The organism is Parahaliea mediterranea, from assembly GCF_017255185.1.
Classification (GTDB): Bacteria; Pseudomonadota; Gammaproteobacteria; order Pseudomonadales; family Halieaceae; genus JAFKCZ01.
The window spans coordinates 171903-287245 of sequence record NZ_JAFKCZ010000008.1 but is presented as its reverse complement, the minus strand read 5'-3'; the positions used below and the strand labels follow the sequence as shown (position 1 = coordinate 287245).

Genomic DNA, 115343 nt, shown 5'->3' with positions numbered 1-115343 from the left:
GTTCGTCGAGTCAGACACCTCCTGGAGCTACGAAGCCGGCGCCAAGGGCTGGGCCCTGGACGGCCTGATTTCCTACGACCTGGCCCTGTGGTACGCCACCTACGACAATTTCCAGGCGCCGCTTCTGGTCAACGGCCTCAACACCATCACCAACGCCGACAGCGGTCTCTCCGCCTACGGTTTTGAGAGCGTGACCGCACTGAACCTGACCGACGATTTCGAGATTACCCTGAACATGGGCTATACCCACAGTACCCTCGACGACGATGAGCCGGGTTTCGGCGGCGAGAAAGACCAGGATATTCCGGGCGTGCCGAGCTGGAAAGCCTCACTGCAGTGGTCCTATGCCTTCGAGCTCGCGGCCGGTTGGAATGCCAGCTTCGGCGGCGGCGTGCGCTACATCGACGACTTCGTCACCAACTTCCCCCTGGCCGGAGCCCTGGCGGGCGAGGTGGACAGCCGGGTGATAACCGACGTTAACCTGGGCGTGGAGCGGGGGCCCTACCGCCTGTCGCTCTACGCGACGAACCTGTTCGACGAGCGGGATCTCACCGCCCGCACCGACACCGAGGTCGCCCCGGGGTTTGTTAATTCCGCCGGTATTTTCGAGCGTCCGCGCACCCTCGGCGTCAATCTCCGCTACGATTTCTAGCGGTCGGCGGCTTCCCGTCCCGGTTGTAATGTGACGGGAAGCCTGTATGAAATGGCATGCCTGGACCGCCCTGGAGTTACCGATGATTGCAAGTGATGTACTGATCCTGCTGGCGCTGGCGGTTTTCCTGCTGGCCTGGTGGGCGAGGGGGCTGCGCTGGCGCACGGCCCTGTTGTTCGCCAGCCTGCTGGTGGTGTTCGCGGCCGGCATCTGGGGCCTGGCGAACTACCGCTGGCAGGGTGGGGCGGGCGCCTTGGTGGCCCTGCTGCTGTTGCCCCTGGCTCTGTTCGCGCGCGGGGGCGGGGCGCGCAAGGGGGGTGGCGTGCCCTGGAAGTCCGGTATCGCGGTCGCCCTGCTGGCGGGCGTGGCGGCGGCGCCCCTGTACCTGTTCCCGGTCCGCGACCTGCCGCCGCCCGGCGGTCCCCACGCGGTGGGCACGCGGGCTTTCGAACTGGTGGATATCAGCCGCCGTGGCGTTTTCGCGGCGGGTGCCGCCGAGCCGCGCCGCCTGCTGGTGCGCGCCTGGTACCCGGCGGGGGACGTGACGGGCCTGCCGCGGCGCCCCTACCTGAGCGAGGCGGAGACGAAGTACACCATTACCGGTATCGGCGAGCTGTTCGGCCTGCCTTTTTTCGCCCAGTATTTCAGTCACGGCCGCAGCAACGCCTACGAGGCGGCGCCCCTGTTGGCGGGGGCGGCACAGTTACCGGTCGTGGTTTTCAGTCACGGTTACCACGCCTTTGCCGGCCAGAGCAGTGCTTTGATGGAGGCCCTGGCCAGCCGTGGCTACGCGGTCTACTCCCTGCAGCACACCCACGACTCGGCGGGCACGGTGTTTCCCGACGGCGGCGTGGTCGCGGCCGATCCCGCCGCCGCCGCGCGCAGCGCCAGCACCCTGGAGCCGAGCGCGGCCGACAGGGCGGTGTTGGCCGGCGCCACGCCGGCCGAGCGCCACGCGGGTATCGAGGCTTTTGCCCGGGAGGCCCGCGCGCAGGGGCACGCCCTGGTCACGCAAAGTGCCGAGGTGTGGCTACAGGACCGGATTTTCCTGCTGGACAGCCTGGAGCGCGGGGCGGTGCCCGGGGCCGTCGCCGAATTGGTGGCCGCCAGTGACTTTCGCCGGACCGGGCAGATGGGTATGTCCTACGGTGGTTCCACTACCGGCGCCTTTTGCCGGGTGGATGCGCGCTGCGCCGCCGGCGTCAACCTGGATGGGCGGGATTTCCATCTGCAGGGTTTGAAGCGTTCAGTGCCGGCGCCCTTTATGATGCTCTACTCCGATTTTGGCATCCTGGCCAACATGGTGGGCGAGGATGTCGGCGAGCCGAGCATGGGCTACAACGACTTTTCCTACGAGCGCCCCGAACTGGCGGGCCTGCGCGAGGACGTCTATCGCCTGATGGTGCGCGGTGCGACCCATGCGGCCTACACCGATATCCCCCTGTTCCTGCGCGGCTGGCTGCGCGACCTGGTGACCGGCCCTATTGACGGCGCGACGATGATCGCCCTGCAAAACGACCTGGTGAGCGGTTTTTTCGACACCCACCTGCGTGGCGCGGATGTCGGTTTTCCCGCGGCGCAGTTGCGCGCCTACCGGGAGCACCTGCGGGTTATCGATTCGGCGGCGCTTCGCGGCTGGTGGCTGGATACCCACCCGCGGGACGCGACCCGGCAGGTGACGCTGCAAACCGCGGGCGGCGATGTGACCCTGGCGCTCTATCCCCGGCGCTCACCGGAGGCGGTGGCGCGCTTGCTGTCGCAGGTGGCGGCCGGTGACCTGGATGGTCGCTTCCTGTCCCGGGTCGCGGTCGGCGAGGGTGTCCAGCTGGCCCTGGAAGGGGGCGCGGACGCGGTGCTCGACGCCGGGGAGTCCCGGGACCCGGAGTTTGAGAATGGCTGGGGTGTGGTCTTCTTGCTGCCGCCGACGGTGGAAGGCGGGCCGGCGCGCCTGTTTATCAACCTGGCCCGTGAGGACGGGGCGTCGCCGCCGGCGCGGGGTATCCCCCTTGGCCGCATCCTGGGCGGGGGCGTGGCGCTCGAGGCCCTGGCCCGGGAGGGGCGGCCGCTTCGGGTTCGGCGCGCGGTCCCGGCCGCCTAGGCTGTTTTTCTAGACCCTCAGGTCCTGGGTGTAGAACTGCTTGCTGGAAAAGATCGTGTTCAACACCCGGTCCTCGATCTGGGTGAGGGTGTCGTGCACCGCCATGCGGATGCGGGCCGGCTCGTAGCCGCGCAGCGTTTCCAGCACCATGCCCTGCTGTTCGCTGGTGTAGGGGGAGCGTTTGTTGGCCTTGATGTAGAGCCAGTAGATGCGCATCGCCGTATCCTCCAGCTGGCGCGCCCAGTCGAGCACCAGGGGATAGCCGGTTTTTTCGTAGACCAGCAGGTTCAGCTCCTTGTTCTTCTTCAGCACCTGCAGGGCGATGTCCTCGTCCTCGATCGGTTGCAGCTGCTTGATCTCCTCGTTGACCGCCTGGAGTTCGTCGTAATCCACGTAGGAGGCCGCCTGGGTCCAGACCGGCGGCATCAGAATCTTGCGCAGGGTGAAGTTCTGGCGGATCTCCAGGGCGGTCAGGGGGGCGACCAGGGTCACCCGGGGCGAAACCGACACCAGGAACTGCTTGGCGATCAGGCGCTCGATCAGGTTGCGCGAGGCGGTGCGGCGGATGCCGAACATGTCGCTCAGGATGTTCTCCGATACCTTTTGGCTGGGCGCGAGCCGCTGCGTGACAATCGCGTCCATGACCGCCTCGTAGGCGCTGTCCGTTTCGCCGTGCTTGATATCCTGTTTCGACATGTCGCTCCCTGGGTCGGAGGGTGAATGGCTCAGGGGCGATTGTACACTGTGGGGGCCGCGGCGTGAGGCGGACCTGGCGTGGCGCCTGGCCGTATAATTTAGAACAGCTAAAAATAATATATTAAATAAATATAACTGCCTAAAAATATTGCATTATCAAATACAGCTGCTTAGTCTTGGCGTTTGCTGAGGTTTTGCCGCCGTGTGGTGGCCGGCTGGGCCGTCGCCCATGGCCGGTTGCGCAAAGGGCATAGCGGCGCACGCCCGAAAGTAACGGGACGCCATGGAGGAGACTGGCTGTGACTGACAAATCACTGGACAAACCGGGCCGGCGACGCCTGCTGTCGGCGGCGGGCGGCGCGCTATTGGCCGCGCCCATGCTCAACTTCGGCGCCTTCCGGGTGTTCGCCGCCAGCGACATCCGCTACAGCCGGCGCGCGGTGGACCTGGTGGCCTCCACCCAGGTGATCGACATGCTGTCGGCGCCGTTTCCCTTCGGGCCCATGATCCTGTCCGCCATGGCGGACGAGCCCAAGCGCATGGACGGTTACGCGGTGAGCGCGGAGCAGTTGCAGGTGCTGCTGTCCTCGGGGATCGATGTGTTTCACACCGCGGTCGGGCTCGGCGCCGAGGACGCCCCCTATTTCGTCGGGCGCCTGAACGCCCTGGTGGCGGAGCACCCCGAGCACCTGCGCCGGATCGACTCGGTGGCCGACTTCGACGACCTCGTCAAGGGCGAGCGCCTGGGCATCATCATCGGTATCCAGAACGCCGATCACTTCCGCGAGCCGGCCGATGTCGATCGCTACTACCACCTGGGGCAGCGGATCAGCCAGCTCACCTACAACAGCCGCAACCTGATCGGCACCGGCGCCACCGACCGCAGCGATGGCGGGCTCAGTGACTTCGGGGTCGGCATCGTCGAACGCATGAATGCCGTCGGCATGGCGGTGGACGTTTCCCACTGCGGGGATCGCACCACCCTCGACGCCTTCGCCGTATCGAAGCGGCCGGTGCTGATCACCCACTCCAACGCCCGCGCCCTGGTGGACGGTCACGTGCGCTGCAAGTCCGACGAGGCGATCCGCGCGGTGGGGCGCGCCGGCAGCGTGATGGGCATCACCGGCGTGCGCAATTTCGTGCGCGCCCAGGAGCCGACCACCGTGGAACACGTGGTGGACCACATCGACTACGTGGCGCGGATGATCGGCATCGAGCACGTGGGCATCGGCTCCGATCTCGACATGGACGGTTACGACGACCTGCCCAAACCCGCCTACGACCAGCTCAAATCCGGCTACTCCGGCCGCTATGCCTTCCGCGACAAAATCGACGTGGACGGCTTCGACCACCCCAAGCGCACCTACGACCTGGTGGAGGCCATGATCCGCCGCGGCTACAGCGACAGCGATATCCGCCGCGTATTGAGCGACAACTTCCGCCGGGTGCTGGGGGAAGTCTGGCAACCGGCCTGAGCCGGTAAGCGGCGACAATAGACAACAGGAGACAACAATAATGGTAGCGAAACTGAACAGGGGATGGTGCCGGCGCATGGCAAGCGCCCTGGTCCTGCTGCTGGGAGCCGGGGCTGGGGTTGTTGGCGCCGCCCCTGGCGTCCCCGATGTCAGTGACGGCGCGGTGGTGGAAGCCTTCGTCGACGGCGCGGTCAAGGCCCAGATGCGGGCTCACCACAGCCCCTCGGGCGTGGTGGCGGTGATGAAGGATGGCGAACTGGTGTTCGCCAAGGGCTACGGCTACATCGACGTCGAGCGACGCATTTCGGTGGACCCGGCGACCAGCCTGTTCCGCCCCGGCTCCATTTCCAAGCTCTTTACCTGGGTTTCCGTCATGCAGCTGGTCGAGCAGGGCCGGCTGGACCTGGACGTCGATGTCAACCGGTACCTCGAGACCTTTCAGGTGGCCGATACCTGGCCCGGCCAGCCGGTTACCCTGCGGCATATCCTGACCCACACCGCGGGCTTCGAGGACGGCGCGCTGGGCTTCCTCATCGTCCACGACCAGGCGCGCATCTTGCCCCTGAACGAGTCCCTGGCCAAGTACCAGCCCGAGCGGGTCTACGCGCCGGGGGAACAGGTCGCCTATTCCAACTGGGCCACGGCCCTGGCCGGTTTAATCGTCGCCAACGTCTCCGGCGAGAACTTCAACGACTATGTACAGCGGCACATCTTCGATGTCCTGGGCATGACTCACTCGTCCTTTGTCGAGCCCCTGCCGCCGGCCCTGGACGCGCACATGGCCAAGTCCTACACCCACCGCCAGGGCCGCTATGAGGAACTGCCCTACGAACTGGTGTCCAACGTGGGGCCCGCCGGCGCCGCCGCGGTGAGCGCCGGGGACATGTCGCTGTTCGCCCGTGCCTTGCTGAACGGTGGCGCCTATCGGGGACAGCGTATCCTGGCACCCGAAACCCTGCGCCAGATGCTCGATGAGGGCTTCAGCCACGACCCGCGGGTGAGAGGTGTGGGACTGGGCTTCATCAAATACGCCTACGGCCCGGATGGCCTCGATGTCTTCGGCCACGGCGGCGCCACCGGGGTCTTCAAATCCCACTTTGGCCTGTCCCGGGCAGAGAACTTCATGCTGTTTCTCTCCTTTAGCGGACCCGGTGCCGGCGCCGTCCGCGACAACCTGCTGAAGGCTTTCTACGACGAGTTTTTCCCGCGTCCGTCACCGGCCATCGAACCCCCCGCCGACTTTGCCGAACGCTCGGGGCAGTATGTCGGGAACTATGTCACCAGCCGCAGCGCCCACAGCACCTTCGAGGCGCTGCTGCGGCTCGTCAGTGGCACCAGCGTCGAGGCGCTGCCGGGCAATACCCTGATGATCGCCGGCACGCCCTACGTGGAGGTCGGGGACAAACTGTTCCGCGAGGTCGACGGCGTCGAGCGGGTCGCCTTCCAGGCCGGTGAAGACGGAGACATCAGCGGCTATGTGCTCGACGGCACCCAAGTGATGCGCTTCTACCGCGCCCCATTCTGGGAAACCCGCGGCTTCACCACCGGCCTGCTGGCCGCGGCGGGCCTCGCCGCCGCGCTGGTGCTGCTGCGCCTGGCCTACCAGTGGCGACGCTACCGGACCCTGCCGGCACCGGCGCGACGGGCGGAGACCGCCTCCATCGCGCTGGCCGTGCCGACCTTGCTGTTCCTGGTATTCAGCGCCCTGGGCCTGTCGGCCGAGCTGCACGAGCTGCTCAACGCCATTCCCCTGACGCTGAAACTGGCCATGGTCTGCGCCATCCTCGCCGGCTTGGCGGCGCTCTACCACGCCTGGCAGAGCCTGGCGGTGTGGCGCGACGGGCTGTTCGAGGGCACCTGGCCCCGGCTGCGGCACAGCCTGCTATCGGTGGTCGGTTTGGCGATGCTGTGGTTCTACAGTTATTGGAATCTGTTGGGTTTTTACTACTACGACTAGAATGGGGGTGGCCCGGCAGGTCCGCTGGCTGGGTCAATTCAAAGAGGGCCAGCTGTGCCCTGACCATTGTTGGAAAGTGAAACTCGCACCAACGGTGTACTTACAGATGGTGAGCCAGGCCTTTCTCGCCTTTTTGTAGAACCCTCATTGCGTGTCGGCAAAGGAATGAGTCGCCGGGGCCGGGGGTGACCCCAGGGGGACGTGAGAGGCATGGATGCCGGGGGCGGCCTTCCGCAACACGAGCGTACATGGATGTATTCAGAGCCTGCCCCGCTTTATCGGGTACAGCGTGTCCCGGCGGGGTCACCCCCGGTTCCGGCGACGGTGCCTATCGAATCTACCCATCCATGATTGGAACAAAACAGTCAAAACGTAGATAGGGCAGCCAAATTTGGTGCCGCCGCTAGTCTAGCCAATACCCTGGCGGTAAACTTCCCCCCATGACTGAATTCGTACACCTCCGCGTCCACACCGAATACTCCCTCGTCGACGGCATCGTCCGCGTCAAGCCACTGATCAAGCGCAGCGCCGAGCTCGGCATGCCCGCCGTGGCGGTCACCGACGTGGCCAATTTCTATGCGCTTGTAAAGGTTTACAAGGCCGCCTTCGGCGCCGGCGTCAAACCCATCTTCGGCGCCGACCTGCACATCCGCGACGGCGAAGAGGGCGAGCGCAGCTTCGCCATCTGCCTGCTGGCCATGAACGACCAGGGTTACCGCAACCTCACCGAGCTCATCTCCCGCGCCTACCTCGACGGCCAGTACCTCGGGCAGCCCTACGTCAAGCGCGAATGGCTCGCCGAACAGTCCGACGGGCTCATCGCCCTGTCCTGCGGCGCCGCTGGCGACGTCGGCCAGGCCATCCTCGGCGGCAAACCCCAGCTCGCCGAAGAGCGCGCACGATTCTGGCTCGAAACCTACCCCGGGCGCTTCTACTTCGAATTGCACCGCACCGGCCGCGAGGGCGACGAAACCGCCCTGCACGGCGCCGTCGCCCTCGCCGAACAGCTGCAATGCCCCGTCGTGGCCACCAACGACGTGCGCTTCCTCGACAGCGACGAGTTCGAGGCCCACGAGGCGCGGGTCTGCATTCGCGAAAGCCGCACCCTCGACGATCCCCGGCGACCGCGCAACTACACCGAACAGCAGTACCTGCGCACGCCCGCGGAGATGGCCGAGCTGTTCGCCGACATCCCCGAGGCCCTGGCCAACTCCGTCGCCATCGCCCGGCGCTGCAACGTCACCCTCGAGCTGGGCAAGCCCTACCTGCCGGACTACCCCATTCCGGAAGGGCTGACCATGGACGAGTACTTCCGCCAGCTCTCCCACGAGGGCCTGGACGCGCGGCTGAAAGTCCTCTTCGACACCGCGGCGGAAGACTTTCCCGCCACCCGGGACCGCTACCGCCAGCGCCTGGACTTCGAACTCGACACCATCGTCCAGATGGGTTTCCCCGGCTACTTCCTCATCGTGATGGACTTCATCCGCTGGGCCAAGCAGCACGACATACCCGTCGGCCCCGGGCGGGGCTCCGGCGCCGGTTCGCTGGTGGCCTACGCGCTGGAGATCACCGACCTCGACCCCCTGCAGTATGATTTGCTGTTCGAGCGCTTCCTCAACCCCGAGCGGGTATCCATGCCCGACTTCGACGTCGACTTCTGCATGGAGAAGCGCGACCGGGTGATCGAGTACGTGGCCGACGCCTACGGCCGCGACGCCGTGTCCCAGATCATCACCTTCGGCACCATGGCCGCCAAGGCGGTGGTGCGCGACGTGGCGCGGGTGCAGGGCAAGTCCTACGGCCTCGCCGACAAACTGTCGAAAATGATCCCCTTCGAAGTGGGCATGACGCTGTCCAAGGCCATTGAACAGGAGGAGGTGCTGCGCGACTTCCTGCGCGACGACGGCCAGGCCCAGGAGATCTGGGACATGGCGGTCCAGCTGGAAGGCATTACCCGTAACGTCGGCAAGCACGCCGGGGGCGTGGTGATCGCGCCCTCCAAGCTGACCGACTTCTCGCCCCTGTACTGCGACGAAACCGGCGGCGGCCTGGTGACCCAGTACGACAAGGGCGACGTGGAGGACGCCGGCCTGGTGAAGTTCGACTTCCTCGGCCTGCGCACCCTGACCATCATTCACTGGGCGGTGAAGATGATCGACGAGCTGCGCGCCACCGCCGGCGAGGCGCCGCTCGACATCATGCAGATTCCCCTGGACGACGCGCCGAGCTTCGATCTGCTCAAGTCGGCGGAAACCACCGCGGTGTTCCAGCTCGAATCCCGGGGCATGAAGGAGCTGATCAGCAAGCTCAGGCCCGACTGTTTCGAGGACATCATCGCCCTGGTGGCCCTGTTCCGCCCGGGCCCGCTGCAGTCGGGCATGGTGGACAACTTCATCAACCGCAAGCACGGCCGCGAGGCCATCTCCTACCCCGACCCGCAGTACCAGCACGAGTGGCTGCAGCCCATCCTCGAGCCCACCTACGGCATCATCCTCTACCAGGAGCAGGTGATGCAGATCGCCCAGGAACTGGCGGGCTACACCCTGGGCGGCGCCGACCTGCTGCGCCGCGCCATGGGCAAGAAAAAGCCCGAGGAGATGGCCAAGCAGCGCGAGATTTTCGCCGAGGGGGCCGCCGGCAAAGGCGTCGACTCCGACCTGGCGATGAAGATCTTCGACCTGGTGGAGAAGTTCGCCGGTTACGGCTTCAACAAGTCGCACTCCGCGGCCTACGCCCTGGTCTCCTACCAGACCGCCTGGCTCAAGGCCCATTACCCGGCGCCCTTCATGGCGGCGGTGATGAGCTCGGAACTCGACAACACCGACAAGATCGTGGTGTTCGTCGAGGAGTGCCGGCGCATGAAACTGTCGCTGAAATTGCCGGACGTGAACGAAGGGCAGTACATGTTCACGGTCAATCCGGCGCAGGACATCATCTACGGCCTGGGCGCGATCAAGGGACTCGGGGAGGGGCCCATCGAGAACATCCTGCGGGCGCGCGAGGAGGGCGGTCCCTTCACCGACCTGTTCGACCTCTGCGCCCGCACCGATCCGCGCAAGGTCAATCGCCGCGCCATCGAGGCCCTGGTCCGCGCCGGTGCCCTCGACTCCATGGGCGTGGAGCGCTGGGTGGTGATGGCCAGTATCGAGGACGCGATGAAAGCCGCCGAGCAGAGCGCCAGCAACCGCGACAGCGGCATCGAGGATCTGTTCGGGGAAGTAGTGGCCGGCCCGCTGGATAACGCCGGCGATGTCTACGCCGCATTCCGCGGGGCGCGGCCCTGGACCGGCAAGGAGCGCCTCGGGGGCGAGAAGGAAACCCTGGGGCTCTACGTTACCGGCCACCCCATCGACGACTACGAGGCCGAGGTGCGCAAATTTGCCCCCACGCGCATTGTCGACCTGCGCGCCGACAAGCAGGGCAACCAGGTGCTGGCGGGACTGATCGTGGCCACCCGGGTGATGAAAACCAAGCGCGGCGACACCATGGCCGTGCTGCAGCTGGACGACCGCTCGGCGCGCATCGAGGTAACGGTCTACGCCGATACCTTCAGTGAACACCGGGACCTGCTGGTCAAGGACAATATTGTAATCGTCGAGGGCTCGGTCGCCCACGATGATTACTCCGGTGGCCTGGCCATGCGCGTCCGTTCGGTGCGCAGCCTGTTGCAGGCCCGGGAGAATTACGCCTCGGAACTCACCATCGAGGTCAACCGGGACATGGTGGACGAGCGCCTTACCGACTGGCTGGCGCAGACCCTGGCCGGCGCCGTGGGCGGTGCCTGCCCGGTGGCGCTGTTGTACCGTCAGAGCCACAACCGGGCGCGGGTGCGCCTGGGGGCGCGCTGGCAGGTGACCCCATCGGACGAGTTGATCCAGGAGCTGAGGGATCGCATGGGCAACGATCAAGTGTCGCTACAGTATGGCTAGGCCGGCCCCGGCACTGCCCGTGGGAGCGAGCCAATGAGGCCGGGTGGCCTGACGGCCTGTGCGCTGTTACTGCTGCTGGCGGGTTGCGTCGCCGAGCCGCCCCCGTGTACCTACACCGGTAAACCGGACCGCGCCCCCAGCGCGGGCTGCCTCACGGTGGTTCATGGCCAGATGCTGGTGATCGAGGGCTGGAACGGGCGGGTCAGCCCGCCGGGCGGTCACACCGAGCCGGGCGAGTCCGCCCAGTGCGCCGCCCAGCGGGAGGCCTGGGAGGAGGCCGGCCTGGACCTGCGTGTCGGCCGCCTGGTGCATACCTTTGATACCGGCTTCAATCTCTACGAGTGCGCCATTCACCCCGACACGGGGACCATCGACCCACACGCCATTACCGAAGTCCGCCGCGCCTACTGGCTGCCGCTGGCGGACTTCGGCCGCGTGCGCTGGCGCTTCCCCGAGCAGGGGCGGGAATTGATGGATATCATCAGCCAGCAAAGCAGTAAAGACTAGTCGATTCGGTTTCTGGATCAGAAAGAAAATTCCAGCGGCGGTGTCGGGTCTTTCCGGCGGAGTCTGCTCGTTCAGGTGTGCCAGGGGCAGAAGAATATCCGGAATCGGGGTTTCCACGGGCCTGCTTCCCCGGTGGAGCGAAACGGATTGCGGGGAATGCGAGCCGCGACAATGGAGAAAACGATTGCATCGCAATGGTACATAATTGTATCGTGTGGTTCGGTGTGTGCCGTTTTTATGGCGGTTCCGCCCGGCAACCCGCGCGTATAACAAGGAGTGGACCAGGTAATGAAGCGAGTGCGGTCGGCATTGATGTCCGAGGTATGGATCGAAGGTTATTCTTTTCCGGAGTCCCCGCGCTGGTATCGCGGGGAATTCTGGTTTGTCGATATGTACCTCGGCGATATCTGGAAAGTGGATTCCGGGGGTCACGCGAGTTGCGTGATCAGTTGGAGCAGCGCGGTCGGCGGACTTGGGTGGTTGCCCGACGGCGATCTGCTCTTTGTCGACAAGTATCGGCGAGCAGTAATGCGTTGTAGTCATACTAGCGGTGAAACCTCGATACACGCCGATCTCTCTCCCCTTGCGGCCAGTCACCTGAACGACATGCTCACATTGCCCGACGGCCGGTCCTACATTGGCGAATACGGTTTTGATATTGCCGCCGGCGAGAATTTTGCAAAAGGAAGCGTGTTCCTGGTGGAGCCGGATGGTGGGGTGTCGGTGGCTACAAGTGGCCTGGCTTTCCCGAATGGGATTGCTATCACCGGTGATGGGGAGCGCGCCGTGGTGGCGGAGTCCGCGGCGGGCCGCCTGGTCCAGTTTCGGGTGGACGCGGCTGCGGGAGCGCTGGTAGATCGATCGGTGTTGATGCGTCTGGACAAGGGGGCCCCGGACGGGATATGCATGGATGCCGAAGGCGCGGTCTGGGTGGCGGCATTGGGTGACGGCGGATTGCTGAGAATTGGTTCGGACGGCCAGGTTCTGGCCAGCGCCGAAACCAGGGGCGTGCCTATTGCCTGCGCCCTTGGCGGAGAGGACGGCCGCAGTCTGTATGTGACAACGGCCGAAATGTCGCCCGACAGGCACAGGCCGGGAGATTACGCGGGAACCCGTACCGGAGCCATTGAAGTCGTCGAGGTTGCGGTACCCGCCGCCTTGCTTGCCAGGCATGCCGGATCAATGCCCGGGGGCAGGGGGGCGTGAACCGCTATGAGCACCTGTCCAGAGCCCATTCGGCGAAGCTGGATTTGTTCCGCGCCAGGCGTTGCAGCAATGGCGCGGGTTGCCAGTTCGCCGGATCGAGGGTTTGCCGGAACTCGCAAATTCTGGCGTAGACTTTGTCGAGACCGATTTGATCGGCGTAGTACATGGGCCCGCCCTGGTGAACAGGAAAACCATAGCCCGTGCTATAAACAATATCGATGTCGCCGGGCCTCTGCGCCATTCCCTCGTCCAGAATCCGAGCCCCCTCGTTGATGAGCGCGTACATCATACGATCGAATATCTCGTTATCGCCCAGCTCCCTGCGTGGAATCCCGAGTCGTTTCGATTCCGCTATGACTATCTGCATGACCTCCGGATCAGCGTGCCGCTTGCCGGAGTCGTCGTAGCGGTAATAGCCCTTGCCCGATTTCTGGCCGAGTCTGCCGCTGTGGTACATCGCGTCGGCAATGGCGTAGGTCGGGTCGGGAGATTCCCCGGCTTCCAGGCGACCTTGCCGTGCCAGGTAACCGATATCGATTCCCGCCAGGTCGTTCATTGACAGGGGCCCCATGTTGGCGCCCCAGGCGAGCATAACGGAATCCACCTGTTCCGGGCTGGCGCCCTCTTGCAAGCATAGCTGGCTCTCCCTGAGGTAGGGGGTGAGCATGCGGTTGCCAATGAAACCCTCGCAGGCCCCGGCCAGCACGGGAAGCTTTGCAATCCTTTTGGCCAATGACATGCAGGTCAGTACGATGTCGTCGGCGGTCTTGTCCGTGCGAACAACTTCGAGCAGCTTCATGACGTTGGCGGGGCTGAAGAAGTGTAGGCCGATGACTGACTGCGGTCTTGAAGTGGCGTCGGCGATGGCGTGTATATCCTGATAGGATGTGTTGGTCGCCAGGATCGCGGTTTCTTTGCAATGCGTGTCGAGTTTGCGGAAGATCTCCCGCTTGAGTTCGAGGTTTTCAAATACCGCCTCGATGACAAGATCGACATCGGCGATTTTCTCGAATCCGGTCGTCGGGTGAATATGACTCATGCACCGGTCCATCTCGTCCTGAGACAGTCTGCCACTGCGAACACTGCGAGAATAGTTGTGGCGAATCCTGTCCAGGCCGTTTTTAAGCGCCGCTTCGGAAACGTCCACAATCGTGACGGGGATGCCGCTGGAGGCGAAGTTCATCGCTATGCCTCCCCCCATTGTTCCCGCGCCTATGACGGCGGCGGTGTTGACGGCGCGAGTTGGTGTCTGGTCCGGGATGCCGGTGAGTTTGGAAGCCTTTCTTTCGGCAAAAAACAGATGGCGCATGGCTCCCGACTGTGGCGAAGCCATGCATTCCTCGAAGCGGGACCGTTCAAAGTCGAGGCCGTCTTCGAAGGAGTTGTCCATTGCCGCTTCCACGCAGTCGACAATTTTCCGGGGGGCAATCTGGCCGCGACGCTTCTTGGCGACCAGCTTTCTATGGAAGTCAAGAGCTTCAACCGCGGCGTCGGTACGCGGCACCTGGATCGAGCTGTTCCTCGGCGGGGTGTCCTGGCTTCGCGCGACGGTCCTGGCAAAGAGCAGGGCTTGTTCTTCGAGATTATCCGTGGCTATCTCGTCGATAAGATGCAGCTTTAGCGCTTGGGGCGCCGCTATGGTGTTGCCCGTCGTTATCAGCTGTAGGGCGGCTTCCACCCCGGCCAGTCGCGTTACACGCTGAGTGCCGCCCGCTCCGGGCAGAAGCCCCAGTTTGACCTCGGGTAAACCCAGCTTGGTGTTGATTTCCGCGATGCGGTAGTGGCATGCCAGCGCGAGTTCCAGTCCCCCGCCAAGGGCCGTGCCGTGGATGGCCGCGATAACCGGCTTTTCCGATTGTTCAATAAACATCTGCAGGGCGCTGAGTGAAGGATTCAGCGGCACCTTGCCGAATTCGTTTATGTCGGCGCCTGCACAAAAAGTTTTTCCGTCGCAGAGTATCAGGATGGCTTGTGACTCGTCCCCCTGAGCTGCCTCCACGGCGTTGTGGAGACCCGATCTCAGATCGTGTGACAAGGCGTTGACGGGTGGATTGTTCAGGGTGATAACACCAATATTATCCACTAACTTATAACTGACTACGGACATGTGGCCTCACTGATTCACTGGCTTTAGGTTGGAAGGAACGAATGAACCATGCGCGAAGTTCGGTTACCGAACTTCGCGCATGGCTCACTAGACTCGTTCGATGATTAGGGCAATGCCCTGGCCAATACCGATGCACATGCTTGCCAGTGCGTAGCGGCCACCGGTGCGTTCGAGCTGGCGTAGGGCCGTTAGGGCTATGCGTGCGCCGCTCGCTCCAAGTGGGTGGCCGACGGCGATAGCGCCCCCATTGGGGTTGACACGATGATCGGCGGGATCGATTTCGAGCTTTTTCATACAGCCCAGTGCCTGGGCGGCAAACGCTTCGTTGATCTCAATGACGTCCATGTCGTCAAGCGTCAAGCCCGCGCGCTTCAGGGCTTTCTCCGCTGCCGGGACTGGCCCCAGTCCCATCAGGCGTGGTTCGACACCGGCGACAGCGCTGGCGAGAATTCGCCCCCTGGCTGTCAGCGAGTACTGCCGGAGCGCGTCGCCCGAACACAGCAGCAGCGCCGCCGCGCCATCGTTGATTCCCGAGGCGTTCGCGGCGGTCACCACGCCACCCTCATTCAGGGCGCCCATCTGGGCGATGCGCTCGAAATCGGTTGCGGGGCGGGGGTGCTCGTCTTCCACCACCTGTGCAGCAGGCTTGCGGCCACCAGCGGGTAGCTCTACCGGAACGATTTCGTCCGTGAAAAAGCCGGAAGACCTGGCGGTCTCATACTTGTGCTGTGACGCTACCGCGAACCTGTCGCATTCGGCGCGAGAAATACGCAGGCTGGCCGCGACGTTGTCGGCTGTCTGGGGCATGCTGTCGTCGCCGAATTGAGCCAGGAATGCCGGATTGCTGAAGCGCGCTCCCATCGTCGAGTCGGCAATTGTCTGTAATCTTGAAAAGGCTTTGTCGGCCTTGGACAGCACCAGGGGCGCCCGGCTCATCACTTCAACGCCGCCAGCCAGGTAAAGCTGGCCGTCTCCAACCTGTATGCAGCGCGCGGCGTCCGCGATAGCGGAAAGGCCCGAGCCGCATAGTCGATTGAGTGTGATGCCGGCGGTACTGATGGGGAGGTCGGCGAGTAGCGCCGCGAAGCGGGCCACGTTTCGACAGTCTTCGCCAGCCTGGTTGGTGCATCCTATGACGACATCCTCGATTGTCGCCGGATCCACGTTGTTCCTGTTGACCAGTGATCGTATCACCGATGCCAGGAGGTCGTCCGGTCTAACTCCGGACAGCGCGCCACCGTGGCGTCCAAACGCGGATCTTGCGCCGTCGATAATGAATGCCTGCTCTAGTTCAATTGTCATTTGAGATGTGCTGATAGTGAGATAAACTTAGTTTAATATAGTACATATAAGTACTATATGAATCTATATAGGCTCGCCGCGGGATGGCGTGAAGAAATTGATCAAGAGGGAGTTTGCATGACTCAAGACAGCGGGCGTCGCTACCGCGACGTGATGGGAAACTTTTGCTCGGGCGTTGTGGTGGTCACGGCCCTAAAGGACAACAACCCCATCGGTCTGACGGCGCAGTCATTTGTCGCGCTATCGATTGACCCGGAATTGATAGCGCTCTGTCCGGCCATGTCCTCCAATACGTGGCCGGGAATACGGAAGGCCGGACGCTTCTGTATCAACGTGCTTGCCGAAGATCAGCAGCATGTTTCCAGTGCTTTCGCCAGGTCGGGCACGGATAAGTTTGCCGATGTACAGTGGAGCGCGGGGAGTGGTGGCTCGCCCGTGATACAGGGGAGTATCTGCCATATCGATTGCGAACTGGAGCGGGAAGTTGAGGCCGGTGATCACCTGGTCGCCATCGGCAAGGTTGTGGATATGCAGCTGCACCGCGCGAACGTTGGCCCCCTGCTATTCTTCAGGGGCCAGTACGGTTCCCTGGCTTGATGGCACTGACGGTGCCCCTGCGCGCTGCATGGAGCCCGCCGGATTTACCCAGGCTCCCGCCCCGCGTCTTTACGCTGGGCGAGTGCTGTCGGCAGGGGGCGCGCGATCTGCCCCTGGCGGTGATGATGGGTAGATTGGGTATTTTTCCCGCTTTATCTACCCGGCCGGATTCTATATGCCGCGTGCGGTCATTCCGCCGTCCACCGGGATGACCGCGCCGGTGATATAGCTGGATTCCTCGACACTAAGAAACGTCACCAGATTCGCGACCTCCTCTGGCTCCCCGCCCCGTAGCAAAGCGGTAGCCCGTTCCACGTATTCGCGCGCGCTTTCCTCGGGAACAGCCGCCGTCATGCCCGTATGGATTGGGCCGGGGCAGACCGCGTTTACGGTGATGTTCTCGGGTCCGAGTTCAACGGCAAGTGCGCGGGTAAAGCCGATTACGCCTGATTTCGCCGCGGCGTAGGCGCTTGCACCGGCGGTTCCGACCAGGCCTTCGATGGAGGCGATATTAATCACCCTGGCGGCGCTGGATTGGCGGAGGTGGGGGAGTGCCGCGGCAACGATATTGCGCGGCGCGGTGAGCATCACATCGAGCGAGCGAGCCCATTTACCGGGTGCCTTTTCGTCATCGAAGGCTGATTTTGGGTTGATGCCCGCGTTATTGACGATGATATCCAGGCTTCCGAATTCCCGGGCACCTCGATCCACGGCTTCTTGCACGGCGGCGGTGTCGACCACGTCCAGCTGTAGAGAAATCCCGCGACCGCCCGCTGCCACGATGTCCTCGGCTACTTTCCGGGAGTGTTCATCGCTGATATCGGTGACAATTACGCTGCACCCGGAACGGGCGAGGGCGTGTGCGACAGCGCGGCCAATACCGCTGCCCGCGCCGGTGACCAGTGCGGATTTTCCAGATAGCGCCTCTTGCGTAAAACATGTCATCAGTTGTTTCTCCCGATCGTGTAAGGCGTTATCGCCATAAAAATCCTGAAGTCGGCAGGCCCGGGCAAACGATGCCGGTGGTCGAGTAGGCTGCTTCGGGCACTGCTTGCCGGGCGGCGTTGCTAGCCAATGGATCGATCCATGCTATTCCAGAATGGAGCTCGCAGTTCTTTTTTCAGAACTTTGCCCGTTGGGCTTCTGGGCAGTTCGCTGTAGAGCTTCAGTTGCCGCGGAATTTTGTAGCCCGCGATTTTTCCCCTGCAATGGCCTATCATGGCCTCGACGTCCAGATCGCATTGTTGCTGTGTAACGATACAGGCCAGGAGCGCCTCGCCGAACTTGTCATCAGGTACGCCGATAACCGCGACGTCCTTGACGGCGGGGTGTAGCGACAGCACATTCTCCACCTCGATGGGGTAGATGTTTTCCGCCCCGCTAACCACCATGTCCTTGATTCTGTCCTTGAGATAGACATATCCCTGGGCATCCATGCAGCCCGAGTCGCCTGTTTTCAGCCAGCCATTTACGAGCGTCGCCTTGGTTTCCTCCGGCAAATTATGGTAGCCGATCATGATGGTGTCGGATTTGAGATAAACCTCGCCAATTTCCCCGGTAGGCACTTCATTGCCATCGCTGTCGGCGATCATTACCTCGACGCCGACATTGGGACGGCCGCAGGATCCGAGTAAGCCGGGGTTGCCTTTAAGTGCGCGCAGGTGGTCCGAGGGGCCGAGGTTTAGCCCCGCGCCTGATGACTCGGTCATGCCGTACATTTGCGTGAAATCTGTTTGAAATACTTCGATAGCGCGTCGTAGAACCTGTTCGGTAATGGGGGATGCGCCGTAGAAAATATGATTGAGCTTGCTGAAATCCCTGGACTCGATGTCCGGCAGTGAAAGGATGGCCATGATCATAGCCGGGACCAGGAAAATACTGGAGATGGGATAGCTCTCTATATCGTTCACGACCGCTTCGGGATCAAACGTCTTGTGGAGTATCACGTGTGCGCCGGTATAAAGCGCTACAAGAGCGGCACCCGCGCCGCCGATGTGGAAGAAGGGGGCGCAAATCAGATCCGCGGATCCGGGCCCGGCCTTGACCGCTTTTGCGACCAAGTTCTGCAGCCCGCCGGCCACCATATTGCCGTGCGACATGACAACCCCCTTGGGGTTGCCGGTTGTGCCACTGGTGTACATTTGCAGCACGCCGTCGCACGCATCCACCTCGATGCCGGGGGAGGTGGAAGGCAAGGCGTTCAGCCAATCAAGCCAGTCATCGCGATTGGGGACTTCACTGAACAGTTGAACAATGTCTGCTGGGAGAAGATCTTGCAACTCCTGGCAGAGTTGAGACATGTCGCCGCCGATAAACAGCAGTATCCTGGGTGCCGAATCCTTGATGATGTAGGCAATCTCTGGTGTCGCAAGTCGATAGTTGAGTTCAACCGTAATGGCGCCGATTTTTGCGCAAGCGAGGATCATGGCGAGGTGCTGCTCGCCGTTTTCGCCAACCACCGCGACCCTGTCACCCTTCTCAACCCCTTTTTCCAGTAGCCCGTTCGCGAGCCTGTTCGCCATCGCGTCCAGCTGGGAGTAGTTGAGGGTTCTGGTGCCTCGCGTGATTGCGGGGCTGTCCGGATAGTTTCTCGCGTAGTACTCAACAAAATTGTGAATCCGCATAAGTTATCAACCATTAAATATATGCTGAAAGTTTTGTGGGCTGGCCGATCATTGCCGAAGGTTGCTCCGGGGTAGTACCAGGATAGCCATGCAGGCACGGCGAGGGAGCGGTCGGCGCCGCTATTCACCTTAGATGCATGCTCCGGTCTTGACAAGATCAGAACATACCATATAGTACTTGAGTGTACTATATAAATAAAAAATGATCGATTTTTGTTTGGGCTCCAGGCCGCGTGCCGCTAGCGGGATCGCAATTCGGCAGGTCAGCGCGGCTTGGTGCGGAAAATGTTTTCCATAGTGCAAAACCGTTGTCCCCGTTCAATCAATAACAATCGGAGTCAGACATGAATAAAACCAACCCTCCCTGTCACCGGAAGAAGCTGAATACAGTGATCGGCCTGCTTCTAGGTGGTTCATCGCTGGTCGCTCAAGCGGCCTGGTCGGCTGCGATCGAGGAAGTCGTGGTTACCGCGCAAAAGAGGGCACAGAGTTCACGGGACGTAGGCATTGCCATGACCGCGTTTCAAGGCGACAGTCTGCGTGAATCCCTGATTTTCTCAAGCACGGATATCGCCAGCCAAACCCCGGGCCTTGATATCGTGGGTGTCGAGGGAACGAATGTCCCAACCTTCACAATGCGTGGCGTGGGACTTAATGAACCCAATGTAAACGCCTCAAGCAGTGTCGCGATTTACATGGATGAGGTTTATCTGAGTTCACCGGCGCTAGCCAACTTCGCGCTATATGATCTCGAACGGGTGGAAGTGCTCAAGGGGCCGCAGGGAACGTTATATGGAAGAAATACCACGGGTGGCGCGGTTAAATTTGTCACAAGAAAACCCACAGAGGAATTCGAGTCTTATCTTACGGTAACGGGTGGCAGGTGGTCGCAGCTTGACATAGAGGGGTCGATAAGTGGGCCGTTATCGGAATCGACTCAGGGTCGCTTGACCTTCCTGAGGAAATCGCGTGATGGCTATGTCGACAATACGAACCCGGGCTACCGGGACCAGGGTGAAATTGATTTGTGGTCGCTGCGGGGGCAGCTGCAGTTTCAGCCGGCCGAAGGCTGGGATATTAACCTGCTCGTTCATTCCAGCAAAGACAAGAGCGACCCCTCTCTCTCGCAGGCTATGACAGTGGGAACCTTTGATCCCAATCCGGTGGGGCAGATTGATATTGGCTTTGGGCCGCAGAATGTATATACGACCTGTGTACCCAACGGCGACTCGAGGGCGTGGCAGGAAGGCGGGGCATACGATGGTTGCCAGATGTCGCAAAACCTGGTGCCGCTCAATCAACAGCAAGCCCAAGACGCCGGCACCGCGGTCGGCGAGATGTACACGGGCGTCTATGGAAAGCCCTTCCAGAGAGGGGACACAATCAGGCCCAGGCGAGACAATGAATTCCTTGGCTTGGCGCTGACCGCAAGCTGGGACATGGAATTTGCCACGTTCAGTTCAATAACGGCCTACAACGCACTCGATTTGAATACGCCCCAGCAAGATCTCGACGGCGGGCCACTAGAGGCCTGGACGTCCGAGGAGCGGCATGATCTCAGTAGCTTCTCCCAGGAGTTTCGCCTGGTGTCGGAGCCGGGGCAACTGGTGGATTGGGTCGCTGGCATCACCTACAGCGACGATAGGATCGAGGGCAACCCCTGGCGTGTTTTCAATGCGCGTGACCTGCAATTCCAGGTGGGATTGGGGCCGGAGCAATTTACCTTTCTGCCGTTCAATACCGTAACGTGGGTTGCCTGGGAAGAGAATATTGCCGCGGCGGCGGCATATGGCCATACGGCGTGGCACTTGACCGATAAGCTTGATCTTCAAATCGGTGTTCGCTACACGCACGAGGAACGTGATTTCGAAAAGACCGTATTCGATGAAAACCCCAATGGCGGCTCGTTGCTGGGTGGCGGCTATCTTCTGGCCGGTGTGGACGGTTCTGTTCCTTTCGCTGACGAGGATACATGGAACGACATATCGGGAAAGGTGGGCCTGGATTATCGATTGAACGATGACTGGCTGCTCTATGTCGCGTATTCCAAGGGGTTTAAAAGCGGCGGGTTCTCGGGCGGTTTCCAGACGAGGCCGGAAGAAGCCGCGGGTTTCGACGAGGAAGAGGTGTACTCGGCGGAACTGGGCTTCAAGGCCAGCCTGCTGGAATCCAGCCTTATCCTGGAGGCCGCGGTTTTCGATTACGATTACCGGGATATCCAGCTGTTTACCATTGATGTTGTCGACGGTGTCTCGGTATCGAGATTGGATAACGCAGGCGATGCTGAAGTCACGGGCCTGGAGTTTCAGGCCCACTGGCGGCCTGCGTCGGGCCTGGATGTCAAGGCGGGCGGAGCCTGGCTGGACACCACAATCCCCGAATATCGGTCAGGGCAGCCGATTTACGGTGATCAGCTCCCCAACTCGCCCGAGTACACGTTCAACCTGCAAACACGCTACGAATGGAATATGACCGGTGGAGTCATAGCCAATGTCAACGTTTTGGGTAACTGGCGGGATGATACCTACCTTTCAGGTCGTAACGAGCCGCTTTCGCTGTCGAAAAGTTACTGGCTGTGGAACGCCTCAACCGGGGTTTCCTGGGGAGAGAGGCAGCAAAATGACCTGACGGTATGGGTGCGGAATCTGGAGGACGAGCAGTACATCGTCTCCTATCTTGATCTCAATATATACGGATTGACCTCGCTGAATTTCGGTACCCCGAGAACGTTCGGCGTATCCTATACCTATCGATGGGATTAATGGGGTAGTTGGCGCAATCAATGCCTGCTGCCACGTCGATGGACGTTGGCAGCAGGTGCGCCTTTTAAGGCTTACTTTACGTCGAGAGAGGGGTTGATCAGGTACTTGGCGCCCGTCCCCGCCTTGCTGTATTCGATAATATTTTCTTGTTGCAGCGCTTGCGCAAGAGAAATCTCCTTCGCAAACCGTGAACGAAAAGTCGTTTTTACTTCGCTTACCGCGCGACGCCGGAGCTGTGCGACTCTCTCGGGCTTCAGCTCGGCGAGCAGGGCGGGAAGCAGAAAGCCCTCAACGCTCCAGCTAAAACCAACGCCAAGATCAACCATGAACGGCTGTGTGTCCAGTCTGCCGTACACATACACTTGTTTATGAACATTGGTGCCGTAGGGTCCATTGGGTGTGTGCGTGCGACGCGCGGCGGCCTCCATGCAGCCCAGTATGTCGTTGATGTAGCTCCCGCCACCTACGGCGTCAAAAGCCATATAGGCATTTGTTTGAGTGATCGCTTCGACCAGATCTTCTTTAAAAGTATCCGAGCTGGAGTCTACCACGTACCTGGCGCCCTCCGATCGCAGCTGCTCGGCTTGTGAAGGTCGCCGGACGATATTGACGAGGTCGATATTTTCAACGAGGCAGAGTCGATTCAGCATTAATCCGAGTGATGAGGCCGCGGCGGTATGTACTATTGCCGTGCAGTTCTTGCGTCTTGCCTGCTCCACCATTCCGAGGGCGGTCATCGGATTGACAAAGCAAGCGGCCGCTTGTTGCGGCGTGGTGCTGTCCTCGAGGGGAACGCACTGGCTTGCCTGTAACTTTCGGTACTGGCAATAGAGCGCGCCGTCCATAACGGCGACTTTTTTTCCAAGTAAAGCCTGGGCGGCTTGACCGGATCCGGCGCTGATCACCGTGCCCGCTCCTTCGTTCCCGCAACGCTGGGGCACCCCCAGGCGATTCGCGATTGCTGAGTCGCTCTCGGCTGTCAGGGGAGCGGAGAACCTAGTTGCCGCGCCGCTGCCCGACGTGATGCCCTGGGATACATCCGCGAACGCGAGCAAGAGCGCAAGATCAGACGGGTTGATTGGCGTGGCTTCAACACGAACTACCACTTCGTCATCCTTGGGGACAGGTATCGGCGCGCTGTCCAGTGTGAGCTCGATCGTGTGTTCACTGGTGGCTGTCGAGTTCAGTACCAGCCCATTTTTAGAACTATTCATAATGTAAGTACCCTGGCTAATAGTGTGATTGTGTGTTTCTGGCTACGAGGCGCCGGAAGAGAAAGCACGTACAGCGTCGGTCAAGGCTTGCATCGCGGACCTCGAGGTTCTCTCGGTTGCCGCGCTCGATTCATCCTTTCCCTGGTCCTGGTAAAGCGCAGCCTTAATGGCATCCGTACATTTGTCTATTGAAGCGCGTGGTTCGGAAAGAATGCTTATTCCGTACTTCCCTCCGGAGCGTGTAATAGCCCACTTGTTTTGCGTCCGGGCGTCAAAAAGGTCGGCAAGATAATCGGTGCTCGTGTCTACCTGGGTAAATACCATGGTTACCTCGTGTTTTGCGGCGCCCGGTGACTAGAATCCAGTCATTGTCGTTCATATAAAGCCTATACGATACATATATGTATTGTTCTGTCCATTAAAACCAACCACCGCTTGCGCGCCTCTTTGTGAGCGGGTCGATGAGGGGATGCCTGCTAGGAAAGGCTTATAGCGTATGATATAGTACTTTAATGTATCGTTTAAGTCGTAGCGATCCCGTGCTCGGGACGTCGTTTTTACGCGGGTTGAAATAATGAGAAATAGCGTAGATAAGACTAGCCAAAACATGATCATCGCACTGGCCACGGTGGCCGTGGTGATATGCTATATCGACCGAGTGAACATGTCGGTCGCTGTTATCCCAATGGCTGCGGAATTCGGTTGGGATGCCCGGACACAGGGGATGGTGCTGTCGTCGTTCTTCTTCGGATACATGCTGACGCAGGTGGCTGGCGGTTGGCTGGCCGACCGCTATGGCGGCGCGTTGGTACTGGGGGTTGGAGTTGTTTTTTGGTCGATCTGCACAATTGTCGCGCCGGCCGCCGCGAATTTCAGTCTCTTTGCGTTAATCGCTTCGAGGGTTCTCATGGGATTGGGAGAAGCGGTAACGTTTCCCTCGATATACAGTCTTTTCGCGCGCATTGTGCCTGCAGGCCAGGTTTCGGGAGCGCTTGCGACGAGTACCAGTGGTATACCCCTGGGGACGGTCGTCGCGCTGCTGCTAACCCCTTTGATCATAATTCATCTGGGGTGGGAGTGGTCCTTTTACCTTTACGGCGCGATGGGCATTGTCTGGTGTCTCGCGTGGAAGAAGGTGGTTAAAGCCGCTGATTCCATTGACGTGAATGTGAATGAAGAGGTCGGCACGTGTGGCGAGGAGCCCGCGCAGCAGTCAGTCAAGATGAGCACCAAGGCCATGCTTTCCCGTGCCTCCGTATGGGCCATCATCATGGCGACCTTTTCCAATAACTGGACGCTCTATGTATTACTTGCCTGGTTGCCTACCTTCGTCACATCGGGACTGGGGGTTGAGTTTTCTTCCGTCGGCATTTTTAGCGTAGCGCCATATATTGTCTCGTTCATTTTCCTGAATGTGGCCGGCAAGCTCGCGGATCACTGCGTTCAAAGGGGGATTCCGGTTCGACGCGTTAGAGTGGCGATGCAGGTCGTTTCTGGTTTGGGTTACACGATTACGCTGCTGGTTGTTGGTCATGCCGGTAGTGCCGTCGAGGCAATTGCCATCATCTCCATTGGGTGCGCGTTCGGCGCGTGCTCCGCTGGCGGGTTTGGCGCCAATCACATCGACATTGCGCCCAGACAGGCAGGTACCTTGCTTGGTATAGCCAATACTTTTGGAACTTTACCCGGCATCGTAGGCGTTTATGTCAGCGGTGCGATTTTACAGGCAACCAATTCCTGGACCATGGTTTTTACGACAGCCGCGGTAATTATGGTTGTCGGAACGGTGTTCTATTGTTGCCTGGCCAGTTGTGACGAGCTCGCTGGATCCGGCCGCGCCTAGCAATGACTGGCGCAAACGGCATGCTGGCGTCCATCAAGGAGACTCGGCGGCAATGGCCTTGCCCAGCGGAGAGCGCATTATGAACTTTTGCTCTAACTGCGGTAGCGCGTTGGAAAGCTTCGTGCCCGACGGCGACAACGTTCTCAGGAAAGGTTGCCTCTCGTGTGGATTCATCCACTACATCAATCCAACCATTCTTGTGGCATGCGTTGTGCACGCCGATGATCGCGTGATGTGGATAAAGCGGCGGACCGAGCCTCGTATCAACACCTGGAGCTTGCCCTCGGGATTCATGGAATTGGGTGAAACACTGCAAGAAGGCGCGTTGAGAGAGCTGTACGAAGAAACCGGATTGAAGGCTTCGCCCAGGGAGCTTCGACTCTACAGTGTCGGCACCATAGAAGCGATTAATCAGGTTCACGTGCATTTTCGGCTGCCGTATAAGGGGCAGGATTTCCTGAGGGAAACAGCTGAGGCGTCGGAAGTCAGGTTTTTGAAATATGAGGAATTGCATGGCCGGGAACTGGCTTATCCGGTTCTAAACCTGTCATCACAGACGTTTTACCAGGAGATGAAAGCAAGTAAATACGGGGTGCATATTGGACGCATCAAGTCCAGCGGCGATATCGAGGTGAGTCAGGCTGGATTGTCGATCGATGCTCCCATGAAGGTTTTTAGTTCCAATCGATTGCATGAATTTCGATAGCCATCGTATCGAGCGATACCAAGGAGAATGAGATGAGTGAAGAAAACAAAGAAAGCAACCAGGGCCAGATAACGGATGAGGATATCTCGCTGCAGCGAGAGCTTATAGGTGTCGATATTGCCAACCGTGGTCATGAGTATCACTCCCAGCTTTCGACCGACGCGATTCGCAATTTTGCGCTAAGTATCGGTGACGACAACCCGCTGTATTCCGATAGCGCATACGCGCGAAAGACGCGCTGGGGAAGTGTGATAGCGCCGTCAATCATGACCGCGGTGGTGAATAAGCCGCTGCTTGGGGAAGGGTTCCCCAAAGAACTGAAAAAACGCACCCGGGGTCTGTTCAAGGGCTGTCAGATTTTCATGTCGGGTGGAACCTGGACCTGGTACCGGCCGATGTATCCCGGCGATACAATATATAGCTTCGAGGGGGAAGAAAGCGTCGAGGTAAAATCGTCGGAATTCGGCGGACGCACCGTGCATATTGTTCGGCGTTATGTGAAGTTCAATCAGCGTGGCGATATCGTAGGTATCTATCGCGCCCTGCGAATCATGGCGAACCGAAAAGCGGCCAGGGAGAAGGGGAAATACAAGGATATCCAGTCCGCAAGTTATGCCGAGGACGACATTGCCCGGATTGATGCAAAGTACATGGCCGAGAAACCCCGCGGATCCGAGTCCAGATACTGGGAGGATGTCGGTGTCGGCGATACGATTGAGCCGATACAAAAAGGCCCCCTGACTATTACCGATGTCATCCTTGCGCATAATGCAGGCTATGGCCTCGCCCCCTATCGCATGCTTGCGAGCGGAAGGGTCGCTGCCAAGGACAGGGCGATTATGCCGACTATGTATTCGCCTAACGCGCAGGGATTTCCCGACACTAACGCAAGGGTGCATTGGGATCCCGTCGCGGCGACGGCGGTTGGCAATCCCGATGCCTATGACTGGGGTCTCCAGCGTGAGTTCTGGTTGCATCACCTCCTGACCGACTGGGCTGGTGATGACGGTTTCGTCCTCAGCCAGAAGGATCAGATAAGGAAGTTCAATTACATGGGCGATCTTCAGATTCTCACGGGCAAGGTCGTTAGGAAATACGAAGAGGACAGCCAGTATTTGGTTGATGTGTCGATTTCCGCCACCAATCAACGTGGCGAGGAAACTGCGCTGGCCGATGCAACGATTTCCCTGCCTACAAAGGAGGGCGGTCCGGTGGTCCTTCCTGAGCCTCCACGAGAGTTGAAAAGCAAGGCCATTGCGTTTCTTGCCGAGCACAACCGCAGGGTCGCTAGCAGCTAGTTGTAGCTGGTGGGTATCCTGGCCACGATCCGCGAGCATGTGAAGCCGCCTTGTCCCTAGCCCTTCGACAACAGGGCCATTCCTTGGAATGGCCCTGTTGTCGCTATTGTCGCGCGACAAGAATGACTATAAAAATCGTGATATTTCGCAACGGATGCTTTATCGGGGGGATGTGAAAGTTTAGCGCGTGAGTAACGTTTTCTGCACGTCTTCTTGCATGCAAGAGACAGTGGCACTAGCCAGGCATGACCCGATGGCAAGGCCGCCCCCTCGCCTTGCTTGGCTGGAGGGGGCTTGGTGCTTTCTGTTGCGTCTACTGATTTACCAGGTACGCAGTTCCGGCATAACCTTTTCCGCGAACAATTTCATACTGGCTTTCGCATCGTCGAACTCAAGGCCGCCAAAACGGAATGATGTCGAAAGATCAAAATCGCCAATAATATCGCGACGTTCCCGCAGCGTATTGATGATTTGCTCGGGCGTGCCGTAGGAGACGCTCTTCAGGTAGCCCTCCACATACTTGCTCAGGCCCTCGTCGGTTCGCAAGATCTCGGCCGCTTTGGCATAGGCGGAATAGCCCGCGGCATCGGCCAGGTGCGTGCCCGCCAGCTCATAGTGGTGAAGTATGCACGAAAGATATGTCGTTAACGCCTTTTCCGCGACTTCTTTTGCGCAGTCGGCGTCTTCGTGACAGAAAGTAAAATCTCCAACAACAATGGGGCGGGGCGTCGACCCGTAGAGCTCCTGATAGAGCTCGCGGTGATACTCGATTGTCGGAAGTCGCTTTTCCCAGGCTTTTTCCGCAAACATGATCATGGCCGCGCCAGCCGCCGCCGCAGCCTTTACCGAATCTTCGGAGTTGGCTACTGCATATGTGCGGTCCTTGAACGATGTCCGCGGACGCGGACGAATTTCGACGCGTTTTTGTGGATAGAAAGGACCCTCACCCTCGATAAAGCCGCATTCAAGTGCCTTGATGATCATTTGCGAAGCCTCGTCGAAGCGCTCGCGGCTCTCGCCCAGTTCAATACCGGTAAAGTGATCGAACTCCCGTCTCGAGAGGCCCCTCCCCATGCCGAATTTCAGGCGGCCACCAGAAAGCTCATCAAGCATGCATGCTTTTTCTGTAACCCTCAGGGGGTCGTTCCACGGCAGAATTACCGCCCCGGTGCCCAGCTTGATTCGTTCTGTCCTGGCAGCAGCCCAGCACAGGAATGCCAGGTTGTCCGGGCAGAAGGAGTAATTCGTAAAGTGGTGCTCCAGCGCCCAGGTGGTGTCGTATCCAAGCTCTTCGGCGAGGACCGTCATTTCCATTTCCTGGGCATAGACTTCACTGTCGGATATGTCTTGCCAACCAAATGATGAAAACTGCTGCTGAATGCCAATATCCATTAGTGCAACTCCTTTATTTCGTGGATCTGTTTCTGCAAACGACGGGCGAGTGCAATTCACTTTAACTTGACGATACAGAGATGTATTATATAAGTCAAATGAGGTTTGTTTGATGCCGCCGGGTCCGGCGCTGGTCAGCGGAACTCGCGGAGCGGGCTGTACCGTGGATTCGCCGGTAACGTCTGTTTGGGTTCACCGAGCTGGTCTGATAAAACACTATGCAGGTGGCAGAATGTCTGCCTGTGGGAATGGAGGATGGTTGATATGAACGCCGAGCTGTCAAGCGATGACTTGGATTTTCAGGATGAGGTTAGGCGGTTCCTCGGCAGTGAGTTGCCGGATGACATACGGGGGCGTGTGGAGTCTGGCGGCCGCTTATCGAAGGAACAACATGTGCGGTGGCAGAAAGTCGTGTATGAGCGAGGCTGGGCGGGTGTCAACTGGCCGCGACAGTATGGTGGTACCGGCTGGACTCCGGTACAGAAGCATATCTTTGAAAAAGAATGCGCCAGGGCCTACGCGCCGGAATTTATATCCTTCGGCTTGAAGATGGTTGGCCCGGTGATCTACACCTTTGGCACGGACGAGCAAAAGCAGCGTTTCCTGCCGTCGATTCTCAGTAGCGATACTTGGTGGTGCCAGGGCTATTCAGAGCCTAATGCCGGTTCCGATCTCGTGGCGTTGACGACGACAGCGGTGAGGCGCGGTGATCATTACGTGGTTAATGGCGCGAAAACCTGGACGACGTACGCGCATCGCGCGGATTGGATGTTCTGCCTGGTTCGCACAGGCGCTGCCGATGTGAAGAGCCAGGAAGCCATTACCTTTCTCTTGATTGATATGACATCTCCGGGTATCACGGTTTCGCCGATCATTACGCTCGACGGTGCGCACGAAGTCAACGAAGTATTCCTGAATGATGTCAAGGTTCCTGTCGATAATCGAATAGGCGAGGAAAACAAGGGCTGGAGCTATGCAAAATTTCTTTTGAACCATGAGCGCACGAATATCGCCAAAGTTGCCATTTCGAGGCAGCGCTTGTCACAACTGAAATCACTGCTTTTGGTGACGCCCGATGGCCTGGGTGGTTTTTTGAGTGATGACCCGGCTTTTTCGCGAAAGCTTGCCGAACTCGAGATTGAGCTGAAGGCGCTGGAGTTTACTGAGTTACGCACGCTGTCTGCTCTTAGTACCGGTGAGTCGCCGGGGCCTCAATCCTCGATACTCAAAGTTTGTGGTACTGAAGTTGCCCAGCGAATCGATGAGCTGTTTGTCGAGGCAGCCGGCATGGCGGGCCTGCCGTACCGGCCCGATCACTACCTTGGAAATGCGGAAGTCGATCAGGCTGGTTGCGTGGAGAGCTATGTGAACAGGACGCCGTGGTACTTCAACAACAGAAAGGCGTCTATCTATGGCGGGAGCAATGAAATCCAGAAAAACATCATTGCCAAAACCGTTCTGGGTATATAGGGAGAACGTTAGTGGATCTTTCGTATAGTGAAGAGCAGCTACTGCTTAAAGACAGTGTTTCACGTTTTGTCGCCAGAAGCTACGAATTCAATAGGCGGCGGGATAACCTGCATTCATCACTCGGTTACTCGGCGGAAAACTGGGCGCTGTTCGCTGAGCTGGGTTGGTTGATGATTCCCTTTGACGAGGAAGACGGCGGGCTGGGCGGCTCCGCCGTTGACCTGATGATTCTCATGGAGGAGTTTGGAAAAGGGCTGGTTGTCGAGCCGTTTCTGGCAACCACGGTTTTGGCCGGCGGTTTGGTCGCGGCTTTGGGTAGTGATCGGCAAAAGGGTGATTATCTGTCTCCGGTGATCGATGGCGCGATGCAGCTGGCCGCGTGCTATATCGAACCGGATAGTCGCTACTGTTTGTCAAGGGTGACCACCAAGGCAGTCAGAGATGGCGGCGGCTATGTCATCAGCGGGAAAAAATGCGTTGTTCTGAATGGTGGTCACGCAGAAAACTACCTTGTTGTGGCTCGTACCAGCGGCGATAGTAACGACCAGTCTGGCATAAGCTGTTTTATTGTCCCAAATGGTGTCTCCGGGCTTTCGGTGGACAACTATCGCATGAACGATGGAGTGCCCGCGGCCGATCTCGTGTTCACCGATGTCAGGGTGCCGGAAAGTAGTGTTCTGGGGGCGATAGGCGACGGGTTCAAAGCCCTGGAATCCGTCGTTGCGCGTGCGACATTTGCCGCGTGCGCGGAATCTGTTGGAATTATGGATGAGCTGCTGAACAAAACAGTGGAGTACACGAAAACGCGCAAGCAGTTCGGTGTGCCAATCTCATCGTTTCAAGCGCTCCAGCATCGCATGGTCGACATGTTTATTGCCTGCGAGCAGTCGAGATCGATGCTCCTTATGGCGGCCTGCGAGTTGGACCAAGGCAGCGAGTCTAGCTTGAAGGCCGTATCGGCGACGAAGGCGCGTGTTGGACAGGCGGCAAGGCTGGTGGGGCAGGAGGCCGTGCAGATCCACGGGGGAATCGGTATTACCGACGAGCTGGATATCAGCCATTATTTCAAGCGCCTAACCAGTATCGAAAATCTTTTCGGAAGTGTTGATTATCATGTGGGCCGCTACATGAGTGCGTGACAACCACCTGCCGCCTATTGACGCTAAGGGCGGCGGAACAGTGATGTCGACAGCTCGGTGATTTGGAAGGGAGTTGCGCTGGTCCCGGGGAATTGGTGCTTGCTCCCTTGCATCGCGTTCGATCGAATTTTCTCCGTTGAATCTAACGCCGATTCGTTGAGAGAAGTTCGTCCTTGCGCATGTCCGAACGGATCGTTGCCTCAGATCGATAAAGCTCCATGGCGAGATGGTTTCCGGCTTCGCCAAGCCGTTGATTGTCGCGCGAACAAAATAGAACTAATATGTATTATATGATCTAATTATGGATCGAAATTGCCGCTCGCTCCCCGGTGAAGTCGAATCCGTCTGGCCAATATTGAAAAGGTGTGTATATGGGTCACGTAGAAGATGCGTTTCGGAGTGAAATACAGTGTTTGTTGAACAAACAGAGCATTCAGGAAGTGCTGGCTGACTACGCGCGCGGCATTGATCGTTGCGACGAGGACTTGCTGCGGTCCGTATATCATGAAGACGCCATGGACTTCCACGGTATCTTTGACGGCCCTGCCAGCCAGTTCATTCAGATTGCGCTGGAAGCACAGCGAAAAAAAATACATTCGTCCCATCTTCTCGGCCAAAGCAAAATTGATTTCGTGGGCAATGGCGCATATGTCGAGACCTATTTTTGGTCTTGCGATCTTACCGAGCGTCCCCTAGCCGGCATGTCAGTGAGTGGTGAAGGTCCGTTTATTACCTTCATGTCTGGCCGATACGCGGACTGGTTCGAGGATCGTGCGGAGGGTTGGCGTATCGCCGAACGCAAGGTCCTTTTGGATTGGGTTCACGCCATGCCGCTGGAGTGCGGTGGCTTGCCGATGTTCGAGGTTTTTCACCAATCGTTTAAATCGAAAGAAGATCCTGCTTATGGCAGGAGCGAGTAGCGACATAGGGCTGCTTCGCAATAACCGCTGAATCTGGAGATGGTAGTTTATGAACGGAACAACGCGGCAGGGGCCGATGAATGGTGTTCGGATTGTTGAGCTTGGGTTGTGGATCGCGGGCCCGGCCGCGACAGGTATCCTGGCCGATTGGGGGGCGGAAGTCATAAAGATCGAGCCTCCCAGGGGAGATCCCGCGCGGAGCGCAATGGAGTCAATTCTGGGTATAAAGGGCCAGCGGTCCCCGGCTTTTGATGTGGATAACCGCGGTAAGCGCTCGGTTGTTCTGGATCTGCAGGCCGAGGAGGGGAAGGGCGCCCTGATGAAATTGCTGGCCACCGCGGACGTATTCGCAACCAACGTGCGCCCGGCGGCACTGGAGCGGCTGGGGTTGCAGCCCGAAAAGCTTAGGGCGGAGTTTCCGGCACTGATTATCGCGCAAGTCACGGGCTATGGAAGTGCCGGTCCCGACGAAAACAGGCCTGGTTACGATAGTGGCGGTTTTTGGGCCTACTCGGGCCTGGCGCATCAATTCTCTGGCGAGTCGGGCTACCCGCCGCTATTGGTCAGTGCCATGGGCGATCACTTGACGGGTATAACCCTGGCCTCGGGTATTGCGGGGGCACTCTATGGGCGAACTCAGTCGGGCACCGGCTGTATCGTCGAGACATCCCTGCTGAAGACAGGCATCTATGCCGGAGCCTCGGACTTCTCCCTAAAGCTCGGTTTGGGTTTTCCCCAACTACCGATTAGCCGGGCGGCCGCCGACGCACCTTTGGTGAACTGCTATAAATCGGCGGACAATCGCGCAATCTGGCTTCTTGGTGTGGAGGGGCCGCGGCATTGGCCGATTATACTGAAGGCCTTGGACATTGAGCATCTGGCCGATGACGAGCGGTTTGTCGATGTGCGTTCCCGCTACAAGAATCGCAGGGCGCTCGTCGCTGAGTTTGATAAGCGGTTCGCTGAAAAGGATTTCGAGGCGTGGAGCGCGATACTCGACGAGCAGGAGGTTTTCTGGTCACCGGTAAACAATCTGGACGATGTTATCGCTGGTGAGCAGGCGGCGGCGATCGGTGCGTTCCCCGGCTTGCCCGCCGAGGGTGAGGACATTACTACGGTTGGAACCCCTATCGACTTTGACCGGCGCCCCACGGTTCCACAGGGGCCCACGCCGGCGCTGGGAGCGGATACGGAAGAGGTGCTGGCGGAACTCGGATTGCGGTGACCGCATCGACTCGAAAATGAGAGGGTGCTTGCACCCTTTGCCAGTTTTTTACATGTTTCGGAGGTCGTATGAGTGATGAATTGAATGGGAAGTTTGCCCTGGTTTCCGGGGCGGCATCGGGTATCGGCAAAGCTACCTCATTGTTGCTGGCCGCGCGTGGGATATCGGGTATCGCCTTGCTTGATACCGACGCCGTTGGCTTGCGCGCGGTAGCCGATGAGATTGGCGCGTCCGCCGCCCAAAGTAAGGCTCTGGTTGTAGATGTATGCGACGATGTGCAGCTCGAGTCGGCGTTCGACACCGCGGTACGCGAGTTCGGCTCTCTGCATTACGTTCACAACAACGTCGGCGTTATGACCGGTTTTCCACCTTATCCCGATACTCCGCTTGAAAATATCGACAGAACCATAGCAATTAACCTGCGGTCTATCATTCGCGCGACGCAATTCGCCTGCCGGGCAATTCACGCGTCTGGCGGTGGCAGCATACTCAATACCTCGTCTGGTGCCGCGTTGCGGCCGCTGCCCAATGACCCTGTTTACTCGGCGACCAAGGCTGGAATCAACGCCCTGGTGATAGCGTGCGCGCAGTTGTTTTCCGCCAAGGGCGTGCGAATTAACGCAATATGTCCCGGTATCGTCGATACGCCGATACTTGAGCAGAACCTGCACCCCGAATACGCACCGGGCACCGTGGAGGAGATACTTGCGGCGCGAGGAATAAAGCCACTACAGCCCGAGGATATTGCCTCCGCTGCGGTCAATCTGCTCGTAGATGCGCAGTGCAATGGCGAGATATTGAGTGTTGGCAACTAGTCGGAGGTCGCCTCTATATTGACACTCGCGGTCCGCGCTGGTCGTTGCCGCGAAATCGTGGCGAATGTTGTGGTATGGAAAAGAAATTGGTGATACAGGAAGGTATATTGAATGAGTAGTGACAGTGTTGTCTCGGTCGATCAGCGCGATGCTGTTCTGTGTATTACGATTGATCGCGAGTCGGTCAAGAATGCTCTTCACCCGCCGGCCAGTCGGGAACTTGCGGGCATATTTCGGCAATTCGAGGCTGATAGTACGCTGCGTGTCGCGATAGTCACCGGCGCGGGTGGTGATGCATTCTGTGCTGGAAATGATGTCAAATTTGCCGCGACCGCAAGCCGGGACGAGCGCCGATTGCCTGCGGAGGGGTTTGGTGGCCTGACGAATTTTTTCAATCGTACCAAGCCAGTCATAGCTGCGGTCAACGGCTTTGCCATGGGTGGAGGGTTTGAGATTGCGCTAGCCGCCGATATTGTCGTTGCCGGCAGACACGCGACTTTCGCCCTGCCGGAGCCCAGGTTGGGTATTGCCGCCGTCGGCGGTGGCATACAGCGCCTGTCACGCCAGATACCCTATAAATTGGCGGTGGAGATGCTGGTTACCGGGAGTCGTGTGTCGGCCGATCGTGGCTATGAAATGGGCTTTGTAAACCATGTCGTGGAGTCCGGCCAGGAGATGGCGAAAAGTCTGGAAATTGCTCGTGAAATCATCGCCTGCGCACCGTTGTCTGTCGAGGTGAGCCTGGCTAGCGCGCGTCAGGTCCTGGCTGGCATTGACCTGGAGGCGGCAATGGCTTCGGATATTGAGCATGCCAGGCGGCTGGTAAAATCCTCGGATGCGGCGGAAGGGGTGCGCGCATTCACCCAGAAGCGCAAACCGCAATGGTCGGGTAGTTAGGGGGAAACGTTGTTCCACCTCTGATAGCGGCCTTTCCATAGCGGTTCTTGATGGCGGTAGGATGTTGTCCGGGGGCCGTTAATGCTCACCTGACCGACCAAGGTCGCTATTGTTTCATCTGGGGCAATAGCTAAGTCATTGATAATTGTGTATGTCTGTCTTTTCGCTTAACCTATAAGCGTTGCTTACATTAACGGACCGCTCGGGTCTTGAAGTTAGATTTCACACAATTATATGCCTAAAAGTAAAGTAGTCTCCCCCACCAGGAAGAGGCCGGGTTCGGCTTTTTCCACCACCAACCCGCAGATTCTCCGAACGCGTAAAGCGATCCTTTCGTCCACGCGTAAGATGTTGATTAAAAAAGGCTTTAGGGCTTTGACGGTGGATGCTGTCTCGGCGCATAGCGGCGCCTCTCGCTCTACAATCTATCGCCACTGGCCATCGTTGAATCACCTGATGTTCGATGCTTTTGCGGAGATAACGGGCGCGCCCTTCGAGTCCCCCGAGACGGGTGACTTTCGCGAGGATTTATACAGTATTGCGCAGCAGTTTATCGATACGGTTAATACGGGTTCGTGGCTGGGCCTGCTGCCTCCATTCATCGAGGCCGCGCAACACGACGAGCATTTTGCCGAGCTGCTTGCCGAGTTGGTAAAAAGAGGTCGTACAACCACAAGGGAGATTCTGCTGAAAGCCCGGCGGGAGGGGCAGCTCGAGTCGAAGGCCAAGATTGATTGGATGGTGGACGCGATAAACGGCCCGATTATGTATCGCGCATTGTTGAGCGGTGAGCCGACAGACGAGAAGGGTTACCTGAAATACCTGATCAAGATCGCTACCAGCTAGCCCCCCGTCGCCTTTTCCAGGCCGGAAGAGCCAGCTGCCGGCAAGCCCGTCGTGTAATTATCTATGGCTGGTAGTTGGGGGCGCGCTTTTCAAGTTCCGCGCTTACCGCTTCGCGTTGATTGGCCGAGCCTAGGATCCGGTCCTGTTCGCTGGATTCCGCGAGTAGGGTATCCGCGGCGCTTTCAAACGGCGCGTTGTTGACTATCCGTTTTGCCGCGCGTATTGCATCCGGATTTTTGTGTGCAATGTGGGAAGCTGTTTCCAGCGCCGCTTCAACAGGGTTCTCACAAACCCGGGTTACCAGGCCAATTCTCTCGGCTTCGTCGGCGGTCACTATCTTGTGTGTGTAGATGAGCTCACGCAACTTGTCATCGGCCACCAGCTGCTGGAGGAAAGGCGTGCCTCCCATGTCGGGGACAATTCCCCATTTCATTTCCATGATACTGATTCGGGTATCGGGTGCCGCATAACGCATATCCGCGCCGATGCTGATCTGGCATCCGCCGCCGAAAGCAACGCCGTGCATGGCGGCGATAACAGGCACTGGTAGCTCGCGCCAGAGCCAGCTCGCGGCCTGGGGAAGGTTGACAATGCCGTGAGTGCGTTCTGAAAGACAGGCCAGCTGGCTTGCTTCTGCCGAGTCGCTCGCTGGCGTGCCGGTGAGTGCCGAGATGTCCAGACCCGCGCAGAACGCTCGCCCCTCGCCTGACAGCACTACGCAGCGTACATTGGCGTCGTTGGCCAGTTGTGTCGCGGCGGCGACAATGCTCTCCAGCATGAGCGCGTCCAGCGCATTCATTTTCTCTGGTCGATTCAGGCGAACGTGTGCGACATGCTCGTGGACGTCGACGATTACGCGTTTAGACATTTCATTCTCCCGGATACTGATCGAGGTAAAAGTAGTGAATATTGTGTCGACTGTACAGTCGCCATGATCGCTTCTGTAGTTTCCCGTGGCGTTTTCACTGAAATGTTTCGCAACCCCGGTCTCCTCCCATGGAAGTCCGCAAGGTATGACAGGTAGCGAGGATCAGGATTCAACATTGACTCGCTTGAGGTCGTTCTTGAAGGACCTGCTGGCCAGAAATAGCGCCACTGAGATGAAAATACCGACCCATACGGCAAAGGTGAGTCCGTACTCCAGGCTTTGGGCCGAGGAATGGCCTTGCGAACCGAAATAGTCGGAGATCGCGCCGACGATCAAGGGGGCAAGGCCGACGCCAAATATACTGGTAGTGAGTCCGTAGACCGCGGTGCCAATGCCGCGCGTGTGCGGCGCCAGAACGGTGTGCATGGAGGCGAGAATGGAGCCGAATCCCATGGCTCCGAGCATATTCGCCATGAAAAGGAAGGCGAGCGACAGCTGTAGATGATCGGTCATCAGCATTGCCAGGTGAAAGGGGACGTAGAAAAGACTCGCGAGGAATGGAAGCTTGAGTAGCCAGCCGAGGTCTTTCTGTGACAGCCGATTGCCCAGATAGCCGCCCAATAGCGAGCCGATAAGGGAGCCCGCGCCGATCGTCAGGCCGGTGTAGGCGCCGACCATGGCTGTGCTGAGTTCGTACTTGCGTATCAGGAAGGCGGGAAGCCACTGGGCGACACCGTACAGTAGAAAAGCGGTGAAGCAGGCCGAAACCACGATATAGCGGTAGGATTGTACTCCCCATAGCGTCGTGAGAGACGTCCCGAAACTGGCGGGCCTGGTCTCCGTGCCGGCAGCGTCAAGCGCGCCTCTTTTGGGTTCGCGCAGCGTGAAGCTGAGAAGGAGTAAAACCGGAATGCTGATCGCGCCCGCGGTCAGGAATGCCGCCCGCCAGCCGTAGGTTCCCGCGACCCAGCCGCCGCCGATGAGGCCGATTGTCAGGCCAAGCGTGCCGCCCGCATTCAATATTGCATAGGCCAGCGAGCGCTTTCTTACCTGGCAGTAGTCGGCGATCAAGGACTGGGTCGTGGGCATTGTTCCTGCCTCTCCCACGCCAACGAGTACTCTGGCAGCCAGAAGCTGAAAAAAGCCGCTGACCATGGCGCCGGCGGCTGTCGCAAGGCTCCAGACCGTAATGGCGAAGATCATGATGTGCTTCCTGCTGTACCGGTCGGCGAGCAGCCCAAGAAACAGGCCGACGCTACCGTAGAAGATGGCGAAGGCGAATCCCGTTAGCAGGCCGACCTGGGTGTCGGTCATGGGGATCTCGATGCGAATCGCCTCGATGATCACGGCCAGTATCATTCGATCGATGTAGTTGATCATATTGACCGAGAACATCAAGCCAACCACATACCAGGCATAGGTGGTGGCAGGCGTGGCGGCGTTCGCCGCTGAGAGATTGTTCGCTGAGCTGTTCATGCAACGGATTCTCATGCTTTCCGCGAGGGTGTAACCGCGGGTGGTTCGCGCTGTGCGATGGAGTGTTTACGTGATTCAGATAATTCGTTTGTGTTTCAAATGAGCCGCATCGTACAATATCTTAATGGTTGTATTCCAGACCGGCCGTGGTACTGAAATTCATCAGGCTGTTTTGGCGATTGATACGGGGTGTCGCGGCGCATCTACTCCGGTCGTTCTGATAAATGCCCTGGCAGGGCTGGTCTTTGCTCCTGAAGATGAACAGGTTGGACGGAAAAAACGCCATCACCGGACGGGTATGTTCCGAGTTCACCGGGGGGCGCGGCGGAGAAGGAATCCGGCCTCGGATTGGCGCCGCGCTCTTTCACCGCTTGACAAGTTGCGCCAGAGAATAGCGTCGAGCGTCACATGGTGACTGTGGCGCCCTGAATACCCTATATGAAAACGAGGTTTTGCAATGGCTGCTTCCATCCTGAGTGAGCGTGATATCGAGTTCATGCTTTACGAACTCTTTGACGCCGAGAATATGACGCTACGTGAGCGATACAGCGATCATTCTCGCGAGACGATGAATGCCGCGCTCACCACGGCCAGGGCCGTGGCCGAAAAGTACTTTGTCCCTATTCGCCAGAAAGTGGATACACATCAGCCAACTTTCGATGGCGAAAAAGTCCATATGGTTCCGGAAATCAAAGCCGCCGTAGATGCGGTGATAGATTCCGGTTTGGCGGCGGGGGCAGCTGACTACGAGCTCGGCGGGATGCAGCTTCCGTCAATTGTCGCGGACACGGTCACGGTTTATCTGACCGCGGCTGGTAGCTCCACGATGGGGTATACCACGCTCACCAATGCCAATGCGAACCTGATCGAGGCGCACGGAACGGCCGAACAAATCGAGAGGTGGGTCGAGCCACTGCGCAGCGGCCGCTTCGCCGGCACTATGGCCATGACCGAGCCCGGGGCGGGGTCGAGTCTTGCGGACCTGACCACGTCGGCCCGCAAGGCGGAGGATGGCAGTTATCGAATCACCGGCAACAAGATATTCATCTCCGGTGGCGATCATGACCTCAACGAAAATATCGTACATTTGGTACTGGCCCGCATCAAGGGTGCCCCCGCGGGGGTTAAAGGCATATCGCTATTCATCGTGCCGAAGTTTCTCGTCAATAGCGACGGTAGCATGGGGGAGCGGAACGAGGTGTCGTTGGCGGGCCTTTTCCACAAGATGGGCGGGCGCGGACACACTTCGACGGCATTGAATTTCGGTGAAAATGAAGGCGCCATTGGCTATCTCGTGGGCGAGGAGAACGAGGGCTTGCGCTATATGTTCCATATGATGAACGAAGCGCGAATTATGGTGGGGCATTCCGCGGCGGCCCTCGCGCTCACTGGATACCAGTATTCACTGGCCTATGCCAGGGAGCGCCCCCAGGGGCGCCTGCCCTCGGCCAAGGGGGCCGGGTCGTCGCCGGTGAATATTATCCAGCACCCCGACGTCAGGCGTATGCTGTTGGCGCAGAAAGCCTATTCCGAGGGCGCGTTCGCGCTGTGCCTGTTGGGCTCGCAGTTAATGGACGATACGAGAACCGGGGAGAGTGAAGAGCTGCGATTGAGAGCCGATACGCTGCTCGATTTCCTTACTCCCGTTATCAAGTCCTGGCCTTCCGAGTATGGGCCCAGAGCGAACAGCCTGGCGATACAGGTGATGGGCGGTCATGGATATATCAACGAGCATCCGGTGGAGATGTTCTATCGCGATAACCGGCTGAACCCCATTCACGAAGGTACTTACGGTATTCAGTCGCTGGACCTGTTGGCGCGCAAGGTACCGATGAACGGCATGGCGGGCTACAGGGTCTTCGTTTCCGAGGTGGAAAAAACACTCGAGGAGGCATCCTTTCAGCCGGAGCTGAAGGATTACGCGGTGGAGTTGGAGCTTGCGGTTGCTTCTTTGACCGACACCACCAACCAGTTGCTGCACGCGATGGAACACGAGCCCATCGATCTCGTGCTTTCGAACTCCGTCAAGTACCTCGAATTTTTCGGGAATGTGGTGGTTGCATGGATATGGCTGAGGCAGGGTATTGTGGCTGCCAGGGCGCTCGCCGATGATCCGCATGAAGCTGATCGGGATTTTTACCGCGGGAAGTTGCAGGCCTTGCGTTATTTCTTCCGCTTTGAGCTTCCGGAGACCGAGGCCTGGGCGAAGCTACTGGTCAATCTCGACAGCACGAGTTTCGACATGCAAGAGAGCTGGTTTTGACGCGCCTGCTCGCCACGCGCGAGCTTTCCGGCGATCCGTCGGGACGAAAGCCGGCACGCAGGCGGAGGTGACGGTGTTGCGACGCGCTGGCCAAAATCGGGCAGCGCTTTCGCACGGCGTCACTTGCCAGGGCTCGATATCACTGTTTGACCTTCGGCGCGACATTCCATTACGCTTTGGCAGCGCGCGCGTCGCTCGTGGACTGGATTGAAGTCGATCAATCGCTTACAAGAAAAAGGTCAGAATCGCCATGCCGGCAAAACAAAAGGAAAGGAGGGGGAGCGCATTTGAAACGACCGACCCTCAAATTCTTCGCACGCGGGCGGCAATTGTGGCCTCTACGCGTAAGTTATTGATAGATAATGGTTATCGCGCGATTACGGTGGAAAAAATATCCGCCGATAGCGGTGCCTCCAGGTCAACCATCTACCGGCATTGGCCCAATATTGAAGACCTGTTGTTTGATGCTTTCGCCAGTCTCACCGGCAAGCCCTTCGAGTCGCCGGATACCGGGGACTTCAGGACGGATTTACGGGACATTACCGGGCAGTTTATCGAAGCGGCTTCGTCGTCAAAGTGGTTGAACTTGCTGCCTTCGTTTATTGAGGCATCGCACCACGACGAACACTGCGCCGAGCTTCTCGCCGACCTTGTCCAGTATTCTCGCTCCACAACCATCCAGATTCTGAAGAAAGCGAAAAAGGATGGAGAATTGAGCCCCAAGGCGAATGTTGAGTGGATGGCGGACGTGATAATTGGTCCGCTTATCTACCGTGGTCTGTTGAGCAAGCAACCTCTGGACGAGAAAGGACTTCTGGAATACCTCGTTGATTGCGCGACCGCCGGTTGACGGTTCCCGCCAGATGAGCGCGAAGGGGCTGTTTTGCCCTCGCGCGAAGCCTGCCGGCGATTGTTGGCGCGGCTTTTCCAGGTGAAATTTTAAGCAGGGCCCTCGCCCGCCGGTCCGGCTGTTGTAGCCGCGACGCGGCTGCACAAACTCCTTCCTGCGTTTTTAGGCGATTCTGAGGCCTCGCCGGATCTCGCTTGCCGGGCCGCCGGGTTTGCGGCGATACAGCCAGGGTGGGGCATTCCCGCTCTCTTGGCTGGGGATTCACCGGGGTTCGCGCATACGGCTGCATTGTAGCGACTGGTCGCGGTGGCCGGTGCCCCGTCGTTCGCTGGTGCTTCCGTCCAGCACTTCTGTTCCTGGCTGTTTATTGTTTGATACCCCTGCCGTACCTGGCTCATTCCAGCTCCTGGCGCGCGCGCCGTGGCCGCCACTGCCCTCACCCCGTTGCGCTGTCGGAGAACTGGGTTAATTTAGATGATACATTGTTGAATCGTATAGATACGTGTAATACCATGCCGTCCGATTGGTAAATCGATAACAATCACAATGAGGTGATTCAATGATCCGCAGTAATTCAATGAAGTATTCGATGGCTCCGATGCTGGCGGCGGTGGCTGCCGCTGTTGGAACCTACTCGGCTCACTCCCAGGCGCAATCCAAGCTGAACGTCATGCTGGAAGAGGTCGTTGTGACCGCGACCAAGAAAAACGCCGCGGAATCCGTACAGACTGTTCCCATAGCGATGACCGCCTTTGGCGGTGATCAGCTGGATGTCATGCAAATACGCGATATCGAGGGCTTGAGCTACAAAATGCCCAACGTCGCCCTCGATTCGAACGGTATCGTGAAAGGCGTCGCCAATTTTTCAATCCGTGGTTATGGCTCCAACAGTTCCATCGTTTCGGTGGAGCCCACGGTGGGCCTTTTTGTCGATGGCGTCTACATGGGTACGACTGTAGGCGTGGTTATGGATACCTACGATCTCGAGTCGGTCGAGGTGCTGCGGGGGCCGCAAGGCACACTGTTCGGGCGCAATGTCTCCGGAGGTGCCGTACTTGTGAACACCCGGCGCCCCGGGGAAGAGTTTGAGCTCGATTTCAAATCCTCGATCGAAACAGGCCTGAACAAGACGGTAGCAGGTGGCGTGACCCTTCCAATCATCGACGGCGAGCTCTCCGCCCGGCTTGTGGGGTACTACCGCGACGACGATGGCTGGTTCAAGAACGATTACTCCGGTGACGATTTCGGCAAGGACGAGACCTACTTTGTTCGCCCCAGCGTCCGTTGGACCCCGGGCGATAACGTAGAGATTCTGCTGCGCATGGAGGCCGGTCAAACCGAAGCGGATGGCCCCGCTGTACAGGGCCGCGGCGGCAGCGCGAATTTCGACAAAGACAGCTTTGATATTGCGATTAACGAGCCGGGGTTTGTCGATATCGAGTGGCAATCCGCCACCCTGGAGACCAACTTCGACGTTGACCTGGGCAACGGCACGATCACCAATATTTTTGGCTATCGGAGCGTGGAGCAATCCCAGATGCTGGATCTGGATGGCTATATCTACACGGCGATCCATACCTTTGGCTCCCTTGATGTGGAGCACTTCAGCAACGAGCTCCGGTATTCCGGTAATGTCAATGACAACTGGACGGTTACCGCCGGGCTCTATTACTTCGAACAGGACATTGCCAGCACACAGGCCAACCTTCTCGTCAACGGCGCCTATCTCGAAGGCGGCGGCGGCGAGCAGGAACAGTTCAGCTACGGGGTCTTTGTAAACAACAACCTGGCCCTGAGCGACGAGTGGACCCTGAATCTGGGGCTGCGCTATACCTACGAGGAAAAGGATGCCCGGGTCCAGTTCGACTCCACCGGGGGCGCGTGTGAACCCTTCTATGAGCCGGGTTGCTCCAGTTATGCATTCCCGGGACCAGATGATCAGGGCGAGGAAGACTGGTCCAATGTGTCTCCGCTCGTGGGTGTCCAGTATTTTCCCAGTGAGGACGTACAGCTTTACGCCTCCTGGTCGGTGGCCTATCGAAGTGGCGGGTACAATCTGAGACAGGGAGATCCCAATTCCAGCCCGGGGCCCGTCGACGAAGAGGAGCTGACCGCGTATGAAGTGGGTGTGAAGTCCGACTGGTTGGACCGGAAACTGCGCATTAATGCCGCCTATTTCTATAACGATATTGAGGGGCTCCAGCGCGCGGTATTCGCGCCTGACGAAAAAGGTATCCAGCGGCAGACCGTCACGAATGCCGCCGATGCTGTGATACAAGGTGCCGAACTGGAAGCCCAGATGTTTGTCTCCGACAGTCTGCTGCTAAACGCAACAATCGGCTACCTTGATGGCGAATATCATGACGTCGCCTACGACCTCAATGCGGACAGCGTAATCGACGCCGCGGATGAGAGCCTGAAACTGACCCGGTTGGCGCCCTGGACGGCCACTTTGGGCCTGACCTACGACCGTGATATCGGAGATTTGGGTGCCGTGAGCGTGAACACAAATTACAGCTTCCGGGATGCCGCGGCCTATACCGACAGTAACGACGCCTTCTTGCCGCAGGTGGGCTTGTTCAATGCGAGCATTGCCTACACATCTTCCACCGGCGCCTTTACCGTCACGCTGTACGGGAAAAACCTGACCGACGAAGTGACCTATGGAGCACATTCGCTCCTTCCCGATGTGCTTGCAGGTGTGCCAACCGGAGGATCTTTCATACCTCTGAATAAGGGGCGTGTTGCCGGCGTTTCCGTCGACTACAGGTTCTAGCAGGTCGGCGGGATTGTGGCGTACATCGGTACGCCACGTCATTTTTGGCGTGCCCCAATGGCTCGAATCGCGTGGGGCTCGGTTTTTCATCTCCGGATGTCCGCCTTCAGCCCTGCTCGAGCATTAACTTCCTGGTAATTCAATACTCTGAACCAGCCGCGTCTTCCGGCTGGTTCTCGTCCTTTTCTCGCCCTTTTGGGTGATCCTGCCTCCTCCCTGCCGCTTAGACTGGAGCGGTACCAAGCCGTAAACAAATAACAGATCAGGGAGCAGCGCAGATGTTACTGAAAGACAAGGTCGTGATTGTATCGGGCATCGGCCCCGGGCTGGGCCAGGAACTGTCCACCCTGGCCGCGAAGGAGGGCGCCGCCGCGGTGGTGCTGGCGGCGCGTACCGAGGCCAAGCTCGATACCGCGGAGCAGGAGATCCGCGAGCTGGGTCTCGACACCCGGGTACTCAAGGTGGTCACGGATATCGCCGACGCGGCCCAGTGCCGCAACCTCGCCGACCGCGCCGCGGAGGCCTTCGGCCGTATCGACGTACTGTTCAACAGCGCCTACAACCCCGGTTCCTTTGAACCCATCGCCGAGGCCGATCTCGATGGCTGGCGGGCCAGCATGGAAGTCAATTTTTTCGGCACCATGCAGCTCACCCAGGCCTGTATCCCGCACCTGCGCAAGGCGGGGGGCGGCGCCATCGTGATGATCGCCACCATGGTGGAGCACAAGCCGTTGGCCACCCAGGGTGGCTATGGCGCGACCAAATCGGCCCTGCGCAGCGCCACCAAACACCTGGCGCTGGAACTCGGCGGCGACAATATCCGCGTCAACAGCGCGCACATGGGCTGGATGTGGGGGCCCTCGGTGGAAGGGTATTTCGACTGGCAGGCGGGGGACAGCGGCCGGCCGAAGGAGGAGCTGATCGCCGAGGTCTGCCGCCACATCCCCCTGGGCCGCATCCCCGACGATGGCGACTGCGCCAAGGCGGCGGTGTTCCTGGCGTCCGATTATGCCGCCGCCGTTACCGGTGCCGCCCTGGACGTCAACGGCGGGGAATACATGCCCGTGTAGGGCCGGTTTCAACCGGTCTTCCGTCCGGGCGTGGTCGAATGAATTCGACCCTACACGGGTTGGCGGGACGGCCTGTAGGGCCGGTTTCAACCGGCCATCCGTTGGTCGTGGTCGAATGAATGACCCAAAAAGAGGGGCCCGCTGTCGACCCTACACGGGTTGGGGCTCCTCCCTGCAGGGCCGGTTTCAACCGGCCTGCGCCGGGAAACCCGGCGCGATGAATTTCGCCCCAGGGGGGACAAATTGACCCCGTCCGCGCCACCCCGGACAATGACGGAATTTACACGGACCACACCGGGTGGATAGCGACTACACGATTTCCGACGCCATGAACGAACTGCTGCTGGCCCTGTCCCGGGGCCCGGTAGCGGATTCGCCATGGGAGGAATTCCTGCGCCTGCTGGGCCGGGCCCTGTCCGCCGACTACGTGACCCTGATCCTGCGCGCCCCGCGCGAGGGCGACGCCGGGGTGGTGATCAACTCGGTGGTGCTCTCGCCCGAGGTCTACGACGCCTACAACGAGGCCTACTTCGCCATGGACCCCTTCGTGAACCTGCCCGCCGGGGAGGTGTACACGGTGGACGCCTTCATGCCCTCCGAGGATTACTATGCCTCGGACTATTACCAGCAGTACGTGAAGGCAACGGGCATCCGTCACCTGATGGGGGCCGACCTGGGTGACGACCTCGGCAACAGCGCGCGCCTGCGCTGCGCGCGGCGGGAGGGAAAACCCAATTTCTCCGCCGCGGACCGCGCCCTGTGCCAGTGCTTGCTGCCACACATCCAGCAGACCATTCGCCTGCACGCGCGCATCGCGCGGGTGGAGAGCGAGCGTTCGCTGTTCGCCACCGCGGTGGACCGGATGGCGGTGGCCGCGTTTATCCTCGATCAGAGCGCCCGTATCCGCCACAGCAACCGCGCCGCCGACCGCCTGCTGGGTGAGGGGCAGTGGATGCAGGCCGAGGACGGCCAGCTGCGCCTGGTGGATCGCGAGGACAATCGCGCCTTCCGCGCCTGCCTAGAGGACGTGATGCAGGCGCACCTGCGGGGCGAACCCGCCTTTATCAAAGCCCTGCGCCTGGGCCGGGAGCGCGGCGAGCCTGGCGCCGGGGTCCTGCTGCGGCCCCTGCCCCTGGTGGCGGCCCCCGACGGCAGCCGCAATCCCTCGGTGGCGATTTTCGTCTCCGACCCCTCCCAGCCGCGGGAGGCCCAGCACGACGTGCTGATGACCCTGTTCGGCTTCACCCGCGCCGAGGCCAACCTGGCCCTGCAGCTGGCCAACGGCGCCACCCTGGACGAGGCCTGTGAGCGCCTGCACATCTCGCGCAACACCGGTAAATCGCACCTCAGCGCGGTATTTTCCAAAACCGGGGTGACGCGGCAGACGCGGCTGGTACAGTTGATTTTACGCAGCGTCGCCCATATGGGCGCGTAAACCGATGCCATGGAGGTTCCACAATGTCCGACCCCGAAAAAATTGAAGCCGCGGCCTTTCGCCGCCTGCTGGCGCACCTCGACAGCCGCAAGGACGTGCAGAACATCGAGCTGATGGAACTGGCGGGCTTTTGCCGCAACTGCCTGGCCAAGTGGTACATGGCCGCCGCCGAGGAGCAGGGCGAGACGATCGACTATGACAGCGCCCGGCAGCGTATCTACGGCATGCCCTACGAGGAATGGAAGGCGAAGTACCAGAAATAGCCGCCGCGCCATGCCGGCGCAATCGGCGGCGTCATTGCCTCGATTGCTGGCCGCTTATCCCGCCGGTGTGGGGCCAGACGTCCCTGTCCGGCCACTCAAGCATGCCGCCCGGAAGTGACGTCTGCGTGAACGCTGTTTGAACTTGTCTTTACAGCTTTGTCGGCGGTGTTTCGCTGTTTCCGGTGGTGGAAAGGCGCGCCCGCAGGCCGGCAAACCCGCGGCGCATGTCCTCGCCGATCAGGTACAGGGCGGGCACCATCAGCAGGGTGACGAACAGCGCGAACAGGACCCCGAAGGCCAGTGACAGCACCGCCGGTTTGAGAAACTGGGCCTCGGTGGAGCGCTCGGCCATGATCGGGATCAGGCCGATGAAGGTGGTGAGGGTGGTGAGCAGGATGGGGCGGAAGCGGTGCACGCCGGCCTCCACCACCGCGTTGAGCGTCTCCGTCCCCTGTTGGCGCAGGCGGCCGATGTAGTCCACCAGTACCAGGTTGTCGTTGACCACCACGCCGGCGGCGGCGCCGATGCCGAAGTAGGAGAACAGGGCCAGCGGCACGCCGAACAGCAGGTGGCCGAAGATCGCGCCCATGAAACCGAAGGGAATCGCGGTCATCACCAGCAGCGGCAGGGCGTAGGAGCGGAAGGCCACCGCGATCAGGGTGTACATCACGAAAATGGCCACCAGGTAGAGTGCGATGATCTGGTCGAAGAAATCCTGCTCGACTTCCTGCTGGCCACCGCGCAGGATTTCGAGGCCGGGATAACGGGCCTCCAGTTCCGGCAGGAACTGTTCGCGCACGTCGCGGTTGATGTCGCTGGCCAGTTCGGGGATGGCGTCGGCGGCGACCTGCACCGTGCGCTGGCCGTCGCGCCGCTCGATACGCTGCACGCCACTGGATACGGTGATGTCCACCACCGACAGCAGCGGCAGCTCGCGGCCGTCGGCGGTGCGCACCCGGAAGTGATCCAGCGAGGCCAGGCTCTCGCGCAGCTCGCGCGGGTATTTCAGCATCACCCGTACGTCGCCATTCTCCCGCGGCAGGCGCTGCACTTCCTCGCCGTAGTAGGCCTGGCGCACCTGCTTGGAAACTTCAGCGAGGGTCACGCCCAGTTTCTCCGCCCCGGGGCGCAGTTGCAGGTGGATCTCATCGGACTCGCCGCGCAGGCTGTCGCGGACGTAGTAGGCGCCCTCATAGGTGCGCAATTGCGCCTGCAGATCAATGCTGGCCTCGCGCAGGGTGGCCATATCGCGGTGGCGCAGCAGGTAGGTGAGGGCCGGGCCCTGGTCGTTGAGGGTGTAGCTGATCTGGATTTCCTCGGCCTCGGGAATGTCGCCCACCAATGCCTGGAAGCGCGCGGCCGCTTCCTTGGCCGACAGGTCCCGGTCCTCCGGCGGCGACAGTTTTACGATGGCGATCACGCTGTCGCGCCGCGAGCGGGTGTACCAGCCCTTGATCAGCTGGCCGCTACCGCCGCTGGCTTCGGCGTCGCGCCTGACCTCGGCGATCAACCTCTTTTCCGCGTCCTGCAGGGTGCCGAGAACTTCGAGGGCCCGGGCATAGGGCGCCCCGGAGGGCATCACCACGTTGATATAGATTTCTTCGCTGGCGACCTCGGGGAAGAACGTGGACTTGACCCAACCCGCCTTGAACAGGCCGATGCTGACGATAAAGACGGCGACAAAGCCGGCTACCGTGAGGTAGCGCCGCCGCGCCGCCCAGGACACGACGGCGCGATAGCGGGTGTTGGCGAAATTGACAATGCCCTCTTCCAGCCGTTTCTGCCGCGCGCGCCAGCGCCCCAGGTGCTCCCGGTGTTCCAGGTGGCGCAGGTGGGCGGGCAGGATGAAAAAGGCCTCCAATAGCGAAATGGTCAGCGCCACGGTAATGACGATGGAGAACTGCCGGGTCATGTGCCCGCCCTCCACGTCCAGGAAAAACCAGGGGGCGAAGGCGATCATGGTGGTCAGCACCGCGAAGATCACCGGCTTGGCCACCGCCGCCGCGCCGCTCACCGCCGAGGCCGGCCCGCCGCCGTACTGGTGGGCGTGCTGGTGGATGCTCTCGCCCACCACGATGGCGTCGTCCACCACGATCCCCAGGACCAGCAGGAAGGCGAAGGTGGACATCACGTTGAGCGACACGTCGTTGGCCGGCAGCAGGGAAAAGGTGCCCATGAAGGCCACCGCGATACCCGCGGTCACCCACAGCGCGACCTTGGGCCGCAGCGACACGATCAGCACCGCGAATACCAGAAGCAGGCCCAGGTAGGCGGACTTGCCGATGGTCTCCATGCGGCTCTTGTAGATGTCGGCGGTGTCGAACCACAGGGTCAGGTCGACGCCGCGGGGCAGGGTGGGGCGGGTCTGTTCCATCCAGGCCTTGACCGCGTCGGAGGCCTTCACCACCTGCATGTTGTCGGTGGACAGCATCTGCAGCAACACCGCCGGCTGGCCGTTCATGGTGGCGAGGATTTCCTCTTCCTCGAAGCCGTCGATCACCCGCGCCACATCGCCCAGGGTCACCGTGGCGCCGTCCGCGGCCTGGCGGATTACGATGCGCTCGAACTCCTCCCCGGAATCTGCCAGGTTGCGCGCCCGCAGGCGCACATCGCCGGTGGCGGTGCGCACCTGGCCGGAGGACAGGTTGACCGAACTGCCGCGAATGGCCGCCGCCACCTCGTCGAAGCTCAGGCCGTAGCGGCGCAGGGAGGCCTCCGACAGCTCCACCGTGACCTCTTCCCGGCGGGTGCCGAACAGTTCGACGATGGAGATGTAGGGCAGCTTGGCCATGTCGTCGCGCAGGTCCTGGGCCAGGCGGGTGAGCTCGCGCTCGCTGACGTCGCCGTGCACCGCCACCCGGATCATTTCCTCGCGGAACTCGGTGCGTTTGATCTTCGGCGGCTCGATGTCCCGTGGCAGGCCGATCACCGCGTCGACGCGGTTTTTCACCTCGTTGAGGAAGTCGTTGATATCGACGTAGCTCCAGGTGCTGACATCGATCCGGCCGTAGCCTTCACTGGCGGTGGCGGTTACCCGCTTCACGCTGTCGAGGTCCTTGAGGGATTCCTCGATGCGCATGACAACCTGTTCCTCCACCTCCTGGGGGGCGGCGCCAGGCCAGGTGATCTCCACCTGCACCTGGTTGATCACGAACTGCGGGAAGGCCTCCCGCTCCATGGCGCGAAAGCCGAGGAAGCCGGACAGCAGGATGCCCACCATCAGCAGGTTGGCCGCCACCGGGTTGTTGATCCACCAGCCGATCAGGCGTTCCATGCGGTGCTCCCCGTCCCCTCGGCGATCAATTGGTGGCGACGGCGGTGTCGTCGCCGTCGATGCTGTAGATGGCCATGCCCTGGATCGGATTGCGGATGGCGGAAGTGACCACCCGCTCCCCGCCTTCCAGGCCGGCGCTGATCACCGCCCGCTCGCCGTTGCGGTGGAGCACGTCCACCTGGCGGATGTCCAGGGTGCCTGCCTCGCTCACCAGATAGACCGTATCGCCGGCGCGCAGGGCCTCGGCGGGGATGAGCCGGGCGTCTCGCATCGAGCGCCCCTGGATCGTGGCTTCGACATAGAGCCCAACGGCCATGGGCATGCCCAGGTCCGACACATTGTCGCGGTAGGGGGAGTGCAGTTCCGCCATGCCGTAGAGGGTGCGGGTGGCGGGGTCGATGGCGGCGTCCAGGCGGGTCAACCGCCCCCGCCAGTGTTGCTGGGTACCCGCGACCCGGGCGCTGAAGTCGACCGGCAGGCCCCCGCCCGCTTCCGCCGAATAGCCGATGGGCAGGCCCAGGGAGGCCAGTTGGGCGTCCGCCAGCGGCAGCCGCACCTCCACCACATCGGAGGCGAAGGCGTGCCCCACCACCGCGCCGGCGGTGATGTACTGGCCCTTGTCGGCGCGGGTGGCCGTCAGGCGGCCCTCGAAGGGCAGGGTGATGCGGGTGCGCTCCAGGTCAAGGCGGGCCTGTTCGAGGCCCGCTTCGGCGGCTTCCAGCTGGGCCCGCGCCCGGGCCACCTGGGGTTTTTTCAGGGCCAGGTCGGAGGCGTTGGGCTCATTGCGCAGCTGTTTGCGCGCCACATCGGCGTCGGCCAGGGCCTGTTCCACGGCTACGCGCGCCTCGGCGACGCGGGCCTGCGCCTCGCGCAGGGCCAGGCGGTAGTCGGTGTCCTCGATCTCCAGCAGCGCCTCGCCGGGAGTGATGATCCCGCCTTCGGTGAATTCTGGGGATACGGCGACAATGCGACCGCTCACCTGGGCCACCAGGTCCAGCTCGGTACGCGGTCGCACCTCGCCCTGGGTAAAGACCTCCAGCACCACATCCTGGCGTTGTACCGGCGCAGTGTAGACGCTCACCGGGCGGGCCTTGTCCCCGGATTTTTCGGGTTGGGGTTTGGTGGCGTGCAACAGCACGGATACGCCGACACCGCCGGCGATCACGAGAAGGGGTGCCAGCACCCGGATTATTGTTTTGCCCATAGGTGTGCTCTGACTGTCAGCGGCCATCGCGGCGGGACAGCGGCCCCGGGCGCGACTGGTTGCGCTGGAAACTTTCCTGTTAGACGCATTGTGCCACGTTTCCCTCAAGCCAAACTGTGATTTTCTGCTACTCGCCTACCCCGGTGGGGTATTGCCCAGTGCCGTGGGAGTCTGGGACATTGCCACCGGAACGCATGGATCAGGGAGACAGGCGGGATGCAAAAAACCATAACGGTACGCGCCTTTATCGGCGGCGCCCTGGCGGTGGCCATGCTGGCCGCGCCTCTGCTGGCCGCGCCTCTGCTGGCCGCAGCCACGGAGCCCGTCGGCGGTGCGGGCGCCGGCCGCGACGATGCTGCCCGCGCCGACCGGCTGCTGCACAATGCCAGGGTGTACACCCTGGACCCGGAGCAGCCCTGGGCGGAGGCGGTGGCCATCGCCGGTGACAGGCTGGTTTACGTGGGGGATATGGCGGGCGCGGCGGACTACGTCGACGCCGATACCCAGCGCCTGGACCTGGGCGGCAAACTGGTGCTGCCGGGCTTTATCGACACCCACATCCATGTGGGGGATACCTTCCCCTGGGTGTTCGCCGCCTCCCTGAGCCCGGATATGGGCCCCGGGGAAGTACTGGCCACCGTGGCCGAGTACGCCCGGGCCAACCCGGAACAGGGCCTGATTATCGGCAACGGTTTCCTGGGCGCGGCGTTCGGCGAGCAGGGGCCCACCGCGGCCCAGCTGGACCAGGTGGTGCCCGACCGCCCGGTGATGCTGTTCGACGAGGGCTTTCATACCGCCTGGATCAACAGCAAGGCCATGGCCATGGTGGGCCTGGACGCCCGGACACCGGACCCGGTGCCGGGCCGTCACTACTACAAGCGCTACCCGGATGGCCGACCCACCGGCTGGCTGATCGAGGGCGGGGCCTTCAACTGGATCAGCGAAAAGCTGGGTGTCTCCAGCCCCGGGCGTATCGCCCGCGGAGCGGGGGCCTTCCTGGACACCATGTCCTCGATGGGGATTACCGCGGCCTTTGACGCCGGGATGGTGGATGGCGGCGAGGCCACCTTCGCGCTGATGGAGCGGCTGGTGGAGGAGGGGGAGCTGCCGGTGCGGATCGTGGGCTCCCTGTACACCAATACCGACGATGCATTGGCCACGGCCATGCCGACCCTGCGCGCGCTCAACGCGCGTTTCCACTCCGAATTCCTGGATATTCGCATGCTCAAGGTGTCGCTGGACGGCACCGTGGAGGCCAAGACCGCCTATATGCTCGAGCCCTACGTGCAGCCCCCGGGGCACCGCGGCGACTCACTGGTGTCGGCGGACAGGACCCGGGAGACCGTGTTGCGGGCTGCCCGCGCGGGGATCGACCTGCACCTGCACGCCATCGGCGACGCGGCGGTGCGCATGGGCCTCGACCTCGCCGAGGCGGTGCGCGAGGAAGTCCCGGATTCCGGCGTCCGCATCGCCATGTGCCATATCCAGGTGGTGGACCCGGCGGACGTGCCCCGGTTCGGCGAACTGGACGTGATCGCCCAGTCCACCGCCACCTGGTATGTGTACGACGACGTGGCGGAGAAATACCTGGGGCCGGAGCGGCTGGCGCATTTTTACCCGCTGCGCTCCATCGCCGAGGGCGGCGCGAGGATCACCCTGGGTACTGACTACCCGGCCAGCTGGATCGGGCTGGACGGTCTCAACCCGCTGTTCAATATCGAAATGGCGATGACGCGGCAGCCGGCGGGGGAGGCGGGGTTTGCCGTGCAGCCGCCGGTGTCGGAACGTATCACGCTGGCGCAGGCGATCCGCGCCTACACGCTGGACGCGGCCTATCAACTGCGCCTGGAACACGACATCGGGTCACTGCGGGCGGGCAAGCAGGCCGACCTGGTGGTGCTCAGCGACAACCTGTTTGAGATCGATACCTACGCCATCCATAAAGCCCGGGTGCTGTTGACCATGGTCGATGGCAAAATTGTCTACCGGGAAGGGGCGGAGTAAACCAGGGGGGCTGTAGGGCGGAATTCATTCCGCCGGTTTTGGTCGTTTATTCCACCGGTTTTGGTCGAATGAATTCGACCCTACACGGTGCGTGGTACTCCCCCCTGTAGGGCCGAATTCATTCGGCCAATACCACGGACCTGTCAATGCAGCGATTGAGGGGCCCCGATGGGGCCCCTCCTGTGTCATGCCGCGTGGCTTTGGCCTTCGCCGGCCTTGTCGTGCTCCAGGGCCTCGCCTCCGATGCTGATGCGCCGGGGTTTCATCGCCTCCGGAATTTCCTTCACCAGGCTGATGGTAAGCAGCCCGTTGTCGAGGTCGGCGCCGGTCACTTCCACATGCTCGGCCAGGTTGAACTTGCGTTCGAAAGCCCGGTTGGCAATGCCGCGGTGGAGATACTGGCGCTGGCCTTCGTCGGCCTTGCGGCCACTGACGGTCAGCACGCCGCCCTCGACGTGAATATCCAGGTCGCCGCGTTCGAAGCCGGCTACGGCCAGGGTGATGGCGTAGCGGGAATCGTCCAGCGCCTCGATATTGTAGGGCGGGTAGCCGGAGCCGGCGGCGTCGCTGCGGAAAGCGGCGTCCAGCAGGCTGGCCATGCGGTCGAAGCCGACACTGTTACGGTACAGGGGTGAAAAATCAATCGTGGTCATCACATATCCTCCATAAGAAGCAACACGCTTGAATCGCCTGGTTCCCAGGCGCCGCCGCGGGCCGCTCTGTGTAAGACGCGACCCCGGCACCAATAGACATAGGGGCACCGGAGACACTTTCAAGTCCGCCAGGGGTAAAAATCGAACGGCGATTGGGACAACGCCGGAAAATGTGCCAAAGTGGATAGGGCGGAGGGCCTGTTCGGGCGTAACGCCGGTTTTCGACAGGTGCGAACAGGCCCAGACACGGTTTTTCACCCGGGAGGATTTCATGCTGCTCTCCATTGTCCTGGCGCTCATCGTACTGGGGGCCCTGCTGTACTACCGCGTGACCCTGTTTGCCGGCTCGGTGCTTTTGCTGGCGGCGCTATTTGTTCTGACCCTGTTTGAATCCGCGATGTGGTGGCTGTTGCTGCCGGCGGCGGCGGTGGCCGTGGTGCTCAACACCGAATCCCTGCGCCACAGCGTGCTGACCCGGCCGGTCTACCGCCTGTTGCAGCAAGCGATGCCGCCGATGAGCGACACCGAGCGCGAGGCGCTGGAGGCGGGCACCACCTGGTGGGAAAAGGACCTGTTCAGCGGCCGTCCGGACTGGGACAAGTTCGCCGCCATCCGGGGGCCGCGCCTCAGCGAGAAGGAACAAGCCTTCCTCGACAACGAGGTTGAGACCCTCTGTGACATGCTCGATGAATGGCAGGTCTACAAGGATCGCGACCTCGGCGAGGCCACCTGGGATTACCTCAAGAAACAGGGTTTCTTTGGCCTGATCATTCCCGAGGAGTACGGCGGGCGGAACTTCAGCGCCTATGCCCAGAGCCGGGTGATGAGCAAGATCGCCAGCCGCTCGATCACCGCCGCGGTGACCGCCATGGTGCCCAACTCGCTGGGGCCGGGGGAGCTGCTGATGAAATACGGCACCGACGCGCAGAAACAGCGTTGGCTGCCGGGCCTGGCCAGAGGCGAGGAAATCCCCTGTTTCGGCCTCACCGGGCCGGAGGCGGGCTCCGACGCCGGGGCCATACCGGACATCGGTATCGTCTGCCGGGGCGAGTACGAAGGTGAAGAGGTGCTGGGCCTGCGCCTGAACTTCCGCAAGCGCTGGATCACCCTGGCGCCCATCGCCACCGTGGTCGGCCTGGCCTTCAAACTGCGCGATCCGGACGGCCTCCTGGGCGATCCCGGCAAGCGCGATTACGGCATCACCTGCGCCCTGCTGCCCGCCGACCACCCCGGGGTGCAGATCGGCACCCGCCACAATCCCGGCACGCCGTTCATGAACGGGCCGATCATCGGCCGGGACGTGTTCATTCCCATCGACTGGATCATCGGCGGACCGGAGATGGCCGGCAAGGGCTGGCGCATGCTGATCGAGTGCCTGGGGGTGGGGCGGGGCATTTCCCTGCCATCCCTGGCCACCGCCAGCGGCGAGGTGAATTACCTCACGGTGGGAGCCTTCTCCCGCATCCGCCGCCAGTTCGATATCGAGGTGGGCAAGTTCGAGGGGGTGCAGGAGGCCACCGCCGATATCGCCGCCACCGCCTTTACCCTGGAGGCCATGCGCGAGCTGGTCACCCGCTCCCTGGAGGACGGCGCCCCCTCGGTGGTGACCGCCATGGCCAAGTACCACGCCACGGAGATGATGCGCCGCAGCGTCAACCACAGCATGGACGTGGTTTCCGGGCGCGCGATCCAGCTGGGGCCGCGCAATTTCCTCGCCTTTGCCTACCGCGGGGTCCCGGTGGCCATCACCGTGGAGGGGGCCAATATCCTCACCCGGTCGTTGATGATCTTCGGCCAGGGCGCCCTGCGCTGCCACCCCTACCTGTTTGACGAGATGCAAACCCTGCAGCAGCCTGAGGGGGCGTCGGGACTGCGCGCTTTCGACCGCCTGTTGCTGCGCCACCTGGGCCATCTGGGTTCCAATCTGGCGCGGCTGGCGGCCTTCAGTTTCACGGTGTCCCGATTCAGCCCCGCGCCGGCGGGCGCCGATGCCTTCAGCCGGCGCTGGTACCAGCACATCAATCACATGAGCGCCGCCCTGGCGGTGTGCGCCGATGTGGCGTTGGGCGTCCTGGGGGGCGATCTCAAACGGCGCGAGCTGTTGTCGGCGCGGCTGGGGGATGTCCACAGCCAGTTGTTCATCGCCTGTAGCCTGCTCAAGTTCCGCGACGGCCAGCACCCCGGTCGCGAGCTGGATGTCCACGCCGAGTTCGCCCTCACCCAGGCGCTGTACGGCGCCCAGTCGGCGCTGCTGGCCTTTCTCGAGAATTTCCCGGTGCGCTGGCTGGGCGCCCTGCTGCGCTTTGTCGCCTTCCCCTACGGCCGGGTGCACAGCGCCCCCAGCGACGAGCAGGTGCGCGCCCTGGGGGATCTGATCATGGAGCCCAATCCGGTGCGCCAGCTACTGGCCTCGCGTATCTACGTGCCGGGGGATCCCGAGGACGCGGTCGGACGGGTGGAGCGCACCTACCAGACCCTGTTGCAGGTGGATGACGGCTGGCAGCGCTTCCTGCACGCCTGGCGCAAGGGCGAGGTCGGCGGCGATGATCTGGAGGCCGCGCTGGCCGATGCCGTGGCGCGGGAGGTGATCAGCGAGGAGGCGGCGGCGGGCATTCGACAGTACGACGCGCTGCGTTTCGACTGCCTGCTTACCGATGATTTCGACAAGCTCTAGCGGTCCGCGCCGCCGGGCCCCGGTTCAGCCGGGGCTGGCGGCGGCCTGCGCTTGCGCCGGCGTTCCCGGTACCCGCAGCCGGGTGAGGATTAACGCCGCCGCCGCCAGCAGGACCAGGTAGAGCCAGAAGGCGCTGTGGTAGTCGCCGCTGCGGTCGTACAGGTAGCCGGTGATCACGAAACCGGGCATCACCAGCAGCGTGATCAGGGGGTTCATCAGGCCCATCACCCGGCCGTAGCTGGTGACCCCGAAGATGACCGCCAGCAACGCGCCCCACACCGGCAACATGCCGCCGGCGGCGAGGCCGATAATGACGCAGGCCAGCAGGGTGACCGGGTAGCCGGGTTCCTGCAGCAAAATCACCATGCCCGTGAAGACCAGCGCAATGGCCAGCCACAGTCCCAGGCGCAGGCTGATGCGGTCCGCCGCGACGCCGAACAACAACTTGCCCACCAGGCCGGCGCCGGCGATCGCGGTCATCAGTATTCCGGCGGCCTCGAGTTCGATGCCGGTACCCTGGGCGTAGGGCACCAGGTTGGCCATCAGCGCGGAATACACGCTGAACAGCAGGCCGATCGATAGCCCGATACTCCAGAAGGCGGGGTGGCGCAGAATGCCGCGGAAGTCGATGTCGCCCGCCGGCGCGGCGTGTGCCGCCGGGTTGGGGGCTTCGCCGTCCGGGTGTAGTCCCAGTGCCTGGGGGTGGCTGCGTATCAGCAGCAGCATTAGCGGCAGCACGCCCACCGCCACCGCGATCGCCAGGTATTGCAGGGCGCTGCGCCAGTCCTCCGCGGCGATCCAGTGTCCCAGCACCACGGGCAGTACCAGGCCGCCGATCGAGGTGCCCATGGCCGCGATCCCCAGTGCCCGCCCGCGACGGCTGCTGAACCAGCGCGCGATGGTGGTGGAGCACACCAGGGGCCCCAGGGTGAGGCTGGCGAAACTGATCGATACCCCGAACACCGCCACAAACTGCCAGATACCGCTACTGAGGGACATGCCCCAAAGCCCCAGGGCGAAAATCGCGGCGCCGGCGGCCATCAGCAGGCGGCTGGACACCCGGTCGGCCAGCGCGCCGATCAGCGGCGACAGGACCAGGCCGGCCAGGGTGGTGGCGGTCATCGCCAGGTTCACCTGGGCCCGGGTGGCGCCGTAGCTCTCCTGCAGGGGCACCACGAACAGACCAAAGGAATACGTCATGAAGCCGGTGATAAACAATTGGGCGATGAACGCCCCGCCCACGATCCGCCAACCGTAAAACATGCTTGCCCCGTCGCGTTGTGATGTGCGGCCCACTATACCCCGCCCCCGGGCGGCGCATAGTGAGCCGAAACGTCACTTTGCCGGGGCGCGGTTTAGCAAATCGTATTCCCGGGGGAAGTTTTGCCGGCCAGGTCGCTCAAAAAGTGGTCGGCACCCGCAGGGTGACCTGCACATCCGCCGCCGCCTCGGTGGCGCCGATGGCGACCGACAGGTTCCAGCTGCGCGTGGCGGAGGTGGCGTAGGATACCCCCAGCAGGAAGGAGCCCACCTGGGTGCGCTCGAACAGCGATTCGAGGTCGTTGTCGTTCTCCACCTTGGACTTGAACACCGTGTTGTGCTCGTAGCCCAGGCTGAACGAGGTCTGCTGGTTGATGGCGAAACCGATGCCCATGCTCAGCCCCACGGCGTCGCCGGGGTCCACCTCGCCCTGGGGCTCGCCGACATCGCGCTCCATGTTCCAGAAATAGCTGAGGCTGCCGTAGAGCACCGCGGGGGCGGTGGTATAGAGCATGGTGACGCTGGGCTGCACCCCCCAGAAACCGGAACCGGTGGGTTGCTCCAGCAGGACATCGGTCAATCTCACCCCGTCGTCGCTGAAGATGGTGTCGCGCTCGATATCGAAGGGGCCCTCGCCGGTGTCGCTCTTGACGCGAAGGCTGGCGATGTAAATCGGCCCGCCCATATGGCCGCTGTTGAGCTGGTAGCGCAGCGAGGCCTCCACATCGCCAATGCCGTCGCCGGTGGTGTCGGAGATAAAATCCGCCGACGAACCTTCGAGGATGTCGCGCTGGCGGATGGCCTCGTCTCGATACACGTAGGGCACATAGAGCTCCGCCTCCCAGCGGCCGCCAATACCGTGGCGCGCGGACAGCCCGGTGATGTAGGAGTCGCGTTGCACCTGGGACACGTTGATCAGGCCCACCACCAGGGCCGGTAAAATGGTGAAACCCTCGATGGCCACGGCGGTCGAGGAGGAGTGGGTGTAGGAAAAAGAGGGTTCGAATACCGTCCGTCCCGCGGGGGTCAGTACGCCGCGTACCCCGCGGTCGCTGAATACCACTTGCGGCGTTTGGGATTCCTCCGGCGCCTCGCCAACGGGCTGTTCCACCGGCTGCTCGCTCGATCCGGCGTCCTGGGCCAGCAGGGGCAGGGGGGTGGCGAACAACGCGGAGAGACAGTGGACGAGGGTGATCCGGTGGGGGCGCATCATAAGCCGTATCCTGTTGTTATTGTGGACAAATGGACACCGTGCACCGCGCGTTTCGGTGCCTTGGCCGGGGATGGCTGGCTAGGGGCTCAGGGACTCAGGGACTCGATTGAAGTGGTTTCAATGAGATTGCGAATCATGGCGCCCCGCAGCGTATCCGTGCCAATTATATCCAGGTTAATCAAAGTCAAGTTCTCTATATGTTGATTGTCAAGTGCGTTCTGGATCTGCATGGGCAAACCGCCGTTCAGCGCGCTCGCTCCCGTGCCCGGGGACAGGGTGGACAGGTTACCCAGGTGTTGTGACGCGCTTGTGAAGGCCGGTTGCGTGGCTCCGTCGACCAGCGTGAACACCGGTAGCACCACGCTGACCCGAGACAGGGCTTCGCCGTTGAGGCGGGTGACGCGGTCGAAACTGAAAGCAAAGCGCAGGCCGTTGCTATCGGTAAAACCCCCGCGCAACTCGGCCAGCTGCGCTGGCGGCAGGGCCGTGCCGAGTGTCGCGCCGCGCTGGCAACAGTCCTGTTGCATCGCGTGTCGCACGTAGCCCGGCAGGTCGCCGGGCTCGGCCGCGGCCGCGCCCGCCGCCAGCGATGCCGCCAGCAGCGTCGTCCGCGCGCGCCTGGCGATGTCAGTAGTCATGTGCTCGCGTCGGCAGGCTCAGGGTGAATTCCGCGAGGGTGCGGCGGGAAACCGCTTCGCCCAGCGGCGGCGCCAGCAGGCGGTTCCAGTCCTCGTCCTGGTTGAAGTGCTGCTGGGCCAATTCCATGCGGTTGTGGATGACGAAGAAGATGCCGTTCCACATCGCCTCGAACTCGGCCCGCGAAACCGCGCGAATGCCCAGGGCCGGGTCGCCGAGGATCAGGTGGCCCTCGTTGACGGCCTTGACCACGACGAAGTGCGAGTACCCGCGGGTGTCTATCAGCGCGATGGCGGGAATGCCGACTTCGCGCAGTTTGTCCGGCGAGATGCGAAAACCGTCGGCGCGATAGCCGGCGCGCTCGAGGTACAGCTTCATATCGAGCAGGGAGAAGCCCTTGGCCTGGATTTTCTCCTGGTCGCCGGTCTCGTACATGTCGATGAAAATCTCGCGTTCGGTGTGCGGGCTGTCGAAGTGGTAGGTCAACAGGGTGGCCACCGCCGCGGAACCGCAGCTGAAATCGAAGGCCTGGGGTACCACGCGCTCGAACTTGCGTTCCTGGAAACTGGTTACCGGCACATTCAGCAACATGCCGCCCGGACCGGGCACGTTGACGTTGCCGGCCAGCGCGGAGCCGCAACTGACCGCCACTGCCGCCAGGGCGCAGCGAATGACTGCCCTTGTCACGCTCACGGCTCCAGGTTGACGTTGATCAGCGTGGTGTTTTGAATCACAACGTGGTTACCGGAGTTCTGGACATTGAACACCAGCCCGGCGGCGTTGCTGAACGCGCCGGCTTCCACAAGGTTGCCTCCCGTACTTTGTGAATTGAGTACATTGTTGGCGACGGACGCGTCGGCGCGCACGTCGTTGAGCTGCATAACCAGCTCGTCGATATCCAGCCCCTCCCGTCCCCGGTTTGCATCCAGTTCGCCGGCACTGACCGCGGCCACGGCGAACAAGGGCGAAGGGGAGGGCGGGGCCTCGTTGCTATCCATCGCAATCGATTCGGCAGCAACGCCCGCCGGCAACAGGCACAATGCGCAAGCGCCGATACCTGCGCGGGTACAGCGAAAAGTCAACATGGCGAACTCCTTGCCCCACTCATGCCCGCCGTCGCGTAAAAGCGGTGGCGGCGTCCCTGCCGCCACCCGTACTTCGGGCATTGGGCTAACTGGTCAACATTCGCGGTGTCGAGTCTACAAAGACCCTCCGCCACCACCTCCGAGACTGAGCTCGGATTGCACGCTGACGTTCTGCTGGACCTGGCTGTTGGCCGCGCCGTTCTGGGCGATGCCGGTAATGCCCGACAGCCCGATACCGCTCGCGGCAATGCCGTTGGCGGAGTCGTACATGGCGCCGACTTCCGCGCCACCCAGGGTGGTGCTGTTGTCGGTCACCGTGGCCTCCAGATCCGCCAGGTTCAACGCCACCGCCACGTCAATCAGGGTATTGCCGGAGTTGGTGGTGTCGACGTTGCCCGAATTGCTGATCGTGGTCTCGGTGTTCAGCGAGTTGCTGATGGTCTCGCTGTAGTTGCCGGAGTTATTGAAGCTCTCGTCCACAACGTGGTTTTCGGTGTGAGTGAGGTCGGCGTTGCCCGAGTTATTGGTGGACACATCGGTGTTGAAGGAGTTGGATGCGTCGACGGCCACGTTGCCGGAGTCGTTGTAACTGTTGTTTTCGTTGTACAGCTCGTTCGTGGTCAGGTCGGCGTTGAAGGAACCATTGGTACTGGCGTCGAGGTTGCCCACGCCGTTCAGGTCCACATCGGCGTTGCCGGAGTTGTTTTGCGCGTTGTTGGTGTTCAACACGTTGGTCAAGCCCACGTTGGCATTGTCCGAGTTGTTGGAACTTTCATCAAGGTTGAAGGAGTTGTTTTGCGAATTATCCGAATTGTCGCTCAGGTTGTTGTTGTTGAGCGAGTCGGAAATGGCCATGGCGAATGAATCTTCATTGGCCGATGCGCCATTGTTCATCGCATCCGAAGTGGCTTGGGCGTCTTGTGACGTGGCCGAGGTGGTGGCAGTGTTGGTTGGGTTGCCCCACGCTAGGCCGGCCGAGGTGGCCAGGACAAGCGCACAAAATAGCGGTGTACGTTTCATGACAGTCTCCTCTGACTCCGCGACTATTGCAGGCTAAGCGTGGACTGCACTGATACGTTTTGCTGTATCAGGCTGTTCGCGCCACCGTTTTGTCCCACCAGTGTGATGCCGGCCACATCGCTCAACGAACCCTCCGAAATGGTGTTGCTGGAGGTGTAGGTGGAGCCGGCCTGGATGGGCTGCATGTTGGCACTCACCGTGCCCGACAGGGTCGCCACATTGACCGCCGCGTCGATGTTCAGGCTGAAATTGCCGGAGTCGGTGGTGGTGGTGTTGCCAGAGTCGGTGATTGTCGTCGTGGTGTTGCCCGAGCCTTCCATTACATAGGTTGAGTTCAGGCTGTCGTTGGTGCTTGCGTCGTAGTCGCTGCTCAAATCGGTGGCGGAAGTGACGTTGCCGCTGTCATTGACGCTGCCGTCGAGATTGCCGACGTTGTCCAGGTTGACGGTCAGGTTCTCGCTGCCGTTGGTGCTGTTGTCGGCATTCCACTCCCCATCGAAGGCGGTGGACAGATTGCCGGAGTCATTGGTGCTGGCATTGGTGTTGAAGGAATCGGTCACCCCTATCCCCAGGTTGTTGGAGTCAGTGGCGCTATTGTCGGTGTTGCCGGCGTTGTCGGCGGTCAGTCCGAAGTTGCCGGAGTCGTTGTAACTCGCGTTGGTGTTCTGTGAATCCGTCAGCGAGTTGTTGGAGTTGTCGCTCAGGTCATTGCCATTGGCGACGCCCATGGCGCTGATGGCATCCGAGTATTCATTGGCGGACGCGCCGCCGCTATCGGCGGTGGACGCCGCGGTCGCGGTCTGGGTATCCGCGGTGTCCGCCGTGTTGGTCGGGTTGGCGCTGGCGATGAGCGGTAAACTCATGCCGGCGACCAGGGTCGTCAGAAGTAGGTGTCTCATTGTCCAGTCTCCCTGTGCTCGAAATACTCTCCCTCGGGAAAGTTCGCTTCCTGTATGCTTGCAACATCCTGGTCATGGCCCCGCGGGGCTTTAATACTAATCTGGAAACGCGAGCGCTCATCCTCCCTGATGGACTGTTTGCCTGGTGCATGAATTGCCGGGGCTCCAAACCCGCTGCACAGGCACAGGATCTCCACCTGTCGAGGAGTTTCGGGAGGGTGAATGATTACAGGAAAGCAGCCCCAAGACCTGCGGGTGCGCGCCCATAGAAAACTCCCCCCGAAGCGCCGTAGGGAAGAATAGCAGTGGGAAATGATGTCATAACGACGATTTTAGATTGATTTGACGCAAGCAAATCGACAGGTAGACAACTTTGGAATAGCGCCTTTGGTCTGGTTATTAGGCGCTATTTCGCTAATAGCTAAACCATAGGAATGCGTACTAATCCGTTGTCTTTTTACCGTTGCGTTGTTGCGCGCCTGAAAACGCGGTTTGCGTCATGTCGCCGGACCATTGATGCGCTCATGGTGGGCGCGGAATCGCTCGCTCCTCTCGTCGCAGCCACTCGACGCGCCGTATGCAGGGGGCGGGTGTCGGCGAGACAGGCCAGGGAGCGGGTGGGGAGGAATGCATCTAGCCGAACGCCCGAGGGCGACTTCAGCGCCGCCTCGGGGTGGTGGGCACCCGCGCCATTGGCGGGCAGGTAGGACGGGGTCTGCAGGCTGTCTTCGATGATTTGAAGTTGGTTTGTTGCCCGAAGACATCCCGTCAAAGCTGAAAAATGCGGCACTCAGCCCCTGGCGACTCCGTTCGCGGCCTTGCGCCTGGTCAGGCCCAGGCCGGCGAGACCCAGGCCAAACAGGGCGAGGGTGGCGGGCGTGGGTACAGCCGCCGGGGCGCCGTTTGTTTCCAGCGACAGCATGGAGCGGCCAATGCTAAAGTCGTCCGGATTTAGCAGGCCGCCGAATACGGTGATCTCCAGAAGACCGTCGCCAGCGATGGCGGCGAGAGCCTCCGGGCCGAGTGCGGTGGTCCACAAGCCGTTGACCATGGTGCTGAACTCGCCCGAATCGCCATCCAGTCCTTCCACGATTATCGTGACGAAGTCGGGGTCATCGAATTCCAGATCGTAGCCAAAAAATCCTTTTTCATTGCCATTTTGTTTCGCGTTGTCGTCAAACAGCTCGATGCTTAGTTGGCCGCCCAGTATGTCGCCCTCGCCGAAGGCGGGATCGCCACTAACATCGAGTTCGAAGGTGTGGGATTGCCAGTACCCGACGAATTGATCGACATTCAATTCAGTGGTGATCAGGCCCGCGTGAGCGGATGTGCCCGCGACCAGCCCCGCTGCCAGCAGGCAGGATTTCAGGAGTTGCTTCATTGGATGATGCCCCGTTGTTGAAATGGATTTGTCATTCGCGCCAGGCTCTCTATAAGTGATGCCCGCTTAAGTGATGCCCGGCTGCGGCTCTGACCAGCTAAAAGCACATTGTATGCCAAAATATAAAAAGCCCAATAAAAACAATCAGATGATATGTTTTTGTGCCGTGCCGATGGGGTAAGCGTATAAAACTGTTAAGAATATCGACAGTGATCTATATCACAAAATGAAAGGTTCGGAGTCTGTGTTCCGGGGCCGGACATCCGCGGGGACGCTGAATCCCGGTCTCGGCCCGGATGAGTCCGGTCGGGAGGGGCCTGCCGCCGCCGCGCGCGCCGGCGTTCTCCCCGCCGCGCTGTAAAAAAAACTGACACTGCTTTCCCCGCGAAGGCGCGCCGCGCCCGGGGTGGACGCCTTTGTGGGCGTTGTGACGTTCCCGATGGCCGGTTAGCGGCGGGCGGCCGGTTCACGATCGCCCCGGGATTGTCAGTTTTTTTTACAGGGGGCTGGCGTTCGCTTTCTCGGGAATTTTTAACCTGTTGAAAAACAAGTAAAAATTTTTATTGGCATTGTACTTGCTTTATCCGGTTCGTGGCGATCATGTGCGTCGTGTCAGAGGTCGACGGCCCGACACCAGAGCACTCGAGACGAGACCGGGGTCGCCAGGGAACTAGGCAACTCTGATTCCTTTGAAGGAGGATTCAAAAATGAAAGTAAATAAGTGGATTTCAACCAAGGCCGCGGCGATCGCAGTGGCAGCGTGTGTGTCGGGGCCGGTGGCGGCCGACCCGATCATTACGTGGGACTGGGTACTCAACGCCGGCTGGACCAACGGCGTACTGCAGGGCGGCGGCGCGCCAACGCCGGCCACCCCGGTGGACATTGACCCGACCAATCCCGGGAATGAGGGCGATGCCCAGATCTCCTGGGGTACGAGCACGGGTCAAGGCCAGAGTTCCCTGGTGATCAACAACCCCAACCTGAGTTCGCCGAACGTCGACGGCGTCGGCCCGCAAGGCGAGGGCGAGGTCGTACTCGTGGACCAGGGGGACGGCACGTGGTCATCCGGGTTCGTGGCCGGCACCAGCATTACCCACAACAATTTCCCGATCACCGGGAACTCGTTGGTGTCCGTGGCGCTGACTGAGTGGTTCACCCTCGCTCCGGACGGCGACAATGTGCTGCCCCAGGGGACGTTCCTCGACACGCCGGAATTCGACATCCTGTTCGTGGAGACGCCTAACTCGACTCCCTGCGGCTTCCCCAGCACCAGTGTCTGCGACGACATTTTCGTGGTCCTGAACCCGGTACTGCTGAACCAGTCCTTCCAGGTTGGCAACTATCTCTACAACATCGAGATCCAGCAAACCGGCCTGACTCCGCTGTCGCCCCAGGTCTGTGACGTGGTCGCGCCTGAGCTGGGTGGCCAATGTGTTGGCTTCCAGACCGTGGAAGGTGAGTCCAGCACCGGTCAGTTCGGCTTCGTGCTCACCGCTCGCGAAATCTCCGAGCCCGCCATGCTGGGGCTGTTTGGCCTCGGTCTGCTCGGGCTGGGCTACGGTCGCCGCCGGGCGCGCCGGTAACCGTGCGGGGTGCGGGCTCTCCCGGAGTCCGCTTCTCGACCCGGTTGTTCGCAAGGGGGGGCTTCGTCCCGCGGGGCCCCCAACCAGGAAAGCCACTGCCAGCAGTGGCTTTCTTCGTTTTCATGCCGGACTGGCCAATTGGATTGCCTTTCCTGTCTTGCGTCGGGCTTGCCGCGCATAGGTATTCGCGCTAGCGTTAGGCCAGATGCATAACTACAACCTCCCGCACCGTTATCAATCGCTGTTATTGCCGAAGCGTTTCAATCCGGCGCTATTCGTGGCGCTGCTGTTATTGGCCTTGCACCGAAGCGCCGGGGCCGCGCCATCCCCGGGTAGCCTGCCGGACATTGTCCAGAGTATCAGTGCCTCCGTGGTGGCGGTGGGTACCGTCCGGCCGTCCCCCCGTGGACAGGGGGTGCCCTTTGCCAGCCGTTACATGGGTACGGGGTTCAGTTTGGCGGACGGGACCCTGATCGCCACCAGCCTGCATGTGGTTGACCAGGCCTTGCCGCCGGAAGAGCGTCTCGTCACCTTCACCCGGGAGCAGGGGGGCGCGGGAATCCGCAGCGCGGAACTGGTGGCGTCCGACCCGGTGCACGATCTCGCCCTGCTGCGTATTGCGGGTACGCCGGTGCCTCCATTGCCCCTCGCGGGCGACGACACGCTTGCGGCCGGCACTGAAATCGCGTTTAGCGGCTTTCCGCTGGGGGTGGCAACGGGGGTGATTCCCGTGACCCACCGGGGCATTGTGGCGGCAACAACGCCGTTGGCGACGCCCGTCGCGCGCAGCGAGCAGCTCGGCGCCGCCCAGCTCAGGGCGATTCGCGACGGCTTCAGCGTCTACCAGCTGGATGCCCTGGCGCTTCCCGGGCACAGTGGTAGCCCGGTATTTCTGACCTCGAAGCCCGCGGTGGTGGCGGTACTCATGGGTAGCCTCAAGGTGGGCCTGCCCGATGTCGCCGGAGAAAGCATAAACCTGGGGGTCGGGTACGCGGTGCCGGTCAAGCATCTGCGGGCCTTGTTGCAGGACCTGGGCCCGGCGGAGGAGCGCAGGTGAGGTGGTGGCCGCGCAGGCGCGCGTTGCTGGTTGTCTGTGCCGCCAATCTTTGCCGCTCCCCCATGGCCGAGGGGATGCTGCGCCAGGGGCTGCGGGCGCGGGGCCTGCAGCGCCAATTCACCGTTGCATCGGCGGGGACGCACGTTCAATCGGTCGGCAGGCGCGCGGACCAAAGAGCCCTGCGGGTCATGGCCGAGCGCGGTGTCGACATTTCCCGGCACCGGGCTCGGCCCATAAAAAAAGTCCGAATCGAGCGCTTCGAGCGTATACTGGTGGTGGACAGGGCTACCATGGAAAGCCTTCGCAAACAGCTGCCGGGCGAGTTCGCGGCGAGACTGGGCTGGCTCATGGACTATGCTCCAGGGGGGGGCGACGTGAATCTGGCCGACCCTTATTTTGGTCCGGAATCGGGTTTTCGCGCGCTTTACCGGCAGCTTGAGCCGGTGATCGCGGGGGTGCTCGATGAATGGTGCCGGGATGCCGGGCCCGCAGGCTGAGGTGGTCGAGGTCGTGGCCATGTGCCGGTACCTGAATAATCAGAGGGCGAAGTGGCTATGGGTGAACTAAAAGATTCTCTGGTGAAGGATTTCCAGCGCTACTTCGGCGTGGAGCTGGCGACCTCGCAGTCACAGTTGGATGAGACCTTCGCCGTTCGCTATCGCGTGTACTGCGAGGAATTCGCCTACGAGCCCAAGGACCGTTTTCCGCAGGCGCTGGAGCGCGATGATTTTGACGATCGCTCATGGCATTGCCTGGTGCGTCATCGCGGCACGGGGCTGGCCGCGGGCTGCGTGCGCCTGGTGTATTGTAATCAGGGCGACGACCTGCCCTTGGAGCGCTTCTGTCGCGAAGCGGTGGCGGCAGGTGATCTCGCGGAACTGGAGCGCTCCCGCAGTGTGGCGGCCGAAGTGTCCCGCCTCGCGGTGGATGGCCGCTTCCGTCGCCGCCCGGGCGAGGACGCCACGCGCTACGGTCATTTGACGGCCCTGGATGTCTCCCATCGGGAGGCGCGAACCTTTTCCCTGGTCGCGGTCGCCGCCTACCTCTCCGCCTGCGCGGTCGCCGCTCTGGACGGCCGCGAAGTGGTCTACGCCATGATGGAGCCCTTTCTTCCTCGCCTGCTCAAGCGCTCGGGCATCTATTTCAATCCCGCCGGGCAGGAGGTGGACTATCACGGCCTAAGGGCCCCCTATATGATCCGTACCGAGGATGCCCTGGGTTCCATGCTCCCGGATTTGCGCTCGCTCTATCAGGCTATCGAGGACGAATTCAGCGCCGAGTTCAAGCCGGCGGTGGCCGGGGCGCCCGGGGTGCGCCCGCAAGGGCGGCGCGCGGCGCGGGAATGGCGGCAGCGGGTCGCTTCCGCGTTGTCTTTTCCCGGTGTGAGGGCGCCCTGCTGTGACTGATTCCTTTCGCTATCACGAGGCCTTTGCGCGCAATCTGGGCTGGGTTACCGAGGACGAACAGGCCGCCCTGAGAGGCGCCCGTATCGCCATTGCCGGACTGGGCGGGGTGGGGGGCGGCCACTTGCTGACTCATGCCAGGCTGGGGGTCGGGGCTTTTAATATCGCCGATCTCGATCATTTCGAGTTGGCGAACTTCAACCGGCAGGCCGGCGCCACGGTTTCGCATTTACAGCGGCCGAAGCTGGAGGTCATGGCCGAAATGGCCCGGGATATCAATCCCGAGCTGGACCTCAAGCTGTTTCCGCAGGGCGTGAATCCCTCGAACCTCGCGGACTTTCTCGATGGCGTCGACGTCTACGTCGATTCTCTGGACTTTTTTGAGCTGGAGATACGGCGGGCGGTTTTCAACGAATGCGAGCGCCGCGGGATTCCCGCAATCACGGCGGCGCCTCTGGGCATGGGCGTGGCGTTTTTGGCATTTCTGCCGGGTGGCATGGGCTTCGATGACTATTTCAAGCTGGCCGGGCAGCCGCCAACGGAGCAGGCCATACGCTTCCTGCTGGGGCTTTCCCCCGCGATGTTGCAGTTGCGCTATCTGGCCGACCCCTCTAGGGTGAAGCTGGGGCAGCAGGAGGGGCCGTCCACGCCCATGGCCTGCGAGCTTTGCGCGGGTGTGGCCGCCACTCAAACCCTCAAGTTGATTCTCGGAAGGGGCAAGGTTCCCGCCGCGCCGCACGGCCTGCATTTCGACGCCTACCGCAACAAGCTCGCCCGCACCTGGCGCCCCGGCGGCAACGGCCACCCCCTGCAGCGGCTGTTGCTGGCCATTGCCAGGCGCCGCCTGGGGGGGTGACGACACCGGGCCCGGTTTATTCCCCGCCTCGAACCTCGAAGACGCGTGACAGGGGGAGCCGCCGGGAGGGTGTTGGCGCCGCTTTCGCATAGCCGACCCGCAGGAGCATATACAGGTGCTCGCCGGGAGCCAGTTGCATCTGGCGCGCGGTTTCCGCCTGTAGCCGCTGCGCGCGCTCGCGCAGGGCTTGCGGCATGGAGCCCTCGCGCAGTCGCTGCACCTGGTCGCTGACAACATAGTAGGGGTGTACCGCGACACCTTCCTCGTTGAGCCAGGTCCAGCCGCGGTACAGCAATCGGCCCGCGTCCAATGCTCCGTCCCGGTCATCGGGACCGATTACCGCCACTACGGCGGGGGCCTTGGCAACCGGCGCGGCATCGATGCCGGCCATGGCCCGGTGCCCTCCCAGGCGATTGAAAAAGGCCATGCGTCGCCAGTTGCCCAGGCAGCGCAGCATCAACGCCCCGCCCGGTGGCAGGCCGAGAGTGCGAACATCCAGGCCGTCTCCCCGGGCCGCGGCGTCCTCTGAAAAACGCAGGCTGTCCATCAGCCAGGCGTGCAGCTCCGGGGTTTGGAAGCGCAGTTCCGACGCCGACTGGACGAGCGCGGCGATCGCCCGGGTGCTCGCGCGATCACTGTGAACCGCCATTCGGCAGCCACCCTGCACACCGGCGCGCAGGCGCTGAACGAGGGCGGAGGGTAGTTCCCGCCGGCTGTAGCGCCCGCGGTCGGTATGGCGGATGGGGTCGGGCAAGGGCTGGCCGCTTTCGGGTGGGAGCTCGCCCTCCAGTTGCAGCGCGCCGTATTCAAAGCCGTCGGGGGTGTCGTGGAATGTCGGCGCAAAGGTCGCCGGGTGGTTCCACAGCCGTGTCGCCTGTTCGATGGCTTCCACAGTCGTGCCCAGGGATAGCAGCGTGGCGGGGGCTTCGGGGCCGAAAGTATGGCCCGCCACCCGGCCCTGGTCGTAGGCGATTCGCAGCTGGCGTCCGTCCCACTGGAAACAGAACGGTTGCATGTTGTCGGCGGAAGGGGAAAGTTGGGCGTACCGAACCAGTCGCGCCACGGTCTCTTGCGTCCAGGCGCTCATAACAAGGCGGGTTCCGCGTTAGCCGCGACATGGTGGCTTCGTCCCCGTAATGCGAACCGGGGCACAGTTACAATCGCGATACCGTGGGCGTTCACTGCTATTATAGCTCTTGCCATTGGCTTTTCGGCGCGTGGTTAGGCCAGTCGTTCTGGTCCAGTGTACACTAACCATCAATCCAATATAGCACTTGGGGTGTTAAAAGGGTGAACGAACAATACGGTCTTCGCATGCAAAATACACGGATGAAATTCTGCGCCATTGTTACCGCCTGTCTGCTGCTCACCGGCTGCGGCCAGGAGAAAACACCGCAGGCCTACATGGAGCGCGCCGAGTCAGCGCTGGCGCAAGGCGATAACGCGACCGCGATTATCGAATTGAAAAATGCCCTCAAGCTGGACCGCGGCAACAGCCACGGCAGGTTGTTGCTGGGGCTGGCCTATTTTGACATTGGCGATATGCCGTCGGCCGAGAAGGAATTGCTGGAGGCCGGTGAACTGGCGTCGGAGTCGGAGCATTCCCGGCAGCAGGAGGCCCTGGCCAGGGCCTGGATCGACCTGGGCAAGTTTGAAGACGTGCTGACCATGGGCCTGGTCAGGCTCGATAAGGCCGCAAGCGCCAATGTGCTGTCCGCAAAGGCCCAGGCCTATATGGCGCGCTCTGACTTCGCCTCTGCCAGGCAGCGCCTGGAGCGGGCGCTGGACGCGGATAGTGGCTCGGTCTACGCGCGCTATACCCAGGCCAGCTTGTTCGCCGCCGAGGGCGATCGCGACCAGGCCCTGGAAGTGTTGGCGCAACTGGTTGCCGACGCGCCGGACTATGCGCGGGCCTGGGCCTTGCGCGGCGCCCTGCAATGGCAGCGCGGCAACCTCGAGGCGGCCGATGAATATTACAGCGAAGCCCTGTCGCTCTCCCCGAACAGCCTGCTATTTCGCCTGAATCGTGCTTTTGCGCGCCTGCAGGCGAACAATTTCGATGCCGCGAAGCAGGATCTGGATATTCTGCAGAAGGCCGTGCCGCAAAGTACGCGGGTGAACTACGCGCTTGGTGTCCTCTATTTCCAGCAGGGGAACTACCGCGATGCCAACAGCGCGCTGATCATCGCGGAGCCCGACAAGTTCGACATCCCGGAGATCCTGCTCTACCTCGGCATGACCAATATGCAGCTGGGTGAGCTCGACCGCGCGCTGGGCTACGTTCGCGAGTACCACGCGCTCAACGACAGCAACATTGTCGCCAGTCGGCTGCTGGCCACGCTGCTGGTGAGCACGGGCGATTTCATGGAAGCGGAACAGCACGCCCGGGATGTGCTTGAGCAGTTCCCCAACGATAGCGCCGCGCTGAATGCGCTTGCCAGTGTGCTGATCAGCCAGGGGCGCACCGAGGAAGCCATCGCCACCCTGAGCCATGTTGTGGAGTTGAACCCGGATTCCCTCGAGGCCCAGCTGCGACTCGGCGCCAGTTACGCCATCGCGGGCCGCTCCGAGGAGGCGGTGGACCTGATACAGAGCGCCGTTGCGCTGGATCCGGAGTCCGGCAAGCCGGATGCCGTGCTGATTTTTACCCATCTGCGTAACGGTGACAACGGCGCGGCGCTAGAGGCCGCGCAAGACTTTGTTGAGCGGCAGCCGGATTCCCCGACCGCCCATGTGATGGAGGGGATTGTCCGCAAGCAGATAGGCGAACCCGAGCTGGCCGCCGAGGCGTTCACGCGGGCCAGTGAACTGGAGCCCGGGCATCCCGGGGCAAACCATCAACTGGCCTCGCTGGCGATCGCGCGGGACGAACTCGACCGCGCCAGGGACCACTACCAAACCGTCCTGGGGGTGCATGAAAACCTGCTGCCCACGCTGCTTGCGGCGGCGGCCCTGGAGGGTTACGCCCGCGAATTCGACGCCATGGAAGGTTTGTTGCAGCGCGCTGTCGAGGCTCACCCCGGCTCGCTGAAACCGCGCCTGTCGCTGGCGCAATATTATCTGTCCACCGGGCAGCCCGAGAAGGTGGCGGTGGTGCTGGCCGATTTGCCGCCGGAACAGGCCGCCGAGCCCCCGGTCCTGCGCGCGAGGGCGATGTCGCGCGTCGCCCTTGAGGAATACGCCGACGCCGAAGCGGCATTGGCGCAGTTGACCGCGTCGGCGGCCCCCTCCGTTCAAGACCTGCAATTGTCGGCCTACGTCAAGGAGCGCCAGGGGCAATTGGACAAAGCCGCGAAGCACCTTGAGCGCGCCGCGGAACTCGAGCCGGGGAACGTGGCCATTCAACTGGCCCTGGGGCGCATCGCCTTTACCGAAGGTGACGAGGCCGCCCTTGCGGGGTATATGTCCAACCTGGACCGACTGTCCCCCGACGACCCGATGGTGTTACAGCTCAAGGCCGCTATCGCCCGCAAGGAGGGCGACCAGGCCCGGGCGCTGGCGCTGTTGCAGCGCGTCCAGGAGCAGCAGCCCAGCACGGTCGGGGTGGCCAACCTCGTGCGCCAGTATGATCTCATGGGTGACCGGGAAGCCTCCCGGGAACTGCTGGAGGCCTGGGCCGCCTCGGCGACCGGCGAGGACAACGCCGGGGCGATCGGCATGCTGGCCATGCGTTTCCAGGAAGAGGGGGATTACCAGGCGGCTGTCGACAAATACGAGCAGTACCTGCAGCGCGATCCGGACAACATCGTCGCGAACAACAACCTGGCGTGGTTGTTGAAGGATTCCGAGCCGGCGCGGGCCCTGCAATATGCCAGGCGGGCCTCCGAACTCACCAATGGCCAGCCCCAGGTGGAGGATACCCTGGCCATGGTTCTGGCCGCGGCGGGCGAATACACCGAAGCCGCGGAAATACTGCGCGAACTGGTCGCCGCGCAGCCGGAGAACGGGACGTTTCGCTACCACCAGGCCGTGGTGTTCAGCAAACAGGGCCAGACGGAAAAAGCGCGCCGCATCCTACAGGAGCTGACCCGGAGTGACAGCGACTTTTCCGAGCGCAAAGAAGCGGTCGACCTGTTGGCTTCGCTGCAAGGCGGCCAGTAAAACCGGCCTCCGGCGCGGGCCGGTGAGCCTCGCTTGAAAGGGGGGGCCGCCCTGCTGAACGGGGTGCTGGCGGCGCCCCGGCGGGTACTGGCGCTCGGCGCCCTGGTGTTGGCGCTGGCCGCCGCTTTCGTGCCGGCGCTGGAGAAGGACGTTCGCTCCGACGCCTTTTTGTCGCCCGACGATCCCGCCATCGTCGCCCGTGAACAGGTCAAGCGGCAATTCGGCCTCAGTGACCCGCTGGTCGTCGCCCTGGACGCGGGTCAGCCGGAGGCCGTCTACTCACCGGCCAATCTCGCCCTGTTGGCGGACATCGCCGAGGCGGTGAAGGCGCTTCCCAATATCGATCGGGAGCGGGTGTTCAGCCTGGCGACCGAGTCCAATATCGCCGCCACCCCCGACGGCCTGGCAATCTCCCCGTTTCTTGATCCGCCGCCGGCATCCCGCGCGCAAGCGGAGCACGTGCGCGTGGCGGTGTCACGCTTTCCCCTGTACCTGGGCAGCCTCGTGGCCGAGGACGGCAGCATGGCCCTGACGGTGGTCGAGCTGAAAAACGAGAGTCTCGCCGAGCAAAGTTATCGCCAGTTGCGCCAGGTGTTGCTGGATCTGCCGAGGCCGCCGGGCACCACCCTGCACCTGGCGGGGGAGGGCGCCATCAGCGGCTACATGGGCAGCTACGTCGACCAGGATGCCCAGAGGCTGATCCCGGTGGCCTGGCTGATCATCACCGCGGTGGTCTTCCTGGGCTTTCGCCGCCTGGGGCCGGCGCTTTACGCCGATGTCATCATGCTGTTCACGGTGGTGTCGACGGTTGGTCTGATGGCGGCGCTGGGCATCAAGTTCTATGTGATCAGCAATGCCCTGCCCGTCATCCTGATTGGTATCGCGGTGGCCGACACCATTCATGTCGTCAGCCACTACGACGAGCTGCGCGCGCGTGCCACCGGCGAATCCCATCGCGAGTTGGTGTCGCGCGCGGTGCGGGAAATGTGGCGCCCCGTTACGATCACGTCGCTCACGACCATGGCCGGGTTTGCCGGCCTGGCCCTGGCGAGCTTCATGCCTCCGTTCCGGTACTTTGGCTGGTTTGCCGCGCTCGGGGTGGGCCTGGCCTGGCTATATACCCTGGTGATCCTGCCGGCGCTGATGGTTTTGTTTACCCCGCGAGCCGCTGTAGAGCGCGCGCGCGAGGGCGGCGGGCAAGACCGGCGGGGCCTGGCGGGCGCGCTGTCGCGCCTCGGCGAGGGCACCCTCGATTCCAGTGGCCGCGTGTTGCTGCTGGCAGGCGTACTGGTGGCGGCCGGACTTTACGCCGCGACCCGCCTGCAGGTCGACGACGATCCCATCGGCGTCTTTCACCGCGACGAACCGGTGGCGGTGGCCGATCGCCTGATCAACGCGCGCATGGACGGCACCAATACCCTGGACGTGGTGGTCGAGGCGCCGGAGGCTGAAGGGCTGTTCGACCCCCGTCGCCTGCGCCGTATCGAAGCCCTGCAGGCCTATATCGAAACGCTGCCCCATGTGGGGGGCACGGTGTCCATCGTGGACTACCTCAAGCAGATGAACCGGGCGCTGAACGACGACGATCCCGCCTATTACCGGATTCCCGATTCCGCCGACTCGGTGGCCCAGTTTTTCCTGCTCTATGCCGCCATGTCCGATCCCGCGGATTTCGAGGAAGAGGTGGATTACGATTACCGCAGCGCCAACGTGCGGGTCTACGCCACGGCGGGCGGTTACCGCGATACGCGGCCGCTGGTCGAGGGGGTGCGGGACTACGTGGCGCGGCATTTCGGCGACGGCGACCTGGCGGCGAGCATCAGCGGCCGCCTCTATATCAACTATCGCTGGATCAAGGGCTTGGCGGACAGCCATTTCGGCGGCCTGCTGCTGTCCCTGGTCATGGTCTGGGCAGTGTCGGCGCTGCTGTTTCGATCACTGCTGGCAGGCTGCCTGACCCTGGTGCCGGTGGTGGCCTCCGTGCTGGTGGTGTACGCGGTGATGGGCCTGGCGGGTATCACCCTCGGCATGGGGACCTCCATGTTCGCCGCCATTGCGGTCGGCCTGGGCATCGACTTCGCCATTCACACCCTGGACCGGCTGCGTAGCCTGGGACGGACACACCCCGACGATCCCCGGCGCGCCTTTGTCGATCTCTATCCGGGCACCGGCCGCGCGCTGCTCTACAATGCGCTGGCAGTTGCCTGTGGCTTTGGTATCCTCGTCTTCAGCAAGATTGTTTCTCTCACTACCTTCGGCTGGATCGTGATGATGGCCATTGTCACCAGTTTCATTGCCAGTATGACCCTGCTTCCGGCGCTGCTCTGGCGGCTGCAACCGTCCTTTCTGCGGCCGGACTGGACACCCGCCCGCCCGGGCTTGCGCTGGGCCGCCGTGCTGCTGACCTGCGCGCTGGCGATATTCCTGGTCGGCGGCGCCGCGGCCGCCGAGGAATCGCCCACGGCGGACGAGATCGTCGCCTCGATGAACGCGGTGGGTGCCGACCGCTCGTTGTCGCGCAAGGTGCGCATGGTGCTGACCGACAGTCGCGGCAAGCAGCGTGATCGCGAGACAGTGAGTTACCGCAAGCGTTTCGAGGACTCCCTGCGCACCGTGGTGTTTTACCTCGCGCCGGCGAACGTGCGCGGCACGGCCTTCCTGACGTGGGACTACGATGCCGCGGACCGCGAGGACGACCAGTGGCTGTACCTGCCCGCCCTGCGCAAGTCCCGGCGCATTCCCGCCGCCGATCGCGGTGACTACTTCCTGGGGACCGATCTCACCTACGAGGACATCAAGCTCGACGGCAAGTTGGCGCCCGTTGACTACCACTTCGCACTGGAAGGTAGCGAACGCGACGGTGACTACCTGTACTACCTGCTCAGGGGCGAGCCCCGTAGCGAGGCCATTGCCGGCGAGCTGGGTTATTCGCGCATCGAGGTTCGCGTGGACGCGAGTACCTGGCTGGCGGTCGAGGTGGCCTTCTTCGACCTGCAGGGGCAGCCACTAAAAACCCTGGAGGTGACCGGCATTGTCGAGGTCGACGGCACCTGGACCCGCGAGGGCCTGGAAGTCAGCAATCACCAGACGGGCCACACCACCCGCTTCGAGTTTTACGATATCGCCTTCGATGGCGGCATCGACGACAGCCTGTTTACCCGCCAGGCCCTGGAGCGGGGGCGCTGAGTGAGGCTCTCCGCCCGCCTCGGGTGCTGGATCGCCTGCCTGCTGTTGCCGGCGGCCGCCACCGCGGGCGCCTCCGTGGTCGAGCGCTTGCGCCTGGGGCTGACGGCGGAGCACACCCGGCTGGTTTTTGACCTCAGCGAGCCGCTGCCCTTTCACCGTTTGCAGCAGCCCGAAGGGCAGACGCTGCTGCTCGACCTGGCGGCGGAGCGCCTGGATTTCGACCCCGCGACCATCAACTGGGCGGGCACGCCGGTCAGCGCGCTGCGGCTGCAGCCCGCCGAGCCCGGCGAGCCCCGCCGATTGCGCCTGTCGCTGCGCCAGGCGGTGAGTGCCCGCGCCTTTGTCCTCGGGCCCGATGCCCACGGTGGCGATCGCCTGGTGCTGGATATCAAGCGCGCCGAACCGGCGTCCCGCAGCCCCGCGGTACCGAGGTTGCGCGCGGTGCGGGAGGGGTGGCACGAGGGCTTTTCCCGGCTCACCTTTGAGTTTGACGACGAGGTCGCCTACGAGGTCAGCCAGGCCGAGGGCGGCGGGCCGTCACTGGCCATTGCCTTCGCCGATGCGATGCTGGAGCCCGCCGAGCTGGCGTCGCTGCGCGGCGGCCATTCCGCGGTTGCGGGCGCCCGGTTGCAAGGGGACGGGGCCGTCGAGATGGTCCTGGCCGAACCCCGGCGGGTGCGCGATTACGCCCTGGCGGCCAATGCCACCCGCGGCTACCGGGTCGTGCTGGATTTCTACCCTCCCGCGTTACAGGAGTCCGCGGAACAACCGGCCCGGGTGTCCGCGCCGCTCCCGGCGGCCGAACCCGACCTGGCGCGGGCCGGGCCCGAGGCACCGCAGCGGCGACAGCTGCGGCGCTCGGGGAATGGGCCGCGGCGCGGGGCGGGCGGGATGCCGCGACGCGCGGCAGACTCGCCCCAGGCGAGCCGGGTCCCCTGGGAATTCAGTGGCACCTGGGAGCAGGAGTGGGCGGTGGCTCGCGACGGCAACCAGAAATTCGAGGCCCTGCTGGACTCGCGCGTGGATCTGGCGCTGGGGGATTTGGGAAGCTTGAGCGCGCTCGGGCGCCTGCGGTTGGACGCGGTGGGCGATCTGGGCCCCGATAGCCAGCGCCCCTGGAACTACTCGGCGGTCAATGGGCCCTGGTACAACGACCGTCACGCGGGCTTCGATCTGCGGGAGTTCTATCTCGATACCCGGTTGGGGAACACCTACCTGCGGCTGGGCAAGCAGCAGGTGGTGTGGGGCCAGGCCGACGGGATCAAGGTTCTGGACGTGGTCAATCCCCAGAGTTTTCGCGAATACATTCTGGACGATTTCGACGACTCCCGGATTCCCCTGTGGATGGCCAACCTGGAGATCCCCCTGGGCGATGCCGCTGGCTTGCAACTGCTGTGGATTCCGGATACGACCTACCACGAGTTCGCCGAGCCCGGCACTCCCTTTGAATTGAGTTCTCCGCTGCTGGTGCCGGTGGCGCCGCCGGGTCTGCGGCTGCGCTTTGACGAGCCTGATATCCCGGGCCGGCTGTTCGCGGACAGCGACGCGGGCCTGCGCCTGCGCGGCCACCTGGGAGGCTGGGACCTGGGGCTGCACTACCTGTACAGCTATGGCGACTTTCCGGTGCTGTTCCAGTCGCTGGCCCGCGACGAGGCGGGGATCTATGGCCTGGTCGAGGCCGAGTACCGGCGCAACCATCTCGCCGGGGTCACCGCCAGCAACGTCTTTGGCCCGGTGGCGCTGCGCACCGAACTGGCCTGGAACAGCGATACCTGGGTGGTCGGGAACAACCTCGCCGAGGGGGGCGTGACCGATAGCCGGGAGTTTTCCGGGGTGGTCGGGCTGGACTGGCAGTGGCGCAGCGACCGCCAGCTGAGCGCGCAGTGGTTTCACCGCCGCCTGTCGGATCACCGCGACTCCATGTACCGCCGCCCCTCGGAAGACTTCCTGTCCCTGCTCTGGCTGGAGAATTTCGCCAACAACAGCTGGGAGTGGCGCGCCCTCGGGCTGTACTCGGTGGATGACGAGGACGCCATGTTGCAGCTGCGCCTGCGCTATTGGTGGCGCTCGGACCTGGAAGTCTGGGTCGGGGCGGACTGGTTCGACGGCGAGCCGCGCGGGCTGTTCGGCCAGTTCGACCGCCGGGACCGTCTGGTGCTGGGGCTGCGCTGGGGCTTCTAGACGGCGCCTCAGCTCTTGAGCCGGTATTTCTCCATCAGGTTGTACAGGGTGGGGCGGGTGATCCCCAACAGGGTCGCGGTATCCGAGACATTGTCATTGCAGTGGCCGAGGGCCCGCTGGATCGCCTTGCGCTCCACCTCCTCGCGTACCTGCTTGAGGTTGAAGGGGCGATCCTCGATCTCGACGTCCTCCAGCTCCAGGTCCGCTGCGGTGATATTGCTGTTGTCGGCGAGGATGACGGCCCGCTTTATCCGGCTCTCCAGTTCGCGCACGTTGCCCGGCCAGTCGTGAGCCTCGATGGCCCTGCGGGCGCCGTCATCGAAGCCCTTGATATTGCGGCCCATCTCGCGGGCAAAGCGATCCAGGAATACCGTGGCCAGTACCAGGGCGTCGCCATCGCGCTCCTTCAGCGCGGGAATATTGATGGTGAGCTCACTCACCCGGTAGTAGAGGTCCTCGCGAAAGCGGCCCTCGGCAATGTGCGCGCTCAGGTCCTGGTGGGTGGCGCAAACGATGCGCACGTCCACGGGAATTTCCTTGCGCCCGCCAACCCGTTCCACCACCCGTTCCTGCAGGAAGCGCAGCAGCTTGGCCTGTAGTTCCATCGGCAGGTCGCCGATTTCGTCCAGGAACAGCGTGCCGCCATCGGCGTATTCGATCTTGCCCGGCGTTGTTTGGGTCGCGCCGGTGAAGGCGCCCTTTTCATAGCCGAACAGTTCGCTTTCCAGCAGGTTTTCCGGAATCGCGGCGCAGTTGATCGCCACCATCTTGTTCTTGGCGCGATGGCTCAGTTCGTGCAGCGCCTGGGCGAAACGCTCCTTGCCCGAACCGCTGGCGCCCAGCAGCAGGGTGGTGACGTCGGTGGGCGCCACTTTTTCCACGGTGCGGCAGACCTTGAGCATCTGCGGGCTGGTGGCAATAATGCCGGTGAGCGGCATCTTGTCCTGGAACTGGGTCAGCCGGCGGTTCTCGCGCTCCAGTTCGTGAACCCGGTAGGCGCGCCCCACGATCATGCCCAGCATCTCGGGGTCCACCGGCTTCTGGTAGAAATCGTAGGCCCCGCGGCCCACCGCCTTCACCGCGTTGGCGCGATCATTGTCGCCGGTTACCACCACGATCTTGGTGTCCGGCGATAGTGAGAGGATGTCCGTCAGGGTGGCCAGTCCCTCGCTCACGCCGCCGGGGTCGGGTGGCAGGCCCAGGTCGAGTATGACCACGCCGGGCTCGAACCTGCGCAGTTGCGCGATGGCTTCTTCCCGATCACCGGCTATCGCGACCTCAAAGTCCTCGAATGCCCAGCGCAACTGGCTCTGCAAGCCCTTGTCGTCCTCGACAACCAGTAAGTGCTTTTTTCCTGCGTTCACGTCCGCTTACCTCTTATGTGGCTTGCTATGCTGCCACATTCTCCTTGTCTTGTGGTATCGGGAGATACACTCTGAAGGTCGAGCCCACGCCGGGCTCGCTCTCGACGCGGATGTCGCCGCCAATACCCCGAATATAGTCCCTGCTCTCGAAAGCGCCGATGCCCATCCCGGTCAGGCCCTTGGTGCTGTCGAAGGGCGTGAACAGGCGATTTGCGATGAAATCCGCGTCCATGCCGCGGCCGGTATCCCGGATCGTCACCACCGCGAAACCGTGGTCACGGCTCGCCGCCACCTGGACCTCGCCGCGTTTGTCGCAGGCTTCCTGGGCATTTTGCACCAGGTGGTTGAAGACGGTCGCCAGGCGCTCGCGATCGGCCTGCAATCGCAGGTTCGCGTCGACAACCTCGAGGCTGGGGGCGGGGCGCTGCCCGGCGCGCCCCTCGACCACCGTGCGCAGCACATCCGCCAGGTCCAGTAGTTCCAGCTGGCTGTCGCGCATGCCGCTGCGCATCTGGTCCATGAGGCGGGTCATCCTGGTCACCGAATTCCTGACGGTTTCGATCATGTCGTCGACGAAGGCCGGATTGTCCTTGTGTTTTTCCGCGTTGGCGACCATCAGTGATTGCTGGGCCAGGATGTTTTTCAGGTCGTGGATGACATAGGCCGAGAGGCGGTTGAAAGCGTCGAACTGGCGCGCCTCGACCAGGGCCTTCTGGGCCAGAAACTGGGCCAGATGGCTGGCGGCCTGGCGCCCCGCCGTTTTGAGCAGGTCCCGCTCCTCCCAGTTGATGCCCTGTTGCAGGTCCGAGCGCCTGATGACCAGGATGCCGGCCAGGCGGGTGCCGAATATCAATGGCACGATCAGCCATGGCTGGGAAACGCGCTGCAGCCAGGCGGGCAACTCCAGGTGATTGTACATGTCCGGAGAGGCATCCCACTCGTCCAGGTCCACGACCCACTCGCTCTGCTCCAGCCAGGCGGGAAGTTCCCCCATGTCGAAGTCGCCCTCGGGTGCCGGCATTTGGTAGTTGGCCAGCAGGTTGTAGCGCCCCCCCTCGATGGCGAACAGCAGGCCCGCCTGGCTGCCCACCAGGGGGACCATGGTGCGCACGATGCCCTCGGGCACATCGTCGCCAATATCGGCGAGGGCGCGGGTAAAGTTGAGCCACTCCTCGCGATAGTCGTACTTGTAGCTGAAAAAATGCTTGTTCAGCAGTACCCGGGCATGGGCGCGCAGCTTGCCGGAAAACAGCAGCACCAGCAGCATGGCGCCCGCGGCCACCATGAAGGAGGTTTGCAGCACGCCGCCCCAGGTGCCGTCCATCAAGCGGATGAAGTAACCCACCACCGACATCGCCATCAGGTAGAGTCCGGCGGCGACCAGCGTGACTGAGTGGAATACTACGTGCCGCGACACATGCAGTGTGGATTGCCAGTCTGAATTGCGCGCGATGGCAACGGCCAGCAGGGGCGCCGCGACGGTGCTGACCAGGCCCCTTGCCTGCCACAGATTGGGGTCCAGCTGCTGGAACAGCAGGCCTTCCGCGTAGAGGAAAAAATCGTAGCCGAACAAGCAGGTGAGGCCCAGGCACAGGTACTTCATCGACCAGCGCTCGCTCTCCGAGGCATTGCGGAACAGTTGTTCAATCAGCAGCAGCCCGGCGACGGCAATGGCGAGCCAGGTCCCCAGGCCGATGGCGCTGGCGGCGCGCCCCAGCGGCGGAACAACATCCTCCAGCCTGGAAGGCAGTGTCAGCAACAGCAGCGCGGCCACGGCGCCCGCGATGAACAGGTAGAGCCAGCGCCGCCCCGCGAGCAGGGAGCTGACCTCGGCGAACTGGGCCGCGGTCAGGCGCAGCAGCAGGAATAGCCAGGCCGCGTTGCGCGCCAGTTCGGCCAGCTGCATAAGGGTGACCGGAGGATAGTCGGCGAGCGTGCCGAAGGCGATCACCCCCGCCCAGAGTGCGGTCAGGGCATTGGCGACGATCAGCAGCGCGGCGTAGGGTCGCTGTCGCCCGGCAAACATCAACAGCAGGGCGAGCGCGCCGAAGGTCACGCACGCCGCGAGATAGCTGTAGAGCCCGACATTGGTTGGCATGAATCCACCCCGCGGTTGAACGCAGACCGGCCTTGCATCGTGGAAATGTGGGCCGAGTCACGCTTTCTAATGGTCCAGATGTGCGCTAGACACTATACTCTGGCCTGGAATGTGTAAATGTCGGCATCCCTGTAGTGGGATTCAGAACACACTCGATTAGTCCAGTTGAACCGGGAGATCCAACCGCCATGACTGCCCTGCAAGCGCTGAATTCGCAGTTGCGCTCAAGTTCGTCCGCCTGGCTGGTGACGGGGGCCGCCGGCTTTATCGGTTCCAATCTGGTGGAAGCCCTGCTGCGCGCGCAGCAGCGGGTGGTTGGCCTGGACAACCTGTCCACCGGCTATCGCGAAAACCTGGAGGACGTGCGCAGCAGCGTCGGGGAGGCCGCCTGGCAGCGGTTTACCTTTATCGAGGGTGACATCTGCGACCTCGCGACCTGCCAGCGCGCCGCCGCTGGCGTCGACTACGTACTTCACCAGGCGGCGCTGGGCAGCGTGCCGCGCTCCCTCGAGGACCCCTTGGGTACCAACCAGAGCAATGTGAGCGGCTTTCTCAATATGCTGCTGGCGGCCCGCGACGCGGGTGTCAGGCGTTTTGTCTATGCGGCCTCCTCGTCGACCTACGGCGACCACCCGGGCTTGCCCAAGGTCGAGGACGAAATCGGTAGGCCGCTGTCACCCTACGCGGTCACCAAGTATGTCAATGAGTTGTACGCGGAGGTCTTTGGCCGCTGTTACGCCATGGACTGCATCGGCCTGCGCTATTTCAACGTGTTCGGCCCGCGCCAGGATCCCGGCGGTGCCTACGCGGCGGTGATCCCCCGCTGGATCGAGCAGCTGCTGCGCGGCGAGGAGTGCCGCATCAATGGCGACGGTGAAACGTCCCGGGACTTCTGCTATGTCGATAACGCGGTGCTGGCCAACTTGCTCGCCGCCACCGCGACGGAGCCGGCCGCGGCCAATCAGGTGTTTAATGTCGCGGTGGGCGACCGCACCACGCTCAATGAACTGTTTGCGCTGATTCGCGACCAGTTGCGCGAGGGCGGCGTTTCGGTGGCGCACCCGGAGCCCGCATACAACGATTTCAGGGAGGGTGACGTGCGTCACTCCCAGGCGGATATTGGCAAGGCGCGGGCGCTGCTGGGCTATGCGCCCGACGTCAGCGCGGCGCGGGGGCTGGCGTTGACCACGCGCTGGTTCCTGGCCCGTCACGAACAACCCACGGCGGTTAATCAATGAACAATACACTCGCAATTGTCGGGCTCGGTTATGTCGGCCTGCCCCTGGCCGTGGCTTTTGGCGGCCAGCGCCGGACCATCGGCTTCGATGTCAATGAAACCAAGCTGGCGCACTACCGCGACCATTTCGACCCCAGCGGCGAGGTGGGTCGCGAGGAGCTGGCGGCGGCGACGCAGCTCGAGTTCACCGCGGACCCGGCGGCACTGGCGCAGGCGTCGGTGATTATCGTCGTGGTCCCCACGCCGATCGACGCCGCCCACCGCCCCGACCTGGGCCCGCTCGAGGCAGCCTGCCGCACCGTGGGCCGGCATATGTCCCCGGGCGCCACGGTGGTGTTCGAATCCACGGTTTACCCGGGCTGCACCGAGGAGGTCTGTGTCCCCATTCTGGAGCGGGAATCGGGCCTGACCTGGGCCGGAGAGGAGGGCGGGGACTTCTTCGTCGGTTACTCGCCGGAGCGGATCAACCCCGGGGATACCGAGCACAAATTACAGACCATTACCAAGGTGGTGTCGGGCGACTCTCCCGATACCCTGGAGCGCCTGGCCACGCTGTACGAGTGCGTGGTCGAGGCCGGCGTTCACCGCGCCGCGAGTATCAAGGTCGCCGAGGCCGCCAAGGTGATTGAAAACACCCAGCGCGACCTCAATATCGCGTTGATGAACGAATTGGCGATGATTTTCAATCGCCTGGACATCGATACCCTCGACGTGCTGGAAGCCGCCGGCACCAAGTGGAATTTCCTGCCTTTCCGGCCGGGGCTGGTGGGGGGGCACTGCATCGGCGTGGACCCCTACTACCTGACCTATAAGGCGCAGAGCGTGGGCTTTCATCCCCAGGTGGTGCTTGGCGGCCGCCAGACCAATGACGGCATGGGCAAGTACATCGCCGAGCAGACGGTCAAGCAACTGGTGCGCGCCGGGCATTCGGTCAGCGGGGCGCGGGTCGCGATCCTGGGGCTGACCTTCAAGGAAAACTGCCCCGACCTGCGCAATTCGCGGGTGGTCGACATCATTCACGAGTTGCGGGAGTTCTGCTGTGACGTCAGGGTGCACGATCCCCTGGCCTGTGCCCGGGAGGCGGAGGAGGAGTACGACCTGCCCCTGGTGTCCTGGGATGAGCTGGCCAAGGCCGATGCCGTGGTGTTGGCGGTGCCCCACCGGGAATACCTGGCACAGGGCCTGGAGGGCATAGCCTCGCTACTGCGTCCCGAGGGTGTGCTTATCGATGTGAAGTCGGTGCTGGAGCGGGCCGCCGCGGAGGCAGGCGGGATTTCGGTATGGCGTCTATAATCTCGAGAGCGGGCGGTGCGTTGTCAGTAAATTTTACAACTGTGCCGCCAAGAGTGTCCCGGAATTGAATGGATCTTCAAAAAGTTTATTTATATCAGGTACTTATGTATCTGGCACACAATGTGCTTCAGTTGTTGAAGTGCAGCGCCCGACGCGGTGGTCGCCGTGCGTGGTGGTGGCCGCTGGCAGGGAAAGGTAATGGGAATGGATTGCGAACAGGACAAGCAGCAGCTATCGGCTGAGGCAACAGCCGCAGAAGAGCGCTCACCGGACAAGGCGGGGCAGTCGCGTCGCCAATTCGCGCGCTCGGCCGCCGTTGGCGGCGCCGTCATGTTGACTCTGGGGAACAGGGCGGCTTGGGGCCAAGGGGGCGGGGCCAGCAAGGTTTGTGTGTCGCGGGCGACTTTTGCCTCCTACACCGAGCCGGGGTTTGTCGTGTCGGCGTCTGCAAACGATCAGCGCCGGGCCGATTACGACGAGGTCGAGGCGTTCCAGCAGTTCGCCGATCGCACCGGCCAGACCCCGAAAATCCAGGGCGACAAGGTGTGTGTCAAGGCCGCGCAACCCGCGAGCCAGGCCGGGCAATTGGATTTTTCCCACTTCAACGAGTAAATGCCGGGCGTGGTGTGGGTGGCGCGAGTCAGCCTGAATCCGAAGCGCCCCATCTGTGACCTGGGGCACGGGTACTTTCAACGCCAATCTGGAATAATATACCGTCGCGGCTAGGATGCGGAGCAACGGCATGGCGTCTTGGGCATTGTCAGGCCCTGTCAAATTCTATGATCGAAGCGAGGGGCTGGTGGTATGTTATTGCCCCGACAGCGGCGATACTCACCTGATCAATGCCGAGGCCGCCGAAATCCTGCGGACGCTCGGCCGGCATCCCATTGCCGAAGCCGGGCTCCGCGAGACCCTGTCGCTGGACAGTGAGGCGGCGTCGGGCCTGGGCCAATTGCTGGCCGATCTGGCGCGGGTTGACCTGGTGAGCGAGTCGTGAAGCCCGGCACGCTCGCCGAGCTGGGTGAGGCCGAAACGCGCCGGCGCCTGGCCGGCGAGGGGCTGCGCTTGCGGGTGGGGCCTTACTGCTACGCCGTTCAGTGCCCTGTCCCGGTGGTGGCGCAGGGCGTGGCGGCACTGTACCGGGATCACTACCTGGCGCGGGACCCCGGTTTCGCCGATTTCCACGTCGCGCTGCGCCCGGCGGGCCTCCAGCAGCGCTTGAGCAAGCGGCTCGACTTTTTCCTCGATGAGCGGCAGCCCTTTGGCAGCATACCCCGCGGCCAGGCGTTTGCATTCTTTGAATGGGGCCTCAATTGGTGCCTGTCGGTCACCATGCACGAATATCTCAAGCTGCATGCCGCCGTCGTGGCGCGAAACGGGGTAGCCGTGGTGATGCCGGGTCTGCCGGGGGCGGGCAAGAGTACGCTGTGCGCCGCGCTGGCCCTGCGCGGCTGGCGGGTGCTTTCCGACGAGCACGCGCTGATCGTGCCGGGAAGCCACCGGGTCGTGCCGGTCAACCGTCCGGTCAGTCTCAAGAATGCGTCTATCGAGGTGATCAGGCGGTTTGCGCCCGATGCCGTCATCGGTCCGGTGTCGGAAGATACGCACAAGGGGCGGGTTGCGCACCTGAAAGCCGATGTCGCCCCCAACAGCCACGATCCGGCTCCTTTGGAGGCGGCATTCATGCTGTTTCCCCAGTACAGGGCGGGGGAGACGGTGCAGTTGCGCCCGCGCAGTCGGGCCGAAAGTTTCATCTTCGCCGCCCATCACTCCTTTAACTACAGCGTACTGGGCGACGAGGGTTTTGATGCCATGGCGGCTTTCGTCGACGGCGTGGATTGTTTTGACCTGCGTTACAGCGAGCTCGATGCCGTCGTCGAGGCGCTGGAGTCCCTGCTGCGGGGGCGGCCCGGGGCATGAGTATACAACTGATCGAACTGCTCCGCTCGCCGGAGCGCGCGGCCAGGCTGGGTGACCGGGACTGGGATCGCCTGATACCGCAGGCGCGGCTCGCCAGGCTGCTGGGCAGTCTCTACCACTGCCTGGACACCTTGCGGCCACGGCCGGCCATCCCCGAGAAGGTCTGGCGGCACCTTTATGCCGGTCACGCCGTGCACGTCAAGCAGTGCCGCAGCCTGCATTTTGAGTTGCGCAAGCTGGGGGTCGCCCTGGCCGAGGCGGGCGAGCGGGTGGTTCTGCTCAAGGGCGGCGCCTACATCCTGGCCGGACTGCCCGCGGCCAGCGGGCGCCTGATCTCCGATATCGATATCCTGGTGCAGGCCTCGAACCTGCACAAGGTGGAGGCCGCCCTCGGCCGGCACGGCTGGACTTCGGGTAGCATCGACCCCTACAACGATCGCTACTACCGGCAGTGGATGCATGAAATCCCGCCCCTGGGCCACGGCGAGCGGCACTCCACGCTGGATGTTCACCACACGATTCTGCCGCCCACCTCGGACAGTAGCATCGACCCGGAGGCTCTGTGGTCGGCGATGGTGGAGGCGGCCCCGGGCGTGTGGATGCTGGCGCCGGTCGATATGGTCCTGCACAGCGCCGCGCACCTGTTCCACGAGGGCGAGTTCGATCACGGTCTCCGGGACCTGCTGGACCTGGATCGCCTGCTCAGGCATTTCGCCGCCACCGAGGGGGAGGCATTCTTTCCCGCCTTGGCCGCGCGCGCGCGCGAGATGGGCCTGCAGCGCCCCCTGTTCTATGCGCTGCGCTATACCCGTCGTTTCCTGGGCACCCCGGTGCCCGACGGCTTCTCCCGCGAGCTGCTGCCGCGCCGGCCCACGGCCCCGGGGCGCCGCCTGATGGACTTCCTGTTCCTGCGGGCCTTTACCCCCAATCACTCTTCCTGTCGCCTGCCATTTACCGCGCCGGCTTTGTTCTGCCTTTACGTGCGCTCCCATTACCTGCGAATGCCGCTGCGCCTGTTGCTGCCCCACCTGGCCCGCAAAGCCTGGATGGATCTTTTTCCGGCCGCGCCCGACAGGGGCGAAAAAGCGCAGGGGCAGGCTGCCGGGGGTTAGCGGAGCCCGGTTAGGGGCGTCAACATTCTGGGCCGGCGCGGGCCGGAACTGCGTCCCGATTCGGCCGCTTCACGCTTGCAAAGTCGGGGACTCTCTGCAAAGCTCGTTGGCTGGGTTTCTGGGCCTCGCGGGCAGGCGGCATCGAGGAATGTACGAGCGTATTTTCAATTTCACGGCGGAGCCCTTTAGGCTAAGTCCCGACCACCACTTCTGCTACGAGCACGGCGCCTATGCCAAGGCGCGGGCCTACATGGCCTATGCCTATATGCGCGCCGAGGGCTTCGCGATGATTACCGGCCGCCCGGGTACCGGTAAAACCACGCTGATCGGAGACCTGGTCGAGAGCCTGGCCGATGAGTCTGTCACCACCGCCAATCTGGTTTGCACCCAGCTGGAAGCCAACGACCTGCTGAAAATGGTGGCCTATAACTTTGGCATCAGTGCGCAGGTGGTGGAAAAGGGCGAGCTGCTGCAGCGCCTCACCGAGCTGCTGCACCGTTGGAATCGCGAGGGGCGGCGCGCCCTGCTGATCGTCGATGAAGCCCAGGACCTGACGGTTTCGGCCATGGAGGAGCTGCGCCTGCTCACCAACATCCAAAGCAACGGCCAGCCCCTGCTGCAGATATTCCTGCTCGGCCAGCCCGAGCTGCGCGAGCTGGTACTGCGGCCCGAGATGGAGCAGGTCCATCAGCGCATCGTCGCCGCGAGCCATCTCAAGTCGCTGGAGTCGGGCGAAACCGAGGCCTATATTCGCCACCGCCTGGAGCGCGTGGGCTGGTCGGGCGACCCCGCGATCAGCAAGTCGGTTTTTCCCCTGATTTACAAGTTCAGCGAGGGTGTCCCCCGGCGTATCAACCTGATCTGTAGCCGCCTGCTGTTGCACTGCGCGGTGGAGAATCGGCACCGGGTTGGGGTGGCCGACGTGAAAGAGGTTATAACCGAGCTGCAGGGTGAGCACCTTGCGGCGGGCAGGCAGTTTTCGGAACAGGACTTCCAGCAGGCGGACGTGTTTGACGACGCGCCCGCCGCCGCGCCGCAATCACCTGAGGAAGCCGGCGAGAGGGGCGGCGCCGACGACGCGGCCGCATCCCCTGCCGAGGCGGTGGCGGTGGACATCGAAAAGGCGCGGGCCGCCAGCGAAAAAAAAAAGACACGGGGGAGCTGAGCGCCGAGCCGACGGCGGGTGAGCCTGGGCATGCCCCTCGTGTTCCCCGGGAACGCGGGGTTGCCGCCGGGACTGCGCTTGCCATCGAACCGGAGGCCGGGCCCGAACCCGAACCAAAACCCGAACTAAAACCCGAACCAAAACCCGAACTTAAACCGCCTCGCAGGGTGGGAGCCGAGGCGCCACCCTACCGGCGCCGCCCGTCGCGGGCCGGCGCGGGACTTGTTCTCGGCTTGATGCTGTTGGCGCTGGGCCTCGCCAGCCTGTTCTTGTACCGCTACACCACGGCCGGCCCGCAGTCCTTGTGGCACGGCGTCAGTGAGCGGGAAGGCGGTCCTGGCGGCGAGCCGGGGAGCCGGGCGCCCGCGCCGGTGGTGGCGCCGGAACTGCCCGATGACCAGGGTGCGGCCGAGGACGGGCTTGCCGGTCTCGGTGTTCCCGCGGATGGGCGGCGGACATATCCGCTATTGCTGCCGGTGGTCGCGCGCGTCCGGCCGGTGTTCGCCACGCTGCCGCGTATTGATGCGGGCGTGCCACGGGGGGAGTCCGCTCGCGAGCCGGACGCCGGTGAGCCCCGCTTGTCCATGGCGGAGCCGGCTGCGGAGACGGCGGGTTCTGGCGTCGCGCCGGCTGGCGCGATTCGGGTTCATTTTGATTTCGACAGCAGCGCGCTGGATGAGGATTCCAGGCGCAGTCTTGAACTCGCGGTCCATATGATGGAGCGGGCGGGCCCGGCGGCGAGGGCGCGTATTTCCGGCTACGCGGACCCCTTCGGCAACGGGGACTACAACCTGAGCCTGTCCCGCCGCCGCGCGGAGACCGTTGCCAACTACATGGCGCGGCTGGGCGTCCCGCCACAGCGTATGGAAGTGCGGGGGCTGGGGAGCGATGGCGGTGAGCCGCGCGCCGCGGGCGTCGATGCCCAGCGACTGGTGCGAGTCGAAATTATCCCCGTGGCCTCCAGGTAGGTACGGTTCCACGGCGGTTGTGATGTTTTTCACATAAGTCCCAGTTAAATCGGGCTATTTGCAGATCACATGCTATGCTCAGGTCAATAATGACTTGGCGTGGATTCGGCGCATTCAACAGGAGGGAGAGATGCCTGCTTGCCATGGAGAGAAAAGAGCGGGGTACCGCGAGGGGCGGCTAGGCGCCGCCTTTGCGGTGGTGTTGACGATGGTGTTGGCGGGCTGCACGGGCTCGTCCCATCCGCCCGTGCCCGAGTCCGCGCGCGGTGAAGCCCCTGATTTCGACTACGTAGTCGGTCCGGGCGATACCCTCGAGGTTTTTGTATGGGGTAACGAGGAGTTGTCCTCGGCAGGAATTGTGCGCCCCGATGGCAAGTTCACAACCCGGCTGGTGGAGGATCTTCAGGCGAGCGGCAAGACCTCAACCCAGTTGGCACGGGATATCGAAAAAGCCTACGGCGAATATGTCAGGCAGCCCGTGGTCAGCGTGATCGTCAACGGTTTTGTGGGGGTTCCCGCGCAACAGGTTCGCGTTGTTGGCGAGGCGACCCAGCCAGCCAGCGTACCGTTTCGCAAGCACATGACCCTGCTGGACCTTATGATTGCCGTGGGTGGCGTCACCGAGTATGCCGATGGCAATGGTTCCGTGCTGGTGCGTACCGAGGGTGGCAGGCAGCAATCCTATGGTCTGCGCCTGGACGACCTGCTCAAGGATGGGGACATCACGGCAAACCTGCCATTGAAGCCCGGCGATATCATTATTATTTCGGAATCCTGGTTCTGATAATCGCCGTGGTCGCGAGCTGTTAGCAGAGTAGGGCGGATATGCAGGAAGCAATAGCGCAAGTTTTCTCCTATATATGGGGCGTCTGGCGGCACCGCTGGCTGGTTCTTATCGTCGCCTGGGTGTTCGCCGTGGCGGGATGGGTCTGGGTATGGCAGCTGCCCGAGGCCTATGTGGCCTCGGCTCGGGTGTATGTCGATACCAACAGTGTCCTGCGCCCGCTGTTGCGTGGCCTGGCTATCCAGCCGGATATCGATCAGCGCATCGCAATGATGAGCCGGACCTTGCTCAGCAGGCCCAACCTGGAAAAACTGATGCGCATGACCGATCTCGACCTGGACGTCAACACCGAGCTGGAGCGAGAGGAAATGGTGGGCAGGCTCAGGGAGGCCATTACCCTCTCGGGCGAGCGGGGCAACTACTCGCTCTATGCCATCTCGGTCAGCGACTCGGACCGCGAGACCGCCAAGCGCATCGCCCAGTCCCTGATCACGGTGTTTATCGAGAGCTCGCGCAGCGAGAAACAGGATGACAGCTCGGGCGCGCAGACCTTCCTCGACGAGCAGATCGCCGATTACGAAGAGCGGCTTCAAGCCGCCGAGGAAAGGCTCGCGAAATTCAAACAGGAAAATGTCGACAGCCTGCCGGGTGGCGGGGGTGACTATTACAGCCGTCTCGAGTCCGCGCGCCGGGAACTCGCCCAGGCTGAATTGCTGCTGCGGGAGGCGGAAAACCGCAAACGGGAATTGCAGCGCCAGCTGAATGGCGAGGAGCCGGTTTTCCTGGCCAGTGGCGCTGGCGGTCAATCGCCGCTGGATAGCCGTATTCAGTCGCTTCAGGTGAACCTGGATATGCTGCTTTCACGCTATACCGACAAGCATCCCGAGGTCCGGCAGATCCAGGGCTTGATCGACGAATTGCAGGCCGAGAAGGCGCGTGAGTTCAATTCCGGGGAGGGGCTGAACTATAGCGGTCTCGCGACCAGTCCGGTCTACCAGAGCATGCGTTCCATGCTGGCCGAGACCGAGGCGCGAGTCGCCGAGCTGCAGGTGCGTGTGGTCGAGTTCCGCCAGCGCGTGGAGGCCCTGGAGGACAAGGTCAACAGCATTCCGGATGTCGAGGTGCAGTTGAAGCAGCTGGATCGCGACTACAACGTGATCGCCGCCCAGCACAATCAGCTGCTGCAACGGCGTGAGTCCGCGCGACTGTCCGAAGACGTCGAGCAGAATGCCTCCGGCGTGACCTTCCGCGTTATCGATCCGCCCTTCGTGCCGATGAAACCGTCGGAACCCAACAAAATCCTGCTGAACGCCGGGGTCCTGGTTGTCAGTGTCGGTATCGGCTTGGGGGCCGGCTTGCTCATGTCGCTGATTTCCCCGGTTGTCTGCGACCCGCGAACACTGGTCGCGGCCACGGGCCTGCCCTTGCTCGGCACGGTCACTTTGGTGCAGCCCGCCGAGGAGAGGCGTCGAGAACTCTATGCGTTGGCGGCCTACTCCGCTCTGGCGGTGGCTTTGCCGGCCGCGTACGTGGCGCTCAGTATCGGGCAGAGTGCATTATTGGCAAGCTAGCAGGCGGTTGAGAAGCAGCCTGCGTCACTGGCCGCGCAGTGGCCGATGACAAAAGCAAGCATGTAGGTAATGGATTTTCAGAGTCCCTCTTTGCGGACATGCGCCGTACAGAGGGCTTGAAAAGGCCTCGCGAGGCTTTTTCAGCACCCTGCTGGGACCGTGGCAACCAACAACGCCATAAAGGACATTGGCTGATATGAGCATTATCGAAAAAGCGGTGGGAGAGCTCGGCAAGCGCAAAAACACCGGCAGGGAGCCGGTGGAGGCCGATGCGCCCACGGCGGTGCAGCGGGCATCCGATTCAACCACGGCAGCCGCGGTGGTCGCCACCGACGAGGCGCGCCAAGCCCGTCGCGAGCTGCCAGTGGAGCCCGAGGCCTCGCGCGGTGTCATCGAGATTCCCTTCAATGACCTGCATAAAAAGGGGATGTTGACTCCTGCGATACCCCGTTCGGCGATCGCCGAGGAATACCGGACGATCAAGCGGCCTATTCTGAAGAATATCGACGGCCACGTGACGACCAAGATCCCGTTTGCCAATCTGGTAATGGTAACCAGCGCGCTACAGGGCGATGGCAAGACCTTTTCGTCCATTAACCTGGCCCTGAGTATCGCAATGGAAATGGACAAGACGGTACTTTTCGTCGATGCCGATATTGCCAAGGCGACAGCGGGCAAGCTGCTGGGCGTACCGCCCAAAAGCCAGGGGCTGATCGATATCCTCGAGAACAAAGGCGTGACGCCGGGCGATGTTCTGCTTCGCACCAATATGGAGAAGCTGAGTATCCTGCCGGCGGGAAACGTCCACGAACATGCCAACGAACTGCTTGCCAGTAGCGGTATGCGAGCGTTGATGGTGGAGCTTTCGGAGCGCTATTCCGATCGTGTCATTGTCTTTGATTCCCCCCCCTTGTTGCTGACCACCGAGGCCGGCGTACTGGCCAGCTTTATGGGGCAGATCGTTTTCGTGGTTCGTGCGGACCACACCCCGCAGCAGGCGGTGGTCGAAGCGCTCGAACACATCGGGCCGGATAAAATGGTTGGCACCGTGCTCAACCGCGCGCGCCGGCGCAGGGTAAGTCCCTTCGGTTACGGTTACAGCTACGGTTATGGTTACGGCTATGGCTACGGTGCCAGTGCCAGTGCCAGCGATGGCGGCGCGAATCCACGGTACCGGGGCCGGCAACCGGATGCAGGCAACGGCCCGGAGGCGATCTGATGGGGGCGCGGGACATCGGCTTGCACAGCGGGATTCCGTCCTGGGTCGCGGCGGCTGGCTTCGTGCTTCTTGTGCCGGTTGATACGCCGCAAGCCGCGCAATGGGATACCGGGGCCGGGCTCACGCTGGGAGCGGTGTATAGCGATAACGTATGCCTGCGTAACGTCGACGAAGAAAACAAGGCAATAGGCACCGCCACGCCCAATGTGCGAGTGTCCGCGGATGGCGTCAACGGCAGTATGGACCTGTTCGCGGCGGTGGAATTCAACACGCTGGAAAACAGCAGCCTGGATTGCAACGCGCAGGGGACGGAGGCCCTGTCCCCGGCGCCCCGTGTCAGGTTCAATGGCAATACCACGCTGGTGCCGCAATGGTTGTACCTCGATGCCACCGCCTTTGCCGACCAAAACCCGATAAACCAGTTTGTCGCCGGAAGCGAGGACAATTTATCCGGCCGCGGAAACGTCAACACCACCTATCAGTACAGGGTGTCGCCGTATTTGTACCGCCAGCTTTCGGCAACAACCAGTGCCTTGCTGCGCGCGACCTATAGCGAAGAGGTCAACACCGAGGATGCGGTGTCCGATAGCGAAAGAGAGCAGGTTTACCTCGATGTTGGCAGTTCGCCCGAGCTCAGTCAGTTCAGTGTGGGGGTTGTTGGTCAATACAGCAACATTGATTACTCCCGGGAGCGCAGCGGCGACAGGACTTTCAACAGTGAGCTCTCCTCGGCGCAATTGCGCGCCGCCTACCAGCTTAGTCGCCAGTGGCAGGTCAATGGCTACGTCGGCGAGGAATGGAACGATTACATTTCGGTGTTCCAGGAGGAAGAGGGCAGCTACTGGGACGTCGGCCTGATTTGGACACCCAATAAGCGGGTGACGATCGCCGCCGGGACCGGTGAGCGCTTTTTTGGCTCCACGCCGCGTGCCTCGGTGGACTACCGCTATCGCAGTGGCCGCATCTCCCTGTCCTACGAGCGCGAACTGACATACGACCGTTCGCTGCGCGGCACCGACCCCTTTGCCGATGATATCGACGGGCTGTTGGACGACAGCATTCCGGACCTGGGAACGGTGCAGGAACCGGGCGGCGCCCCGACCACAATCACCAACAGCCCGATCCTCAACGAACGCCTGCGCTTCGTCTATACCTACCGCGCGCGCAGGACGTCGGTGACTGTCAATGCGTCGCACTCCGATCAAACGCGCGCCGAGGATGGACTGGAAGATACGTTTATCGACGCCGGGGTGCGCCTGGAGCGCGAGCTGTCGCGTCGCCTGAGCCTTTTTACCCGCGTCTCGTGGTATGTCAGGGAGCCCGACCAACGGCGTGCCATCGTGCGCGATTCCGAGACCGGACGGTTCAGTCTCGGCGCGCGGGCGCAGTTTGGGATCAACACGAGTGCAACGCTAACGTATCAGTACACAGACCGTAGTTCCGATATTCCCAACGATGAATATCAGGAGAATCGCGTCATATTGCGCTTCAACTACCAGTTGTAAGGTAAAGGACAATGAGCCCAGTCAATCCCGCCGGCCATATTGTATGCGTGGTCGGAGCCCGCCCCAACTTCATGAAGATCGCGCCGATAATGCGCTGTTTTCGCGGTGAAGATAGCCGCCTGTCCGCCAGTTTGGTGCATACCGGCCAGCACTACGACGCCGCCATGAAACAGTCCTTTTTCGACCAGTTGGGCATTCCCGAGCCGGATTGCGACCTGGGGGTGGGGTCTGGTTCCCACGCGGTGCAAACCGCCGATATCATGAAACGCTTCGAGCCGGTGCTGGACCAGGAGCGCCCCAGCGCGGTGCTGGTGGTTGGCGATGTGAACTCGACCATCGCCTGTTCCCTGGTGGCGGTGAAAAAGGGCTTGCCGGTGATTCATGTCGAGGCCGGGCTTCGCAGCGGCGACCGCACGATGCCCGAGGAAATCAACCGGATATTGACCGACCAGTTGTCTGAACTGCTATTCACCACCGAACGCGATGCCGCGGCAAACCTGGCCCGCGAAGGGGTGGCGCCGGAGCGGGTGCACTTCGTCGGCAATGTGATGATCGACACGCTGCTCTACAACCTGGACAAGGCTGTTCCCGCGGCGGAGACGCTGGGTGGCGTGATGAGTGGCGGGGAGGCGCCGGACCGCTACGGCCTGCTGACCCTGCATCGCCCCGCGAACGTGGACGATCCCGATACCCTGCGGCGCCTGCTGGAAACCCTGTCTGTGATCAGCCGCGACCTGCCGCTGATCTTTCCCATCCACCCACGTACCCGGGACAGGATCGAGGCCGCCGGCCTGCAGGGGTTGATCGAGCAGTCCGCCATTTACACCCAGCCGCCGATGGGCTACCTGGAAATGCTCGGCCTGATGCGCGACGCCACCGCGGTGTTCACCGACTCCGGGGGTATCCAGGAGGAAACCACGGCCCTGGGAGTTCCCTGCGTTACCCTGCGCGAAAGCACGGAACGGCCGATTACCGCCACCGAAGGCACCAACACCATCGTCGGTAGCGACAGCCAGCGCATACTGGATACCTATTCCGAGCTCAGCCGCACGGGCGGCAAGCGGGGGCGCGTGCCCGAGTACTGGGATGGGAAGGCTGCCCCGCGCATCTACAACCACATTGTCGCCTGGTTGGGCGGCTAGCGCGGAAGCCGCCAGTCCGATGAGTACCATCGTCAATGCCATGACCGTGGACGTGGAGGATTACTTCCAGGTGTCCGCCTTTGAACGCCACATTGCGCGCAGTGACTGGGACAGCCTGCCGTGTCGCGTGGAGCACAATGTGGACCGGATTTGCGAGTTGTTTTCCGACGCGGGCATCAAGGGCACCTTCTTCACGCTTGGCTGGTTGGCGCAGCGTTACCCCGCCATGGTCAAGCGTATTGTCGCCGAGGGGCATGAGTTGGCCAGCCATGGTTGGGAGCACACCCGCGTGACCCAGCAGGACCCGGAGACCTTTCGCAAGGACGTGCAGCGCAGCCGCGAAACCCTGGAAGCCTTGTCGGGACAGCCGGTGCGCGGCTATCGCGCCGCCAGCTATTCCATTGGCCGGGACAACCTCTGGGCCCTCGACGTACTGGCCGACGCGGGCTACCGCTACAGCTCCAGCGTCGTACCCATCCGGCACGACAACTACGGCATGCCCGGCGCTCCACGCTTTGCCCATCTCGTGGCGGGTGACCGCTTGCTCGAGGTGCCCCCCACGACCCTGCCGGTGGCGGGGCGGAACTTTAATTTTGGCGGCGGCGGCTGGTTTCGCCTGTTTCCCTACGCGCTATCGAGGCAGGCCCTGCACCAGGTCAACGAGGCTGAATCGCAGCCCTGTGTGTTCTATTTCCACCCCTGGGAGATCGACCCCGATCAACCGCGGGTACCGGGTGTAGGCTTGCGCACGCGTTTCCGTCACTACCTGAACCTGAAGCGCACCTATCCGCGTTTGCAACGGCTGCTGGGAGATTTTCGCTGGGGCCGGATGGACGAGGTATTCCTGGGCGGGGAGGCTTCGGCATGACCCTTTCGGTACGCGCCGCCGGAGCGGCGGACGAAGCCCTCTGGGATGCTTATGTCGGGCGCCACGAACACGCCACGTTTTTTCACCGATTTGGCTGGAGCCGGGTGCTGCGGCAGGCCTTCGGGCACCAACCCCATTTCCTGGTAGCCGAGGAGGGCGGCCGCTTGCGCGGGGTCCTGCCCCTGGCCGAGGTGAGGAGTTACCTGTTCGGCCGCTCCCTGACCAGCCTGCCTTTTTGCGTCTATGGCGGCGATTTGGCCGATGACAGGGAGGCCGCGGGTGCCCTGCGCGAGGCGGCTTGTGAATTGGCCGCGCGGATGAAAGTCGGGGCGCTGGAACTGCGCAGTACGCGGGATTCGGGCTTCGGCTGGCCGACCAAGGACCTGTACTACACCTTTCGCAAGCAACTGGAGAGCGATCACGACGCCAATCTCAAGGCGATACCGAACCGCCAGCGGGCAATGATCCGCAAGGGAATCGCGGAGGGCCTGCGCAGTGAGGAAACCGCGGATATCAAACGCCTGTATCGCGTCTACTCCGAGAGCGTGCGCAACCTGGGGACGCCGGTGTTCGCGCGTCGCTACCTGGAGATACTACAGCGGGAGTTCGCCGGTGATTGCCGCTTGTTGATGATCGCCGACGACGACGGCGACGTGGCGGGGGTCATGAGTTTCTACCATCGGGGGGAAGTGCTGCCCTACTACGGCGGAAGCGTCGCCCGCGCCCGCGACATCAAGGGTTGCAACCATTTCATGTACTGGGAGCTTATGCGGCGCTCGGTGGAAGAGGGGGTGCTGGGCTTCGATTTCGGCCGCAGCAAGCGGGATACCGGTCCTTTCAGCTTCAAGAAAAATTTCGGCTTCGAGCCCTCCTCGCTGCCCTACGAGTATCACCTGGTGACCCGCGACAGCGTGCCCAACCTCAGTCCCAGCAATCCCCGCTACGCGCGCCTGATCGATACCTGGCGCAGGATTCCGTTGCCGGTGGCCAACACCATCGGGCCGTTTCTCGCCCGCAGTCTCGGGTAGCGCGCATGTCTCCGGCCGATCGCGGCACCAGGCACCCGCTCCTACTGTTGTGCCACCGCATCCCCTATCCACCGGACAAGGGCGACAAGATCCGCTCCTATCATTTGCTGGAGTATCTCCGCCGGCACTACGATGTTTACCTCGGGGCCTTCGTCGACGATCCCGACGACTGGCGGCACCGCGATGCGCTGGAGGGCCTCTGCCGCGAGGCCATGCTGCTTCCGCTCGCGCCCCTGCGGGCGAAGCTGGGCAGTCTGGCCGGCCTGGTTCGCAACGAGCCGCTGACCCTGGGCTATTATCGCGATCGCCGCCTGAGCCGCTGGGTTCAATCGGTGGTGGAGCGCGAGGGCATACGCCGTGTCGTGGTGTTTTCCTCGTCCATGGGGCAGTTCACTCCCCGCGCGGGCGGCGTCGAGGCGACCACCGTCGTCGACTTTGTCGATGTCGATTCCGCCAAGTGGACCCAGTATGCGAAGCGCAAATCCTGGCCCCTGTCGTGGTTGTACCGGCGAGAAGGCCGCAGCCTGGCGCGCTACGAAAAGCGCTTGAGCCACGAGACCGACGCCAGTGTCTTTGTCTCCGCGGAAGAAGCCGCGCTCTACCGCCGTCGCAATCCGGATATCGCGGAACGGGTGACTTACTACCGCAACGGGGTCGATACCGAGTACTTCGACCCCGGTCAGCGGGGGGAGTCGCCGTACCCCGACGGCACCCTGCCACTGGTGTTTACCGGCGCCATGGACTATTGGCCGAACGTCGACGCCGTGGCCTGGTTTAGCCGGGAGGTGCTCCCCCTGGTGCGCCGTCATCGCCCCGACGCGGTGCTCTATATAGTTGGCAGCCGTCCGGCGCGGGAGGTACGCGCCCTGGCCCGCGAGGCCGAAGTGGTGGTTACCGGCCGCGTGGATGATATGCGCCCCTGGCTCGGGCATGCCCGGGTATCGGTGGCGCCGGTCCGCGTGGCCCAGGGCATTCAGAACAAAGTGCTCGAAGCCATGGCCATGGCGCGGCCGCTGGTGGTGACGTCCAGGGCGCTCGAGGGCATACCGGCCTCGGATGCGGAGCATGTGCTACTGGCCGACGACGCGCAGGCCATGGCGACGCGGATACTGGCATTGCTCGACGGCCAGTATCCGGCCCTCGGCGGAGCCGCGCGCAGGCTGGTGCGCGACAGTTTTAGCTGGGAGGCCTCGCTGCCCGTTCTCGGCCAGTTGCTGGAGGGCGAGTCCCAGGCCACCGGATACCGGCAGCTGGATGCCGGAGCGGCGCATGGTTAGGGTAGTGGCTGGTTCCGATCTTGCCTTTCGACCCGCTTTAACGGCCGGGTTGTGCTATATCGTCGCGGTATTGGCCTGCTTCTGGCCCACACTCATGGGCATGGTCGATATCTGGTCCCGTTCCGATACCTTTGCCCACGGTTTTCTGGTGGGGCCCATCAGTGCCTGGCTGGTGTGGCGCCAGCGCGAGGGGCTGGCCGGCATCGCGGCGCGGCCGGTTCCCTGGGTGCTGCCGTTGATGCTGCCGCTGGGTTTCGCCTGGGTGCTCGCCGAGCTCGCCGAAGTGCGGGTGGTGGCGCAGTTGGCGATGGTGGCGATCCTGCCGGTCGGGCTTTGGGCCATTCTCGGTCACGCCCTGATACAGCGGCTGGCGTTTCCGCTGGGCTTCCTGTTCCTGTCGGTGCCTATCGGCGAGGGCCTGATTCCGCCGATGATGGAGTTCACCGCCTGGGCCACGGTGTGGCTGGTCGAGGCCAGCGGCGTTCCGGTGTACCGGGAGGGATTGCTGTTTACCCTGCCGACCGGGGTTTGGTCGGTGGTGGAGGCCTGCAGTGGCGTGCGCTACCTGATCGCGTCTTTCACGCTGGGCCTGCTCTACGCCTACCTGACCTATCGAAGCCTGGCGCGGCGCGTGCTGTTTGCCCTGGCCGCGCTGCTGGTGCCGGTGATCGCCAATGCCTTGCGCGCCTATTTCATTGTCATGCTGGGCCACCTGACCAACGGCAAGCTGGCGACCGGTGTCGATCACCTGCTCTACGGTTGGGTGTTCTTCGGCCTGGTGATGTTGCTGTTGTTCTGGCTCGGCGGAATCTGGCGCGAGGATACCGAGCACCCCCGCGTCGCATCCCCAACGGAGTCGGGCGACGCGCCCGCGCCCCTGTCGCGGCTCTTTATCACTTGCTGTGGCGCCATCCTGATGGCGGCCATGTGGCCGGCACTGGCGCACATGCGGCAGGCGACCCTGTCGCCGGTGGTCGCGGAGGCGCCGCCGGCTCCCCCGGCGTTGGCGTCCTGGGAGGTTGGCGGCGCGCAACCCTGGCGCTGGCAGCCGGTACGCGAGGCCAACGTCCTGCGCACGCAGGCGGTCTACCGCTTTGGTGGCGAACCGGTGGTGCTCTACCTCGACCGGCTCGACCCGGGGCTTGAAGGCGCGGAACTGGTGGCGATGCCCAGTCGCTTGCTGGGCGAGGGCGAGAGCTCGCGCCTGCTCCGGCAGTCGGCGCAAGCCGCTCCCGTGGGCGTGACGGCCGGGCGGATCAATCAGTTCTCCGTCGCCGACGGCCACGATCGCCTGAGGGTGTGGTACTGGTACCAGATTGGTTCCCGCGCCACCGGGGGCGCGGTAAACGCGAAGATACTGGAGGCCTGGGAAAAACTGCGGGGCAGCGGCGTGACCCAGGCCAGGATCATCGTGGTCACCCGGGAGGACAGCCTGGCGGCCGGCGCCGTCGATACCGCCACCGAGCGGCTCGCCCGATTCCTGGGCCACGCCGGGCCGGTGATCGAAAACACCGTTGCCGGTGAGGCGGCGTCCGGAGCCAGCCGTGAGTGAATCGCGGGCGCCGCTCGTTGCGCACCTGATCTACCAGCTCGGCACCGGGGGGCTGGAAAACGGCCTGGTGAATATCATTAACCGCTCGCCGGCGGATCGCTACCGGCATGCGATTATCTGCCTGACCACGAGCGAGCCCTTCGCCCGGCGCATCACCGCGCCCGGGGTTGAGGTGATTGAACTTCGCAAGCGGCCGGGAACCGACCTGGCCGCCTACCGCCGCTTGCGGCGGGAGCTGGCGCGCCTGTCTCCGGCCATTGTCCACAGCCGGAATCTCGCGGCACTCGAAGCGCAACTGGCGACGCTGTGGCTGCCGGGATTGCGCCGTGTTCACGGGGAGCACGGGCGGGACATGTTTGACCTCGAGGGGCGCAATCCGCGTTACCGATGGTTGCGCCGGGCGCTGCGGAGCGTGATTCACCGCTACGTGGCGGTCAGCGAGGATCTGGCAGGCTGGCTGGAGCGCGATATCCGGGTACCCCGGCAGCGGATTCGGCAGATCTACAACGGCGTGGACCGCGAGCGCTTTTATCCCGGCACGCCGCCGCCGGCGCTGCTGCCGCCGGGGTTCATGCCGCGGGAGGGGGGGATTCTGCTCGGCGCCGTCGGTCGCCTGGCCCAGGTCAAGAATCACGCCGGCTTGATACGCGCGCTGGCGCGGCTGTTTGAGGGCGCGCCGCCCCTGCGCGAACGGGTGCGCCTGGTGCTGGTGGGTGATGGGCCGCTGGCGGGTGAGCTTCAGCAGTTGGTGGCCGAACTCGGCCTGGACGGGCAGGTTCTGCTTGCGGGGGAGCGGGACGACATCCCGGACCTGCTGCGCGCGATGGACCTCTTCCTGCAGCCCTCGCTGGGCGAGGGGGTGTCCAATACCGTCCTGGAGGCCATGGCCACCGCCCTGCCGGTTATCGCGACGCGGGTCGGCGGCAATCCGGAGCTGGTGACCGAGGGGGCCACTGGCTACCTGGTGCCCGTGGACGATGACGCGGCGCTCGCCGCGGCGCTCGCGCGGGCACTGGAATCCCCCTCGCTGCCGGAGATGGGGCGGCGGGCTCGCGAGCGGGTGCTGGGCGAGTTTGTGTGGGAGCGCACGGTGGACGGCTATCTGTCGTTATATGATGAGGTGCTGGCCCCGGCCCGGGCCGGTGGCGCGGGTTCGCCAGCGTCATCGCGGGCGGGGCGGGCACGCTAAAAGGGAGATACGACTCGGGATGTGTGGCATAGCGGGCATATTCGACCTGCGGGAACGGCGGGATGTCGATCGCGACGTGCTGCGGGCAATGAACCAGGTGCAGTTCCACCGGGGGCCGGACGAGGACGGCCTTCACGTCGAGCCCGGGGCGGGACTGGCCCACCGGCGCCTGTCGATTATCGACCTGTCGTCCGGGCAGCAGCCCATGTTCAGCGCCGATGGCAACCTTTGCGTGGTCTACAACGGCGAGATCTACAACTTCGGCGAGCTGACCGAGACGCTGCGCCGCCGCGGCTACCAATTCCGCACCCGTTGCGACACCGAGGTGATTCTCTACGCCTGGCAGGAGTGGGGCGAGGACTGCGTGCGGCATTTTCGTGGCATGTTCGCCTTCGCGCTGCTCGACCGCCGGGCGCAGTCACTGTTCCTGGCGCGCGACCGCTTCGGTATCAAGCCGCTGTTCTACAGCATACTGGCAGATGGCCACTGCCTGTTCGGGTCGGAATTGAAAGTGCTGAAAGCCCACGCCGGGCTGCCGCGAAAGCTCGAGCCGCGCTCGGTGGAGGATTACTTCGCCCTCGGCTACATCCCCGAACCGCGCACCATCTATCGCGACGTCTACAAGCTGCGGCCGGGTCATACCCTCACCCTGCGCCGCGGCGAGCCGGTACCCGCCCAGCGCGAATACTGGGACATTCCCTTCGAGCCGGGTTCGCCGATGACCGAGGCCGAGCTGCAGGGTGAGTTGGTGGAGCGGCTCGCCGAGGCGGTGCGCATCCGCATGGTGGCCGAGGTGCCCCTGGGGGCCTTCCTCTCCGGGGGCGTGGATTCAAGCGCGGTGGTGGCGATGATGGCCTCCCAGCAAGCCGACCCCGTCAACACCTGCGCCATCGGTTTCGATGTCCAGCAGTACGACGAGGTGGCCTACGCGCGGCAGGTGGCCGAACGCTATCGCACCAACCACCACGAGCGCACCGTGAGCAGCGATGATTTCGCGCTCCTCGACGGCCTGGCGGACCTGTACGACGAGCCCTACGCCGACAGCTCGGCGCTACCCACCTATCGCGTGTGCCAACTGGCCCGGGAGCAGGTCACAGTGGCCCTGTCGGGAGACGGCGGCGACGAGAACTTCGCCGGCTATCGCCGTTACCGCTGGCACATGAACGAGGAGCGCTTGCGCGCGCGACTCCCGCAAGGCTTGCGCAGCGGCTTGTTCGGCACCCTCGGGCGGCTGTATCCGAAGGCCGACTGGGCGCCGCGGATATTCCGTGCCAAGACCACCTTCGAGGGTCTGGCGCGCAACTCGGTGGCGGCCTACCTGCACTCGGTGTCGCTGTCTTCCACCGCCCAGCGCGGAGCGATGTTCAGCGATGCCCTCAAGCGCGAATTGCAGGGCTACTCGGTGCAATCGGTATTCGATGAGCACGCCGCCCGCTGTCCCAGCGACGATCCCCTCTCACTGATCCAGTACCTGGATATGAAAACCTACCTGGTCGGGGACATCCTTACCAAGGTGGACCGCGCGAGCATGGCGCATTCACTGGAGGTCCGCGTCCCCTTCCTCGACCACCCCTTTGCCGAGTGGGTCTCCAGCCTGCCGCCGTCGCAAAAATTGCGCGGCGGGGAGGGCAAGTACCTGCTCAAGAAATCCCTGGAGTCACACCTGCCCCGGGACATCCTCTACCGTCCGAAAATGGGTTTCGGCGTGCCCCTGGGCAACTGGTTCCGCGGGCCCTTGAAGCAGCGCCTGCGGCAGGCCCTGCTGGAGGGAGGGTTGGCCGATAGCGGCCTGTTCGATGCCGCCTACCTGGAGCGGCTGGTGCGGGAACACCAGTCGGGCCTGCGCGAGCACAGCGCGCCACTGTGGTCGCTGCTGATGTTCCAGGCGGCGGTCAAGGACGACGATTTCGGGTTACAGCCATGACCGGCCTGCGCATCCTCCATGTCCTGGATCACTCGATCCCCCTGCACAGCGGCTACACCTTCCGCACCCGCAATATCCTGCGCGAGCAGCGCAAGCTCGGCTGGTACACCGCCCATGTGACGGGGTCCAAGCACCGCGACGGCGCGGCGGCGGAAGAGGACGTGGACGGCCTGCACTTTTATCGCACCCGGGCGCCATCCTCGCGCTGGCAAAGCCTGCCCTGGGTGGATCCGTTGGTGGTCATACGCAGCCTGGCCAGTCGCCTCGACGAGGTGATCGAGCGCGAGCGGCCCCAGGTGCTACACGCCCACTCCCCGGCCCTGAATGGCATGGCCGCGCTGAGCGCCGGGCGCCGTCACGGTCTCCCGGTGGTGTACGAATGCCGGGCCTTCTGGGAGGACGCGGCGGTGGACCACGGCACCAGTCGCGAGGGCGGGCTGCGCTACCGGCTGACGCGTGCGCTGGAGTCGCGGGTGTTTCGCGACGCCGCCGCGGTGACCACGATCTGCGAGGGCCTGCGCGGCGACATCGTTGCCAGGGGGGTCGCGGCGGACAAGATCACGGTGATTCCCAACGCCGTCGACGCGGACAGTTTTCAGCTCGACGGCGAACCCGATGCTGCGCTGCGGCGGGAGCTGGGGCTCGAGGGCCGACTGGTGCTGGGCTTTCTCGGCTCGTTCTACGCCTACGAGGGCCTGGCCCTGTTGGTGGAGTCGCTGGCCGCGCTGCGCCGTGAACGCCCCGAAGTCGCCCTGTTGCTGGTCGGGGGCGGCCCCCAGGAAGACAATCTCAGGGCGCGGGTCCGCGAGCTCGGCCTCGAGGACGCGGTGGTGATGCCCGGGCGGGTACCCCACGAGCGGGTGCAGGACTACTATCGCCTGGTGGACCTGCTGGTCTACCCGCGCCTGCACATGCGTCTCACCGACCTGGTGACCCCCCTCAAGCCCCTGGAGGCGATGGCCCAGGGCAAGATCGTGGTGGCGTCCGACGTGGGCGGACACCGGGAACTGATCGAACCCGGCCGCACCGGCTACCTGTTCGAAGCCGGCAGCCGGGATTCGCTGGTCGACACGGTTGTTCGCGCCATCGATGAGCGCCCGGAGTGGGGCGCCATGCGCCGGCAGGGGCGGGACTTCGTCGAGGGCGAGCGCAACTGGACCGCCAGCGTCGCCCGTTACCGCCCGGTGTACGAGGCGCTGCTATGAGCGGCGCCGGCCTGGTGCTCGGCCTCGTCGGTCCCGTGCCGCCGCCCCTGGGGGGGATGGCGGCGCAGACCCGGCAGCTGGCCGATTTACTGCGCGCCGAAGGCGTAACGGTGGTGGAACTGCCGACCAACGGTCCCTACCGGCCGTCCTGGCTGGCCCGCGTGCCGGTGGCGCGCGCCCTGGGGCGCCTGTTGCCCTACCTGCTGTCGGTATGGCGCCTGGCGGGCAGGGTCGATGTGATTCACCTGATGGCCAATTCCGGCTGGTCCTGGCAGCTCTTCGCCGCGCCGGTGCTGTGGATCGCGCGGTGGCGGGGGACGCCGGTAGTGGTGAACTACCGCGGCGGGGAGGCGCGGGACTACCTGCGGCGCTCCCTGTCGCGGGTGCGCCCGTCGCTGCGCCGGGCCTCGGCCCTGGTGGTGCCCTCCGGCTTTCTGCAGGGGGTTTTTGCGGACTTTGGTTTCAGCGCCCAGGTGGTGCCCAATATCGTCGATACCGAACGCTTTCGCCCGCAGGAGCCGCCGCACGCGGGGGAGGGCTTCACGGTGATCGTTACCCGCCATCTGGAGCGCATCTACGGGCTGGAAACCGCATTGCGCGCGGTGGCCCTGGCGGCTGCGGATATTCCCGGGCTGCGCCTGGTGGTCGCTGGCGATGGTCCGCTGCGAGGCGAGCTGGAAGCCCGGGCCCGGGAGCTCGGGGTGAGCGGGCGAGTCGAGTTTACCGGCCAGGTGGATCGGGATGAAATTCTCGCGTTGTACCGCGGCGCCGACGCCCTGTTGAATCCGACGACGGTGGACAATATGCCCAATTCGGTACTCGAGGCCCTCGCCAGCGGCGTGGCCGTGGTATCCACCGATGCCGGTGGCGTCCCCCATGTGGTCACCCACGGCGAGACGGCGCTGCTGTGCCCGGTGGGCGACGCGGAGGCGATGGCGGCCTGTCTGGTGCGGCTGTACCGGGAACCGGGCTTGCGCGCCGACCTGGTGGGTGCCGGCCTCGAGCACGTGCGCCAGTTCAGCTGGCCGCGGGTGAGGGAGCGCTGGCTGGCGACCTATGCGCGGGTCGCGGGGGAGGCCGGGGCATGAGCGGCCTGTATACCCCGCTGGTCTCCGGACTGCTGTTTCCGCTGCACGAACGGCTCAAGGGGCACCAAACGCAGGCGGTGTTTCGCCGCCTGGAGGAGAGTCAGTGGCGCTCGCCCGGGGAGTTGGAGGCGCTGCAGATCGAGCGCTTGCGCGAATTCCTGGCGGCCATCGGCCGCGACGTACCGTATTTTCGCGACCTGTTTGCAGAGCTCGGTTTTGACCCGCAAGCACTGGCTGGCCTGGATGACCTGCGGCGGTTGCCGACCATGGGCAAGGCGGAGATCCGCGCCAATAGCGACCGCCTGCGCGCGACGGGGGCCGGTCCCCTGGCGCGCTTCAATACCGGCGGTTCCAGTGGCGAGCCCCTGGTTTTCTATCTCGGCAAGCAGCGCATCAGCCACGATGTCGCCGCCAAGCGCCGGGCGACCCGCTGGTGGGGAGTGGATATTGGCGACCCGGAGATTGTGCTCTGGGGCTCGCCGATCGAACTGGGCGCGCAGGACCGTCTGCGCGTCGTGCGTGACAGCTTGTTTCGCACCGAGCTGTTGCCCGCGTTCGAGATGTCGCTGGCGAACATGGACCGTTTTCTCGAGCGCATTCGCCGCCGCCGCCCGGCGATGCTGTTCGGCTACCCGTCTTCCCTGTCGCTGCTGGCGCGCCACGCCCGGCAGCGCGGCGTGGCCATGGACGACCTGGGCATCCGGGTGGCCTTTGTGACCTCCGAGCGCCTCTACGACGAGCAGCGCGCCGATATCGAGGCGGTGTTCGCCTGTCCGGTGGCCAATGGCTACGGCGCGCGGGATGCCGGTTTCATCGCCCACCAGTGCCCGCAGGGCAGCCTGCATATCAGCGCCGAGGACATCGTGGTGGAGGTGTTGCGGCCCGACGGGCAGGCGGCGGCCGCCGGCGAGAGCGGTGAACTGGTTGTCACCCACCTGGCCACCGGCGAGTTTCCTTTCGTGCGCTATCGCACCGGCGATGTCGGTGTCCTGTCCCGCGAGCCCTGCGCCTGCGGTCGCGGCCTGCCGGTGCTGGCGGAAATCCAGGGCAGGAGCACCGACTTCATCGTGGCGGCGGATGGCACGGTCATGCACGGCCTGGCGCTGATCTATGTGCTGCGCGATATCGACTGCGTCGATGAGTTTCGCATCGTGCAGGAATCACCGCAGCTGACGCGGGTGCAGGTCGTCGCGGGGCCCAACTGGAGCGACGCGATCGAGCATTCGGTGCGGCAGCAGTTCAGGCAGCGCCTGGGGGAGAGTGTGGAGGTCGTTATCGAGCACTTGCCTGCGATTCCCCTGGAGCCCTCGGGCAAGCGGCGCTATGTGGTCAGTCATGTATCGCCCTGAGCGGCCTGCGTTGCGCTCAACCGCCAGTTTCCCGATAGTCCGTCGAGGTCGAAACTGGCTACCCCGTCGCCGCGCCTGCCGGTGAGGGTGCGGCCCTGCGTGTTGGTCAGCTCGATCCGGGCCGCGGCGCCGACGCCCAGTAGCAACAATTCGCGGTGGCCGCCGTCCAGGGACAGGGTCGTGGTTAACTGCCCACCGTCCAGGAATACCAGCAGGCGCCGCGGCGTGTGTAATACGTGGCCGCCCTTCGGTTGCCGTTCCGGCAGGGTGGTTTCACGGTTGCGATGGCCCTTGAGCGATGGCAGGAGGCTGACCAGGAAGTGGGTGTCGCCGGCCCGTGGCGGCCGCGCTTCCAGGCGCCACCGCGCCGGGTCGTAGCCCGCCATGGCGCGGACACCGCCGTCCCGGTTAACGTAGAATCCGTCGCGCTCGGGGGTGGCCCACTCGTAGCCGGGACCGCCCACCAGGGTGATTTCGGCCGACGCGGGCAGGTGAAAACCGGCGTCCATGCTGCCCCGGCCGGCTTCCACACGAGCGTGGTCGACGGTGCCGACGAAAACGCCCGCCCTGTCGCTTCCCGCCACGCGCCCCAGGCCTTCAATTGCCGGGCGCCTGGCGGTGTGCAGCAGCCACGCCGGCCGGATATCGGCGGGCAGTCCCACCAGTGCGTCGTGGATGACCAGCAGATCCTCGTCCAGCAGGTAGAGGAAGTCGCGTCGTACGCGGCGTGAACCGGGTTCGGCCCAATAGGCCTGGCTCAGGTCTGCCCGGAGATAGGCGTGGGCGCCGGGCCTGTGGTCGTAGGCTTCCAGCTCCGCCGCGGCCAGGTGCATGCCCGCGTGGAGCTGCCCGCGCCAGTGTTCAGGGTCCCTGATCCGGCTGCCAGTGGGCATGGTTAGCCGTTGGCCGCCGGAGTCCGAAGCCTGGCCCCGCAATCGCGTGTTCAGGGCAAGCGGCCGCCCGGGAAGCAGCAGGCTGTTCTTGGCGACGGTCTGGATGCTGTACTGAAGGCGGTGCGGGGAATGGGTCGCTCCGTAGGCGGAACCGTTCACCGCCAGCGGCCCGCCCTTGTAGAGCGTGAAGTGGCCCGCGTCGTAGTGTTGGTGATGGCTGAAACCGTGGCTCGCGCGGAAGCTGACAAAGGTGGCGTCCGGCCCCCAGTCCGAGCGCGCGAACAGGCTGTTGACCGCGCCCCGGCCGAACAGGGCCGCGGTGGGCAGGTGGCCGTTGAATATCGACAGGTCTGCCGCCTGTTTCGCGCTACCGGTATGTCCCGGCAGCAGGGGTACGCTGGGATCGTGAAGCAGGCGGCGGGACCAGCGATAACCGCGATAGTAGGCCGCGTCGCCGTGCAGGCTCTGCAGGTAGGCACCGTAGCTGGCCAGTACCGGGCTGCGAGTATGGCGGACCAGCAGGTCGATGACGCGGGCCGTTTCGTCCCGCAGGTCGAGCCGCGGGCCTTCATCGGCATGGCCCTGGACCTGGTTGTCCGGGCGCACCGAATGGATCATCCACAGGCCCAGACGCTCCAGCAGGGCATCGATCTGCGACGCCCTGGCGTTTCCCTCAAGGCTGTTGCGGTAGCTGATCAGGGCGAGTACCAGGGGCATTGCCCGGGAATTGATCCAGTAATTATAGCCGCTGGGCCAGCTCTCGGTGATCGCGAGGGCCGCGATCACTCGGTCGAAATGGGCCTGGCTGCGGCGCAGCAGCTCCGCGTCGGCGGCGGCATCGGTGGCGATACCGGCGGCCAGCAACCAGCTATTGGCGGCCTCGCTGGCTCGCCCGTGCCACAGCGAAAGGCTCTGGTCGTCGAGTTTCTCAAGACTCGACAGTGCCATTTGCAGGGTCCGCTCGCGCGCTGCCCGCCACTGCCGCGGGTCCCTTGACGGCAGGGTTGCCAGCCAGTCCATGGCCAGGGCCCACTCCCACGCGGTGGGCGGTGGACGCAGCTCGGTGCCGGTATGCCCCGCCATGCTCGCCAGCGCCAGTTCGGCCGACTCGCGATCCCCGCTCAGCAGCCAGCACAGCGATCGGGGGGCCGCGCGATGGCCATCGCATGCGGCTTCGTTCGGGGGTGGGATTGCCGGCGCGCCGTCGGGGATTGGCAACAGGCGCGGGTGCGCGGGCCTGAGTACGCCGTCCAGGCGGTGGTCGGGGTAGGCATCGCCGGCCCGCAGCCAGTCCGGAAGGGTGTCGATCGTCGTCCACCGCCGCAGGGATTCGGCGAGCAGGAAGCGCGGCGTCAGCGACAGGTGCCAGCTGGCCAGTAGCAACGCGCCGGCGGCGGATGCCAGCGCAATTGCCAGGAGCAGGTAGAGGTGCCTTCGGTTCAGGCCGGAGGCCATTCGCCCCCGTGGACCGTGGTATCTCCGCGCGCGAGGCCGGTTGTCGGGCGCGGTGAATCAGTTGCCGTCATGCGGGTTCTCCTGGAACTCCCGGATCAGCTTGACCAGGCCGTCGATTTCGGCCTCGTTGAGGATATGCGCCCAGGGCGGCATGGCCGGGCTCAGTCCCGCGGCGTATCCGCCTTCGCCGATTACCCTGTGGTACCAGCTGTTCTCCCGTGCCCGGACGTCGTCGTCGTGGAAGTCCGGCACCGGTACCGGCAGCATACCGGCGTCCGGGCCGTCGCCGCGACCCTCGTTCCCGTGGCAGCGGGCACAGTTGGCGATGTAGATACTGTGTACTTCCGCCGCGGTGGTCGACGCGGGCTCCGCCTCTGCCGCCGGGGCGGGCGCCTGTGCATCGCCGCTCGAGAGCTTGAGAACGCGCCCGGTGGGTGTGCTGCTCCTGCCCAGGGTGGTCAGGACAACTTCACCGTCCGCGAGCTCTGTCAGCGAGCTGGTGCCACGCTGGGCGAATTGGTCGGCGGTGGCGATATGGTCCGCGCTGTCGACGCGCCGCCCGCTTGCGGGCATGCTGAAAACCTTCGAGGAGTAGTTGTCGGCGAACAGGTACTGGCCGCGCAGGGCCTGGTGCCGCTTGCCCTGGTACACGATCCCGCCAATCACCGCGCGATCATAGGCGGTGTGTACGTAGGTGTGGACGGGGGGCGTCTCGGTGCCAATGACCGTGTCGGGCCGGGACGGGCCGGCCGCTTCGTAGCCCTCTATGAAGGGGTATTGGTAGTGGTGCCCGGCCTCTACGATATTCACTTCCTCCCACTTGGTGGAGCCCACATCGCCGACCCAGAGGCGGCCGTCGGCATCGAAGTTCATGCGGTAGGGGTTGCGCAGTCCCAGCGCCCAGTACTCGTCCAGAATCGCGGGGTTGCCAACAAAGGGATTGTCCCGGGGAATGCAGTAGTCTTGCACCTGTCCCACCGCCGGGCGCCGCGTTATCGGCTGGCTGCGGTCGGAGTGCCGGCAGTCCACATCGATGCGCAGGATGGCGCCGCGAAAGGTCTCGTTGATACCCTTGTGGGTCTTCGGGTGAACCCCTTCGCCCAGAGCCAGGTACAGCAAGCCGTCGGGGCCAAAGGCCACGCTGCCGCCGTTGTGAAACCCGCTGGGCTCGCGGGGCAGGACCATTAACGGGGCTTCTGTCTGTACCTTGGCCCCGGCGTCCTCGCGCAAGGTGAACTTCGATACGTGGTTTACCTGTTCGCCGTTTTTCACACTGGTGTAGTAGGCGTAGATCACGCCTTCGTTGCCGGAGCCCGCGCGGGCAAATTCGGGGTGGAAATCGAAGCCCAGGAACCCGTTTTCGGATTCCACTTCGCCCACCTTGTCGCGTATATCCAGGACCAGGCTACGGCCCTCGCCCGAGGGGTAGTCGATGCGCTCGAGGGTGCCGGCGCGACCGAGAATATAAAGTACGCCCGGATCGCCCGGCCGCGGGCGCACCAGCATCGGCTGTGCGAATCGCTCGCCGGGGAACAGGTCGACGAGTTGGTAGGCGGCCTGTTCGCTGTCGCTGAACCAGATGCGGATACGGGTCACGGTGTTGGCAAAGTCCCGGTCGCCGACGAAAAAGAATGCGAGAATACCCGGCGTGAGCGCGGCGAGAATAATGGCGATACCTGCCGACCGGAATGCCACGCGCAGTATTTCCCGGATCAGGAGCAGCACTCTGGAGCCGGGCGCGCCGTGGGTGCTTGCCGCGCTGATTAGGTGCGCGGATATGACCAGCAGAGAGGCGAGAATTGCGATGCCGACGATGAGGTTCGGGTCGAAGGCGATCTCGGTGGTCAAAAACAGCGACATGGACGCAATGGCAAAGCCGAGGGCGATGGCGAACAGTTCCTGGACCGTCCGGCGAACATCGCTGGGGCGCCAGGGGCCGAGGTAGGCCGCCGTTGCCGCAAGCAGTACCAGGTAGACGCAGCCGAAGTGCCATAACACAGTACGGAAATCCTCACCGGTATAATCCACTTCCGGCAGGCTGATAACGAAACTGGGAATGAAGCTGATATGGGGTTCAAGCAGGTGGGCGCCGAACAAGGCCGCGAAAATCAACAGTGCTTCCAGTAAAAAAATTCCCGCAGCCTTCATAGTATCGCCAGTTCCATAGCCAGTGACCCCTGCCAGGTGGCAAAGGTGAAATCCGTTAGACTATAGTGGCTTCTGGAGGGATAGACAAAACCCATGGATGTCAATTTGCCGTCGATGAGAATTACCGCACGAAATCCGCTTGGCCGGGCTTTGTTCCTGGCTGTCTCCCTGGTTTTGTCCCTGTTCCCCGTTCCGGGACTCGCCATCGATGTGCAGTGGAACGACGGCGACGGGGGCGCCACCCGGCGTCATGCCCTGGCTTCCGCGGGCTTGCCCTGGGACCGCAAACTGGGTGACTGGAGCGACGCCGCGGGTGAGCCCTGGGGCAGATTGCCGTGGGCCTCGGCCACGCTGAGTCGTGGCGCGGAGGGCACGCTGTTGCGCCTGGATGTCACCGAACTGGTCGAAGCCTGGTACCGGCGAAAGCTGGCAAACCAGGGTTTTTATCTCCGCCTGCGCGGCGGGGGGCTCGATTTCGCCATGCCCAGCCGGGAGGCGGGTGCCGATGCGCCGGTGCTGAACGTAGACCTTAGCCAGGGCAGTTACCGCTTGCCGGTGGTGTACGATACAACGCTCGACGCCAGCACCAGCAAGGCCCTGGGCGACAGAAAACGGCTGAAGCTGGGTAAGGGCAAGGCGGTACTGCTGTATTTCGATCTCTCCCGTATGCCCCGCGGGCACCCGGTGACCAGGGCTTCGCTCGAGCTGAAAGTCGTGCAAACCAGTGGCCCCAAGACGACCTCGCTCGAGGTCTACAACGTGCATATCGCCCCCAGGAGTGGCGTGGTGGTTGCCAGCGAGCGGGGGCTGGCGCGGGACTATCCCGCGGATGTGGGTATCGCGGAGCACCCGGCAGTGGTGTTTAGCGAGGACTTTTCCCGCCAGAACTGGCAGCGGGACTGGTTTGTCGATGGCAAGGCCGGCGAGCGCGTAGAAAATGGTGCGGCGGCGGATTTTGTGGCATTCGATGGGCCCGCTCTCGCCGTGACCATAGCCGAGGGCGAGAAAAAGGGGCTGAACATACGCTACCGCTTTTCACGGCACGACCAGCCGGAGCCCGAAGAAGCTTACTTTCGCTACTATTTGCGTTTTGGCAGCAGCTGGAACCAGACGGTCTCGGGGGGAAAGCTGCCCGGGTTCGCGGGCACCTATCGCCAGGCGGGCTGGGGAAGCAGGCGCTCCAACGGCACCAATGGCTGGTCGGCTCGCGGCAGCTTTCGCAAGTCGATTCGGACCGGGCCTCCCGGCAGCGGGGATTTGCTGACCCCGATCGGCAGTTACGTCTATCATGTGGACCAGGATAGTTTCTATGGCAATACCTGGACCTGGTCTCTCGGTAGCGGCGCGTTGCTGGAAAACGAGCGATGGTACAGCGTCGAGCAACATGTGCGCCTGAACAGCCCCGGGGAGGCGGACGGGCTTATTCGGGCCTGGCTCGACGGGCAGCTTGTGTTCGAGCGGCGCGGGCTTCGGTTTCGCACCGTCCCGGAGCTGAAAATCGAGGATGTCTGGTTCAATGTCTACCACGGCGGCACCGCCCGTTCACCCAGGGACCAGGTCCTGTATATCGATAATGTGGTCGTGGCGACGGAGTATATCGGGCCGCTTGGCAGGCCGGACTGAGTGTGTTGCCGCACTCCGGTTGTGTACTACTTCACAGCTACGCCATTCGGGCCGAGATAATACGCCCCGGGGCTTTACCTTATGGTTCGCGGTCGCTATTGTCTCTGGGTTTCGGGTCGCTGTTTGCAATTGTGCCGGAGGTGGGGTGTTGGTGAATGGCCGATACGCGATCCCGGCGCAGGCTGGCGCGATCCCATGTCGATAAAAGCGGGCTGGATCAATCGATGATCGACAGTCTTTACTTGTTGGGGGACGTGGTGGCCGTTTGCTACCTGTTCTACTGGTCCAGTAAGCAGGACGCAGGCTGATGCGGGATCTGCTCCTGGTCATGTTCCTGTTCGTGGCCGCGGGGTTCGCGTTGAAGCGCCCCTATCTCGGCGTCGCGGCCTGGGTGTGGATTGCACTGACCGCGCCCGCGGAGTGGGCATTCGGTTTCTCCCAGACCTTTCGTCTCAATCTCACGATTGTGCTGATTACCGCGGTGTCCTTCTTGCTGGCGCCCGGGGAACGGCGCGGGACCGCGTTTTGCGGGCTCAGTTTTCTGGTGCTGTTGTTCGGTTTCTGGACGCTGTTGTCGACGGCAACCAACCTGTCCACTGTTCCCGGGTGGGTCTGGAGCTATTGGGCGCAGTTTGCCAAGGTGCTGCTGTTGTTCTTTTTTATCACCTGGGTGCTGCGCAGCTACATACATATCCACACGTTCATCTGGGCGATTGTGTTGGCGATTTCCTCCTACGCGGCCATGGAGGCGGTGAAATTCATCCTCTCCGGAGGGGGGCACCGCATTACCGGGCGCGCTGGCATCATTGCCGATCGCAACGATCTCGCGGTGGCGATCAATATGTGCATTCCGCTGGTTATCTACCTCATCGGCACCACCCGGCACAAGTTGTTGCGGCTGGGTTTGTGCGGCCTGGTGTTCCTCAATGTGGTCAGCATCGTGGGTACCTACTCGCGCGGAGGCTTTATCGGCCTTGCGATACTCGCGGCGGCGTTCTGGTTGAAGTCACGGCACAAGCTGATACTGGCCCTGATTGCGGCGGCGCTGATTCCCGTCGCGTTCAAGTATGCTCCGGAGGACTGGAAAGAACGGCAGCAGACAGTGGCGACCGCATCCCAGGACGACAGTTCGTTTATCGGCCGCCTGTGGGCGTGGAAAGTTTCCACGCTGATCGCCCTGGATCACCCCTTGACCGGGGGAGGATTCGGCGCGGTAACCGAGCCGGGGCTGTGGTCCTACTACGCTCCCTTTACGCCCACTTTCGGGCCGATTGAAACGCCGCCGGTGCCGCCGACCCTGAAACCCAAGGCGGCGCACAACGTGTATTTCCAGGTCCTCGGCGATCACGGCGTGGCGGGGCTGGCTATCTTTCTCGGTATCCTGTTGTTGACCTTCTGGACCAATATGCGCAATACCGCCGCGGCAAAGAAGGCCGGCGCCGATTGGTGCGTGAAGCTGTGCAATGCCGTGACACTTGCCCTGGTGGGCTATGGCATCACTGGTGCCAATGTCAGCCTGGCCTATTTTGACTTGATTTACGCCATTGTCGGGGTGGTTGCCGTGGTGCGTATCAATCGCGAGACCCTGCTGACGCGGGACACGGACCCGGTGGCTTCCCGGTCCATCGCGCCCGGGACCCGGGCGGTCGTGCCCGGGGCCAGCCCGGCGCCGCTTCGGCCCGTGCGGCCATCGATAGTGTTGGAACGGCGATGAGTGAAGACGTAGCAGCTCCGGTATTCATTCTGGGCGCCCAGCGTTCCGGTACAACCATGTTGCGGTTGATGCTGAATGCGCACGGGCGGCTCTGCGTCCCCCACGAGAGCGTTTTTATTACCGAGCTTTACCCGCGCCTGGACGAGTTCGGTGACCTGTCCCAGCGGGAAAACCGCTGTCGACTCATCGATGTTATCGCCGCGCACCCACAGGTGAAGAAAGGCGGGCTTGTGGTGGATATCGAGCGCCTGAAGGCCGCGGAGGTCGATTCCTACCCCGCGCTGGTGCGCGAGATTTTCCGTGA

The 115343-nt window shown here is 62.8% G+C and carries 86 protein-coding genes (2 of these 86 cut by a window edge); 61 read left to right on the top strand and 25 right to left on the bottom strand.

The window, feature by feature from the left end; translation table 11 throughout:
* Positions 1–652, top strand: partial view of a TonB-dependent receptor gene (locus tag JYP50_RS13010; RefSeq protein ID WP_206560965.1) — the end only. It extends 1589 nt beyond the left edge of the window; only the last 652 of its 2241 coding nucleotides appear in the window; its start codon lies beyond the left edge, outside the window; the stop codon is at positions 650–652.
* A gap of 46 nt (positions 653–698) precedes the next feature.
* The gene (locus JYP50_RS13005) at positions 699–2750 is read left to right on the top strand and encodes a hypothetical protein (RefSeq protein WP_206560964.1); all 2052 of its coding nucleotides are present in this window, start codon (positions 699–701) and stop codon (positions 2748–2750) included.
* 9 nt (positions 2751–2759) lie between these two features.
* On the opposite strand, the gene JYP50_RS13000 is transcribed toward JYP50_RS13005, so the two are convergent.
* Entirely contained in the window at positions 2760–3446 is a 687-nt protein-coding gene (locus JYP50_RS13000) for a GntR family transcriptional regulator (RefSeq protein ID WP_206560963.1), read from the bottom strand.
* A gap of 299 nt (positions 3447–3745) precedes the next feature.
* Between JYP50_RS13000 and JYP50_RS12995 the strand changes: the two genes are divergently transcribed.
* From JYP50_RS12995 to JYP50_RS12975, 5 genes are all read left to right on the top strand, one after another.
* Entirely contained in the window at positions 3746–4921 is a 1176-nt protein-coding gene (locus JYP50_RS12995) for a membrane dipeptidase (RefSeq protein WP_206560962.1), read from the top strand.
* Positions 4922–4997: 76 nt separating this feature from the next.
* Positions 4998–6878: a serine hydrolase domain-containing protein gene (locus tag JYP50_RS12990; RefSeq protein ID WP_241263104.1), complete on the top strand. Its 1881-nt coding sequence runs from the start codon at positions 4998–5000 to the stop codon at positions 6876–6878.
* A 440-nt stretch (positions 6879–7318) separates the two neighbouring features.
* Positions 7319–10807 carry a DNA polymerase III subunit alpha gene (dnaE, locus tag JYP50_RS12985; RefSeq protein WP_206560960.1) on the top strand — a complete coding sequence of 1163 codons (3489 nt, stop codon included), beginning with the start codon at positions 7319–7321 and terminating at the stop codon, positions 10805–10807.
* A gap of 33 nt (positions 10808–10840) precedes the next feature.
* Complete coding sequence (locus JYP50_RS12980) at positions 10841–11314, top strand: NUDIX hydrolase (RefSeq protein ID WP_206560959.1); 474 nt, start codon at positions 10841–10843, stop codon at positions 11312–11314.
* A gap of 288 nt (positions 11315–11602) precedes the next feature.
* Entirely contained in the window at positions 11603–12520 is a 918-nt protein-coding gene (locus tag JYP50_RS12975; RefSeq protein WP_206560958.1) for an SMP-30/gluconolactonase/LRE family protein, read from the top strand.
* Between the two features lie 4 nt (positions 12521–12524).
* Here the strand turns inward: JYP50_RS12975 and JYP50_RS12970 are convergent, their stop codons facing one another.
* A complete protein-coding gene (locus tag JYP50_RS12970; RefSeq protein ID WP_206560957.1) occupies positions 12525–14627 on the bottom strand; it encodes a 3-hydroxyacyl-CoA dehydrogenase NAD-binding domain-containing protein in 2103 nt (700 codons plus the stop codon).
* A gap of 87 nt (positions 14628–14714) precedes the next feature.
* A complete protein-coding gene (locus JYP50_RS12965; protein WP_206560956.1) occupies positions 14715–15929 on the bottom strand; it encodes an acetyl-CoA C-acyltransferase in 1215 nt (404 codons plus the stop codon).
* Between the two features lie 117 nt (positions 15930–16046).
* Here JYP50_RS12965 and JYP50_RS12960 point away from each other — a divergent pair, with 117 nt between their 5' ends.
* The gene (locus tag JYP50_RS12960; protein WP_206560955.1) at positions 16047–16526 is read left to right on the top strand and encodes a flavin reductase family protein; all 480 of its coding nucleotides are present in this window, start codon (positions 16047–16049) and stop codon (positions 16524–16526) included.
* A 171-nt stretch (positions 16527–16697) separates the two neighbouring features.
* Here JYP50_RS12960 and JYP50_RS12955 read toward each other — a convergent pair whose 3' ends face one another.
* Together JYP50_RS12955 and JYP50_RS12950 are read right to left on the bottom strand one after the other, a co-directional pair.
* Complete coding sequence (locus JYP50_RS12955; protein WP_206560954.1) at positions 16698–17471, bottom strand: SDR family NAD(P)-dependent oxidoreductase; 774 nt, start codon at positions 17469–17471, stop codon at positions 16698–16700.
* Between the two features lie 122 nt (positions 17472–17593).
* Positions 17594–19150 (bottom strand): long-chain-fatty-acid--CoA ligase, encoded by a 1557-nt coding sequence (locus JYP50_RS12950; RefSeq protein WP_206560953.1) that lies wholly within the window; start codon positions 19148–19150, stop codon positions 17594–17596.
* A 344-nt stretch (positions 19151–19494) separates the two neighbouring features.
* Between JYP50_RS12950 and JYP50_RS12945 the strand changes: the two genes are divergently transcribed.
* Positions 19495–21912: a TonB-dependent receptor gene (locus JYP50_RS12945; RefSeq protein WP_206560952.1), complete on the top strand. Its 2418-nt coding sequence runs from the start codon at positions 19495–19497 to the stop codon at positions 21910–21912.
* 71 nt (positions 21913–21983) lie between these two features.
* On the opposite strand, the gene JYP50_RS12940 is transcribed toward JYP50_RS12945, so the two are convergent.
* A complete protein-coding gene (locus JYP50_RS12940) occupies positions 21984–23126 on the bottom strand; it encodes an alcohol dehydrogenase catalytic domain-containing protein (RefSeq protein WP_206560951.1) in 1143 nt (380 codons plus the stop codon).
* Positions 23127–23733: 607 nt separating this feature from the next.
* On the opposite strand from JYP50_RS12940, the gene JYP50_RS12935 reads away from it, so the two are divergent.
* Genes JYP50_RS12935 through JYP50_RS12925 form a run of 3 tightly spaced genes read left to right on the top strand, consistent with a single transcriptional unit; the run spans position 23734 to position 26973 of the window.
* Positions 23734–24969 (top strand): ACS family MFS transporter, encoded by a 1236-nt coding sequence (locus tag JYP50_RS12935; protein ID WP_206560950.1) that lies wholly within the window; start codon positions 23734–23736, stop codon positions 24967–24969.
* A 52-nt stretch (positions 24970–25021) separates the two neighbouring features.
* Entirely contained in the window at positions 25022–25675 is a 654-nt protein-coding gene (locus JYP50_RS12930) for an NUDIX hydrolase (protein ID WP_206560949.1), read from the top strand.
* A gap of 32 nt (positions 25676–25707) precedes the next feature.
* Entirely contained in the window at positions 25708–26973 is a 1266-nt protein-coding gene (locus tag JYP50_RS12925; protein ID WP_206560948.1) for an FAS1-like dehydratase domain-containing protein, read from the top strand.
* Between the two features lie 321 nt (positions 26974–27294).
* Here the strand turns inward: JYP50_RS12925 and JYP50_RS12920 are convergent, their stop codons facing one another.
* A complete protein-coding gene (locus tag JYP50_RS12920) occupies positions 27295–28365 on the bottom strand; it encodes an LLM class flavin-dependent oxidoreductase (protein WP_206560947.1) in 1071 nt (356 codons plus the stop codon).
* 264 nt (positions 28366–28629) lie between these two features.
* Here JYP50_RS12920 and JYP50_RS12915 point away from each other — a divergent pair, with 264 nt between their 5' ends.
* The 7 genes from JYP50_RS12915 to JYP50_RS12885 all read left to right on the top strand — a co-directional run bounded on the left by JYP50_RS12915 (position 28630) and on the right by JYP50_RS12885 (position 35677).
* On the top strand, positions 28630–29835 hold the full coding sequence (locus JYP50_RS12915; protein WP_206560946.1) for an acyl-CoA dehydrogenase family protein: 1206 nt from the start codon (positions 28630–28632) through the stop codon (positions 29833–29835).
* Between the two features lie 11 nt (positions 29836–29846).
* Positions 29847–30974, top strand: a complete 1128-nt coding sequence (locus JYP50_RS12910; RefSeq protein WP_206560945.1) for an acyl-CoA dehydrogenase family protein — start codon at positions 29847–29849, stop codon at positions 30972–30974.
* A gap of 371 nt (positions 30975–31345) precedes the next feature.
* Positions 31346–31894 carry a nuclear transport factor 2 family protein gene (locus JYP50_RS12905; RefSeq protein ID WP_206560944.1) on the top strand — a complete coding sequence of 183 codons (549 nt, stop codon included), beginning with the start codon at positions 31346–31348 and terminating at the stop codon, positions 31892–31894.
* A 49-nt stretch (positions 31895–31943) separates the two neighbouring features.
* A complete protein-coding gene (locus tag JYP50_RS12900) occupies positions 31944–33119 on the top strand; it encodes a CaiB/BaiF CoA transferase family protein (RefSeq protein ID WP_206560943.1) in 1176 nt (391 codons plus the stop codon).
* Positions 33120–33187: 68 nt separating this feature from the next.
* A complete protein-coding gene (locus tag JYP50_RS12895; protein WP_206560942.1) occupies positions 33188–33934 on the top strand; it encodes an SDR family NAD(P)-dependent oxidoreductase in 747 nt (248 codons plus the stop codon).
* Positions 33935–34045: 111 nt separating this feature from the next.
* Positions 34046–34831 (top strand): enoyl-CoA hydratase-related protein, encoded by a 786-nt coding sequence (locus tag JYP50_RS12890; RefSeq protein ID WP_206560941.1) that lies wholly within the window; start codon positions 34046–34048, stop codon positions 34829–34831.
* Positions 34832–35065: 234 nt separating this feature from the next.
* Positions 35066–35677 (top strand): TetR/AcrR family transcriptional regulator, encoded by a 612-nt coding sequence (locus JYP50_RS12885; protein ID WP_277602477.1) that lies wholly within the window; start codon positions 35066–35068, stop codon positions 35675–35677.
* Positions 35678–35738: 61 nt separating this feature from the next.
* Here the strand turns inward: JYP50_RS12885 and JYP50_RS12880 are convergent, their stop codons facing one another.
* Positions 35739–36545, bottom strand: a complete 807-nt coding sequence (locus JYP50_RS12880; RefSeq protein ID WP_206560940.1) for a crotonase/enoyl-CoA hydratase family protein — start codon at positions 36543–36545, stop codon at positions 35739–35741.
* Between the two features lie 162 nt (positions 36546–36707).
* Positions 36708–38021, bottom strand: a complete 1314-nt coding sequence (locus JYP50_RS12875) for a spinster family MFS transporter (protein WP_206560939.1) — start codon at positions 38019–38021, stop codon at positions 36708–36710.
* 457 nt (positions 38022–38478) lie between these two features.
* Here JYP50_RS12875 and JYP50_RS12870 point away from each other — a divergent pair, with 457 nt between their 5' ends.
* The 6 genes from JYP50_RS12870 (at position 38479) to JYP50_RS12845 (ending at position 46678) form a co-directional block, all read left to right on the top strand.
* Positions 38479–40284: an acyl-CoA dehydrogenase gene (locus JYP50_RS12870; protein WP_206560938.1), complete on the top strand. Its 1806-nt coding sequence runs from the start codon at positions 38479–38481 to the stop codon at positions 40282–40284.
* Positions 40285–40534: 250 nt separating this feature from the next.
* The gene (locus tag JYP50_RS12865; RefSeq protein WP_206560937.1) at positions 40535–41134 is read left to right on the top strand and encodes a TetR/AcrR family transcriptional regulator; all 600 of its coding nucleotides are present in this window, start codon (positions 40535–40537) and stop codon (positions 41132–41134) included.
* Positions 41135–41693: 559 nt separating this feature from the next.
* On the top strand, positions 41694–43910 hold the full coding sequence (locus tag JYP50_RS12860; protein ID WP_206560936.1) for a TonB-dependent receptor: 2217 nt from the start codon (positions 41694–41696) through the stop codon (positions 43908–43910).
* A gap of 278 nt (positions 43911–44188) precedes the next feature.
* The gene (locus JYP50_RS12855; protein WP_206560935.1) at positions 44189–44980 is read left to right on the top strand and encodes an SDR family oxidoreductase; all 792 of its coding nucleotides are present in this window, start codon (positions 44189–44191) and stop codon (positions 44978–44980) included.
* Positions 44981–45278: 298 nt separating this feature from the next.
* Complete coding sequence (locus tag JYP50_RS12850; protein WP_206560934.1) at positions 45279–46415, top strand: helix-turn-helix transcriptional regulator; 1137 nt, start codon at positions 45279–45281, stop codon at positions 46413–46415.
* A gap of 23 nt (positions 46416–46438) precedes the next feature.
* Entirely contained in the window at positions 46439–46678 is a 240-nt protein-coding gene (locus JYP50_RS12845) for a DUF1244 domain-containing protein (protein WP_206560933.1), read from the top strand.
* Positions 46679–46826: 148 nt separating this feature from the next.
* On the opposite strand, the gene JYP50_RS12840 is transcribed toward JYP50_RS12845, so the two are convergent.
* Entirely contained in the window at positions 46827–49952 is a 3126-nt protein-coding gene (locus tag JYP50_RS12840; protein WP_206560932.1) for an efflux RND transporter permease subunit, read from the bottom strand.
* A gap of 25 nt (positions 49953–49977) precedes the next feature.
* The gene (locus tag JYP50_RS12835; protein ID WP_206560931.1) at positions 49978–51156 is read right to left on the bottom strand and encodes an efflux RND transporter periplasmic adaptor subunit; all 1179 of its coding nucleotides are present in this window, start codon (positions 51154–51156) and stop codon (positions 49978–49980) included.
* Between the two features lie 216 nt (positions 51157–51372).
* Between JYP50_RS12835 and JYP50_RS12830 the strand changes: the two genes are divergently transcribed.
* Positions 51373–53160: an amidohydrolase gene (locus tag JYP50_RS12830; RefSeq protein ID WP_241263103.1), complete on the top strand. Its 1788-nt coding sequence runs from the start codon at positions 51373–51375 to the stop codon at positions 53158–53160.
* A gap of 185 nt (positions 53161–53345) precedes the next feature.
* On the opposite strand, the gene JYP50_RS12825 is transcribed toward JYP50_RS12830, so the two are convergent.
* A complete protein-coding gene (locus JYP50_RS12825) occupies positions 53346–53813 on the bottom strand; it encodes an Hsp20 family protein (protein WP_206560930.1) in 468 nt (155 codons plus the stop codon).
* A gap of 271 nt (positions 53814–54084) precedes the next feature.
* Between JYP50_RS12825 and JYP50_RS12820 the strand changes: the two genes are divergently transcribed.
* Positions 54085–56487, top strand: coding sequence for an acyl-CoA dehydrogenase (locus tag JYP50_RS12820; protein ID WP_206560929.1), 2403 nt, complete (start codon positions 54085–54087; stop codon positions 56485–56487).
* Between the two features lie 24 nt (positions 56488–56511).
* Here JYP50_RS12820 and JYP50_RS12815 read toward each other — a convergent pair whose 3' ends face one another.
* From JYP50_RS12815 to JYP50_RS12780, 8 genes are all read right to left on the bottom strand, one after another.
* A complete protein-coding gene (locus JYP50_RS12815) occupies positions 56512–57750 on the bottom strand; it encodes an MFS transporter (protein ID WP_206560928.1) in 1239 nt (412 codons plus the stop codon).
* A 136-nt stretch (positions 57751–57886) separates the two neighbouring features.
* Positions 57887–58960 carry a hypothetical protein gene (locus JYP50_RS12810; RefSeq protein ID WP_206560927.1) on the bottom strand — a complete coding sequence of 358 codons (1074 nt, stop codon included), beginning with the start codon at positions 58958–58960 and terminating at the stop codon, positions 57887–57889.
* An 86-nt stretch (positions 58961–59046) separates the two neighbouring features.
* The gene (locus tag JYP50_RS12805) at positions 59047–59598 is read right to left on the bottom strand and encodes a hypothetical protein (RefSeq protein ID WP_206560926.1); all 552 of its coding nucleotides are present in this window, start codon (positions 59596–59598) and stop codon (positions 59047–59049) included.
* The gene (locus JYP50_RS12800; protein ID WP_206560925.1) at positions 59588–60283 is read right to left on the bottom strand and encodes a cysteine peptidase family C39 domain-containing protein; all 696 of its coding nucleotides are present in this window, start codon (positions 60281–60283) and stop codon (positions 59588–59590) included. The genes JYP50_RS12805 and JYP50_RS12800 overlap by 11 nt, the downstream gene beginning before the upstream one ends.
* Before the next feature lie 2 nt (positions 60284–60285).
* Positions 60286–60681, bottom strand: a complete 396-nt coding sequence (locus tag JYP50_RS12795) for a hypothetical protein (RefSeq protein WP_206560924.1) — start codon at positions 60679–60681, stop codon at positions 60286–60288.
* A 114-nt stretch (positions 60682–60795) separates the two neighbouring features.
* Positions 60796–61536: a hypothetical protein gene (locus tag JYP50_RS12790; RefSeq protein ID WP_206560923.1), complete on the bottom strand. Its 741-nt coding sequence runs from the start codon at positions 61534–61536 to the stop codon at positions 60796–60798.
* Between the two features lie 188 nt (positions 61537–61724).
* Entirely contained in the window at positions 61725–62600 is an 876-nt protein-coding gene (locus JYP50_RS12785; RefSeq protein ID WP_206560922.1) for a hypothetical protein, read from the bottom strand.
* Between the two features lie 790 nt (positions 62601–63390).
* Entirely contained in the window at positions 63391–63981 is a 591-nt protein-coding gene (locus tag JYP50_RS12780; RefSeq protein WP_206560921.1) for a PEP-CTERM sorting domain-containing protein, read from the bottom strand.
* Between the two features lie 707 nt (positions 63982–64688).
* Here JYP50_RS12780 and JYP50_RS12775 point away from each other — a divergent pair.
* From JYP50_RS12775 to JYP50_RS12755, 5 genes are all read left to right on the top strand, one after another.
* The gene (locus JYP50_RS12775; RefSeq protein WP_206560920.1) at positions 64689–65564 is read left to right on the top strand and encodes a THxN family PEP-CTERM protein; all 876 of its coding nucleotides are present in this window, start codon (positions 64689–64691) and stop codon (positions 65562–65564) included.
* A gap of 205 nt (positions 65565–65769) precedes the next feature.
* On the top strand, positions 65770–66621 hold the full coding sequence (locus tag JYP50_RS12770; protein WP_206560919.1) for a S1 family peptidase: 852 nt from the start codon (positions 65770–65772) through the stop codon (positions 66619–66621).
* Positions 66618–67118: a low molecular weight protein-tyrosine-phosphatase gene (locus JYP50_RS12765; RefSeq protein WP_347136784.1), complete on the top strand. Its 501-nt coding sequence runs from the start codon at positions 66618–66620 to the stop codon at positions 67116–67118. The genes JYP50_RS12770 and JYP50_RS12765 overlap by 4 nt, the downstream gene beginning before the upstream one ends.
* 57 nt (positions 67119–67175) lie before the next feature.
* Positions 67176–68027 carry a PEP-CTERM/exosortase system-associated acyltransferase gene (locus JYP50_RS12760; protein ID WP_206560917.1) on the top strand — a complete coding sequence of 284 codons (852 nt, stop codon included), beginning with the start codon at positions 67176–67178 and terminating at the stop codon, positions 68025–68027.
* Positions 68020–68880 carry a ThiF family adenylyltransferase gene (locus JYP50_RS12755; protein ID WP_206560916.1) on the top strand — a complete coding sequence of 287 codons (861 nt, stop codon included), beginning with the start codon at positions 68020–68022 and terminating at the stop codon, positions 68878–68880. The genes JYP50_RS12760 and JYP50_RS12755 overlap by 8 nt, the downstream gene beginning before the upstream one ends.
* A gap of 16 nt (positions 68881–68896) precedes the next feature.
* Here JYP50_RS12755 and JYP50_RS12750 read toward each other — a convergent pair whose 3' ends face one another.
* The gene (locus JYP50_RS12750; protein WP_206560915.1) at positions 68897–69967 is read right to left on the bottom strand and encodes a hypothetical protein; all 1071 of its coding nucleotides are present in this window, start codon (positions 69965–69967) and stop codon (positions 68897–68899) included.
* 227 nt (positions 69968–70194) lie between these two features.
* On the opposite strand from JYP50_RS12750, the gene prsT reads away from it, so the two are divergent.
* The 3 genes from prsT to JYP50_RS12735 are packed head-to-tail and all read left to right on the top strand — an operon-like array spanning position 70195 to position 78348.
* A complete protein-coding gene (gene prsT, locus JYP50_RS12745; RefSeq protein WP_206560914.1) occupies positions 70195–72981 on the top strand; it encodes an XrtA/PEP-CTERM system TPR-repeat protein PrsT in 2787 nt (928 codons plus the stop codon).
* A 33-nt stretch (positions 72982–73014) separates the two neighbouring features.
* Complete coding sequence (locus JYP50_RS12740) at positions 73015–76167, top strand: outer membrane lipoprotein-sorting protein (RefSeq protein WP_206560913.1); 3153 nt, start codon at positions 73015–73017, stop codon at positions 76165–76167.
* Positions 76168–78348 (top strand): AMIN domain-containing protein, encoded by a 2181-nt coding sequence (locus JYP50_RS12735; RefSeq protein ID WP_206560912.1) that lies wholly within the window; start codon positions 76168–76170, stop codon positions 78346–78348. It abuts the gene before it with no gap.
* A gap of 8 nt (positions 78349–78356) precedes the next feature.
* Here JYP50_RS12735 and prsR read toward each other — a convergent pair whose 3' ends face one another.
* Positions 78357–79712: a PEP-CTERM-box response regulator transcription factor gene (prsR, locus tag JYP50_RS12730; protein ID WP_206560911.1), complete on the bottom strand. Its 1356-nt coding sequence runs from the start codon at positions 79710–79712 to the stop codon at positions 78357–78359.
* Positions 79713–79737: 25 nt separating this feature from the next.
* Positions 79738–81810 carry an XrtA/PEP-CTERM system histidine kinase PrsK gene (prsK, locus tag JYP50_RS12725; protein WP_206560910.1) on the bottom strand — a complete coding sequence of 691 codons (2073 nt, stop codon included), beginning with the start codon at positions 81808–81810 and terminating at the stop codon, positions 79738–79740.
* Positions 81811–81998: 188 nt separating this feature from the next.
* On the opposite strand from prsK, the gene JYP50_RS12720 reads away from it, so the two are divergent.
* The 22 genes from JYP50_RS12720 to JYP50_RS12615 all read left to right on the top strand — a co-directional run bounded on the left by JYP50_RS12720 (position 81999) and on the right by JYP50_RS12615 (position 107206).
* Positions 81999–83048, top strand: coding sequence for an SDR family oxidoreductase (locus JYP50_RS12720; protein ID WP_206560909.1), 1050 nt, complete (start codon positions 81999–82001; stop codon positions 83046–83048).
* Positions 83045–84340, top strand: coding sequence for a nucleotide sugar dehydrogenase (locus JYP50_RS12715; RefSeq protein ID WP_206560908.1), 1296 nt, complete (start codon positions 83045–83047; stop codon positions 84338–84340). The genes JYP50_RS12720 and JYP50_RS12715 overlap by 4 nt, the downstream gene beginning before the upstream one ends.
* Positions 84341–84544: 204 nt before the next feature.
* Entirely contained in the window at positions 84545–84952 is a 408-nt protein-coding gene (locus tag JYP50_RS12710) for a hypothetical protein (RefSeq protein ID WP_206560907.1), read from the top strand.
* A 187-nt stretch (positions 84953–85139) separates the two neighbouring features.
* Positions 85140–85337 carry an HPr-rel-A system PqqD family peptide chaperone gene (locus JYP50_RS12705; protein ID WP_206560906.1) on the top strand — a complete coding sequence of 66 codons (198 nt, stop codon included), beginning with the start codon at positions 85140–85142 and terminating at the stop codon, positions 85335–85337.
* Positions 85334–86260, top strand: a complete 927-nt coding sequence (locus tag JYP50_RS12700; protein WP_206560905.1) for an HprK-related kinase A — start codon at positions 85334–85336, stop codon at positions 86258–86260. The genes JYP50_RS12705 and JYP50_RS12700 overlap by 4 nt, the downstream gene beginning before the upstream one ends.
* Positions 86257–87372, top strand: coding sequence for a nucleotidyltransferase domain-containing protein (locus JYP50_RS12695; RefSeq protein WP_206560904.1), 1116 nt, complete (start codon positions 86257–86259; stop codon positions 87370–87372). Before JYP50_RS12700 ends, JYP50_RS12695 begins: the two co-directional genes overlap by 4 nt.
* Before the next feature lie 148 nt (positions 87373–87520).
* A complete protein-coding gene (locus JYP50_RS12690) occupies positions 87521–88537 on the top strand; it encodes an ExeA family protein (RefSeq protein ID WP_206560903.1) in 1017 nt (338 codons plus the stop codon).
* A 236-nt stretch (positions 88538–88773) separates the two neighbouring features.
* Entirely contained in the window at positions 88774–89505 is a 732-nt protein-coding gene (locus JYP50_RS12685) for an OmpA family protein (RefSeq protein WP_241263116.1), read from the top strand.
* Positions 89506–89635: 130 nt separating this feature from the next.
* Positions 89636–90289 carry an XrtA/PEP-CTERM system exopolysaccharide export protein gene (locus JYP50_RS12680; protein WP_241263101.1) on the top strand — a complete coding sequence of 218 codons (654 nt, stop codon included), beginning with the start codon at positions 89636–89638 and terminating at the stop codon, positions 90287–90289.
* 41 nt (positions 90290–90330) lie between these two features.
* Positions 90331–91860, top strand: a complete 1530-nt coding sequence (locus JYP50_RS12675; protein ID WP_206560901.1) for an XrtA system polysaccharide chain length determinant — start codon at positions 90331–90333, stop codon at positions 91858–91860.
* Positions 91861–92056: 196 nt separating this feature from the next.
* Positions 92057–93079 carry an XrtA-associated tyrosine autokinase gene (locus JYP50_RS12670; protein WP_206560900.1) on the top strand — a complete coding sequence of 341 codons (1023 nt, stop codon included), beginning with the start codon at positions 92057–92059 and terminating at the stop codon, positions 93077–93079.
* Positions 93079–94584 carry a TIGR03016 family PEP-CTERM system-associated outer membrane protein gene (locus tag JYP50_RS12665; protein WP_206560899.1) on the top strand — a complete coding sequence of 502 codons (1506 nt, stop codon included), beginning with the start codon at positions 93079–93081 and terminating at the stop codon, positions 94582–94584. Before JYP50_RS12670 ends, JYP50_RS12665 begins: the two co-directional genes overlap by 1 nt.
* Before the next feature lie 11 nt (positions 94585–94595).
* Entirely contained in the window at positions 94596–95726 is a 1131-nt protein-coding gene (wecB, locus tag JYP50_RS12660) for a non-hydrolyzing UDP-N-acetylglucosamine 2-epimerase (RefSeq protein ID WP_206560898.1), read from the top strand.
* Positions 95727–95745: 19 nt separating this feature from the next.
* A complete protein-coding gene (locus JYP50_RS12655; RefSeq protein ID WP_241263100.1) occupies positions 95746–96594 on the top strand; it encodes an XrtA system polysaccharide deacetylase in 849 nt (282 codons plus the stop codon).
* The gene (locus tag JYP50_RS12650; RefSeq protein WP_206560897.1) at positions 96591–97622 is read left to right on the top strand and encodes a FemAB family XrtA/PEP-CTERM system-associated protein; all 1032 of its coding nucleotides are present in this window, start codon (positions 96591–96593) and stop codon (positions 97620–97622) included. The genes JYP50_RS12655 and JYP50_RS12650 overlap by 4 nt, the downstream gene beginning before the upstream one ends.
* Positions 97623–97627: 5 nt before the next feature.
* Positions 97628–98899: a TIGR03087 family PEP-CTERM/XrtA system glycosyltransferase gene (locus tag JYP50_RS12645; RefSeq protein ID WP_206560896.1), complete on the top strand. Its 1272-nt coding sequence runs from the start codon at positions 97628–97630 to the stop codon at positions 98897–98899.
* On the top strand, positions 98892–100451 hold the full coding sequence (gene xrtA / locus JYP50_RS12640) for an exosortase A (RefSeq protein ID WP_206560895.1): 1560 nt from the start codon (positions 98892–98894) through the stop codon (positions 100449–100451). Before JYP50_RS12645 ends, xrtA begins: the two co-directional genes overlap by 8 nt.
* The gene (locus JYP50_RS12635) at positions 100444–101640 is read left to right on the top strand and encodes a TIGR03088 family PEP-CTERM/XrtA system glycosyltransferase (RefSeq protein ID WP_206560894.1); all 1197 of its coding nucleotides are present in this window, start codon (positions 100444–100446) and stop codon (positions 101638–101640) included. The genes xrtA and JYP50_RS12635 overlap by 8 nt, the downstream gene beginning before the upstream one ends.
* Before the next feature lie 19 nt (positions 101641–101659).
* Complete coding sequence (locus JYP50_RS12630; RefSeq protein WP_206560893.1) at positions 101660–103564, top strand: XrtA/PEP-CTERM system amidotransferase; 1905 nt, start codon at positions 101660–101662, stop codon at positions 103562–103564.
* A complete protein-coding gene (locus JYP50_RS12625; protein ID WP_206560892.1) occupies positions 103561–104769 on the top strand; it encodes a TIGR04063 family PEP-CTERM/XrtA system glycosyltransferase in 1209 nt (402 codons plus the stop codon). Before JYP50_RS12630 ends, JYP50_RS12625 begins: the two co-directional genes overlap by 4 nt.
* Entirely contained in the window at positions 104766–105857 is a 1092-nt protein-coding gene (locus JYP50_RS12620) for a glycosyltransferase family 4 protein (protein ID WP_206560891.1), read from the top strand. Before JYP50_RS12625 ends, JYP50_RS12620 begins: the two co-directional genes overlap by 4 nt.
* A complete protein-coding gene (locus JYP50_RS12615; protein ID WP_206560890.1) occupies positions 105854–107206 on the top strand; it encodes a phenylacetate--CoA ligase family protein in 1353 nt (450 codons plus the stop codon). Before JYP50_RS12620 ends, JYP50_RS12615 begins: the two co-directional genes overlap by 4 nt.
* Here JYP50_RS12615 and JYP50_RS12610 read toward each other — a convergent pair.
* Both JYP50_RS12610 and JYP50_RS12605 read right to left on the bottom strand, forming a co-directional pair.
* Complete coding sequence (locus tag JYP50_RS12610; RefSeq protein WP_206560889.1) at positions 107191–109554, bottom strand: heparinase II/III domain-containing protein; 2364 nt, start codon at positions 109552–109554, stop codon at positions 107191–107193. The genes JYP50_RS12615 and JYP50_RS12610 overlap by 16 nt on opposite strands.
* A gap of 57 nt (positions 109555–109611) precedes the next feature.
* Positions 109612–111702: a PQQ-dependent sugar dehydrogenase gene (locus JYP50_RS12605; RefSeq protein ID WP_206560888.1), complete on the bottom strand. Its 2091-nt coding sequence runs from the start codon at positions 111700–111702 to the stop codon at positions 109612–109614.
* A 93-nt stretch (positions 111703–111795) separates the two neighbouring features.
* Between JYP50_RS12605 and JYP50_RS12600 the strand changes: the two genes are divergently transcribed.
* The 4 genes from JYP50_RS12600 to JYP50_RS12585 all read left to right on the top strand — a co-directional run.
* A complete protein-coding gene (locus JYP50_RS12600) occupies positions 111796–113325 on the top strand; it encodes a polysaccharide lyase (RefSeq protein WP_206560887.1) in 1530 nt (509 codons plus the stop codon).
* A gap of 155 nt (positions 113326–113480) precedes the next feature.
* Positions 113481–113633, top strand: coding sequence for a hypothetical protein (locus JYP50_RS12595; RefSeq protein ID WP_206560886.1), 153 nt, complete (start codon positions 113481–113483; stop codon positions 113631–113633).
* Positions 113633–115039, top strand: a complete 1407-nt coding sequence (locus JYP50_RS12590) for a putative O-glycosylation ligase, exosortase A system-associated (RefSeq protein ID WP_206560885.1) — start codon at positions 113633–113635, stop codon at positions 115037–115039. The genes JYP50_RS12595 and JYP50_RS12590 overlap by 1 nt, the downstream gene beginning before the upstream one ends.
* Positions 115036–115343 carry the beginning of a sulfotransferase family protein gene (locus tag JYP50_RS12585; RefSeq protein WP_206560884.1) on the top strand. It continues 595 nt past the right edge of the window, so only the first 308 of its 903 coding nucleotides appear in the window; it begins with the start codon at positions 115036–115038; its stop codon lies beyond the right edge, outside the window. The genes JYP50_RS12590 and JYP50_RS12585 overlap by 4 nt, the downstream gene beginning before the upstream one ends.

Coding starts and splice junctions, on each gene's coding strand:
- JYP50_RS13005 (WP_206560964.1), top strand. CDS start 699: ATGAAATGGCATGCCTGGACCGCCCTGGAGTTACCGATGATTGCAAGT.
- JYP50_RS13000 (WP_206560963.1), bottom strand. CDS start 3,446: ATGTCGAAACAGGATATCAAGCACGGCGAAACGGACAGCGCCTACGAG.
- JYP50_RS12990 (WP_241263104.1), top strand. CDS start 4,998: ATGGCAAGCGCCCTGGTCCTGCTGCTGGGAGCCGGGGCTGGGGTTGTT.
- dnaE (WP_206560960.1), top strand. CDS start 7,319: ATGACTGAATTCGTACACCTCCGCGTCCACACCGAATACTCCCTCGTC.
- JYP50_RS12980 (WP_206560959.1), top strand. CDS start 10,841: ATGAGGCCGGGTGGCCTGACGGCCTGTGCGCTGTTACTGCTGCTGGCG.
- JYP50_RS12975 (WP_206560958.1), top strand. CDS start 11,603: ATGAAGCGAGTGCGGTCGGCATTGATGTCCGAGGTATGGATCGAAGGT.
- JYP50_RS12970 (WP_206560957.1), bottom strand. CDS start 14,627: ATGTCCGTAGTCAGTTATAAGTTAGTGGATAATATTGGTGTTATCACC.
- JYP50_RS12965 (WP_206560956.1), bottom strand. CDS start 15,929: ATGACAATTGAACTAGAGCAGGCATTCATTATCGACGGCGCAAGATCC.
- JYP50_RS12960 (WP_206560955.1), top strand. CDS start 16,047: ATGACTCAAGACAGCGGGCGTCGCTACCGCGACGTGATGGGAAACTTT.
- JYP50_RS12955 (WP_206560954.1), bottom strand. CDS start 17,471: ATGACATGTTTTACGCAAGAGGCGCTATCTGGAAAATCCGCACTGGTC.
- JYP50_RS12950 (WP_206560953.1), bottom strand. CDS start 19,150: ATGCGGATTCACAATTTTGTTGAGTACTACGCGAGAAACTATCCGGAC.
- JYP50_RS12945 (WP_206560952.1), top strand. CDS start 19,495: ATGAATAAAACCAACCCTCCCTGTCACCGGAAGAAGCTGAATACAGTG.
- JYP50_RS12940 (WP_206560951.1), bottom strand. CDS start 23,126: ATGAATAGTTCTAAAAATGGGCTGGTACTGAACTCGACAGCCACCAGT.
- JYP50_RS12935 (WP_206560950.1), top strand. CDS start 23,734: ATGATCATCGCACTGGCCACGGTGGCCGTGGTGATATGCTATATCGAC.
- JYP50_RS12930 (WP_206560949.1), top strand. CDS start 25,022: ATGGCCTTGCCCAGCGGAGAGCGCATTATGAACTTTTGCTCTAACTGC.
- JYP50_RS12925 (WP_206560948.1), top strand. CDS start 25,708: ATGAGTGAAGAAAACAAAGAAAGCAACCAGGGCCAGATAACGGATGAG.
- JYP50_RS12920 (WP_206560947.1), bottom strand. CDS start 28,365: ATGGATATTGGCATTCAGCAGCAGTTTTCATCATTTGGTTGGCAAGAC.
- JYP50_RS12915 (WP_206560946.1), top strand. CDS start 28,630: ATGAACGCCGAGCTGTCAAGCGATGACTTGGATTTTCAGGATGAGGTT.
- JYP50_RS12905 (WP_206560944.1), top strand. CDS start 31,346: ATGGGTCACGTAGAAGATGCGTTTCGGAGTGAAATACAGTGTTTGTTG.
- JYP50_RS12900 (WP_206560943.1), top strand. CDS start 31,944: ATGAACGGAACAACGCGGCAGGGGCCGATGAATGGTGTTCGGATTGTT.
- JYP50_RS12895 (WP_206560942.1), top strand. CDS start 33,188: ATGAGTGATGAATTGAATGGGAAGTTTGCCCTGGTTTCCGGGGCGGCA.
- JYP50_RS12890 (WP_206560941.1), top strand. CDS start 34,046: ATGAGTAGTGACAGTGTTGTCTCGGTCGATCAGCGCGATGCTGTTCTG.
- JYP50_RS12885 (WP_277602477.1), top strand. CDS start 35,066: ATGCCTAAAAGTAAAGTAGTCTCCCCCACCAGGAAGAGGCCGGGTTCG.
- JYP50_RS12880 (WP_206560940.1), bottom strand. CDS start 36,545: ATGTCTAAACGCGTAATCGTCGACGTCCACGAGCATGTCGCACACGTT.
- JYP50_RS12875 (WP_206560939.1), bottom strand. CDS start 38,021: ATGAACAGCTCAGCGAACAATCTCTCAGCGGCGAACGCCGCCACGCCT.
- JYP50_RS12870 (WP_206560938.1), top strand. CDS start 38,479: ATGGCTGCTTCCATCCTGAGTGAGCGTGATATCGAGTTCATGCTTTAC.
- JYP50_RS12865 (WP_206560937.1), top strand. CDS start 40,535: ATGCCGGCAAAACAAAAGGAAAGGAGGGGGAGCGCATTTGAAACGACC.
- JYP50_RS12860 (WP_206560936.1), top strand. CDS start 41,694: ATGATCCGCAGTAATTCAATGAAGTATTCGATGGCTCCGATGCTGGCG.
- JYP50_RS12855 (WP_206560935.1), top strand. CDS start 44,189: ATGTTACTGAAAGACAAGGTCGTGATTGTATCGGGCATCGGCCCCGGG.
- JYP50_RS12845 (WP_206560933.1), top strand. CDS start 46,439: ATGTCCGACCCCGAAAAAATTGAAGCCGCGGCCTTTCGCCGCCTGCTG.
- JYP50_RS12840 (WP_206560932.1), bottom strand. CDS start 49,952: ATGGAACGCCTGATCGGCTGGTGGATCAACAACCCGGTGGCGGCCAAC.
- JYP50_RS12835 (WP_206560931.1), bottom strand. CDS start 51,156: ATGGGCAAAACAATAATCCGGGTGCTGGCACCCCTTCTCGTGATCGCC.
- JYP50_RS12830 (WP_241263103.1), top strand. CDS start 51,373: ATGCAAAAAACCATAACGGTACGCGCCTTTATCGGCGGCGCCCTGGCG.
- JYP50_RS12825 (WP_206560930.1), bottom strand. CDS start 53,813: ATGACCACGATTGATTTTTCACCCCTGTACCGTAACAGTGTCGGCTTC.
- JYP50_RS12820 (WP_206560929.1), top strand. CDS start 54,085: ATGCTGCTCTCCATTGTCCTGGCGCTCATCGTACTGGGGGCCCTGCTG.
- JYP50_RS12815 (WP_206560928.1), bottom strand. CDS start 57,750: ATGTTTTACGGTTGGCGGATCGTGGGCGGGGCGTTCATCGCCCAATTG.
- JYP50_RS12810 (WP_206560927.1), bottom strand. CDS start 58,960: ATGATGCGCCCCCACCGGATCACCCTCGTCCACTGTCTCTCCGCGTTG.
- JYP50_RS12805 (WP_206560926.1), bottom strand. CDS start 59,598: ATGACTACTGACATCGCCAGGCGCGCGCGGACGACGCTGCTGGCGGCA.
- JYP50_RS12795 (WP_206560924.1), bottom strand. CDS start 60,681: ATGTTGACTTTTCGCTGTACCCGCGCAGGTATCGGCGCTTGCGCATTG.
- JYP50_RS12790 (WP_206560923.1), bottom strand. CDS start 61,536: ATGGCCATTTCCGACTCGCTCAACAACAACAACCTGAGCGACAATTCG.
- JYP50_RS12785 (WP_206560922.1), bottom strand. CDS start 62,600: ATGAGACACCTACTTCTGACGACCCTGGTCGCCGGCATGAGTTTACCG.
- JYP50_RS12780 (WP_206560921.1), bottom strand. CDS start 63,981: ATGAAGCAACTCCTGAAATCCTGCCTGCTGGCAGCGGGGCTGGTCGCG.
- JYP50_RS12775 (WP_206560920.1), top strand. CDS start 64,689: ATGAAAGTAAATAAGTGGATTTCAACCAAGGCCGCGGCGATCGCAGTG.
- JYP50_RS12770 (WP_206560919.1), top strand. CDS start 65,770: ATGCATAACTACAACCTCCCGCACCGTTATCAATCGCTGTTATTGCCG.
- JYP50_RS12760 (WP_206560917.1), top strand. CDS start 67,176: ATGGGTGAACTAAAAGATTCTCTGGTGAAGGATTTCCAGCGCTACTTC.
- JYP50_RS12750 (WP_206560915.1), bottom strand. CDS start 69,967: ATGAGCGCCTGGACGCAAGAGACCGTGGCGCGACTGGTTCGGTACGCC.
- prsT (WP_206560914.1), top strand. CDS start 70,195: ATGCAAAATACACGGATGAAATTCTGCGCCATTGTTACCGCCTGTCTG.
- prsK (WP_206560910.1), bottom strand. CDS start 81,810: ATGCCAACCAATGTCGGGCTCTACAGCTATCTCGCGGCGTGCGTGACC.
- JYP50_RS12720 (WP_206560909.1), top strand. CDS start 81,999: ATGACTGCCCTGCAAGCGCTGAATTCGCAGTTGCGCTCAAGTTCGTCC.
- JYP50_RS12715 (WP_206560908.1), top strand. CDS start 83,045: ATGAACAATACACTCGCAATTGTCGGGCTCGGTTATGTCGGCCTGCCC.
- JYP50_RS12710 (WP_206560907.1), top strand. CDS start 84,545: ATGGATTGCGAACAGGACAAGCAGCAGCTATCGGCTGAGGCAACAGCC.
- JYP50_RS12695 (WP_206560904.1), top strand. CDS start 86,257: ATGAGTATACAACTGATCGAACTGCTCCGCTCGCCGGAGCGCGCGGCC.
- JYP50_RS12690 (WP_206560903.1), top strand. CDS start 87,521: ATGTACGAGCGTATTTTCAATTTCACGGCGGAGCCCTTTAGGCTAAGT.
- JYP50_RS12685 (WP_241263116.1), top strand. CDS start 88,774: ATGCTGTTGGCGCTGGGCCTCGCCAGCCTGTTCTTGTACCGCTACACC.
- JYP50_RS12680 (WP_241263101.1), top strand. CDS start 89,636: ATGCCTGCTTGCCATGGAGAGAAAAGAGCGGGGTACCGCGAGGGGCGG.
- JYP50_RS12675 (WP_206560901.1), top strand. CDS start 90,331: ATGCAGGAAGCAATAGCGCAAGTTTTCTCCTATATATGGGGCGTCTGG.
- JYP50_RS12670 (WP_206560900.1), top strand. CDS start 92,057: ATGAGCATTATCGAAAAAGCGGTGGGAGAGCTCGGCAAGCGCAAAAAC.
- JYP50_RS12665 (WP_206560899.1), top strand. CDS start 93,079: ATGGGGGCGCGGGACATCGGCTTGCACAGCGGGATTCCGTCCTGGGTC.
- wecB (WP_206560898.1), top strand. CDS start 94,596: ATGAGCCCAGTCAATCCCGCCGGCCATATTGTATGCGTGGTCGGAGCC.
- JYP50_RS12655 (WP_241263100.1), top strand. CDS start 95,746: ATGAGTACCATCGTCAATGCCATGACCGTGGACGTGGAGGATTACTTC.
- JYP50_RS12650 (WP_206560897.1), top strand. CDS start 96,591: ATGACCCTTTCGGTACGCGCCGCCGGAGCGGCGGACGAAGCCCTCTGG.
- JYP50_RS12645 (WP_206560896.1), top strand. CDS start 97,628: ATGTCTCCGGCCGATCGCGGCACCAGGCACCCGCTCCTACTGTTGTGC.
- xrtA (WP_206560895.1), top strand. CDS start 98,892: ATGGTTAGGGTAGTGGCTGGTTCCGATCTTGCCTTTCGACCCGCTTTA.
- JYP50_RS12630 (WP_206560893.1), top strand. CDS start 101,660: ATGTGTGGCATAGCGGGCATATTCGACCTGCGGGAACGGCGGGATGTC.
- JYP50_RS12625 (WP_206560892.1), top strand. CDS start 103,561: ATGACCGGCCTGCGCATCCTCCATGTCCTGGATCACTCGATCCCCCTG.
- JYP50_RS12620 (WP_206560891.1), top strand. CDS start 104,766: ATGAGCGGCGCCGGCCTGGTGCTCGGCCTCGTCGGTCCCGTGCCGCCG.
- JYP50_RS12615 (WP_206560890.1), top strand. CDS start 105,854: ATGAGCGGCCTGTATACCCCGCTGGTCTCCGGACTGCTGTTTCCGCTG.
- JYP50_RS12610 (WP_206560889.1), bottom strand. CDS start 109,554: ATGGCCTCCGGCCTGAACCGAAGGCACCTCTACCTGCTCCTGGCAATT.
- JYP50_RS12605 (WP_206560888.1), bottom strand. CDS start 111,702: ATGAAGGCTGCGGGAATTTTTTTACTGGAAGCACTGTTGATTTTCGCG.
- JYP50_RS12600 (WP_206560887.1), top strand. CDS start 111,796: ATGGATGTCAATTTGCCGTCGATGAGAATTACCGCACGAAATCCGCTT.
- JYP50_RS12595 (WP_206560886.1), top strand. CDS start 113,481: ATGGCCGATACGCGATCCCGGCGCAGGCTGGCGCGATCCCATGTCGAT.
- JYP50_RS12590 (WP_206560885.1), top strand. CDS start 113,633: ATGCGGGATCTGCTCCTGGTCATGTTCCTGTTCGTGGCCGCGGGGTTC.